The organism is Klebsiella sp. 10-1 (assembly GCF_009758445.1).
GTDB classification, from domain to species: domain Bacteria; phylum Pseudomonadota; class Gammaproteobacteria; order Enterobacterales; family Enterobacteriaceae; genus Klebsiella; species Klebsiella scottii.
On sequence record NZ_WQRE01000001.1, the window covers coordinates 1030109 to 1143597 of the forward strand.

The 113489-nt window shown below is 56.2% G+C and carries 108 protein-coding genes, 3 tRNA genes and 8 pseudogenes (1 of these 119 cut by a window edge); 67 read left to right on the top strand and 52 right to left on the bottom strand.

The features are described from left to right. The 3 genes from GO007_RS04865 to GO007_RS04875 form a co-directional block, all read right to left on the bottom strand. A protein-coding gene (locus GO007_RS04865; RefSeq protein ID WP_095096272.1) for an MFS transporter crosses the window boundary here: on the bottom strand, positions 1 to 712 show its 5' portion. It extends 530 nt beyond the left edge of the window; only the first 712 of its 1242 coding nucleotides appear in the window; the start codon lies at positions 710 to 712; its stop codon lies off the left edge, out of view. 475 nt (positions 713 to 1187) lie between these two features. Then, positions 1188 to 1886 (bottom strand): response regulator, encoded by a 699-nt coding sequence (locus tag GO007_RS04870; RefSeq protein WP_095096274.1) that lies wholly within the window; start codon positions 1884 to 1886, stop codon positions 1188 to 1190. Next, positions 1876 to 3513 carry an ATP-binding protein gene (locus GO007_RS04875; RefSeq protein WP_095096277.1) on the bottom strand — a complete coding sequence of 546 codons (1638 nt, stop codon included), beginning with the start codon at positions 3511 to 3513 and terminating at the stop codon, positions 1876 to 1878. Before GO007_RS04875 ends, GO007_RS04870 begins: the two co-directional genes overlap by 11 nt. A gap of 333 nt (positions 3514 to 3846) precedes the next feature. Between GO007_RS04875 and GO007_RS04880 the strand changes: the two genes are divergently transcribed. From GO007_RS04880 to citG, 8 genes are read left to right on the top strand one after another with little or no spacing between them, the layout of a single operon-like run. Continuing rightward, positions 3847 to 5214 (top strand): 2-hydroxycarboxylate transporter family protein, encoded by a 1368-nt coding sequence (locus GO007_RS04880; protein ID WP_095096280.1) that lies wholly within the window; start codon positions 3847 to 3849, stop codon positions 5212 to 5214. 22 nt (positions 5215 to 5236) lie between these two features. Next, entirely contained in the window at positions 5237 to 6100 is an 864-nt protein-coding gene (locus GO007_RS04885; protein ID WP_095096283.1) for a fumarylacetoacetate hydrolase family protein, read from the top strand. Positions 6101 to 6116: 16 nt separating this feature from the next. Continuing rightward, a complete protein-coding gene (gene citC, locus GO007_RS04890; protein ID WP_095096286.1) occupies positions 6117 to 7136 on the top strand; it encodes a [citrate (pro-3S)-lyase] ligase in 1020 nt (339 codons plus the stop codon). A gap of 19 nt (positions 7137 to 7155) precedes the next feature. Continuing rightward, positions 7156 to 7449 carry a citrate lyase acyl carrier protein gene (citD, locus tag GO007_RS04895; protein WP_095096288.1) on the top strand — a complete coding sequence of 98 codons (294 nt, stop codon included), beginning with the start codon at positions 7156 to 7158 and terminating at the stop codon, positions 7447 to 7449. Continuing rightward, positions 7446 to 8321, top strand: a complete 876-nt coding sequence (gene citE / locus GO007_RS04900) for a citrate (pro-3S)-lyase subunit beta (RefSeq protein ID WP_095096291.1) — start codon at positions 7446 to 7448, stop codon at positions 8319 to 8321. The genes citD and citE overlap by 4 nt, the downstream gene beginning before the upstream one ends. Positions 8322 to 8331: 10 nt before the next feature. Next, positions 8332 to 9855 (top strand): citrate lyase subunit alpha, encoded by a 1524-nt coding sequence (gene citF / locus GO007_RS04905; RefSeq protein WP_095096293.1) that lies wholly within the window; start codon positions 8332 to 8334, stop codon positions 9853 to 9855. After that, complete coding sequence (gene citX / locus GO007_RS04910) at positions 9855 to 10394, top strand: citrate lyase holo-[acyl-carrier protein] synthase (RefSeq protein ID WP_095096294.1); 540 nt, start codon at positions 9855 to 9857, stop codon at positions 10392 to 10394. Before citF ends, citX begins: the two co-directional genes overlap by 1 nt. Continuing rightward, positions 10372 to 11202, top strand: a complete 831-nt coding sequence (gene citG / locus GO007_RS04915; RefSeq protein ID WP_095096298.1) for a triphosphoribosyl-dephospho-CoA synthase CitG — start codon at positions 10372 to 10374, stop codon at positions 11200 to 11202. Before citX ends, citG begins: the two co-directional genes overlap by 23 nt. 153 nt (positions 11203 to 11355) lie before the next feature. Here citG and GO007_RS04920 read toward each other — a convergent pair. The 4 genes and pseudogenes from GO007_RS04920 to GO007_RS04930 all read right to left on the bottom strand — a co-directional run bounded on the left by GO007_RS04920 (position 11356) and on the right by GO007_RS04930 (position 12722). Then, positions 11356 to 11443 (bottom strand) — tRNA-Ser (locus tag GO007_RS04920). 145 nt (positions 11444 to 11588) lie between these two features. Continuing rightward, positions 11589 to 11708, bottom strand: a pseudogene (locus GO007_RS29485) (hydrolase); the annotation flags it as partial. Between the two features lies 1 nt (position 11709). Next, a pseudogene (locus tag GO007_RS29490) lies at positions 11710 to 11842 on the bottom strand (hydrolase); the annotation flags it as partial. 19 nt (positions 11843 to 11861) lie between these two features. Further along, complete coding sequence (locus GO007_RS04930; protein WP_095096302.1) at positions 11862 to 12722, bottom strand: pirin family protein; 861 nt, start codon at positions 12720 to 12722, stop codon at positions 11862 to 11864. Positions 12723 to 12835: 113 nt separating this feature from the next. Here GO007_RS04930 and GO007_RS04935 point away from each other — a divergent pair, with 113 nt between their 5' ends. After that, positions 12836 to 13741 (top strand): LysR family transcriptional regulator, encoded by a 906-nt coding sequence (locus GO007_RS04935; RefSeq protein ID WP_095096305.1) that lies wholly within the window; start codon positions 12836 to 12838, stop codon positions 13739 to 13741. Positions 13742 to 13959: 218 nt separating this feature from the next. On the opposite strand, the gene GO007_RS04940 is transcribed toward GO007_RS04935, so the two are convergent. Continuing rightward, positions 13960 to 14047: transfer RNA gene (locus GO007_RS04940), tRNA-Ser, on the bottom strand. A 268-nt stretch (positions 14048 to 14315) separates the two neighbouring features. Here GO007_RS04940 and ghrA point away from each other — a divergent pair. From ghrA to GO007_RS04970, 6 genes are all read left to right on the top strand, one after another. Next, entirely contained in the window at positions 14316 to 15254 is a 939-nt protein-coding gene (gene ghrA / locus GO007_RS04945; protein ID WP_095096308.1) for a glyoxylate/hydroxypyruvate reductase GhrA, read from the top strand. A gap of 86 nt (positions 15255 to 15340) precedes the next feature. Then, positions 15341 to 16078, top strand: coding sequence for a phosphatase (locus GO007_RS04950; RefSeq protein ID WP_157349075.1), 738 nt, complete (start codon positions 15341 to 15343; stop codon positions 16076 to 16078). Positions 16079 to 16100: 22 nt separating this feature from the next. After that, the gene (locus GO007_RS04955) at positions 16101 to 16655 is read left to right on the top strand and encodes a TorD/DmsD family molecular chaperone (protein ID WP_095096318.1); all 555 of its coding nucleotides are present in this window, start codon (positions 16101 to 16103) and stop codon (positions 16653 to 16655) included. A 102-nt stretch (positions 16656 to 16757) separates the two neighbouring features. After that, positions 16758 to 17249 carry a DUF1097 domain-containing protein gene (locus tag GO007_RS04960; RefSeq protein WP_095098050.1) on the top strand — a complete coding sequence of 164 codons (492 nt, stop codon included), beginning with the start codon at positions 16758 to 16760 and terminating at the stop codon, positions 17247 to 17249. A 377-nt stretch (positions 17250 to 17626) separates the two neighbouring features. Then, complete coding sequence (gene ymdB, locus GO007_RS04965; protein ID WP_095096322.1) at positions 17627 to 18151, top strand: O-acetyl-ADP-ribose deacetylase; 525 nt, start codon at positions 17627 to 17629, stop codon at positions 18149 to 18151. Positions 18152 to 18230: 79 nt separating this feature from the next. After that, positions 18231 to 18821: a TetR/AcrR family transcriptional regulator gene (locus tag GO007_RS04970; RefSeq protein WP_095098053.1), complete on the top strand. Its 591-nt coding sequence runs from the start codon at positions 18231 to 18233 to the stop codon at positions 18819 to 18821. 30 nt (positions 18822 to 18851) lie between these two features. Here GO007_RS04970 and mdoC read toward each other — a convergent pair whose 3' ends face one another. Then, complete coding sequence (gene mdoC, locus GO007_RS04975; RefSeq protein WP_095096324.1) at positions 18852 to 20015, bottom strand: glucans biosynthesis protein MdoC; 1164 nt, start codon at positions 20013 to 20015, stop codon at positions 18852 to 18854. A 252-nt stretch (positions 20016 to 20267) separates the two neighbouring features. Here mdoC and mdoG point away from each other — a divergent pair, with 252 nt between their 5' ends. From mdoG to GO007_RS04990, 3 genes are all read left to right on the top strand, one after another. Further along, on the top strand, positions 20268 to 21821 hold the full coding sequence (gene mdoG / locus GO007_RS04980; RefSeq protein WP_095096327.1) for a glucans biosynthesis protein MdoG: 1554 nt from the start codon (positions 20268 to 20270) through the stop codon (positions 21819 to 21821). Further along, complete coding sequence (gene mdoH, locus GO007_RS04985; protein WP_095096330.1) at positions 21814 to 24342, top strand: glucans biosynthesis glucosyltransferase MdoH; 2529 nt, start codon at positions 21814 to 21816, stop codon at positions 24340 to 24342. The genes mdoG and mdoH overlap by 8 nt, the downstream gene beginning before the upstream one ends. 65 nt (positions 24343 to 24407) lie before the next feature. Beyond that, entirely contained in the window at positions 24408 to 24635 is a 228-nt protein-coding gene (locus GO007_RS04990) for a YceK/YidQ family lipoprotein (protein ID WP_095096332.1), read from the top strand. On the opposite strand, the gene GO007_RS04995 is transcribed toward GO007_RS04990, so the two are convergent. From GO007_RS04995 to GO007_RS05005, 3 genes are all read right to left on the bottom strand, one after another. After that, a complete protein-coding gene (locus GO007_RS04995; protein ID WP_095096335.1) occupies positions 24636 to 25022 on the bottom strand; it encodes a MysB family protein in 387 nt (128 codons plus the stop codon). 91 nt (positions 25023 to 25113) lie between these two features. Continuing rightward, complete coding sequence (gene mdtG / locus GO007_RS05000; RefSeq protein WP_095096339.1) at positions 25114 to 26364, bottom strand: multidrug efflux MFS transporter MdtG; 1251 nt, start codon at positions 26362 to 26364, stop codon at positions 25114 to 25116. Between the two features lie 149 nt (positions 26365 to 26513). Continuing rightward, positions 26514 to 27437, bottom strand: a complete 924-nt coding sequence (locus GO007_RS05005; RefSeq protein WP_095096342.1) for a Kdo(2)-lipid IV(A) acyltransferase — start codon at positions 27435 to 27437, stop codon at positions 26514 to 26516. 209 nt (positions 27438 to 27646) lie between these two features. On the opposite strand from GO007_RS05005, the gene trhO reads away from it, so the two are divergent. Continuing rightward, positions 27647 to 28711 carry an oxygen-dependent tRNA uridine(34) hydroxylase TrhO gene (trhO, locus tag GO007_RS05010; protein WP_095096345.1) on the top strand — a complete coding sequence of 355 codons (1065 nt, stop codon included), beginning with the start codon at positions 27647 to 27649 and terminating at the stop codon, positions 28709 to 28711. On the opposite strand, the gene GO007_RS05015 is transcribed toward trhO, so the two are convergent. The 7 genes from GO007_RS05015 to mdtH all read right to left on the bottom strand — a co-directional run bounded on the left by GO007_RS05015 (position 28697) and on the right by mdtH (position 34149). Further along, positions 28697 to 28810 (bottom strand): DUF2770 family protein, encoded by a 114-nt coding sequence (locus GO007_RS05015; protein ID WP_095096348.1) that lies wholly within the window; start codon positions 28808 to 28810, stop codon positions 28697 to 28699. The two genes, trhO and GO007_RS05015, sit on opposite strands and share 15 nt — an antisense overlap. 76 nt (positions 28811 to 28886) lie before the next feature. Beyond that, complete coding sequence (gene solA / locus GO007_RS05020) at positions 28887 to 30005, bottom strand: N-methyl-L-tryptophan oxidase (protein ID WP_095096351.1); 1119 nt, start codon at positions 30003 to 30005, stop codon at positions 28887 to 28889. 125 nt (positions 30006 to 30130) lie between these two features. After that, on the bottom strand, positions 30131 to 30385 hold the full coding sequence (gene bssS, locus GO007_RS05025) for a biofilm formation regulator BssS (protein WP_041144949.1): 255 nt from the start codon (positions 30383 to 30385) through the stop codon (positions 30131 to 30133). Between the two features lie 388 nt (positions 30386 to 30773). Then, positions 30774 to 31025, bottom strand: a complete 252-nt coding sequence (gene dinI, locus GO007_RS05030) for a DNA damage-inducible protein I (RefSeq protein WP_095096354.1) — start codon at positions 31023 to 31025, stop codon at positions 30774 to 30776. Positions 31026 to 31096: 71 nt separating this feature from the next. Continuing rightward, a complete protein-coding gene (pyrC, locus tag GO007_RS05035) occupies positions 31097 to 32143 on the bottom strand; it encodes a dihydroorotase (protein ID WP_095096357.1) in 1047 nt (348 codons plus the stop codon). 123 nt (positions 32144 to 32266) lie between these two features. Then, complete coding sequence (locus GO007_RS05040; protein WP_095096360.1) at positions 32267 to 32827, bottom strand: lipoprotein; 561 nt, start codon at positions 32825 to 32827, stop codon at positions 32267 to 32269. Between the two features lie 113 nt (positions 32828 to 32940). After that, positions 32941 to 34149: a multidrug efflux MFS transporter MdtH gene (gene mdtH, locus GO007_RS05045; RefSeq protein WP_095096363.1), complete on the bottom strand. Its 1209-nt coding sequence runs from the start codon at positions 34147 to 34149 to the stop codon at positions 32941 to 32943. Positions 34150 to 34378: 229 nt separating this feature from the next. Here mdtH and rimJ point away from each other — a divergent pair, with 229 nt between their 5' ends. The 4 genes from rimJ to murJ all read left to right on the top strand — a co-directional run bounded on the left by rimJ (position 34379) and on the right by murJ (position 38193). Then, entirely contained in the window at positions 34379 to 34963 is a 585-nt protein-coding gene (gene rimJ, locus GO007_RS05050; RefSeq protein ID WP_095096366.1) for a ribosomal protein S5-alanine N-acetyltransferase, read from the top strand. Positions 34964 to 34972: 9 nt separating this feature from the next. After that, positions 34973 to 35620: a YceH family protein gene (locus GO007_RS05055; protein ID WP_095096369.1), complete on the top strand. Its 648-nt coding sequence runs from the start codon at positions 34973 to 34975 to the stop codon at positions 35618 to 35620. A 2-nt stretch (positions 35621 to 35622) separates the two neighbouring features. Beyond that, positions 35623 to 36546 (top strand): Gfo/Idh/MocA family protein, encoded by a 924-nt coding sequence (locus tag GO007_RS05060; protein ID WP_095096372.1) that lies wholly within the window; start codon positions 35623 to 35625, stop codon positions 36544 to 36546. Positions 36547 to 36657: 111 nt separating this feature from the next. Next, positions 36658 to 38193, top strand: a complete 1536-nt coding sequence (murJ, locus tag GO007_RS05065) for a murein biosynthesis integral membrane protein MurJ (protein ID WP_095096376.1) — start codon at positions 36658 to 36660, stop codon at positions 38191 to 38193. Between the two features lie 52 nt (positions 38194 to 38245). Here murJ and GO007_RS05070 read toward each other — a convergent pair whose 3' ends face one another. Next, complete coding sequence (locus GO007_RS05070) at positions 38246 to 39460, bottom strand: MFS transporter (RefSeq protein ID WP_095096379.1); 1215 nt, start codon at positions 39458 to 39460, stop codon at positions 38246 to 38248. Between the two features lie 16 nt (positions 39461 to 39476). Here GO007_RS05070 and GO007_RS05075 point away from each other — a divergent pair, with 16 nt between their 5' ends. Then, a complete protein-coding gene (locus tag GO007_RS05075) occupies positions 39477 to 40505 on the top strand; it encodes a LysR family transcriptional regulator (protein WP_189339822.1) in 1029 nt (342 codons plus the stop codon). 41 nt (positions 40506 to 40546) lie between these two features. Here GO007_RS05075 and rne read toward each other — a convergent pair whose 3' ends face one another. After that, positions 40547 to 43912 (bottom strand): ribonuclease E, encoded by a 3366-nt coding sequence (gene rne / locus GO007_RS05080; protein WP_095096383.1) that lies wholly within the window; start codon positions 43910 to 43912, stop codon positions 40547 to 40549. 822 nt (positions 43913 to 44734) lie between these two features. On the opposite strand from rne, the gene rluC reads away from it, so the two are divergent. Then, a complete protein-coding gene (gene rluC, locus GO007_RS05085) occupies positions 44735 to 45688 on the top strand; it encodes a 23S rRNA pseudouridine(955/2504/2580) synthase RluC (RefSeq protein WP_189339823.1) in 954 nt (317 codons plus the stop codon). 72 nt (positions 45689 to 45760) lie between these two features. On the opposite strand, the gene GO007_RS05090 is transcribed toward rluC, so the two are convergent. Then, a complete protein-coding gene (locus tag GO007_RS05090; protein WP_095096393.1) occupies positions 45761 to 46345 on the bottom strand; it encodes a Maf family protein in 585 nt (194 codons plus the stop codon). 141 nt (positions 46346 to 46486) lie between these two features. On the opposite strand from GO007_RS05090, the gene yceD reads away from it, so the two are divergent. The 14 genes from yceD to ptsG all read left to right on the top strand — a co-directional run bounded on the left by yceD (position 46487) and on the right by ptsG (position 59056). Beyond that, positions 46487 to 47008: a 23S rRNA accumulation protein YceD gene (gene yceD / locus GO007_RS05095; protein WP_095096396.1), complete on the top strand. Its 522-nt coding sequence runs from the start codon at positions 46487 to 46489 to the stop codon at positions 47006 to 47008. A gap of 16 nt (positions 47009 to 47024) precedes the next feature. Then, the gene (rpmF, locus tag GO007_RS05100; RefSeq protein ID WP_003857964.1) at positions 47025 to 47198 is read left to right on the top strand and encodes a 50S ribosomal protein L32; all 174 of its coding nucleotides are present in this window, start codon (positions 47025 to 47027) and stop codon (positions 47196 to 47198) included. 150 nt (positions 47199 to 47348) lie between these two features. Beyond that, the gene (plsX, locus tag GO007_RS05105) at positions 47349 to 48446 is read left to right on the top strand and encodes a phosphate acyltransferase PlsX (protein ID WP_095096399.1); all 1098 of its coding nucleotides are present in this window, start codon (positions 47349 to 47351) and stop codon (positions 48444 to 48446) included. Positions 48447 to 48500: 54 nt separating this feature from the next. Continuing rightward, complete coding sequence (locus tag GO007_RS05110) at positions 48501 to 49454, top strand: beta-ketoacyl-ACP synthase III (RefSeq protein ID WP_095096402.1); 954 nt, start codon at positions 48501 to 48503, stop codon at positions 49452 to 49454. A gap of 15 nt (positions 49455 to 49469) precedes the next feature. After that, positions 49470 to 50399, top strand: coding sequence for an ACP S-malonyltransferase (gene fabD, locus GO007_RS05115; RefSeq protein ID WP_095096405.1), 930 nt, complete (start codon positions 49470 to 49472; stop codon positions 50397 to 50399). A 12-nt stretch (positions 50400 to 50411) separates the two neighbouring features. Then, positions 50412 to 51146, top strand: coding sequence for a 3-oxoacyl-ACP reductase FabG (gene fabG, locus GO007_RS05120; RefSeq protein WP_041144966.1), 735 nt, complete (start codon positions 50412 to 50414; stop codon positions 51144 to 51146). 210 nt (positions 51147 to 51356) lie between these two features. Next, positions 51357 to 51593 (top strand): acyl carrier protein, encoded by a 237-nt coding sequence (acpP, locus tag GO007_RS05125; protein WP_000103754.1) that lies wholly within the window; start codon positions 51357 to 51359, stop codon positions 51591 to 51593. A gap of 89 nt (positions 51594 to 51682) precedes the next feature. Continuing rightward, positions 51683 to 52924 (top strand): beta-ketoacyl-ACP synthase II, encoded by a 1242-nt coding sequence (gene fabF, locus GO007_RS05130; RefSeq protein ID WP_095096408.1) that lies wholly within the window; start codon positions 51683 to 51685, stop codon positions 52922 to 52924. 131 nt (positions 52925 to 53055) lie between these two features. Continuing rightward, positions 53056 to 53865, top strand: coding sequence for an aminodeoxychorismate lyase (gene pabC, locus GO007_RS05135; protein WP_095096411.1), 810 nt, complete (start codon positions 53056 to 53058; stop codon positions 53863 to 53865). Positions 53866 to 53867: 2 nt separating this feature from the next. Further along, positions 53868 to 54890: a cell division protein YceG gene (gene yceG, locus GO007_RS05140; RefSeq protein ID WP_095096414.1), complete on the top strand. Its 1023-nt coding sequence runs from the start codon at positions 53868 to 53870 to the stop codon at positions 54888 to 54890. After that, positions 54880 to 55521 (top strand): dTMP kinase, encoded by a 642-nt coding sequence (tmk, locus tag GO007_RS05145; protein ID WP_095096417.1) that lies wholly within the window; start codon positions 54880 to 54882, stop codon positions 55519 to 55521. The genes yceG and tmk overlap by 11 nt, the downstream gene beginning before the upstream one ends. Beyond that, entirely contained in the window at positions 55518 to 56522 is a 1005-nt protein-coding gene (gene holB / locus GO007_RS05150; protein WP_095096420.1) for a DNA polymerase III subunit delta', read from the top strand. The genes tmk and holB overlap by 4 nt, the downstream gene beginning before the upstream one ends. Before the next feature lie 10 nt (positions 56523 to 56532). Next, entirely contained in the window at positions 56533 to 57318 is a 786-nt protein-coding gene (locus GO007_RS05155; protein ID WP_095096423.1) for a metal-dependent hydrolase, read from the top strand. A 304-nt stretch (positions 57319 to 57622) separates the two neighbouring features. Continuing rightward, on the top strand, positions 57623 to 59056 hold the full coding sequence (gene ptsG, locus GO007_RS05160; protein WP_095096426.1) for a PTS glucose transporter subunit IIBC: 1434 nt from the start codon (positions 57623 to 57625) through the stop codon (positions 59054 to 59056). A gap of 115 nt (positions 59057 to 59171) precedes the next feature. Here the strand turns inward: ptsG and fhuE are convergent, their stop codons facing one another. Beyond that, complete coding sequence (gene fhuE / locus GO007_RS05165) at positions 59172 to 61355, bottom strand: ferric-rhodotorulic acid/ferric-coprogen receptor FhuE (protein WP_095096429.1); 2184 nt, start codon at positions 61353 to 61355, stop codon at positions 59172 to 59174. 363 nt (positions 61356 to 61718) lie between these two features. On the opposite strand from fhuE, the gene hinT reads away from it, so the two are divergent. The 8 genes from hinT to GO007_RS05205 all read left to right on the top strand — a co-directional run bounded on the left by hinT (position 61719) and on the right by GO007_RS05205 (position 67866). Beyond that, positions 61719 to 62075 carry a purine nucleoside phosphoramidase gene (gene hinT, locus GO007_RS05170; RefSeq protein WP_041144975.1) on the top strand — a complete coding sequence of 119 codons (357 nt, stop codon included), beginning with the start codon at positions 61719 to 61721 and terminating at the stop codon, positions 62073 to 62075. A gap of 3 nt (positions 62076 to 62078) precedes the next feature. Beyond that, a complete protein-coding gene (locus tag GO007_RS05175; RefSeq protein WP_045854851.1) occupies positions 62079 to 62453 on the top strand; it encodes a YcfL family putative periplasmic lipoprotein in 375 nt (124 codons plus the stop codon). 21 nt (positions 62454 to 62474) lie between these two features. Next, positions 62475 to 63110: a penicillin-binding protein activator LpoB gene (gene lpoB / locus GO007_RS05180; RefSeq protein WP_189339837.1), complete on the top strand. Its 636-nt coding sequence runs from the start codon at positions 62475 to 62477 to the stop codon at positions 63108 to 63110. Next, positions 63091 to 63906 (top strand): thiamine kinase, encoded by an 816-nt coding sequence (thiK, locus tag GO007_RS05185; RefSeq protein WP_095096438.1) that lies wholly within the window; start codon positions 63091 to 63093, stop codon positions 63904 to 63906. The genes lpoB and thiK overlap by 20 nt, the downstream gene beginning before the upstream one ends. A gap of 28 nt (positions 63907 to 63934) precedes the next feature. Beyond that, positions 63935 to 64945 carry a beta-N-acetylhexosaminidase gene (gene nagZ / locus GO007_RS05190; protein WP_157349077.1) on the top strand — a complete coding sequence of 337 codons (1011 nt, stop codon included), beginning with the start codon at positions 63935 to 63937 and terminating at the stop codon, positions 64943 to 64945. A 36-nt stretch (positions 64946 to 64981) separates the two neighbouring features. Beyond that, the gene (gene ycfP, locus GO007_RS05195; protein ID WP_095096443.1) at positions 64982 to 65524 is read left to right on the top strand and encodes an alpha/beta hydrolase YcfP; all 543 of its coding nucleotides are present in this window, start codon (positions 64982 to 64984) and stop codon (positions 65522 to 65524) included. A gap of 236 nt (positions 65525 to 65760) precedes the next feature. Then, the gene (locus GO007_RS05200) at positions 65761 to 67065 is read left to right on the top strand and encodes an NAD(P)/FAD-dependent oxidoreductase (RefSeq protein WP_095096446.1); all 1305 of its coding nucleotides are present in this window, start codon (positions 65761 to 65763) and stop codon (positions 67063 to 67065) included. 261 nt (positions 67066 to 67326) lie between these two features. Next, on the top strand, positions 67327 to 67866 hold the full coding sequence (locus GO007_RS05205; RefSeq protein ID WP_052698707.1) for a glycine zipper 2TM domain-containing protein: 540 nt from the start codon (positions 67327 to 67329) through the stop codon (positions 67864 to 67866). A gap of 55 nt (positions 67867 to 67921) precedes the next feature. Here the strand turns inward: GO007_RS05205 and GO007_RS05210 are convergent, their stop codons facing one another. Then, positions 67922 to 70108 carry a TonB-dependent siderophore receptor gene (locus tag GO007_RS05210; protein ID WP_095096449.1) on the bottom strand — a complete coding sequence of 729 codons (2187 nt, stop codon included), beginning with the start codon at positions 70106 to 70108 and terminating at the stop codon, positions 67922 to 67924. Positions 70109 to 70362: 254 nt separating this feature from the next. Beyond that, positions 70363 to 70998: a TetR/AcrR family transcriptional regulator gene (locus tag GO007_RS05215; protein ID WP_095098059.1), complete on the bottom strand. Its 636-nt coding sequence runs from the start codon at positions 70996 to 70998 to the stop codon at positions 70363 to 70365. Positions 70999 to 71248: 250 nt separating this feature from the next. Here GO007_RS05215 and bhsA point away from each other — a divergent pair, with 250 nt between their 5' ends. After that, complete coding sequence (bhsA, locus tag GO007_RS05220) at positions 71249 to 71506, top strand: multiple stress resistance protein BhsA (RefSeq protein ID WP_095096452.1); 258 nt, start codon at positions 71249 to 71251, stop codon at positions 71504 to 71506. A gap of 425 nt (positions 71507 to 71931) precedes the next feature. Here bhsA and ldtC read toward each other — a convergent pair whose 3' ends face one another. Both ldtC and mfd read right to left on the bottom strand, forming a co-directional pair. Further along, a complete protein-coding gene (ldtC, locus tag GO007_RS05225) occupies positions 71932 to 72894 on the bottom strand; it encodes a L,D-transpeptidase LdtC (RefSeq protein WP_095096455.1) in 963 nt (320 codons plus the stop codon). Positions 72895 to 73057: 163 nt separating this feature from the next. Continuing rightward, positions 73058 to 76504, bottom strand: a complete 3447-nt coding sequence (gene mfd, locus GO007_RS05230; protein ID WP_095096457.1) for a transcription-repair coupling factor — start codon at positions 76502 to 76504, stop codon at positions 73058 to 73060. 352 nt (positions 76505 to 76856) lie between these two features. Here mfd and lolC point away from each other — a divergent pair, with 352 nt between their 5' ends. The 7 genes from lolC to GO007_RS05265 all read left to right on the top strand — a co-directional run bounded on the left by lolC (position 76857) and on the right by GO007_RS05265 (position 84048). Further along, entirely contained in the window at positions 76857 to 78056 is a 1200-nt protein-coding gene (gene lolC, locus GO007_RS05235; protein ID WP_095098063.1) for a lipoprotein-releasing ABC transporter permease subunit LolC, read from the top strand. Next, positions 78049 to 78750: a lipoprotein-releasing ABC transporter ATP-binding protein LolD gene (gene lolD, locus GO007_RS05240; protein WP_041144989.1), complete on the top strand. Its 702-nt coding sequence runs from the start codon at positions 78049 to 78051 to the stop codon at positions 78748 to 78750. The genes lolC and lolD overlap by 8 nt, the downstream gene beginning before the upstream one ends. Next, the gene (gene lolE / locus GO007_RS05245; RefSeq protein ID WP_095096460.1) at positions 78750 to 79994 is read left to right on the top strand and encodes a lipoprotein-releasing ABC transporter permease subunit LolE; all 1245 of its coding nucleotides are present in this window, start codon (positions 78750 to 78752) and stop codon (positions 79992 to 79994) included. Before lolD ends, lolE begins: the two co-directional genes overlap by 1 nt. 73 nt (positions 79995 to 80067) lie before the next feature. Further along, the gene (gene nagK, locus GO007_RS05250; RefSeq protein WP_095096463.1) at positions 80068 to 80979 is read left to right on the top strand and encodes an N-acetylglucosamine kinase; all 912 of its coding nucleotides are present in this window, start codon (positions 80068 to 80070) and stop codon (positions 80977 to 80979) included. 14 nt (positions 80980 to 80993) lie between these two features. Further along, on the top strand, positions 80994 to 81818 hold the full coding sequence (cobB, locus tag GO007_RS05255) for a Sir2 family NAD+-dependent deacetylase (RefSeq protein WP_041144992.1): 825 nt from the start codon (positions 80994 to 80996) through the stop codon (positions 81816 to 81818). Between the two features lie 174 nt (positions 81819 to 81992). Further along, complete coding sequence (locus GO007_RS05260; protein ID WP_045854863.1) at positions 81993 to 82286, top strand: hypothetical protein; 294 nt, start codon at positions 81993 to 81995, stop codon at positions 82284 to 82286. A 106-nt stretch (positions 82287 to 82392) separates the two neighbouring features. Then, the gene (locus GO007_RS05265; protein ID WP_095096466.1) at positions 82393 to 84048 is read left to right on the top strand and encodes a long-chain fatty acid--CoA ligase; all 1656 of its coding nucleotides are present in this window, start codon (positions 82393 to 82395) and stop codon (positions 84046 to 84048) included. Here GO007_RS05265 and potD read toward each other — a convergent pair. From potD to potA, 4 genes are all read right to left on the bottom strand, one after another. Continuing rightward, entirely contained in the window at positions 84032 to 85078 is a 1047-nt protein-coding gene (gene potD, locus GO007_RS05270) for a spermidine/putrescine ABC transporter substrate-binding protein PotD (protein ID WP_095096469.1), read from the bottom strand. The two genes, GO007_RS05265 and potD, sit on opposite strands and share 17 nt — an antisense overlap. 81 nt (positions 85079 to 85159) lie before the next feature. Beyond that, a complete protein-coding gene (gene potC / locus GO007_RS05275) occupies positions 85160 to 85951 on the bottom strand; it encodes a spermidine/putrescine ABC transporter permease PotC (RefSeq protein ID WP_095096472.1) in 792 nt (263 codons plus the stop codon). Further along, a complete protein-coding gene (potB, locus tag GO007_RS05280) occupies positions 85948 to 86805 on the bottom strand; it encodes a spermidine/putrescine ABC transporter permease PotB (RefSeq protein WP_095096476.1) in 858 nt (285 codons plus the stop codon). The genes potC and potB overlap by 4 nt, the downstream gene beginning before the upstream one ends. Then, positions 86789 to 87925, bottom strand: a complete 1137-nt coding sequence (gene potA / locus GO007_RS05285; RefSeq protein WP_095096479.1) for a spermidine/putrescine ABC transporter ATP-binding protein PotA — start codon at positions 87923 to 87925, stop codon at positions 86789 to 86791. Before potA ends, potB begins: the two co-directional genes overlap by 17 nt. 256 nt (positions 87926 to 88181) lie before the next feature. Between potA and pepT the strand changes: the two genes are divergently transcribed. After that, on the top strand, positions 88182 to 89414 hold the full coding sequence (gene pepT / locus GO007_RS05290; RefSeq protein ID WP_095096482.1) for a peptidase T: 1233 nt from the start codon (positions 88182 to 88184) through the stop codon (positions 89412 to 89414). An 87-nt stretch (positions 89415 to 89501) separates the two neighbouring features. On the opposite strand, the gene GO007_RS05295 is transcribed toward pepT, so the two are convergent. The 4 genes from GO007_RS05295 to GO007_RS05310 all read right to left on the bottom strand — a co-directional run bounded on the left by GO007_RS05295 (position 89502) and on the right by GO007_RS05310 (position 93524). Further along, positions 89502 to 90623, bottom strand: coding sequence for a ribosomal protein uL16 3-hydroxylase (locus tag GO007_RS05295; protein ID WP_095096484.1), 1122 nt, complete (start codon positions 90621 to 90623; stop codon positions 89502 to 89504). Between the two features lie 141 nt (positions 90624 to 90764). After that, a complete protein-coding gene (phoQ, locus tag GO007_RS05300) occupies positions 90765 to 92231 on the bottom strand; it encodes a two-component system sensor histidine kinase PhoQ (protein WP_095096486.1) in 1467 nt (488 codons plus the stop codon). Further along, complete coding sequence (gene phoP, locus GO007_RS05305) at positions 92228 to 92902, bottom strand: two-component system response regulator PhoP (RefSeq protein WP_041145006.1); 675 nt, start codon at positions 92900 to 92902, stop codon at positions 92228 to 92230. The genes phoQ and phoP overlap by 4 nt, the downstream gene beginning before the upstream one ends. 181 nt (positions 92903 to 93083) lie before the next feature. Further along, a complete protein-coding gene (locus GO007_RS05310) occupies positions 93084 to 93524 on the bottom strand; it encodes a winged helix-turn-helix transcriptional regulator (protein ID WP_095096489.1) in 441 nt (146 codons plus the stop codon). A gap of 116 nt (positions 93525 to 93640) precedes the next feature. Between GO007_RS05310 and GO007_RS05315 the strand changes: the two genes are divergently transcribed. Then, positions 93641 to 94855 carry an MFS transporter gene (locus GO007_RS05315; protein WP_095096491.1) on the top strand — a complete coding sequence of 405 codons (1215 nt, stop codon included), beginning with the start codon at positions 93641 to 93643 and terminating at the stop codon, positions 94853 to 94855. Between the two features lie 20 nt (positions 94856 to 94875). Here the strand turns inward: GO007_RS05315 and GO007_RS05320 are convergent, their stop codons facing one another. After that, entirely contained in the window at positions 94876 to 95655 is a 780-nt protein-coding gene (locus GO007_RS05320) for an SDR family oxidoreductase (RefSeq protein ID WP_095096493.1), read from the bottom strand. After that, a complete protein-coding gene (locus GO007_RS05325; RefSeq protein WP_095096497.1) occupies positions 95655 to 95966 on the bottom strand; it encodes a nuclear transport factor 2 family protein in 312 nt (103 codons plus the stop codon). Before GO007_RS05325 ends, GO007_RS05320 begins: the two co-directional genes overlap by 1 nt. Before the next feature lie 100 nt (positions 95967 to 96066). Between GO007_RS05325 and GO007_RS05330 the strand changes: the two genes are divergently transcribed. Then, a complete protein-coding gene (locus GO007_RS05330; RefSeq protein WP_095096501.1) occupies positions 96067 to 96984 on the top strand; it encodes a LysR family transcriptional regulator in 918 nt (305 codons plus the stop codon). 6 nt (positions 96985 to 96990) lie between these two features. Here GO007_RS05330 and purB read toward each other — a convergent pair whose 3' ends face one another. The 5 genes from purB to rluE form a co-directional block, all read right to left on the bottom strand. Continuing rightward, on the bottom strand, positions 96991 to 98361 hold the full coding sequence (gene purB / locus GO007_RS05335) for an adenylosuccinate lyase (protein ID WP_095096504.1): 1371 nt from the start codon (positions 98359 to 98361) through the stop codon (positions 96991 to 96993). A 3-nt stretch (positions 98362 to 98364) separates the two neighbouring features. After that, positions 98365 to 99006, bottom strand: coding sequence for a high frequency lysogenization protein HflD (gene hflD, locus GO007_RS05340; protein WP_041145013.1), 642 nt, complete (start codon positions 99004 to 99006; stop codon positions 98365 to 98367). Between the two features lie 58 nt (positions 99007 to 99064). Beyond that, entirely contained in the window at positions 99065 to 100171 is a 1107-nt protein-coding gene (gene mnmA, locus GO007_RS05345) for a tRNA 2-thiouridine(34) synthase MnmA (RefSeq protein ID WP_143350133.1), read from the bottom strand. Positions 100172 to 100356: 185 nt separating this feature from the next. Further along, the gene (locus GO007_RS05350) at positions 100357 to 100803 is read right to left on the bottom strand and encodes an NUDIX hydrolase (protein ID WP_095096510.1); all 447 of its coding nucleotides are present in this window, start codon (positions 100801 to 100803) and stop codon (positions 100357 to 100359) included. Positions 100804 to 100821: 18 nt separating this feature from the next. After that, the gene (gene rluE, locus GO007_RS05355) at positions 100822 to 101472 is read right to left on the bottom strand and encodes a 23S rRNA pseudouridine(2457) synthase RluE (protein WP_095096512.1); all 651 of its coding nucleotides are present in this window, start codon (positions 101470 to 101472) and stop codon (positions 100822 to 100824) included. A gap of 233 nt (positions 101473 to 101705) precedes the next feature. Here rluE and icd point away from each other — a divergent pair, with 233 nt between their 5' ends. Further along, a complete protein-coding gene (gene icd / locus GO007_RS05360) occupies positions 101706 to 102956 on the top strand; it encodes an NADP-dependent isocitrate dehydrogenase (RefSeq protein WP_095096514.1) in 1251 nt (416 codons plus the stop codon). Between the two features lie 113 nt (positions 102957 to 103069). Here icd and GO007_RS05365 read toward each other — a convergent pair. Then, a pseudogene (locus GO007_RS05365) lies at positions 103070 to 103225 on the bottom strand (integrase); the annotation flags it as partial. 4 nt (positions 103226 to 103229) lie between these two features. Here GO007_RS05365 and GO007_RS05370 point away from each other — a divergent pair. Next, positions 103230 to 103305, top strand: a tRNA-Lys gene (locus tag GO007_RS05370). A gap of 4 nt (positions 103306 to 103309) precedes the next feature. Here GO007_RS05370 and GO007_RS29065 read toward each other — a convergent pair. Further along, a pseudogene (locus GO007_RS29065) lies at positions 103310 to 103543 on the bottom strand (HNH endonuclease); the annotation flags it as partial. Here GO007_RS29065 and GO007_RS05375 point away from each other — a divergent pair. After that, positions 103537 to 103785: pseudogene (locus GO007_RS05375) on the top strand (helix-turn-helix domain-containing protein); the annotation flags it as partial. The pseudogenes GO007_RS29065 and GO007_RS05375 overlap by 7 nt on opposite strands. Positions 103786 to 103993: 208 nt before the next feature. Next, entirely contained in the window at positions 103994 to 105736 is a 1743-nt protein-coding gene (locus GO007_RS05380) for a hypothetical protein (RefSeq protein WP_223261749.1), read from the top strand. A gap of 77 nt (positions 105737 to 105813) precedes the next feature. On the opposite strand, the gene GO007_RS05385 is transcribed toward GO007_RS05380, so the two are convergent. Then, positions 105814 to 106056, bottom strand: coding sequence for a hypothetical protein (locus GO007_RS05385; protein ID WP_080528314.1), 243 nt, complete (start codon positions 106054 to 106056; stop codon positions 105814 to 105816). Next, complete coding sequence (locus GO007_RS05390) at positions 106056 to 106298, bottom strand: DinI family protein (protein WP_095096517.1); 243 nt, start codon at positions 106296 to 106298, stop codon at positions 106056 to 106058. The genes GO007_RS05385 and GO007_RS05390 overlap by 1 nt, the downstream gene beginning before the upstream one ends. 78 nt (positions 106299 to 106376) lie before the next feature. On the opposite strand from GO007_RS05390, the gene GO007_RS05395 reads away from it, so the two are divergent. Beyond that, positions 106377 to 106796 (top strand): translesion error-prone DNA polymerase V autoproteolytic subunit, encoded by a 420-nt coding sequence (locus GO007_RS05395; RefSeq protein ID WP_095096519.1) that lies wholly within the window; start codon positions 106377 to 106379, stop codon positions 106794 to 106796. A 1-nt stretch (position 106797) separates the two neighbouring features. After that, positions 106798 to 108064, top strand: a pseudogene (locus GO007_RS05400) (Y-family DNA polymerase). A 101-nt stretch (positions 108065 to 108165) separates the two neighbouring features. Here GO007_RS05400 and GO007_RS05405 read toward each other — a convergent pair. From GO007_RS05405 to GO007_RS05415, 3 genes and pseudogenes are all read right to left on the bottom strand, one after another. After that, a complete protein-coding gene (locus tag GO007_RS05405; RefSeq protein ID WP_095096521.1) occupies positions 108166 to 108954 on the bottom strand; it encodes a hypothetical protein in 789 nt (262 codons plus the stop codon). Between the two features lie 213 nt (positions 108955 to 109167). Further along, positions 109168 to 109633: pseudogene (locus GO007_RS05410) on the bottom strand (SOS response-associated peptidase family protein); the annotation flags it as partial. Between the two features lie 227 nt (positions 109634 to 109860). Then, positions 109861 to 110274: a hypothetical protein gene (locus GO007_RS05415; protein ID WP_095096524.1), complete on the bottom strand. Its 414-nt coding sequence runs from the start codon at positions 110272 to 110274 to the stop codon at positions 109861 to 109863. A 238-nt stretch (positions 110275 to 110512) separates the two neighbouring features. Between GO007_RS05415 and GO007_RS05420 the strand changes: the two are divergent. Beyond that, positions 110513 to 110680, top strand: a pseudogene (locus GO007_RS05420) (NADP-dependent isocitrate dehydrogenase); the annotation flags it as partial. Positions 110681 to 110780: 100 nt separating this feature from the next. Here GO007_RS05420 and GO007_RS05425 read toward each other — a convergent pair. Then, a complete protein-coding gene (locus GO007_RS05425) occupies positions 110781 to 111155 on the bottom strand; it encodes a tyrosine-type recombinase/integrase (RefSeq protein ID WP_095096528.1) in 375 nt (124 codons plus the stop codon). Between GO007_RS05425 and GO007_RS05430 the strand changes: the two genes are divergently transcribed. After that, a complete protein-coding gene (locus GO007_RS05430) occupies positions 111130 to 111267 on the top strand; it encodes a hypothetical protein (RefSeq protein ID WP_157349078.1) in 138 nt (45 codons plus the stop codon). The genes GO007_RS05425 and GO007_RS05430 overlap by 26 nt on opposite strands. Before the next feature lie 316 nt (positions 111268 to 111583). On the opposite strand, the gene GO007_RS29495 is transcribed toward GO007_RS05430, so the two are convergent. Then, positions 111584 to 111730 (bottom strand): small membrane protein, encoded by a 147-nt coding sequence (locus GO007_RS29495; RefSeq protein ID WP_143350135.1) that lies wholly within the window; start codon positions 111728 to 111730, stop codon positions 111584 to 111586. 316 nt (positions 111731 to 112046) lie between these two features. On the opposite strand from GO007_RS29495, the gene GO007_RS05440 reads away from it, so the two are divergent. Next, entirely contained in the window at positions 112047 to 112319 is a 273-nt protein-coding gene (locus GO007_RS05440; RefSeq protein WP_095096533.1) for a hypothetical protein, read from the top strand. Positions 112320 to 113193: 874 nt separating this feature from the next. Here the strand turns inward: GO007_RS05440 and GO007_RS05445 are convergent. Beyond that, complete coding sequence (locus tag GO007_RS05445) at positions 113194 to 113334, bottom strand: hypothetical protein (protein ID WP_157349080.1); 141 nt, start codon at positions 113332 to 113334, stop codon at positions 113194 to 113196. Positions 113335 to 113489: the final 155 nt, after the last annotated feature.

The following is a 113489-nucleotide window of genomic DNA, read 5'->3' on the forward strand; positions in this document are numbered from 1 at the left end:
CAAAATTCTGCACCGAACAAAGGATAAGGATACCGATGCTGGCCTTCGAGGTGGCGCTGTCGGCAAACAGCATCTTGATCCGCGCCGTGAACGATATTTCCTGAGCGACGTGGCTATCTTTGGTAAAGGCCTCCGGTTCCCCCATCCCGCGGCGTATGGCAAACGAGACCAGCGCCGGCAGGAGTCCGACCAGAAACATCCCGCGCCAGCCGATGATATCCAGCAGGAGCGGGGTGATAAAGGCGGCAAGCAGTACGCCAAGCTGCCAGCCGATGCCGACCCATGCCGAGGCCCGGTTACGCTTATGGGCCGGCCAGACTTCGGCAATCAGCGCCATGCCGATACCGAATTCGCCGCCGAGCCCCATACCCGCAAGGGTGCGATAGGCCAGCAGATCCCAATAGCCCTGCGCGACCGCACAAAGACCGGTAAAAACGGAGAACATCAAAATCGTGAAGGTCAGTACGCGAATGCGTCCCAGGCGATCGCTGAGATGACCAAATAAAATCCCGCCCAGCACCGCACCAATGAGGGTCCAGGTGACGAGAGAACCCGCCTGAGAGGTGCTGAGTGCCAGAGAAGCGCTGATTGCCGGCAGCATGAAGCCAAGGATCAGCAGATCGAAACCATCCATTGCGTAGCCGCTGATCGCCGCGACCATGGCTTTAGCCGGCGTCACGCCGCGTTTGTTTTGTGGGGAAGAGAAGGTCATGTCCAGGCCTTAGGGTTAAATTGTGCGCCAAGTATAGATTTGTCAGCGGCCGCAATCTACACCAAAGAGGATCGGGAAGCGCGAGCGAAGCCGGAGCGGTGCCGATGAATGATGATGAATAACAGAGGAGCGACCGGCGTCGCTCCTCTGTGCGGGAGAAGGGATTAGTTAGCCCGCCAGCCGGCGGTCCAAATTGAGCAGGGTTTTTGCCATCATATTGACTGGCCGAGCTACAGCGCAGCGCAGGACTACGACCAGCTATTGGTATCGCTCAACGGTTCTGATGACAATCCCGGCGTTGCGTTCGGCGTTTCCGCCCCGTCTGACCGCCCGCAGGAGCGTCTGGCTATGTGGATCAACATGGGAGGAAGGATGCCGTCTTGCCGACCGCCAACTTTTAACCTCCGCCGTGGGTTATCTCCTTTGAACTGCTGAGCCAGGCGCTGGCAGGATTACCCAGAGAAGGGGGATTAAATCACATCCTTTCAACCGTCCGGCGGTACATGCGTTTGGGGTGGCCTATTTTACCGTATTGCATCTCTACCGACAAAAAACCGGACTCCACGCCGTGCTCCAGATAGCGGCGGGCGGTGGTTTTACTGAGCCCCGTTTCCGTCGCCACTTCATCGACAGAAAAGCAGCGCTCGCCGGATTCGCTAAACAGCGTCTGCACGCGGGCCCGCGTATTCTCCTCAATCCCTTTACTGCCGCTATCCAGCCGGTAGTTTTTGGCCTGCAGCTGATACAGAGAATCCACGTTCTGCTGATCGACAATCTTCCACACCCTTTGCTGTTCAGCGAACTGCACAAACCGCTCCAGCGATTGACTCAGACGCTTCCACGACACAGGTTTCAGAATGTAGTCAAAGGCACCATTGCGAATGGCCTGGCTACAGGTATCCATATCGCTGGCGGCAGTAATGAAGATAACCGAACAGTTGGCGCGAACGATCATCGGGTCGCTAATCAGCGTGATCCCTTTACCGTCCGGCAGATAATTATCGAGCAACACCAGCTGGGGCTGCTTACTGATGAGCTGTGCCTGCGCGTCCGCCAGTGAGTTGGCAATGCCCACCAGACGCAAATGCAGGTGCTTGCTGATAAGCTCAGCATGTAGCTGAGCCAACTCGTTTTCATCTTCTACTATCAGCACATCTATCTGTTCATGTCGCATAATTCTGATCTTCCAGAGTTGGAGCGGGGCGTTGTACGTGACCCGTTTCAGGAATAAATAAAGAGAAAATCGTTCCGCGCGGCGCGTTATCAGAAACTTCGATGGTGCCGCCTACCTGCGTGACGTAGCTGGAGATCAGATACAGGCCGATGCCATGATCGCCGTTGCGTTTTGTCGTCATCCCACGGTCAAAAATGCGATCCCGAATGGCCGGGTCGATCCCGACGCCGCGATCAGCCACTTCAATAATCAGCTCGCGCTCATTTTGCAGGATCAGGACCTCGACGGGATCGTGCGGCAACCCGGCGCGTTGTGTTGCTTCAATGGCGTTATCTAACAGGTTGCCAATAATCGATATCAGTTCGGCCTCAACCAGCAAATGCGCCGGGCGCGACATCTGGCAGCCAGGGTCAAAGGCCAGCTCCACCCCTTTTTCTCTGGCGCGGGCCGCTTTACCCAGCAGTAAACCGCACAGCGTAGGAGAATAAAAACGTGACGAGATAAAATCGAGCAGACCCTGCGCATGCTCCGACTGGGCCTGAATATAACGTATTGCTTCGTCATAACGTTCCATATGCAGCAGGCCGGACAAGGTCGTCATACGGTTAAGCTGCTCGTGGCGCATGATGCGTAGATTATCAACATAGCGCTTGACCTGACTGAGTTGGGCGCTGAGGCTGTCGATTTCATTGCGGTCACGGAAGGTAATCACCCAGCCCTGCAGCTTATCTTCCAGCATGATGCGCACACGGCTGGCAATGACCGTAACGTGGTTAAAGCGGCCGATCTCATCGTGAGTATCTTTTTCCAACATCGCATTGTGGGAAAAGAACGACACTGGCGGAATGACCTCGGTAATCAGTTGTCCCCGCAGTTCCCGCGTGGGTTGGTTCAGGCTGAGCAAGGTTCGTGCGGCCTGGTTTATCACCTCGATACGCAGGTTGCTGTCGATGGCGATCACCCCTTCGTAAATCGACTCCATCATCGCCTTTTGCTGGCGTACCAGTAGACCGATTTCTCGCGGCTCCAGCGAGAAGATCTGCTTTTTGATACTGCGGGTAAAGAACCACGAAAAGATAAACAGCGCCGCTAACAGCAGCACGGCGGCAATAAAGATATTGATTGCCTTGCTCAGGGTGACGGTATCGAGATAGCTGGTCAGATAGCCCACGGAAACAATACCGATAACCTGGCCCACGTCATTAAATATGGGAGCTTTACTGCGCAGGGAAACACCCAGGCCGCCCTGGCGAATAGTGGTCAGGCTTTTTCCCTGCAAGACTTCCTGATTATCGCCACCAACCAGCGTGGTACCCACCCGGTCATTATAAACCGAATGAAATAGGTGAATGCCTTTATTATCGCCAATGACAATAAAGCTGGCATCACTGCGTTCGACCACTTGTTGCATAAATTTATCAATCACCGGAATATCTTTTTCAGCAACTGATTTGCGTAAGTTAGGAATTATCGCTATTTCTTCAGCTTGTATTTTTGCTCGCGTGCTCATTTCCTGATAAAGCTGGCGAGCGGCATCGATATAATAATAACCACCCAGTAAGACGTACAAACCGGAGAAGAACAGCACCAGCGAAATAAAGAGCTTAATCTGGAAAGAGACTTTCATGGCATGGGCCGCAGAGATCAACAAAAACAGTAATGTAACATCTTTCGTGTTGGCTGTGGCGAGTTTACTGGAAACTTGTGATCCCTTGCACACCAGGCGGTGACTGGAAGTATTAAAGAAACAAAGTTTTTTGGAGAATGTTATTAACTTGTATTTTTATATAAAAAAATCATAAAAACCGCAGAGATAATTAAGGCGTTAATCACACTAAATAATAGAAACCATAAAAATCATAGGTGCCATTAAAATTTCGATTTTAATATGCCGTGCCTCACATAATGTAAAAACCTCGCCCTTTAAGCTAAAAATGCAAAATAACCAAGGGGCTTAATTATGAGCACAACTGACGATTCTTTTTCTACTACCTCTGAATTGCTGTCGATTCAAAAACCATCGTTGAAAGATAGATGGTGGCACATCATGGATACCTGGAAAGTTGGGATTATTCCATTGCCGCTTTTTGTTCTGGCTGGTGCATTAATTACCATTGATTGTCTGGGCGGTAAATTACCCAGCGACATCGTAGTAATGGTAGTAACTCTGGCGTTCTTCGGCTTCGCCTGTGGTGAATTCGGTAAGCGTCTGCCAATCGTAGGTAAACTAGGCGCGGCGGCGATTTGCGCCACCTTTATACCGTCCGCAATGGTCTATTACGGCCTGCTGCCGGATGTGGTGGTTGAGTCCACCACCAGGTTCTACAAATCAACCAACATTCTGTACCTCTACATCTGCTGCATCATTGTTGGCAGTATCATGAGCATGAATCGTACCACGCTGATTCAGGGCTTCCTGCGTATTTTCTTCCCGATGCTGTGCGGTGAAATTGCCGGCATGCTGGTGGGGATGGGCGTGGGTATGCTACTCGGTCTCGAACCGTTCCAGATCTTCTTCTTTATCATTCTGCCGATCATGGCGGGTGGTGTCGGTGAAGGTGCGATTCCGCTCTCTATCGGCTACGCCACTATTCTTCATATGGATCAGGGCGTTGCATTGGGCCGCGTACTGCCAATGGTGATGCTTGGCGGCCTGACTGCCATCATTATCTCCGGCTGTCTGAACCAGCTGGGTAAACGTTTCCCGCACCTGACCGGTGAAGGCCAGTTGATGCCTGACCGTGACAACACCAATGAAAAAGCTGCTCCCGCTGCGCCTGCGTTCAGCGGTAAAGCGGACGTGACCGCCATCGCCTCCGGTGCGCTGCTGGCGGTGCTGCTCTATATGCTGGGTATGCTGGGCCACAAATTGATTGGTCTGCCTGCGCCGGTTGGCATGTTGTTCATGGCAGTGCTGGTCAAACTGGTCCACGGCGTATCGCCGAAAATCCTCGAAGGCTCTCAGGTCGTTTACAAGTTCTTCCAGACCTCTGTGACTTACCCAATCCTCTTCGCGGTGGGCGTGGCTATCACCCCGTGGCAGGAGCTGGTGCACGCATTCACCCTGACTAACCTGCTGGTTATCGTCAGCACCGTGACCACGCTGGTTGCTACTGGCTTCTTCGTAGGTAAAAAAATCGGTATGCATCCGATAGATGTCGCCATCGTCTCCTGCTGTCAGAGCGGGCAGGGCGGCACCGGGGATGTTGCCATCCTCACTGCAGGTAACCGTATGAGCCTGATGCCGTTCGCCCAGATTGCTACCCGCATCGGCGGTGCGATCAACGTCTCGGTATCGCTGCTGATTCTCGGTAACTTCCTCGTCTGATTCATGTGTTACAGGAACTGATATGAAACTCTCAAGCTTTGTCCATCAGGGGATCCGCAGTTACGGGATCGTGAAAGCCGATGGTGTGGTCGATCTGGGACGCCGTCTGGGGGATCGTTACAGCGATTTGAAATCGCTGCTCGCCGCCGACGCGTTAAACGAAGCTCAGCAGCTGTTCGGTGAAAAACCGGATCTGCGCTTCGATGCGCTGGAATTTTTACCGGTGATTGATAACCCAGGAAAAATACTCTGCGTTGGCATGAACTACGCTGAAAAACGCAAAGAGTTTGACCAGCACAACCCGGCACCGACGCTGTTCATCCGTTTTGCCGATTCGCAAACCGGACACCAGATGCCCGTCCTCAAACCGCGCCACTCAAGGGAGTTTGACTATGAGGGCGAGCTGGCGGTGATCATCGGTAAAAGTGGAGACGATATCTCCCGCGAAGAGGCATTGAGCCACGTAGCCGGATACAGCTGCTATATGGACGGTTCTGCACGCGACTGGCAGCACACCTGGTTTACCGCCGGTAAAAACTGGCGTCAGACCGGTGCGTTCGGTCCGTGGATGACCACGGCGGATGAAATCCCTGACCCTCATCAGCTGGCGATCCGCACCTGGCTGAATGGCCGCATGGTACAGGAAGACAACACCGCCAGCATGATCCACAAGGTGGCAGAGCTTATCGAGTACATCAGTACCTTTACCCGCCTGAACGCCGGCGATGTGATTATCACCGGTTCGCCGGGTGGTGTCGGCAAAAAACGTACCCCGCCGCTATTCATGAACGCGGGCGATCGCATTGAAGTGGAGATCGAAAATATTGGTCATCTCAGCAATGTGATCATGGATGCGCCAGCCCAGTCACTGGCAGCCATGCACTAAGGAATCAGGCGAGATCATGCAAGCACAACTCCCCATCGATTTTCGCGTCGCAGACGTTGCCAGCGGATCGCAGCGTTTTATGCAGATTCGCTCTCTGCTCGCGGACAGTGACTTAGGCCTGGACAGCGATATCACCACCTTTGTTGAAGCCTGGTCCGGTACCCGGCTGGTGGGTTGTGCGGGCCTGACCGCCAATGTCATCAAATGTGTTGCGGTGGATAAAGCCCTGCGCGGTGAAAACCTCAGCGCACGCTTGCTGGCAGAGGTAGAACACCTGGCGCTCGCACGGGGCCATTTTCATCTGTTTCTGTGTACGCGTCCTTGTAACAAGGAGCGCTTTGCGCACAGCGGGTTCTGGCCTATCGCGCAGAGTGGCAATAACGCTGTGTTAATGGAAAACACACCGTCTGGTGTCAGCCGCTACTGCCGCTCATTGCAGCGCCAGCGCGTGGCTGGCGAACGTATCGGGGCAATAGTGATGAATGCCAACCCCTTTACGCTCGGGCACCGTCATCTGGTGGAACAGGCCGCATTTTCTTGTGACCACTTACATGTGTTCGTGGTGCAGGAAGATGCCTCATTTTTCCCGTTTATGGCGCGTATGAAGATGGTGAAAGCCGGTGTTGCACACCTGCCGAATGTTACCGTCCACGAAGGCTCGGAGTACATCATCTCCCGGGCCACCTTTCCGGCCTATTTCCTCAAAGAGACCGGGAAAGTGCAGCAGGCGTGGAGCGAGATCGATTTGCTGATTTTCCGCAACCATATCGCCCCTGCGCTGGGGATCACCCACCGCTTTATCGGCTCGGAGCCGTTTTGCGACATTACCCGTCAGTACAACCAAACCATGCACAGTCTGCTGGCGGGTGCGGTTGAGGTGGTCGAGATCCCGCGCATTAAAGCCGCGGGCAGTGCCATCTCTGCCTCAGAAGTTCGGCGTTTACTGAAAACGCAGCAGTTTTCCCGTATTCGGGAAATCGTACCGGATACCACTTTCGCGCACCTTGAAATGCACTACCGCGCGGAAGTCGCTTAAAAAACTCAGGATATAAAATATGAAAATTGTTAGGGAGGCGCTGGCCGGGACCATGGAATCCAGTGACCTGATGGTGAAAATTGCCCCTGCAGAAGGTGAGCTGGACATCGTCATCCACAGTGAAGTGATTAAACAGTTCGGCGAACAGATCCGTCAGGTCGTGGCCACCACGCTACGTAATATGGACGTCTACCAGGGGGTCATCATTATCGAAGACAAAGGTGCGCTGGATTGCGTTATCCGTGCCCGTCTGCAAAGCGCCATCCTGCGCGCCAGCGACAGCGACAATATTAACTGGGAGAAACTGCTATGAAAAAACTCCGTCGCAGCATGCTGTTTCTCCCCGGCGCCAATGCCGCCATGCTCTCCACCGCGTTTATCTACCGCCCGGACTCCATCATGTTCGACCTGGAAGATGCGGTAGCTCTGCGTGAAAAAGATACTGCCCGCGTGCTGGTCTTCCACGCTCTGCAGCACCCGATGTACAAAGACATCGAAACCGTTGTTCGCATCAACCCGCTGAACACCCCCTTTGGCCTGAAAGATCTGGAAGCCGTGGTGCGCGCCGGGGTGGACGTGGTTCGTCTACCGAAGACCGACACGCCTGAAGATATCTACGAACTGGAACGCCATCTGGAACGCATTGAAATGGAATGCGGCCGTGAGCTGGGATCTACCCGTGTGATGGCAGCGATCGAATCTGCGATCGGTGTTATCAATGCCGTGGCCATTGCCCGCAGCTCCCAGCGCCTGATCGGCATTGCGCTGGCAGCGTTCGACTACGTGATGGATATGCAAACCGAGCGCGGTGACGGTACCGAACTGTTCTATGCCCGTTGTGCCGTACTGCACGCCGCACGCGCCGCGGGCATCGATGCCTTTGACGTGGTGTGGTCGGATTTGAACGACGAAGCCGGTTTCCTACGAGAAGTCGACCTGATCCGCAAAATGGGCTTCAACGGTAAGTCGCTGATCAACCCTCGTCAGATCGATTTGCTGCATAACGCGTATGCGCCAACCCAGCAGGAAGTCGAGCACGCCAAACACGTCATTGAAGCGGCAGATGAGGGTGAACGTAACGGGCTCGGCGTGGTCTCGCTGAACGGCAAAATGATCGACGGCCCCATCATTAACCACGCGCAGGTTGTACTCGAACGTGCCGCCGCGTCCGGCGTGCGTCGATAAGGACAGAACGATGAATCAGATAGAGCTTCTCCACGTTAATTTTCCGCACCTGCGTGACTTAAAACCGTTTGATACGGCCCATAGCGCAACGCCCTGGCTTGCAGATGTCGAGAGCAAACATAACCGTAAACTGTGTGCCACCCTTGAAGACGCCATTGCCAACAGTGGCCTGAAAGACGGGATGACCATTTCGTTCCATCACGCGTTTCGTGAGGGCGACAGGGTCATTAACAACGTCGTGGCGACCCTGGCGCGCCTGGGCTTTAAAGACCTGACGCTGGCCTCCAGTTCGCTAATGACATGTAACGACAGCCTGATTGAACATATTCAGAATGGCGTGATCACCCGTATCTACACCTCAGGGATGCGCGGTAAGCTGGCGGATGCGATTTCCCATGGCCTGATGGAGGAACCGGTACAGATTCACTCCCACGGCGGTCGCGTGAAGCTGCTGCAGGACGGCGAACTGAACATTGACGTCGCCTTCCTCGGCGTACCGTGCAGTGATGAGTTTGGTAACGCCAACGGCACCCAAGGGAAATCCGCCTGCGGATCGCTGGGTTACGCGATGGTCGACGCTCAGTTTGCCCATAAAGTGGTGCTACTGACCGAAGAACTGGTGCCGTTCCCGAATATGCCAGCCAGCCTGGTGCAGGATCAGGTGGATTATATCGTGCAGGTGGAAAGCGTGGGTGATCCGGCAAAAATCAGCGTCGGTGCCGCCCGTGTGACCAGCAACCCGCGCGAGCTGATGATTGCCCGCTACGCAGCTGATGTAATCGAGCACTCCGGCTACTTCAAAAACGGTTTCTCCATGCAGACCGGTTCCGGCGCGGCGGCCACGGCCTGTACGCTCTTTATGGAAGAGAAGATGGAACGTAGCGGCGTGAAGGCGAGCTTTGCACTGGGCGGCATCACCGGCGGTCTGGTCTCTCTATACGAAAAAGGGCTAATAGCGAAGCTGCTTGATACCCAGTGCTTTGACAGCAAAGCTGCGGCCTCGCTGGCGCGTAACCCGAATCACGTTGAAATCTCCACCAACGTCTATGCCAACCCGGGCAGCAAAGCCGCCTGTTGTGACCAACTGGACGTGGTCATACTTAGTGCGCTGGAAATCGACGTCGACTTTAACGTCAACGTGATTACCGGCTCTGACGGCGTGATGCGCGGTGCATCTGGTGGTCATTGCGACGTAGCGGCTTCTGCCAACCTGACCATTGTGGTGGCCCCTTTACTGCGTACCCGCATTCCGACCGTGGTGAAGCGTGTGACCACGCTGCTGACGCCGGGCGAAAGCATTGATGTGCTGGTCACCGATCACGGCATCGCGGTGAATCCGGCGCGCCCAGAAATCCACGAGCGTCTGGTGGAAGCGGGCCTGAAGGTGGTGGACATTGAGGCGCTTTACGAGCGTGCTATTTCCCTGACCGGCACACCGAAATCGATTGAATTCACCGACCGCATCGTTGGGGTCATTCGCTATCGCGATGGCAGCGTGATTGACGTTGTCCATCAGGTGAAGGAGAGCATCTAATGACATTACTGACGCCCGTAAGAGCGGGCGTCAGCCTTGAGGCACTGCTGACGGCAAAAGAAAACCGTGCGGCGCGTCAGGCTGACTGGCTCTCTCATTATCACCATCCGGTTATCTCCCTGACGTTGGTGACCCCCGGCGCACAGAAAGACAGTATCCGTTACCGCAATACCATGGGCGTGGCGCTGCAGGCGTGTGATCAGCTGCTGTGGCAGAACCGCTGGCCGGTGGTGGACCGTCAGGTGCTGTGGTTGCCGACCGGTGCGGAAGCGCTGTGGTGCGTTGACCATGCGGCGGCGGAAATCAAAGCCCAGTGTATTGAGCTGGAACAGACGCATCCGCTCGGCAGACTGTGGGATTTTGATGTGATCTGCCCAAAAAATGGCCTGGTGGGACGCCAGTCTCTGGATCTCAGAACCCGGCGCTGCCTGGTGTGCGATGAGCCTGCCCACGGTTGTGCCCGTTCGCGCCGTCATTCCATGGAAGAGGTTGTATCACGTGTGGAGACTCTGATCGATGGCTGGTTCGCTCGCGACTAAACTCGCCCGCTTTGATGTCTGGGCGCTGGCGGCAACGGCGCTGCGTCTTGAATTAAATCTCACTCCCAAACCGGGGTTGGTGGATATGGCGAACAACGGTTCGCACAACGATATGGATCACGCGCTGTTTTTGCGCAGTATCGATGCCATCACCCCCTGGTTTCGCGTGTTCGAAAAGGCCGGTTTTGAGCATGCGTTCAAACCTGCCAGCGAACAACTGCGCTTACTGCGCCCGGCAGGGATGGCCTGCGAACAGGCTATGTTCGAGGCGACCGACGGGGTTAATACCCATAAAGGAGGCATCTTTTCGCTGGGCCTGATCTGCTTTGCGGCAGGGCGTTTACGTGGACAGAATCGGCTGGTCTGCGCGGAGTCTGTTTGTCAGCAGGTGGCTGAGATCTGCAAAGGGATGGTGGCTCGCGAGCTGGCTTCCCGCACCTATGCGACAACGGCGGGTGAAAAACAGTATCAGCAGTTTGGCCTGACCGGCGCGCGCGGTGAGGCGGAGCTAGGGTTTCCCACGGTGCGACAACACGTGTTGCCATACTGGTATCAAGAGTCGGGTGAACGGCGCTTTCACCATGCGCTGCTGCGCTTAATGGCGATAAACCCTGACAGCAATCTGGTCTCCCGTGGTGGTATCGACGGGCTGTGTTATGTACAGGATTACGCGCTGACGCTGCTGAAAAATGGCTGGAATATTGTGCGCCTGCAGGAGATGGATAAAGCCTTGACCAGCCGTAACCTTAGCCCCGGCGGCAGCGCCGATCTGCTGGCGGTATCCTACGTGCTGGCGACGCTGGGGTAGGGGCTATAGGGGTACGGGCAGCCCGCAGGCTCGCGGTCTGCCTGGCTGGCTGCGCCAGCTGTCGACCCCCCGGTCGGGGCTTCTCATCCCCCCCGGCGGGGTGCGACAGGCGAAAAAAAAGCCCGTACCTGCGTACGAGCTCTTCTTTAAATATGGCGGTGAGGGGGGGATTCGAACCCCCGATACGTTGCCGTATACACACTTTCCAGGCGTGCTCCTTCAGCCACTCGGACACCTCACCATATTGTTTCGCTGCTCACCTTGGGTGGGCAACGGGGCGGTACTATAGGGAGTTGCGCTAAAACGGTCAAGCAGTATTTATTCTTTCCTTACCGTTCGCTCAAGCAATGAACACCGCCCCGGTAAAAAACGCTGGGGCGGCGACTTTAACGCTGCGAATCAAGCTGTTCGCTATTCTTCACCACGTCCTGAGCTTTGGCGTTACTCTCAATCAGCCGCTGCCTGGCCGGGAATATTTTCGTATAAACCTCGGCCCATTCGACGGCCCGCGGGCAGTTCCGGCATTGGCATATCGCCAACGATCTGGAACAGGCCGCTCTGGCGATCGATCCGCAGCATGGCGCTGTCGTTCACATCAATCACCCGGGCGAGCCCCGTTAAAATTAGCGGGAGTAGGCATTTCTTGCACCTCTGGCGGATCAGATTTGGCCGAAACGGCCGCTATTAAAATCACGCACCGCTTCCGCGATTTGCGTTTTGCTATTCATGACAAATGGGCCATAGCCGACGATAGGCTCACCCAGCGGTTCTCCGGCCAACAGCAGGACTTTGGCATCAGCGGTTGCGCTGAGGTGCAGCGTTTCACCCTGCTGGCTCAACACCACCAGCTGGCCTTCACGCGCATTTTCAGTACCGTTGACGCTGATTTCACCTTCAAGAACAACCAGCGCGGTGCTCCAGCCGTCAGGCTGACGTAGCGAAACGTCGTGACCCTGCGTCAGCTGCATATCCCAGACGTTCAGCGGCGAAAAGGTCCGCGCCGGGCCGGAAACGTCGGCGTAATGACCGGCGATGACCCGAACCTGGCCTGCGTTATCCGGCAGAACGACGCGCGGAATGACCTCAGCGGTGATGCTCTGATATCCAGGCGCGGTCATTTTGTCTTTGGCCGGCAGATTGACCCACAGCTGAATCATCTTCAGCTCTCCCCCGGTACGGGTAAATTCCGCCGAGTGGAACTCTTCGTGCAGGATCCCGGCGCCCGCCGTCATCCACTGCACATCGCCGGGGCCAATCACGCCGCCTCTGCCGGTCGAGTCGCGATGCTCAACTTCACCAGAATAAACTACGGTTACGGTTTCAAACCCGCGATGCGGATGTTCACCGACGCCGCGTTTGCCGCTCCCCGCCGGGAAGCTATGCGGCCCTGCGTAATCCAGCAGCAGGAAGGGGCTCAGCTGCTCGCCGTGGGTTTGATAAGAAAACAGCGAGCGTACCGGGAAACCGTCACCGACCCAGTGCTGAGATGGCGCGGTATAGACTCCTGTGATCTGTTTCATTGTTCTCTCCTGCGTATTTGTATCGATGTCGATAAGCTTATATGCACGGCTAACCCCTCGGTAGGTAGCAAAAATGACCTATACTGTTCTGAAAATGGAACGATGGGGGAAGGATGCAGGATCTCAACGACTTAGCCTGGTTTGTGCAGGTGGTGGATCATGGCGGATTCGCCGCTGCGGGCAGGGCGCTCGATCAGCCCAAATCGAAACTAAGCCGCCGCATTGCTCAGCTCGAAGAGCGGCTCGGCGTGCGCTTGATACATCGCACCACGCGTCAGTTTGCGGTAACCGAAGTTGGGCAGACGTTTTATCAGCACTGTAAAGCGATGCTGATTGAGGCCGAGGCGGCGCAGCAGGCGGTCGACACGCTTCGTTCTGAGCCGCGCGGCAGCGTTAAGCTGACCTGTCCGGTTACCCTGCTGCATGTGCACATTGGGCCCATGCTGGCGCGGTTTATGCAGCGCTATCCGGGAGTAAACGTGCAGCTGGAGGCAACCAACCGGCGGGTTGATGTGGTCGGTGAAGGGGTTGACGTGGCTATTCGCGTGCGGCCGCGGCCCTTCGACGATAGCGATCTGGTGATGCGGGTGCTGGCCGATCGTGGGCATCGGCTGTTTGCCAGTCCGGCGCTGGTGGAGCGCATGGGGCAGCCGCAGGCGCCGGCTGAACTTAGCGAGTGGCCGGGGCTGAGCCTGGCCGCCGGCAAGCATCAGCATAAATGGCAGCTGGCCGGTCCGCAGGGAGCGCGAGCGGAGGTCTATTTTACGCCGCGAATGGTGACCACCGACATGCTGGCGCTGCGGGAAGCGGCGATCGCCGGCATTGGCATTGTTCAACTGCCGCTATTAATGGTGCGCGATAAGCTGGCGTCAGGTGAGCTGGTGGTGGTACTTGATGAGTGGCAGCCACGTCGGGAAGTGATTCATGCGGTTTTTGCCTCACGCCGCGGGCTATTGCCGTCGGTGCGCGCGCTGGTGGATTTCCTCACCGAAGAGTATCAGCGGATGGAAGAGGATTAGCGCCGGGCGGCATCAGTTCGCCTCTCTTTCTGCGGATGAGGCGGGGAAAATTTACCCGTGGATAGCCTGGATGATAATAAGCAGGCCGGACCGGCGGGAGCTGATGGGGGCAATGGATACGTCCAGATGCAGAGGACGCTCATCTGGCGTTAGCTTCCGGCGGGGTGCGACAGGCGAAAAAAAAAGCCCGTACCTGCGTACGAGCTCTTCTTTAAATATGGCGGTGAGGGGGGGATTCGAACCCCCGATACGTTGCCGTATACACACTTTCCAGGCGTGCTCCTTCAGCCACTCGGACACCTCACCATATTGTCATTCCCGTTGCTGCCGGGAACGGGCGCTAATTTAGGGAAATACCTATCTCCCGTCAATCAACTTTTTTAAAAAAACGCGCGTTTAGCCAAACTTCGCGCAACTTGCTGGCGAAGTGCGCGACAATCGTTTTTTTTGTCACCACTCTCTTTTTGCCCGCCAGCCAGGCGAAATTTGCTATGCTGGCAAATCGATAGAAAACAACAAGTAAAATACGGCGCTAACGCAAACCTGCTTAAGACATTAGCTATCAGGAGTCACAATGGAGATTATCTTTTACCACCCGACGTTTGATATCCCGTACTGGATTGCCGAGCTGGAAAAACAGCTGCCAGGTTCGCGCGTACGGGAGTGGAAGCCTGGCGACGATCGGCCCGCAGACTATGCACTGGTCTGGCATCCGCCGGTGGAAATGCTCCAGGGCCGCGACTTAAAAGCCGTCTTTGCCCTCGGGGCAGGGGTGGACTCGATCCTCAGTAAGCTGCGCGAACATCCGGAGATGCTGCCGCTATCGATTCCGCTGTTCCGCCTCGAAGATACCGGTATGGGGCTGCAGATGCAGGAGTATGCGGTCAGCCAGGTGCTGCACTGGTTCCGCCGGTTTGACGATTATCAGGCTCTGAAACAGCAGGCGCGCTGGCAGCCGCTGGATGAATACCGGCGCGAAGATTTTACTATCGGCATTATGGGAGCAGGCGTGCTCGGCGCGAAGGTTGCGGAAGGGCTGCAGGCATGGGGCTTCCCGCTGCGCAGCTGGAGCCGCAGCCGCAAGGAGTGGCCGCAGGTGCAAAGCTTTGCCGGGGCTGAGGAGCTGAATGAATTCCTGCGCGGAACGCGGGTGCTGATCAACCTGCTGCCCAACACGGCGGAAACCGTCGGCATTATTAATCAGCAGCGACTGGCGCAGCTTCCGGATGGCAGCTATGTTCTCAATCTGGCGCGCGGCGTCCATGTCGTTGAGGACGATCTGCTGGCGGCGCTGGAAAGCGGTAAACTTAAAGGCGCCATGCTGGATGTCTTCAGCCGCGAGCCGCTCCCGGCGGCAAGCCCGCTGTGGGCGCATCCGCGAGTGGCAATGACGCCGCATATCGCCGCGGTGACGCGGCCGCAGGAAGCGATTACCTATATAGCCGGTACGATTAGCCAGCTGGAGCGAGGGGAAACGGTCGCCGGGCAGGTCGATCGCCAGCGCGGTTACTAAAAGAGGACCCCCGCTGCGGCGGGGTTTTTGCTAATCATACGTCCTGATTCCTGCTATTCTTGCCACAAACAGAGAAGGAGATTGTGATGTATCCTGTTGACCTGCACATGCATACCGTCGCCAGTACCCACGCCTACAGCACCCTGCACGATTATATTGCCGAAGCAAAGCGCAAGGGGATCAAACTCTTTGCGATCACTGACCATGGCCCGGATATGGCCGATGCGCCGCACTACTGGCACTTTGTCAATATGCGCATCTGGCCGCGGCTGGTGGATGGCGTTGGCATTCTGCGCGGTATTGAGGCGAACATTAAAAACACCGCAGGGGAGATTGACTGCAGCGGACCGATGCTAACCTCCCTGGACCTGATAATCGCCGGCTTCCATGAGCCTGTATTCCCGCCGCAGAATAAAGCAACCCATACCGAGGCGATGATCGCCGCGATGGCGAGCGGCGCGGTGCACATTATCAGCCACCCGGGCAACCCTAAATTCCCGGTTGATATCCCGGCTATCGCCGAAGCGGCGGCAAAATACCAGGTGGCGTTGGAAATCAACAACTCCTCTTTTATCTCTTCACGCGTAGGCAGTGAAGATAACTGCCGGGCCATTGCCGCCGCGGTGCGCGATGCCGGAGGCTGGGTGGCTCTCGGCTCTGATTCGCACACAGCCTTTACGCTTGGCGAATTCAGAGAGTGTCGCAAGATCCTCGATGAGGTGAATTTCCCCGAGGAGAGGATCCTTAACGTTTCTCCGCGCCGGCTGCTGAACTTCCTTGAATCCCGTGGGATGCCGGCGATTGCTGAATTTGCCGATCTTTAATTTGTATAACTGGAATAACTGAATGAACGAGTTTTCAATCCTCTGCCGCGTGCTGGGCTCCCTGTACTATCGTCAGCCGCAGGACCCGCTGCTGGTGCCGCTGTTTTCCCTTATTCGTGAAGGCAAGCTAGCGGCAAGCTGGCCGCTGGAGCAGGATGAGCAGCTGGAGCGCCTGCAAAAGAGCTGCGATGTGCAGCCGCTGGCCGCTGATTACAACGCGCTGTTTGTCGGCGAAGAGTGCGGCGTCCCGCCATATCGTAGCGCATGGGTTGAAGGCGCTACGGAAGCCGAAGTTCGCGGTTTTCTGAGCGAGCACGGGATCCCAACCGGAGAGGGGCGAGCCGATCATATTGGTTCCCTGCTGCTGGCTGCTTCGTGGCTTGAGGATCATGCGACGGAAGATGAAAGCGAAACGCTGGAAACGCTGTTTGCCGACTATATTCTGCCGTGGTGCGGGATCTTCCTCGGCAAGGTCGAAGCCCATGCGGTGACGCCTTTCTGGCGGACAATGGCGCCGCTGACGCGCGAGGCGCTCTCTGCCATGTGGGATGAGCTGCAGGAAGAGAACGAAGAGTAAGTGTGATTTAAGTCACATTATTGTTGCAACAGAAAGAGCGCCATTTTATATAGTGTGCTCGAAATCACGTTTGAAGGGCGCGTATCTGCTATGATACGCGCCATGAACATACTTCTCGCAATTGCAATAACGACGGGCATTCTCTCCGGGATCTGGGGATGGGTGGCGGTCGCGTTCGGCCTGCTGAGCTGGGCTGGCTTTCTCGGCTGCACGGCCTATTTTGCCTGCCCGCAGGGCGGCCTGAAAGGGCTGCTGATCTCGGGCTGTACGGTGATGAGCGGCGTGATATGGGCGCAGGTGATCGTTTACGGCAGCGCCCTGGCGCCGCATCTGGAAATCCTCGGCTATATGATGACCGGCATTGTGGCGTTTTTGATGTGCATTCAGGCGCGTCAGCTGCTGCTTTCCTTCGTTCCTGGCACCTTTATCGGCGCCTGCGCCACGTTTGCCGGCAGCGGCGACTGGCGGCTAATTGTGCCTTCTCTGGCGCTGGGGCTGGTTTTTGGCTACGCGATGAAAAACAGCGGACTCTGGCTGGCGGCGCGCGCGGAAAAGAGTAAATCGTTGGCCCACGAAAGGCCCGACGAAGCCTGAGCGACATTATCCCGTAGTGATAAACAGGACCTCAGGTCCTGTTTTGCTTTTCTACAAATCATCCTTTTCCTGCTTCTGCGGCGATCCTTTGCTCCACGGCGGGCGTCATAATCGCCCGGGCCACCATTTTAGCCGTTGGATAAGCGGCCTTCCCCAGACGAAAAAACGAACGGATTGCCGATCGGGATCCCGCAAAAGGGAGCCTGGATGTTGAAAACGGCGAATCAGTACAATTAAAGTATATTAATCCGCAACATACCCTTGCTATTCTGGCAACCGAATATCGGTCATTGCCGGGCCTCAGGCTTCCGTCCGCGGGGCCGTCATGCGATATTACCGCTAAGCTTTACTTAAGACGTTTGCCGACAGGAGGCGAAATGGCTGTTAAACCTGAGGTTATTCTCGGAGACATCACGACGCTGGCAGTCGATGTTATCGTCAACGCTGCTAACCCTTCGCTGCTTGGCGGCGGTGGAGTTGATGGCGCTATTCATCGGGCCGCCGGGCCGGAGCTTCTGGCGGCGTGCAAAATAGTGCGGCAGCAGCAGGGCGAGTGCGCTCCGGGCCATGCGGTGATCACCATCGCCGGCCAGCTCCCGGCCAGCGCGGTAATTCACGCCGTTGGGCCGGTCTGGCACGGTGGCGATCGACAGGAAGCGGAACTGCTGGCCGATGCCTATAAAAACAGCCTGCAGCTGGCGGCGGCGAATAGCTACCGCACGATTGCCTTCCCGGCAATCAGCACCGGCGTGTACGGCTACCCTAAACAGGCTGCGGCGGAGATCGCCGTACGGACGGTGAATGCCTTTCTCACGCGCTACAATCCGCTGGAACGCGTCTGCTTTGTCTGTTTTGATGCCGAAACGGCTGAAATTTATAACCGCTTGCTGCAGGCACAATAGGCGCTGCGCAACGCCGCCGCCGCCGGGAAGCGATAGTTGTCCGCAGGCGTCGGCGATTATCAATTAAGGAGATCTGTTGGTGGCTGAGGGAAAGGTAGCGCAAAAGCAGCTCGTTCGTCGGGCGGAGATTGTTTCTGCCGCACAAACATGTTTTGCCGCAAAAGGGCTGCACGGCGCATCCGTTGCCGATATTGCCCGCGAGGCCGGGCTTAGCGTAGGGCAGCTGTATCGCATCTTTGCAAGCAAAGAGGAGATTATTGAAGCGATAGTCAGCGAAATTGTCCACGCCAGGGTGGGGGAGATGATTCGCGGAAATCACGACCTGGAGCGGATGGCATCGCTGCTGGCTGGCGTCATACCGCCGCCGGCCGCAACAATAAGCGATAATTATCTGCTGATGGAGATTAACGCTGAAGCCTCAAGAAATCCGCGCCTGCGTGAAATTTTACAGCAGGCCGACCGGCGTTTAAAAGAGGAGGGCGGGCGGCTCACCCGTCACTCTCATCCCGAGATGTCGGCGGAGCAGATCGACGCCGCCAGCGAGCTGATCGCCGTCTTAACGGAAGGCGCGGCGTATCGTCGCGAGCTGACCAGCGCATCGGAGGTGGATAAGCCGGCGATGGCCGCGCTCTATCGCGACGTGTTCCGGCTTTTGTTTGCCAAAGAATAATCTTCGCCGGCCGACGCAGCCCCGATGAGGCTATCCGTTGGCCGAAACCTGCGGTTTTACCGTCTTAGCCTGGAATTTTCCCGAAAAGAGGAAGCGCAGCAGCGGGATGCGCAGGTGAATTTCGTAGAGGATCAGCGCAATCCCCACCACAAAAATCAGACCGGCAATAAACCCTAAGGTGTTCGATTTGATGGCCGGAGCAACCCAGGCTCCGTACAGCAGGGTCAGCGGGTGGTGCACCAAATAAATAAACAGGGATGCATTGACAAAATAGGTCACCCGCGCCGACTGGAAGTTCAGCAAGCGGTGTCCAAGGGAAAACACCACGTTAACCATCCACAGGCCGAGCACCATGGTAATGACGTACTCGGTTTCAAACATCCACGCGTCCCCGGAACCGTACTGCTGGTTCAGGCGGTAGGCGATAAAGCCCAGCAGCGCCCCGACGAAGCACCACGGAGACGGCTGCGTAAACAGTGCTTTCAGGCGCGGGTTGATAAAGGTCTGCGCCCCGAGAATGAAGAACGGCAGATAGAACAGCGTCTGCATGACGATAAAATTAAACAGGCCGTTGCTGAGAATCGGCGGGTAGAGAATAAACAGCGAGCGGCGAATCAGCGCGTAGAGCACGCCGAGCGCGAGAAAAATCATCGATAGCTGAGCCAATGTGACGGTGTCACCAAAGGTCTGGCCGCTTCCCGCGCGGCGTCCGGTGAGCCATTTGAACAGCACGACGCCGAGGGTGGTCAGCACCACCAGCACCAGTAAAAACCACAGATGCGAGATCAGCTCCCAGACGAGGGTATTGAATTTGTCGTACCCCGAAAGCGCGTGCCAGCTATCGGCTTTACCGTTGACGTACTGCAGCATAATAAACTGCGGCAGGGTCAGCAGAGGAATGGCGGTTAACATGGGGATGCCTACGCGCTCAACCCGCACCTTCCACCATTTTTTGAGCGGATAGCGGAGAAAGAGCATGTAGGAAAAATAGCCGGAAATGACGAAGAAAACCTGCATGCGAAAAGCATGAATAAAATCGTTAAACAGCGTCAGCCACCAGGAGGGTTCGGCGCTATTAACATGCCAGCTGTGGCTGGAATAGATAAGCGATATGTGAAAAGGTATCCCCAGCAGCATTAACCACGCGCGGATGCTATCGAAGAAATATTCACGTTCTACTGGCGCATTATTCATACAGTTTCACTACATTCTCAGACAATTCGTCTTATCACTCAAGGTGATAACGTTTAAATTCTCAGCAACCCTACATCAACTCTGGATATCTGTCTCCAGGATAAGCACGCAAAGTGCAAAAGTGACAGAGAACTGTCCATTACCTGTACTGCTAAGCTGAACAATGCAGGGATTATGTTGTCGGATTGCCTGAATTTCCATTAAAATAGATCGGATCGATTTAAGCACACAAAGGGGGAAGTGCTTACTTATATGAAACATAAACCACAGATGATGAAAATGCGCTGGTTAAGCGCAGCCGTAATGTTGTCCCTGTGTACTTCATCTGCATGGGCGTTTAGCATTGATGACGTTGCAAAAGAGGCAAAATCGTTAGCCGGGAAGGGCTATGAAGCGCCGAAGAGCAACCTGCCCTCCGTTTTCCGCGACATGAAATATGCGGACTACCAGCAAATCCAGTTCAACCACGATAAAGCATACTGGAATAACCAGAAGACCCCGTTCAAACTTGAATTTTATCATCAGGGCATGTACTTCGACACGCCGGTCACCATTAATGAAGTGACGGCAAGCAGCGTGCATAAGATTAAATATAACCCGGACTATTTCAATTTTGGCAGCGTCCAGCATGACAAAGACACGGTAAAAGACCTTGGCTTTGCCGGGTTTAAAGTGCTGTACCCGATCAACAGCAAAGATAAGAATGACGAAATTGTCAGCATGCTCGGAGCCAGCTATTTCCGCGTACTGGGCCAGGGCCAGGTTTACGGGCTCTCCGCTCGCGGGCTTGCAATCGATACTGCGCTGCCTTCAGGCGAAGAGTTCCCGCGTTTTCGCGAGTTCTGGATCGAGCGTCCAAAAGCTACCGACAAGCGTCTGACAATTTATGCTCTGCTCGACTCCCCGCGCGCAACCGGAGCGTATCGTTTTGTCATTATGCCGGGTCGCGATACCGTGGTTGACGTGCAGTCGAAGGTGTACCTGCGTGACAAGGTCGGCAAGCTAGGCGTTGCGCCGTTGACCAGCATGTTCCTGTTCGGGCCAAATCAGCCGTCTCCGGCGACAAACTACCGTCCGGCGCTGCACGACTCTAACGGTCTGTCTATTCTTGCCGGCAACGGCGAGTGGATCTGGCGTCCGCTGAACAATCCGAAGCATCTGGCCGTCAGCAGCTACGCGATGGAAAATCCGCAAGGGTTTGGTTTGCTGCAGCGCGGGCGTCAGTTCTCTCGCTTTGAAGACCTCGACGACCGCTACGATCTGCGTCCGAGCGCATGGATCACGCCGAAAGGCGACTGGGGTAAAGGTAAAATCGAACTGGTTGAAATTCCAACCAACGATGAAACTAACGATAACATCGTGACCTACTGGACGCCGGATCAGCTGCCGGAGCCGGGTAAAGAGATGAACTTCAAATACTCTATTACCTTTAGCCGCGATGAAGACAAGCTGCACGCGCCGGATAACGCCTACGTTATGCAAACCCGTCGTTCCACCGGCGATGTGAAGCAGTCAAACCTGATTCGTCAGCCGGACGGCACCATCGCGTTCATCGTTGATTTCACCGGTCCTGAGATGAAAAAAATGCCGTCAGATACGCCGGTAACGGCGCAGGCGAGCATTGGCGATAACGCGGAAATCGTTGAGAACGCGGTGCGTTATAACCCGATCACCAAGGGCTGGCGTATGATTCTGCGCGTGAAGGTGAAAGATCCGAAGAAAACTACGGAAATGCGCGCTGCGCTGGTCAATGCCGACCAGACGCTGAGTGAAACCTGGAGCTATCAGCTGCCTGCTAATGAATAACATAACCAAGTACATTGACGCCTTGCCGCTGTCGGGGGCAGAGAAATCTGCGCTTCCTGATAGCAGCCTGAAGGCGGTACATGAAGCGCTGGACGCCGATCGTCACGATTTTCCCCGCGAAGACGATTCCCCTCTGGGGTCGGTGAAATCGCGGCTGGAGCACAGCTGGCCAGACGCGCTGGCGGGCGATCAGCTCATCAAAGATGATGAAGGGCGCACCCAGCTGCACGCCATGCCGAAGGCGAAACGCTCCTCTATGTTCCCGGATCCGTGGCGGACCAACCCGGTCGGTCGCTTCTGGGATCGGCTCCGTGGACGCGATGTCACCCCGCGCTATCTTTCTCGTCTGACCAAAGAAGAGCAGGAAAGCGAGCAGAAATGGCGCACCGCCGGTACCATTCGTCGCTACATTCTGCTGCTGCTGACGCTGGCGCAGACGGTCGTCGCGACCTGGTACATGAAAACCATTCTGCCATATCAGGGCTGGGCGTTAATCAACCCCGCCGACATGGTAGGGCAGAATCTGTGGGTTTCATTTATGCAGCTGCTGCCGTATATGCTGCAAACCGGTATTCTGATCCTCTTTGCGGTCCTCTTCTGCTGGGTATCAGCGGGATTCTGGACGGCGCTGATGGGCTTCCTGCAGCTGCTGATGGGGCGCGATAAGTACAGTATTTCCGCCTCCACCGTCGGCGATGAGCCGCTGAATCCAGAGCATCGGACGGCGCTGATCATGCCTATCTGCAACGAAGACGTCGATCGCGTTTTCGCCGGTCTGCGCGCCACCTGGGAATCGGTGAAAGCGACGGGCCAGCAGCAGCACTTCGACGTTTACATCCTGAGCGACAGCTACAATCCGGATATTTGCGTAGCGGAGCAAAAGGCGTGGATGGAGCTGATTGCTGAAGTCCAGGGTGAGGGGCAGATTTTCTATCGCCGTCGTCGTCGTCGCGTGAAGCGTAAAAGCGGTAACATCGATGACTTCTGCCGCCGCTGGGGCAGCCAGTACAGCTACATGGTGGTGCTGGACGCCGACTCGGTGATGTCCGGAGAATGTCTGACCGGGCTGGTGCGTCTGATGGAGGCTAACCCGAACGCCGGGATTATCCAGTCGTCGCCGCGTGCCTCCGGGATGGACACCCTCTACGCCCGCTGTCAGCAGTTCGCGACCCGCGTATACGGCCCGCTGTTTACCGCCGGTCTGCACTTCTGGCAGCTTGGCGAGTCGCACTACTGGGGTCATAACGCAATTATCCGCGTCAAACCGTTCATTGAGCACTGCGCGCTGGCGCCGCTGCCGGGTGAAGGCTCCTTCGCCGGATCGATTCTGTCGCACGACTTCGTGGAAGCCGCGCTGATGCGTCGTGCCGGCTGGGGCGTGTGGATTGCCTATGACCTGCCGGGCTCCTATGAGGAGCTGCCGCCGAACCTGCTGGATGAACTGAAGCGTGACCGTCGCTGGTGCCACGGTAACCTGATGAACTTCCGCCTGTTCCTGGTTAAAGGCATGCACCCGGTACACCGGGCGGTGTTCCTGACCGGCGTCATGTCCTATCTCTCCGCGCCGCTGTGGTTTATGTTCCTCGCCCTGTCGACCGCTCTGCAGGTGGTGCACGCGCTCACCGAGCCGCAGTACTTCCTGCAGCCGCGCCAGCTGTTCCCGGTCTGGCCGCAGTGGCGTCCGGAGCTGGCGATCGCCCTGTTTGCCTCAACGATGGTGCTGCTGTTCCTGCCGAAACTGCTGAGCATTATTCTGGTGTGGTGCAAAGGGTCGAAGGAGTACGGCGGGTTTATCCGCGTGACGCTCTCTCTGCTGCTGGAGGTGCTGTTCTCCGTGCTGCTGGCGCCGGTGCGTATGCTGTTCCACACCGTGTTTGTGGTCAGCGCCTTCCTCGGCTGGGAAGTGGTCTGGAACTCGCCGCAGCGTGATGACGACTCGACCCCGTGGGGCGAAGCGTTTATGCGCCACGGTTCACAGCTGCTGCTGGGCCTGGTTTGGGCCGTCGGAATGGCGTGGCTGGATCTGCGCTTCTTGTTCTGGCTGGCGCCAATCGTATTCTCGCTGATCCTGTCGCCGTTCGTGTCGGTGATTTCCAGCCGGGCGACCGTTGGTCTGCGTACCAAGCGCTGGAAACTGTTCCTGATCCCGGAAGAGTATTCCCCGCCGCAGGTGCTGAAGGATACCGATGCTTATCTGACCCTGAACCGTCAGCGTTCGCTGGATGATGGCTTTATGCACGCCGTGTTTAACCCATCGTTTAACGCGCTGGCGACGGCAATGGCTACCGCTCGTCACCGTCACGGTCGGATCCTCGATATCGCCCGCGAACGTCACGTTGAGCAGGCGTTGAACGAGACGCCGGACAAACTTAACCGCGACCGCCGTCTGGTGCTGTTAAGCGATCCGGTGACGATGTCGCGCCTGCACTATCGGGTATGGGCCGCGCCGGAGAAATACTCTTCGTGGGTGGATGCCTATGGTCAGCTAACGCTGAATCCGCTGGCATTAAAAACGAAGTAAGCCGCGCGTTAATAAAAATACCGGCAATTTGCCGGTATTTTTTTCTCCAGGAGTTGAGGTTACAGATGAGAATTTTGCTGGTCATCGTTATGACCCTGGTACTCAGCGGCTGCGGCAGCATTATTAGCCGCACGGTGCCGGGGCAGGGGCATGGCAATCAGTATTACCCCGGCGTTCAGTGGGACGTTCGCGATTCGTCGTGGCGCTATATCACCATCCTCGACCTGCCATTTTCACTGGTGTTCGACACGCTGCTGCTGCCGCTTGATGCGAGCCACGGACCCTACAATTAGCTAGCGCTCATCCCACTCATCGGCCGCCGTCTGACCCTCTTCCGTATCCAGAGAGGGTTCAAGCTGAAACTCGCCCTCATCCCATTCATGGAGCGTATTCTCTTCCAGCCACTCCTGGCGGAGCTCTATCTCGTCATAATCGCCGTCAAAAACGCTCTGAGCCGCTTCGCCGCTGAGCACTGGCAGACAATCGCCTTCCCCATCTTCGTCGGCAAAAAACTCGGCCTGCCAGGCGATATCGCCATCCTGCAAAATGTATTTCTGGATATTCAGCTGCTCGACGTTAGCGCTCTCCTCGTCGCTATCCGGATTATTGGCCAGGTACTCTTCGCGGGCCGCATCGATAGCTTCTTCGAGCGTGGCATAGAAAACGGAATCCTTTGGCATGGCTAACCCCCTAAGAAGAATGAGAAATGGACTCGATTCAATCTATAGAAGGCGGCGGGCAATGCGTCAAGGGGAAGGGCGCCTTGCTGACTTAATTTACCGAACGATCGCCGGAGCCCCGGCTGTCAGAAGGTGCGCTGCTTCTCGGCTGGCGTAAGGTGATAGTCGAGTAGATAGCGTTGAACAGCACCACGCAGGCGGTGACCAAAAAGACCGCCCGGAAGCCATAGTTGGCGGAGACGGAGGCGCCGATGAGCGGGCCGGTGACGTTACCAATATCGCGAAACGACTGGTTATAGCTGAAGATGCGGCCGGCGACCTGGCTGGTGGAGTTGTACACCAGCAGCGTTTGCACGGCCGGCAGCAGCGCGCCGTCGGCAGCGCCGAGCAGAAAACGCAGGACGCCCAGCTGCAGCGGCGTCTGGACGAATGACATCGGAATAAGCAGCAGAACGGAGAGGATCAGCGCCACGATGAGGATTTTTTCCGGCCCGATACGGTCCCCCAGCCTGCCGAGACGCGGGGCGCTGATCAGGGCGGCAACCCCGGGAACGGAGGCGATCATCCCGCTGATAAACGCAATATTGCTGATGTCCCCGCTCAGATCCCGCACGTACAGCGTCAGGATCGGGGCAATCGACCCGGTAGCAACCTGGATAATCAGGGTGGTGACGAACAGGCTGAGCACCAGTTTTGGGCTTTTCAGCGAGGAGAACACGTCTCTGGCGCTGAGCATCTCTTTTTTCGCCACCGGCACAAACTGCTCGCGGATGAAGAACAGCGTCAGGAGGAAGCAGATAAACAGGACGCTGGCGGTAAGAAAGAAGACGGCGCGCAGGCCCCACAGATCGGCGAGAAAACCACCGGCCAGCGGGCCAAGCAGGGCGCCGCTGACGGCCCCGGTTGAGAGCGTTCCCAGCGCCCAGCCGCTTTTCTGGCGAGGGATTTGGGTCGCGATAAGGGCATTGGCGTTCGGAATAAAGCCGCCTAACAATCCCAGCAGCGCGCGCAGCACCAGAAATTGCCAGATATTTTGCGCCAGTCCCATCAGCATCATGACGATAGCCATTCCGAGAGCGGAACGTAGCAGCATGATTTTTCGACCTTTTCGGTCGGCAAGCCCGCCCCAGAACGGTGAGGCAACGGCGGAGAAAAGAAAGGTAATGCTGAAGACCAGCCCAGACCACATATTGAGGGCGCCGTGGCCCGTGACGCCGAGCTGTTCAACGTAAAGCGGAAGGAACGGCATAACCAGGCTGAACGCCGCGCCGGTCAAAAAACAGCCGAACCAGGTGACGGTAAGATTGCGTTTCCAGTTAACAGGTATATCAGCAGACGACATAGGTTCCCACTGGCCTGCGCCGCAGGTCAAAAGTTGAAAATATGAGCCTGCTAATTATGCGCCTGAGAAACGGTTGCCGCAATGGAGGACCGCTTTTAATGCTAAGGGCGTGGCCCCCGAAACGGGGGCTTTGTGCGGAGTAACGGCGGTTATTCGTAGCGTGAAGGAACGCCGGGCGGGCGCGACTTGAAGCGGCGATGCATCCACATATACTGCTCCGGCGCCATCAGAATGCATTTCTCGACGATGTGGTTCATCCACACGGCGGTCGTTTGCGGGTCATCCAGCGGCGGATCGCACTCCGGCGGCAGAATAATCAGCTCATAGCCTTTGCCATCGGGCTTACGGCGCGGTACGAAGGGAACGATGCAGGCCTTCGACATTTTTGCCAGCATCCAGGTGCCGGAGGTGGTGGCGGCCTGGTCGACGGCGAAAAACGGCACAAAGACGCTGGAGGCCGGGCCGTAGTCGTGATCCGGCGCATACCAGATAACATCGCCTTTTTTCAGCGCCCGCACCATGCCCTTCAGATCCTTACGGTCGATCATATCCTTGTTGGAGCGCAGTCGCCCCCACGTCTGCAGCCAGTCGATGACCGGGTTATCATTCGGGCGATAGACGCCAATCCCCGGCTCATTCATCCCGAACATGCGGGCGCCCATTTCAAGGGTGAGGAAGTGGATACCGATCAGCAGAATGCCGCGTTTTTGCTCCTGCACGGCCCGGATATGTTCGACGCCAGTCGCATCCGTCCAGCGCGCAATGCGCCGCGCAGGCCAGAACCAGGCCATGCCGGTTTCCATCAGGCCCATGCCAACGGATTCAAAATTCTGTTTTACCAGCTGATGGCGCTCCTGCTCGCTCTTCTCGGGGAAGCAGAGCTCCAGGTTGCGGTAAGCAATTTTGGCCCGTCGGGTCATCAGGCGCATCGCGAGTCGACCCAGAGCGGTGCCCAGGCGATAAATCAGCGGATAGGGAAGCTGGACAACCAGCCACAGCAGGCCAATTCCTGGCCAAAGCAGCCAATAACGCGGGTGCAGTAACGCCGCGGAAAATTTAGGTAAATGGGTCATCTCATACCTGTTTAATTAAGCAACGCGTTCTATTATCGCATTTTTTTATGGTTCAGCCAAAACGACTGGCCCAGGTGGCATTTATTGTTAAATCATAGCGAATGTTGCTGTAAAAAATGTAGCTTGAAATGTATGGATGTAAATTAATGCCGTTTACTATATGATGCCGGCCGTTTGTTTTACTCATTTTTATGTCGAGCAGGTACACCATGCCAGTGTTACATAACCGCATTTCAAATGAGACGTTAAAAGCGCAGATGTTGGCCGAGACCGAGCCGCGCACGACGATCTCTTTCTATAAGTACTTCACCATCGTTGATCCACAAGCGACGCGCGACGCCCTGTGGATTGCGCTCACTAAGCTGAACGTGTTTGGCCGTATTTACCTGGCCCACGAAGGGATCAATGCGCAAATCAGCGTACCGCAAAGCCGCGTTGAGGCCCTGCGCGAGTATCTGTACGCGTTCAACCCGGCGCTGGAAGGGCTGCGAATGAACATCGCTCTCGACGACGACGGGAAATCGTTTTGGGTGCTGCGCCTGAAGGTGCGCGACCGAATTGTCGCCGATGGTATCGACGATGAGACGTTTGATGCCTCTAACGTGGGTGACTACCTGAAAGCTGCGGAAGTTAACGCGATGCTGGATGACCCCGAAGCGATCTTTATCGATATGCGCAACCATTACGAATACGAAGTGGGGCATTTCGAGCAGGCGATGGAAATTCCCGCCGATACTTTCCGCGATCAGCTGCCGAAAGCGGTTGAGATGATGCAGGAGCATAAAGATAAAAAAATCGTTATGTACTGTACCGGCGGCATCCGCTGCGAAAAAGCCAGCGCGTGGATGAAGCACAACGGCTTCAGCAAGGTCTGGCACATCGAAGGCGGCATTATTGAGTATGCGCGTCGCGCGCGCGAGCAGGGTCTGCCGGTGCGTTTTATCGGTAAAAACTTTGTTTTCGATGAGCGCATGGGCGAGCGTATTTCTGACGACGTTATCGCGCACTGCCATCAGTGCGGCGCGCCCTGCGATAGCCACACCAACTGCCTGAACGACGGCTGCCATCTGCTGTTTATCCAGTGTCCGAGCTGTGCGGAGAAGTTTGCCGGATGCTGCAGCGAATCCTGCATGGAGGAGCATAAGCTGCCGGAAGAGGAGCAGCGTCAGCTGCGGGCCGGGCGTGAGAACGGGAATAAGATCTTCAATAAATCTCGCGGGCGTCTGAATACTAAGCTGGGGATCCCGGATCCTGAGCCTTCAGAAAAACCATAGCCAGACAAGGTCGATGATGGCCAGCAGCAGCCACAGCGCGAGATAAATCATAAAATGCTCGCGGATGTTGTTGATCAGTAAGTCATACAGGCGACGCATAAGATCTCTCAGTCATAAACGGCCTCCGGTGAGGCCGTTTTTTTATTGGTGCGGTGGCAGCGCCGCGGGGTGGCTATTATTGCTGAAAGCGCGCCAGTGAGAAGGGGGTCAGATCAAAAGCCGGCGATTCTCCCCGGGCAAACTGGACGGCAATTTCGCCCAAAACCGGAGCAAATTTAAAGCCATGACCGCTTAATCCGCTAATCAGCAGCGTTTGCGGATGACCGGGGAGAGTATCGATAATGAAGTCCTCATCCGGCGTATTGTCGTAGGTGCAGGATGCGCCGTGCAGGCAGCCGCCGATGCCGGGCAGGACGTTGCGCAGAAAATTGAACGATTCCGAGCCGTCCGTCGCCACGCTGCCAAACGGCGTGCGTTCTTCCGCGGTGGAGATGAGCTGCCCGCCGTTGTGCTTGCCGATTTTGAGTTCATTATCTTCCGCCGGGAAGCCGTAGAACTGATCGCCGTTGGGCAGTTCGCCGGTAAACGCCGGAAAATTGTTTTTGCTGCTGTAGCGGCCATCGGCCTGGAACCAGGCGAAGATTTTGCGCACCGGCTGAACCGGCAGCTCAGGCAGCAGGCGGGTCACCCAGGTACCGGCGCTGATCAACAGCTTTTTAGCGCTGTACTGGCCATCCGCGGTGTCGATAGTGACGCCATCCTGATGATGATGGATCGCGGTGACCGGACAGTTGAACAGCTGCGCACAGCCCGCTTCACGAGCCAGGCGAATCCAGGTTTCAATGGCCAGTTCGCTGCGCAGGACGCCTGATGCTGGTTCAAATACCCCGCGATAGCCCTCAGGCACGCGAATTTCCGGCCAGCGGGCCATAATGGCCTGGGCGTCCATCTCTTCAACGTTGAGCGCAAATTCACGAGCGCTGTTCATGACGTTAGTGAGAAACGCGGAATCCGCCGGGCCGAGGTTGATCACCCCGGTACGTTCAAAAACGGCTTCACCGCTGAGGGCGGCTAGTTCGTCCCAGAGCTGCTGCGCCCGCAGCACCAGAGGGACGTATCTTTCACCTTCACCATAGGCGTGGCGGATAAGACGCGTGTTGCCGTGATGGCTGCCTTCCTGGTGCGGAGGCTGGTGGGCGTCGGTCATCAGGACGTTGAGTCCTGCGCGACGGGCATAATAGCCTGCGGCGGCGCCGGTTGAGCCGCTGCCGATAATGATGAGGTCGTATTGCATGGTATGTTCCGGGTTTTTGCTTTATTAGCAGGGTAATTAACAACCCGTACTTATACAAGCCCGAAAATAAATCAGGCACCAACCGGTGCCTGTTTAGTTAGAGTATATGGATGACAGCAGAATCACTAATGTCTGCGGTACTCATTTACCTGGTATTCACCTGCTTCAATCTTCGCAATGCCGGCTTCAAGAATAGAAATAAATTGACGTGCGACGTCCGTCGTCAGCCATAAAGTCTGGCCAATTTCAGCTTCATTACTGCTTTCATGAGTGGGGTTCTGGTAGTGCAGGCGCAACATCAGCGCGTCGTAGCTATCTACGGTGCTGATGTCCCATCCGACGAGGGGATGGGTCTGGATGACTTCATTATTCTTTTCCATCATAACCCCTTATTCATATGTTAAAAGACAACAATTCTCGAGGTTTAATGCATATTTTTTGAAGCAAGTTAATTATATCAGCAGTTAAGAATAAACTCGAGAAATTAACGCGAACGGGGCGAGCTTTTCTCTTTTTGACGCTTTTTTGCGCAAATTTTGTACCGCGGTACGTTATTTTTTAAGGAAATTATCAGGGATTAAAGAAAAATCCGAGTATCAGACGGAGGGAATAAAAAAGCCGGGGCGACCCGGCAAAAGAAGCACAATGAGGGAGCAAATTAATTTGCTGTACCGGTCAGACTTCGAACCGCATGAGTATTGGGCAGGCAAAAGCTTCGGCTAACAGCCTGAGGCGTTCTGCGCTGCCGCTTTCATGCGCCCGGGTGACTCAGGGTACGTCGTGGATAAACCAGTCATCAGCGCTTTCCCAGGTTTCTTGCAGGATTTCGCTTATCCGGTCTTTATCTTCTTTAAGGCCACCGATAACGGAAAGATTGTTACCGGTGGCGAAGCGTACGGTTACCTGGCTTGGTTCAGCCGGGAACTGCAGATCGATACGTCGGGAGAGTTCATTATTCAGCGCTTCTAAAGCGCCGCTCGGTAAGGCTGTGGTTTTGGCGATAGACACTTCGATGCGCATGATTGCCCCCTGTGTAATGTACTGTTTATTTATACAGTATCGTTTTTGTATTTACAACAGAGGGCGGCGTTTTATTTTTTCATCGTCCAGCGTATGGTTTCACCGGCCAGGAAGGGGACCAGCGTGTCGCCCGGCAGTGCGATGCTTTCTGCCACAACGCTCTCTTCGCGCACCAGCTCAACAAAGCTCTCATTGACCGGCAGACCGTAGAAGCGCGGGCCGTTAAGCGAACAAAATGCTTCGAAGTGCTGCAGCGCATTCATCTCTTCGAACACCGTTGCGTAGCTACCCAGCGCGGTTGGCGCATTAAAGCAGCCGGCGCATCCGCAGCTGGTTTCTTTACGATGACGCGCGTGCGGCGCGGAGTCGGTACCGAGAAACGCGCGGGTAAAGCCGCTGGCGACCAGCTCGCGCAGGGCCTGCTGGTGAATATTACGTTTCAGAATCGGCAGGCAGTAAAGGTGCGGACGAATACCGCCGACCAGCATGTGATTACGGTTAAACATCAGATGCTGTGGCGTAATGGTGGCGGCCAGCAGTTCGTTGCCATCGCGAACGTACTCTGCGGCATCCTTGGTGGTGATATGTTCGAACACCACTTTCAGACCCGGCAGGCGCTGGCGCAGCGGCTCCATCACCGTTTCGATAAAGCGCGCCTCGCGATCGAAGATATCGATCTCCGCGTGCGTCACTTCGCCGTGTACCAGCAGCGGCATGCCGAGTTTTTGCATACGCTCAAGCACCGGCATAATGGCATCGATGCTGGTCACGCCGTGGCTGGAGTTAGTGGTGGCATTGGCCGGGTACAGTTTAGCCGCGGTAAAAACGCCGGCCTCAAATCCGCGCTCCAGCTCGGCTGGATCGAGCGTATCGGTCAGGTAGCAGGTCATCAGAGGGGTAAAATCATGCCCGGCGGGCACGGCGTTAAGGATCCGCTGGCGATAGGCGACGGCGGCTTCAACGGTGGTGACAGGCGGCGCCAGATTCGGCATCACGATCGCCCGACCATAAAACTCGCTGGTGTAAGGCACGACGGTTTCCAGCATATCGTCATCGCGCAGATGGATGTGCCAGTCGTCAGGGCGACGGATTTTCAGTACCTGGGGTTGTGCTGTCATGGAAGGCTCCGGCTAATAGGTTCAGTCATCAGGGCTGTTTTTCACCGGGCACAAAGGATAAGCGTAAACGTTTTCCTTTGCATCAACTTCCGTAAAAAAACGGGCGCCCTGGCGCCCGCGATGTTAATTGGTGAAGGGGATGATTATCTCACCCGGCTTAACCTCAATGCCTTTAGCGTACTTTTTCGCCAGCGCTTCACCGGTGCTGGCGTCTTCGCGCAGAACGTAGGCGGGCTGCTGGTTAAAATAGCTGCGCAGGGATTGGTTCAGGTAGGGGATCAGCGTCTGCACTACCGACTGCAGCTTCTCCGGCGCGACTTTCGCATCGACGACTTCCATCTCCTGCAGGAAGATCGCCCCTTTTTCCTTATTGAATACCGGCAGCGCTTTAAGCTTAAGGTCAATAGTGGCTTTTTGATTACCGAACAGCGAATTGAGATCCAGATTGGCAACGCCGCTGAGGGTCACTTTATTCGGCTCCTCGCGACCAATCGCGCTGGTTAAATCGTGCAGTTCGATATGCGCATCCGCCACGCCCGGCAGGCCGATATCCTTGGCGAAGTGGTTACGTTTCTGCAGCGCCTGATTAATTTCCTGTTCGCTTATCGAATACTGCGTAAGCTGGTTACAGCCGCTCAGGAGGCCGCTAACGATAAGCGCGGCCACGATAAACATCTTTTTCATTGGGTTCCTTAACGTAATGCCATGGGCTCATCCTGACACAAAGCAGCATGGCCTGCCAGCACCGTAGGCGCTAGCGGAAAATGCTGAAAATCAGCCTGGCTTTACGCAGCGACTCAGGTTCGTGGCTCGAGCATTCCGGAGGCCGAACGCCTGGCGCTGAACTGCCACCACAGGGCGATAAAGGTGATAAAGCCGATAATACCCAGCATCAGCCACGGTAGCTCCGGCTGGTTGAGCGCTTTACCGGCGTCAAACAGCCACCCGCCGCCGGCGTAGCCGAAGGCCCCGCCAAAGGCCAGCCCCAGTCGACTGAAGCCCATGTAGCTGCCGCGCGCGCGGGCGTCGGCCAGCGACGCGCCCAGGGTTTCACGCGCCGGCTCCGCGATAATCGAGCCCATATAGAAAATGCAAATCAGCGTAAACAGCTGCTGCAGGTTGCTGGTTAAACCAATCGGCAGCATGGCGAGCGTCATGACCAGCAGACCGGCCATCAGCCGATGCTCCAGCCGATAGCGCTTTTCACTCCAGCGGGCAATCGGATACAGCAGCGTCAGCGATATCGTCGCTTCAATGGCATACATCCATTTGACCGCAGAAGGGGAGCCCGCGATGTCGTTGACCATAATCGGCAGCATCAGCATGACCTGCACCGCCAGCATGTAATAGCCGGTTAGCGTCAGAACATAGGTTACGAAGCGCCTGTCGCGCAGCACGCGCCCCAGCCCTTCGCGCACCGGCGTTTTCACCGTCGACAGCTTCCAGGCCGGGAGATACCAGGCGTTGAAGCTGGCGCAGGCGACAAACAGCGCCGCGCCTACGCTGCACACGAGGCGGAAATCGTACTGTAACAACCAGCTGCCGAGCAGGGCGCCGATGACCGCGCCGGCGCTGTCCTGCATCATCAGGAGCGAAAAGAAGCGACCGCGCTGATGCGGGCGCACCAGCTTCACCACCAGCGCCGCGCGCGGCGGGTCAAACAGCGTTCCGCCGAGGCCCGAGAGAATGCAGGATAGCCAGAGCACCCACGGCTCATGGGCCACCGCCATCGCGGCAAAGCCGCCCGCGCGCATCAGCATACCGGTGACGATCATCGGCTTGGCGCCGAAACGGTCGGCAACCGCGCCACCAAAAATCCCCAGACCCTGCTGGACCAGCTGGCGCAGGCCGAGGGCGATACCGACCATCAGCGCGGCCCAGCCCATCTGGTCGACAAAGCGAATGGAAATCAGCGGGAAGACGACAAAAAAGCCGAGAACGACCAGCATGTTGTCGACCAACAGGAAGTATTTACCCAGGCTCCTTGCCTGCGATACGCGGGACATTTCCCCTCCTGGGAAAATAAAGATTAGCCCTACTAGTTTGCGGGGAAGCCCGGGCGTTTCCCAGCGTACTTGCGACAATATTTTTTTATCAAAAAGCAAGTTTGATAGAGGCTATTCATCGAAAAAGGGAGATGGTGCAGAAAATGGTATGTTGCTGTTTTCACTCCGTCGTTCAGGACAGGTATAGTGAAGGGAGCAGGGTAATAAGTCAGGGGAACAGGAGAGGGGAATGTTTGGCTACCGCAGTAACGTACCAAAGGTGCGTTTGACGACGGACAGGCTGGTGACGCGGCTGGTCCACGATCGTGACGCCTGGCGTCTGGCCGACTACTACGCGGAGAATAAAGGGTTCTTAAAACCCTGGGAGCCGGTGCGCGACGACAGCCACTGCTACCCCTCCGGCTGGCAGGCGCGCTTGTCGATGATTTCGGAGTTTCATAAGCAGGGCTCGGCGTTCTATTTTGCGCTCCTCGATCCGCAAGAGAAGGAGATAGTCGGCGTGGCGAATTTTTCGAACGTGGTGCGCGGCTCGTTTCATGCCTGCTACCTCGGCTACTCCATCGGTGAGAAGTGGCAGGGGCAGGGGCTGATGTTTGAAGCGCTGACCTCGGCAATTCGCTATATGCAGCGCACGCAGCATATTCATCGCATTATGGCCAACTATATGCCGCACAATCAGCGCAGCGGCGATTTGCTGGCGCGTCTTGGCTTTGAAAAAGAGGGTTACGCCAAAGATTATCTGTTAATCAATGGCCAGTGGCGTGACCACGTATTGACGGCGTTGACGACACCGGACTGGATCCCGGGTCGCTAAGGAGAGATCATGAAATATCAGTTAACCGCGCACGAAGCGCGCGTTATTGGCTGCCTGCTGGAAAAACAGGTCACGACGCCGGAGCAGTATCCTCTATCGGTCAACGCGGTGGTGACCGCCTGTAACCAGAAAACCAACCGGGAGCCGGTGATGTCGCTCAGTGAAAGCGATATTCAGGATCTGCTGGATACGCTGGTCAAGCGCCACTATCTGCGTACGGTGAGCGGGTTTGGCAATCGGGTGACCAAATACGAACAGCGATTTTGCAATTCCGAGTTCGGCGATCTGAAGCTGACGCCGGCGGAGGTCGCGGTGGTCACGACGCTGCTGCTGCGCGGCGCGCAGACGCCGGGCGAACTGCGCAGCCGGGCGCAGAGAATGTATGAATTCAGCGATATGGCGGAAATCGAAAGCGTGCTTGAGAAGCTGGCAAGCCGTGATGACGGCCCGTTCGTCGCGCGTCTGCCTCGCGAACCGGGGAAACGCGAATGCCGCTATATGCATCTGTTCTGCGATGATATGGATTCGCTTATCACGGCGGTAGAAGCGGTATCGCCGTCGGGAGACGATCTCCAGACCCGGGTTGAGGTGCTGGAGGCCGAAGTGGCGGAACTAAAAGAGCGGCTGGCATCGCTGTTGGCCCATCTGGGGGATTAATCGTGACGGCGAAACTACGCGTTGGAGTGGTGGGACTGGGTGGCATTGCGCAGAAGGCCTGGCTGCCGGTATTAGGCGCCGCGGACGGCTGGACGCTGCAGGCGGCCTGGTCACCGGGTAAAGAGAAGGCGCTACGTATCTGCGAAACCTGGCGCATTCCCTATGCAGATTCCCTGGAGCAGCTGGCGGCGCAGTGTGATGCGGTATTTGTTCATACCTCGACGGCCTCGCACTTTGAGGTCGTCAGCCGGCTGCTTAACGCCGGGGTGCACGTCTGCGTGGATAAACCGCTGGCGGATAAGCTCAGCGAAGCCGAATCCTTGGTTGAGCTGGCCGCTCGCCGCGGGCTGACGCTGATGGTAGGATTTAACCGCCGCTTTGCTCCGCTTTATCGTGAGCTGAAAGCGCATCTGGACGATGCCGCCTCGCTGCGTATGGATAAGCATCGTGGCGACAGCGTCGGTCACGACCTGCGCTTTACCCTGCTTGATGACTACCTGCACGTGGTCGATACCGCGCTGTGGCTGGCGGACGGGAAGGCGCGTCTGAGCGGCGGCCTGCTGCAAACCACCGCCCAGGGTGAAATGCTCTATGCCGAACACCGCTTCAGCTCGCCGCAGCTGGAGGTGACCACCAGCATGCACCGGCGCGCCGGCAGCCAGCGGGAGTGGGTTCAGGCGGTCACCGACGGCGGCCTGTATGAAGTTCGTGATATGCGCGAGTGGCAGGAAGAGCGCGGCCAGGGTGTGGTTCAGCGTCCGGTTCCCGGCTGGCAAACGACCCTCGAGCAGCGCGGCTTTGTGGGCTGCGCGCGTCATTTTATTGAATGCGTGCAAAATCAGACGGTTCCCGAAACCGCAGGCGAACAGGCGCTGCTGGCCCAGCGCATCGTTGAAAAGCTGTGGCGCGAGGCGATGAGCGAATAATTCGTTGTAACATCTGGCAGTAGTAATTCATGACGAACCCGGTAGACTATCGCCACTTTCCAGCGCCCGCCATTGCGGGCGTTTTACTTCAGGGTTGTGGAAAACACCTCAATGAACCTTTTAAAATCACTGGCGGCAGTCAGTTCGATGACCATGTTTTCGCGCGTGCTGGGCTTTGCGCGAGACGCCATCGTCGCGCGTATTTTTGGTGCGGGAATGGCAACGGACGCCTTTTTTGTGGCGTTCAAATTACCGAACCTGCTGCGTCGCATTTTTGCCGAAGGCGCGTTTTCTCAGGCGTTTGTGCCGATACTGGCTGAATATAAAAGCAAGCAGGGCGAAGACGCCACCCGCGTATTCGTGGCCTATGTTTCGGGTCTTCTGACGCTGGTTCTGGCGGTAGTAACCCTCCTCGGCATGCTGGCCGCTCCCTGGGTCATCACCGTGACCGCGCCAGGGTTTGCCGACTCCCCGGATAAATTTGCGCTGACGACGCAGCTGCTGCGCATCACCTTCCCCTATATTTTGCTGATCTCGCTGGCCTCATTAGCCGGCGCGATCCTCAATACCTGGAACCGTTTTTCCGTTCCCGCCTTTGCGCCCACTTTTCTTAACGTCAGCATGATTGGCTTTGCGCTATTTGCGGCGCCGTATTTCCACCCGCCGATGCTGGCAATGGCGTGGGCGGTCACCGTCGGCGGCGTACTGCAGCTGGCCTATCAGCTGCCGCATTTGAAAAAAATTGGCATGCTGGTGCTGCCGCGTATCAACCTGAAAGACGCCGGTGCGGTACGGGTGGTGAAGCAGATGGGGCCGGCGATCCTCGGCGTGTCAGTTAGCCAGATTTCGTTGATTATCAACACAATATTCGCGTCTTTCCTCGTTTCCGGCTCGGTATCCTGGATGTACTACGCCGATCGTCTGATGGAGTTTCCATCCGGCGTGCTGGGCGTGGCGCTGGGGACAATTCTGCTGCCGTCGCTGTCAAAAAGCTTTGCCAGCGGTAATCATGATGAGTACTGCCGGTTGATGGACTGGGGGCTGCGCCTGTGCTTCCTGCTGGCCTTGCCGAGCGCGGTGGCGCTGGGGATCCTCGCGAAGCCGCTGACGGTAGCGCTGTTCCAGTACGGTAAATTTAGCGCCTTTGATGCGGCAATGACCCAGCGCGCGCTGGTGGCCTATTCCGTCGGGCTGATGGGGCTGATTGTCGTTAAGGTTCTGGCGCCGGGGTTCTACTCGCGCCAGGATATTAAAACGCCGGTTAAAATCGCCATTGTCACCCTGATTATGACTCAGGTGATGAACCTGATCTTTATCGGCCCGCTGAAGCATGCCGGCCTGTCGCTCTCTATCGGGCTTGCCGCCTGCCTCAACGCCGCGCTGCTCTACTGGCAGCTGCGTAAGCAAAAAATATTCACCCCACAGCCGGGCTGGTTTACCTTCCTGCTGCGTCTGGTGATTGCGGTGCTGGTGATGTCTGCGGCGCTGCTTGGGATGATGTATATCATGCCGGAGTGGTCCCAGGGGACCATGCCGTTCCGTCTGCTGCGCCTGATGGCGGTGGTGGGGGTTGGCGTGGTGGCCTATTTTGCCAGCCTGCTGCTGCTGGGCTTCCGGGTGAAAGAGTTCGCCCGACGCACGGCCTGAAGCTAAACTCCGGGTAGAAACAGACCCGTTCCGCAGCGCGGAGCGGGTTTTTTTATTGCCCCGCGCGCTGTAGCGCCGCGATCCGCGCGTTTTCCAGCAGGCGAATCGCAAGGGCGATAGCGCCCGCGGCCACGGCCAGGATCACCACGCCGCTCCAGCCGGCTATCACGTACAGTTTGCTGCCGAGCACGGAACCGAGCGACATGCCAATAAAGACGCCGGTGAACAGCAGGGCGTTCAGCCTGCCGCGGGCCTGCGGCTCCAGACCGTACACCAGGTTCTGGTGCGCCACGAGGCTTGACTGCAGACCAAGGTCGAAGCCAATAGCCGAGATAGCGATCAGCGCCAGCTGGCCGTGGGGCGGCAGTACCGGCAGCAGGAACATCAGGGCAAAAGAGACGGTAACCAGCGCTGCGCCCAGCTGGGTGACTTTCCCGGCGCCATATTTATCCGCCAGGCCGCCGGCCAGCGGCGCGGCGAGCGCTCCTGCGGCCCCGGCGATGCCGAATCCGCCGGCAACGGCGCTGCCCATCTGATAGCGTTCGAGCAGCATGACCGCCAGCGTTGACCAGAAGGCGCTGAAGGCGATGGAGAGAAAGCCCTGTGCCAGCGCGGCGCGGCGCAGGGCCGGGTAGAGCTGCCAGAGATGCGCCATCGACTTCATCAGCTGCGGATAGCTGAGGGTCGAGTGAATTTCAAACCGCGGCACCACGCGCCACATCAGCAGGCCAATCAGCGCGATGCTAACCGCCGCAGCCTGGTACATCATCCGCCAGCCAAACAGCGCGCCGACCACGCCGCTCACCGTTCTTGAGAGCAGGATACCCAGCAGCAGGCCGGTCATGACGGTGCCCACCATTTTCCCCTGTTTCCCCGCCGGGGCGAGGATTGCGGCCGCCGGAACGATGTCCTGGGCCATCGTCGCCGCCATCCCGATCAGCAGGCTGACAATCAGCAGGGAAGTGAGCTGCCCCGTCAGGCTACACAGCAGCAGGAGCACGGCCAGCGCGGCGCTTTTGAGTAAAATCAGCGTACGGCGGTCATGGCGATCGCCGAGCGGCAGAAGAAACAGAATGCCTAGCGCATAGCCCGCCTGTGTCAGGGTTGGAACCAGCCCCATGCCTTCGACGCTGAGATGCAGATTGGCGCCCATTAATGGCAGCAGCGGCTGGGCGTAGTAAATAGAGGCGACGCTAAAGCCTGCGCCAAGAGCGAGTATGAAGATAATCCAGCCGGCTTCGCGGGAGGATAGTGTTGTCGGTGCCATGATAAAGCCCTCGTAGATGCGATGGCGCTATTTTTCCCTGAATCAGGCTGGTGCGGTAGATAGCGTGGTGGTAAAACGGTTATACGCAAAACGTATAGGCATAGTAAATATGAAGCGGCAGGAACGTATAGACCGGATTGAACTGATGCGCACCTTTATTCGAATCGTCGAAGCCGGTTCGCTTTCTGCCGCCGCGCTTCAGCTGAACACTACCCAGGCGACGGTGAGCCGGCGCCTGCAGTCGCTGGAAGGCCTGCTGGGCAGTAAGCTGATTCTGCGAACCACCCATGCGATGAAGCTGACCGACGACGGCGAGCGCTGCTATCAGCATGCGCGTCGGGTGGTCGATGCGTGGCTGGCGCTGGAAGACGATCTGAGCATTGCCGATGACCGGCCCGTCGGCGTGCTGCGGGTACGTGCGCCGCACGCTTTTGGTCAGCAGCAGTTGCTGGGGCCGCTGGTCAGCTTTCTGCAGCGCTATCCGCAGCTGTCCGTAGAGTGGATGCTGAATGACAAAACCGTCGATTTTCTCAGCGATAATATCGATTGTGCGATTCGCGTGGGGGCCGAAGTGGACCCTGAGACGGTGTCAGTGCTGCTGGCTGAGGTGCCGCGCAGCGTGGTTGCCGCTCCCTCACTGCTGGCGCGCTACCCGACATTAGAAACGCCCCAGGAGATGTCGCAGCTGCCGTGGGTGGCGATCAGCACCTTTTATCAGCATGAGGTGAAATTATTCCATCAGGAGTGTAATCAGCAGCAGGCCTTCGGCATCGTGCCGTGCCTGAGTACCGATAGCGTGTACGTGGCGCGCAATACCGCGCTGGCGGGATTGGGGGTGGCTATCGTTTCAAGCTGGGCGGTGGTGGGGGATATCGCCGCCGGGCGGCTGGTCGAACCGTTTCCGCAGTGGCGAGCGTCTTCCCTGCCGGTCCATCTGGTTTATCCGTGGGCGCGGTACTATCCGACCCGTTTACGTAAGTTTCTCGACCTGATGCGCGAGGTTATGCCGCAGGTTGCGGGCATGCAGCGTCCGGAAGGGGAATAAAAAAAACCGGCCATATAGGCCGGTTTTTTTAGGCTTAACGCTTACTCGACGGACCGTGGGCGGGTAGGTTCCGCAGTAGCCTGATGAGTTGCGCTATGGCCGCCGGCAGAGCCTTTGCCATCGAACGCGAACGACGGACGAACCCAATCGCTGCGACGCGGTGCTTCCGGTTCGTAAGCCGGAGCCGGGGCGCGGGTCATCGGTGCGGTAGCGTGGCGCTCAGAAACGATAACCGCTGCAGCGACGGGAGCTGGCGCCACCGCGGCGACAGGGGCCGGAGCCGCTGCTGCCGGCGTTTCGTCAACAACCTGCGGCGCTGCCGCTTCTTCCGCTGCCACCACCGCTGCTGCTGTCGGCGCTTCGTCAACGCCCTGCGCAGCTACGGTTTCTTCCACTTCAGCCGGTGCGGCTGTCTGGATTGCCGGTGCTTCGTCAACGACGGCGGCTTCAGGCTCGGCGGCAACCTGCTCAACCTCGGCGGCTTCGTCTGCGGCTGCAGATTCAGCGGCGACGGCTGGCTCAGCTACGTCTTCAGCTTCAACTTCAACTTCAACGGCGGCTTCAGCTACGGTCTCAGCAACGACTTCCTCAGGCGCCGCCTGCGGTTCGCTGGCAACAACCTGCTGAGCCGGTTCTGGCGCTTCGGCTTCGCTGGCGGCGACGTCGGTCACTACCGGGGCGATGACTTCAGCTACTGCCGGTTCGCTAACGCTCTGCTCAGCGATAGCGACTGGCGCCGCGGCTTCGGCAACCAAAGCCTGAACCTGCGGCTCTTCCTGCTGCTGGTCCTGCGGACGGGCAACCGGGTAGCGGATCCAGATTTTACCTGAAGCCATTTCCGGCGATGCGCAGGCTACGGTCAGCGGCATCGGCGATTGGGTCGGATAACGCTCGTCGCGGTAACGACGACGACGCTGGCCGCTGACGCGCAGATGACGCGGCGAACGACGAGAGCGACGTGGCATACCGTTAGCATCACGAGATTCGCCGTTCTCTTCGTGCTCGACGTGAGTCTCAACCACCGCCGGCAGGTCAACTTTCGCCAGTTCAGTACGCGGTGCCGCGACTGCTGGCTGCGCTTTCTCAACCACAGCTTCAGCTGCCTCTACGGCGACTTCCGCTACCGCAGATTCGATGCGAACCTTCTGGGCCAGCTGGCGAGGTTTACGACGCGGCATGTTCTGAACGCGCTCTTCCTGCTCAGCTTCCGGCAGAACAACTGGCTCATCCTGTGCTTTAACTGCTTCCAGCGGTGCCTGACGCTTATCGTCATTATTACGACGACGGTTACGTTCACGGCGCGGCGGCTGCTCGTCGCGGGATTTCGCTTTTTCCGCTTCGTCGCCGGTAGCCTGGCGAGGTTCGCGCTGCTCGGCGTTCTGCTGCTGTTTCTCACGACGGTTACGGCGGTTTTCCTCGCGAGATTCGCGGGACTCACGGCCTTCACCATTATCGGCGCGATTATCGCGGTCAGCACGGTTATCGCGGTTGTCACGATTTTCCCGGTTATCACGACTATCGCGGCCTTCGCGATTGTCACGACGATCGTTACGATCGCGGCGATTATTAGAACGTGGTTTACGACGTTCCTGCTGGCGTTCCGGCTTCTCTTCGGCTTTTTTCTCTTCCTGGACTTCAGCCGGTTTGGCTTCTTCCGTACCGGAGAAGAGGTTTTTCAATGCGCCAAAGAAGCGGGAGAGCAGGCCAGGCTGAGCCGGGGCTGAGGCAGCGGCCGCGGTCGGGGCGCTGGCGGCTACAGCGACGGCTGCAGGCTCTTCATGCGCGGGCGCCGGCGGAGCATCCGGCATCACGAAGGTTGCCAGAGCCGGCTGTTCCGGACGTTTACGTTCCGCCGGTTCTTCATCAGCCGGCAGAGCCATCTCTTCTTCATGCAGCTTCGGCAGCAGATAGCTCAGGGTAGAGGTCTCTTCGCCTTTGCGCACGCGCAGCACGGAATAGTGCGGGGTTTCCATCTGGTCGTTTGGCACGATGATCACGCGCACGTCGCCCTGACGGGTTTCGATAGCGCTTACCGCCGCACGTTTTTCGTTCAGCAGATAGGAGGCGATTGGCACAGGAACGATCGCGTGAACTTCCTGGGTGTTCTCTTTCAGCGCTTCTTCTTCAATCAGGCGCAGAATGGAGAGCGACAGGGATTCGTTATCGCGTACGGTGCCGGTGCCGCTACAGCGCGGGCAGACGTGATGGCTGGATTCGCCGAGCGACGGGCTCAGGCGCTGACGCGACATTTCCAGCAGGCCAAAGCGAGAAATATGGCTGATCTGGATGCGCGCGCGATCCTGACGAACGGCTTCGCGCAGGCGGTTTTCCACCGCACGCTGGTGGCGTACCGGGGTCATATCGATAAAGTCGATAACGATCAGACCGCCGAGGTCGCGCAGGCGCAGCTGGCGGGCAATTTCGTCGGATGCTTCAAGGTTGGTGTTGAAGGCGGTTTCTTCGATGTCGCCGCCGCGGGTTGCGCGGGCGGAGTTGATATCGATCGCGGTCAACGCCTCGGTGCTATCGATGACGATAGAGCCGCCGGACGGCAGACGAACTTCACGCTGGAAAGCGGATTCGATCTGCGACTCGATTTGGTAGTGGCTGAACAGCGGGATTTCACCGGTGTAGAGCTTAATTTTGCTGCTGAAATCCGGGCGACCCAGCGCGGCGATGTGCTGGCGAGCCAGCTCAAGCACTTTCGGGTTATCGATAAGAATTTCACCGATATCCTGACGCAGGTAGTCGCGGAACGCGCGCACGATAACGTTGCTTTCCTGGTGGATCAGGAACGGCGCCGGGCGGCTTTCAGCGGCTTTCTGGATAGCTTCCCAGTGCTTCAGGCGGAAGCTCAGGTCCCACTGCAGCGCTTCGGCAGATTTGCCGACGCCCGCGGTGCGCACAATCAGCCCCATTCCGTCCGGCAGCTCAAGGCTGGCCAGCGCTTCTTTCAGCTCTGTGCGATCGTCACCCTCGATGCGGCGGGAAATACCGCCGGCGCGCGGGTTATTCGGCATCAGTACCAGGTAGCTGCCTGCCAGGCTAATAAAGGTAGTGAGCGCGGCGCCTTTGTTGCCACGTTCTTCTTTATCAATCTGAACAATAACTTCCTGACCTTCACGCAGCACATCCTTAATGTTAGGACGGCCATGAGCGTTATAGTTGGCTGGGAAGTATTCGCGGGCAATTTCTTTAAGAGGGAGGAAACCATGACGCTCGGCGCCGTAATCAACAAACGCGGCCTCCAGGCTAGGTTCAATACGGGTGATTTTGCCTTTGTAGATGTTCGCTTTTTTCTGTTCGTGCCCGGGGCTTTCGATATCCAGGTCGTACAGGCGCTGCCCATCAACAAGGGCGACGCGCAACTCTTCCTGCTGAGTTGCGTTGATTAACATTCTTTTCATCGTAACTTACTCATTATTCTTACATTGACGACTAAGCTGCGGGCAGAGTAACGCCTTGCCGGGGGAAACCGATGGCCTCGTGTCTGTTTCACGTCGCCAACCTCACGGTTGTCGCGCGCTTAAGAGGCGCAGAGTGTCGGTCGCCTGCATTTCAAACGGAAACACAGCGCAATTGTCAGGGGAATTGCCTGGGATGTATCACCAGAGAAGATTCCATTTATACACTTCATGCTTCGAGTTGCTTCTGCACTGGCTGCGCTCGTTCATCCCTGTTACCTGGCGATGCAGGCTTCCGGGGATTCACTCTCTTGCTGCCTTGACGCATCTCGAATAATTTTGCGTATATTCTATCGTTTTTCACGTTGCAGGCGTGTTGGCTTAACCTGCTCATCACAATCATGCGATTATAATGAGCTCCCGGGGATACCCGGAGTCGACGCCTTCCTGCGACGTGAAATCCATAGAGCCTGTACCGGTAAGGACTGCAACCCGCAGCCCGCTAACTGTCTGAAAGATCAATACGTCTTACGCCATTGCTGCGTTGATGATCGGTCAGACAAAATTGGTCATTCCGCTAATCTCTTGTTCTAACAAGATTCAACACGGAAAACGGCATCATTATTCCATTGCTAAGCTTGTTATAGCAAGTTGACTTTTACCTTTTATCACCCGGTTACTCACAGTTTTATCACCTGCGTATACAGATTGTTCTAATAACAAACAAAACGACGATGATGCACACGATGAAAACCGGATAATGATAAATATAAGCATATAAAAATGAGTGGCGCTAATGCGTCGGGCTATTTAGAATCGCGCACCATGAAAACTGAGACCCCAACCGTGAAAATGGTTGCCATTACCGCTGATGAAGCGGGGCAACGCATCGATAACTTTTTGCGTACGCAGCTTAAGGGCGTACCGAAGAGCATGATTTATCGCATCCTGCGTAAAGGCGAGGTGCGGGTGAACAAAAAACGCGTCAAGCCTGAGTACAAGCTGGAAGCGGGCGACGAGATCCGTATTCCGCCGGTACGCGTTGCCGAGCGTGAGGAAGACGCGGTCTCCCCGCATCTGCAAAAAGTAGCGGCTCTGGCTGAGGTGATTCTGTATGAAGACGATCATATCCTGGTGCTCAATAAGCCTTCCGGCACCGCGGTTCACGGCGGCAGCGGCCTGAGCTTTGGCGTGATTGAAGGCCTGCGCGCGCTGCGGCCGGAAGCGCGCTTCCTTGAGCTGGTGCACCGTCTTGACCGCGATACCTCCGGCGTGCTGCTGGTGGCGAAGAAGCGTTCCGCGCTGCGTTCGCTGCATGAGCAGCTGCGTGAAAAGGGGATGCAAAAGGATTATCTGGCGCTGGTGCGCGGGCAGTGGCAGTCGCATACCAAAGTGGTACAGGCGCCGCTGCTGAAAAACATCCTGCAAAGCGGCGAGCGTATCGTGCGCGTCAATCAGGAAGGCAAGCCGTCGGAAACCCGCTTTAAGGTAGAAGAGCGCTTTACCGACGCCACTCTGGTGCGCTGCAGCCCGGTGACCGGTAGAACCCACCAGATTCGCGTGCACACGCAGTATGCCGGACACCCGATCGCATTTGACGATCGTTACGGCGATCGGGAATTTGATAAGCAGCTCACAGGCACCGGCCTCAATCGCCTGTTCCTGCACGCCGCGGCGCTGAAATTTACCCACCCGGGGACGGGGGAGGTGATGCGCGTTGAAGCGCCGCTGGATAGCCAGCTCAAACGCTGCCTGCAGGTGCTACGCGACAAGAAGTAACGGGACTCCGCCGCTTTCACCGCGCGGGCCGATGAGCCTGCGGCGGTGACTTTCAGGATACGGAACCGCGCATCAGGCTAGCAGCGGGTTATAGCCTTCTCTGCGCAGCATCTGACAAAGCGCAATCAGCGGCAGGCCAACCAGGGTGTTGGGGTCCCGGCCTTCTAAGCGCTCGAAAAGCGTGATCCCCAGCCCTTCGCTTTTAAAGCTCCCGGCGCAGTGCAGCGGGTTCTCTTTGCGCACGTAGGTCTCTATCTCCCGGTCGCTTAAATGGCGAAAATGAACGTCAAAGGGCTCACATTCGGTTTGCAGATGGCCGTTCGCCGAATTATAGAGCGCCAGCCCGGTGTAAAAGGTCACGATGGTGCCGCTGGCTTTTCTTAGCTGCCGGCGGGCGTTCTCTTCGCTATGCGGTTTACCGGTTATTTCGCCATCAAGGACGCAAACCTGATCGGAGCCTATAATTAAATGCTGCGGGTAGCGGGCGGCGAGAATTTGCGCCTTAGCCTGCGCCAGACGCACGACCAGCTGGCGAGCGGACTCTCCGGGGTGCGGCGTTTCATCGACTTCAGGCGCCGCGCATTCAAACGGTACCGCCAGTTTTTCCAGCAGCATCCGCCGCCAGGGTGAGGTCGACGCCAGGATAAGCTCAGACATATTTTTTCATCCACATATAGCGCTTCGAAGAGCATCATTTTAAACTATGGGCCGCAATGTGTGCGAATAAATGGCAAAAGGCAACCTGAGGCTGCCTTTTTCTTTGACTCTATGACATTACAAAGTTAATATGCGCGCCCTATGCAAAAAGTAAAATTACCCCTGACTCTTGACCCGGTTCGCACGGCTCAAAAACGCCTTGATTACCAGGGCATTTATGCTCGCGATCAGGTAGCACGTGTGGCCGATTCTGTAGTCAGCGTGGACACCGATGTGGAATGCAGCATGTCGTTCGCTATTGATAACCAGCGTCTTGCCGTTATAACCGGCGATGCGAAGGTTTCAGTAACCCTCGAATGTCAGCGTTGCGGGAAACCGTTCCCCCGTCATGTCTACACAACGTATTGTTTCAGCCCGGTCAGAAATGACGAACAGGCCGAAGCACTGCCGGAAGCGTATGAGCCGATTGAGGTTAACGAATTCGGTGAAATCGATCTGCAAGCGCTGGTTGAGGATGAAATTATTCTCTCCTTGCCTGTAGTTCCGGTGCATGATTCTGAACACTGTGAAGTGTCCGACGCGGACATGGTTTTTGGTGAACTGCCTGCAGAGGCACAGAAGCCAAACCCATTTGCCGTATTAGCCAGCTTAAAGCATAAGTAATTGAGGAGTAAGGTCCATGGCCGTACAACAGAATAAACCAACCCGTTCCAAACGTGGCATGCGTCGTTCCCATGACGCTCTGACCGCAGTCACCAGCCTGTCTGTAGACAAAACCTCTGGTGAGAAACACCTGCGTCACCACATCACTGCCGACGGTTTCTACCGCGGTCGCAAGGTTATCACTAAGTAATCACGCGATACTCTATGAATTTCGTGTTGCAGGAAGGCCGCGCAGTTAACGGTTCTGCAGCGTGAAGGACACCGAGTATAAGCGTGGTGAAGCTTAGTGAGGATTTCCCCAGGTAACTGGGGAATAACCGAACCGGGCAGCGACGATACCTTGACACGTCTAACCCTGGCGTTAGATGTCATGGGGGGCGATTTTGGTCCTTCCGTGACGGTGCCTGCAGCACTGCAGGCACTGATCTCTAATTCGCAACTCACACTTCTTTTAGTCGGCGACCCCGACGCCATCACGCCATTACTTGCCAAAGCTGATTTCGAACAACGTTCGCGTCTGCAGGTTATTCCTGCGCAGTCAGTTATTGCCAGTGATGCGCGACCCGCGCAGGCGATTCGCAGCAGCCGCGGAAGCTCAATGCGCGTGGCGCTCGAGCTGGTGAAAGAGGGGCGGGCACAGGCCTGCGTCAGCGCGGGCAATACCGGCGCGCTGATGGGACTGGCGAAATTATTGCTCAAGCCCATTGAGGGGATTGAGCGCCCGGCGCTGGTGACGATACTGCCGCACCAGCAGAAGGGTAAAACGGTGGTGCTGGATCTTGGCGCCAACGTCGACTGCGACAGCACAATGCTGGTGCAGTTTGCGGTGATGGGGGCGGTACTGGCGGAAGAAGTGGTCGGTATTGAAAATCCCCGCGTCGCGCTGCTGAATATTGGCGAAGAAGAAATGAAGGGCCTCAGCAGCATTCGCGACGCCGCAGCGGTTTTGAAAACGCTGCCGTCTCTCAACTATATAGGCTATCTTGAAGCCAATGAACTGTTGACGGGTAAAACCGACGTTCTGGTTTGTGATGGATTCACGGGCAACGTCACACTAAAAACAATGGAAGGTGTTGTCAGAATGTTTCTTTCGCTGCTGAAATCGCAGGGAGAGGGCAAAAAACGGTCGTGGTGGCTGCTGTTATTGAAACGTTGGTTACAAAAAAGCCTCGCAAGGCGATTCAGTCACCTCAACCCCGACCAGTATAATGGCGCCTGTCTGTTAGGATTGCGCGGTTCCGTGATTAAGAGTCATGGTGCTGCCAATCAGCGCGCCTTTAGCGTTGCAATAGAGCAGGCAGTGCAGGCGGTGCAGCGGCAGATACCTCAACGGATCGCCGCTCGCCTGGAATCTTTATACCCAGCAGGCTTCGAACTGCCGGGGGGCGGCAAAAACGGGAACTCCCGACAGCAAAGCGGGACGAACGAGCAGGACTGACGCCCCAGCGGTTTGAACAAGGCGGGTATGTTACCCAAGAGTGACTGAGCGTACATGTATACGAAGATTATTGGTACCGGCAGCTATCTGCCCGAGCAAGTGCGTACTAACGCCGACCTGGAAAAAATGGTAGATACGTCTGACGAGTGGATTGTCACCCGTACGGGTATCCGTGAACGTCGTATTGCCGCACCGAATGAAACCGTTGCTACGCTGGGTTTTGAAGCTGCAAAAAATGCGTTGGATATGGCGGGCGTTAAGCCGGAGCAAATTGGTCTGATTATTGTTGCGACCACCTCTGGCACCCACGCATTCCCAAGCTCGGCCTGTCAAATTCAGTCTATGCTGGGAATTAACGGCTGCCCGGCGTTTGACGTTGCTGCGGCCTGTGCCGGCTTCACCTACGCCCTGAGCATCGCCGACCAGTATGTCAAAAACGGCGCGGTAGACTACGCGCTGGTTATTGGCGCTGACGTTCTGGCGCGCACCTGCGATCCTGCCGATCGCGGGACGATCATTATTTTTGGCGATGGCGCTGGCGCCGTTGTGCTGGGGGCATCCGCCGAGCCGGGCATCATCTCGACCCATCTGCATGCCGACGGCCGCTACGGCGAGCTGTTAACGCTGCCGAACGCCGATCGCGTGGAACCGGAAAATCCGATCTATCTGACGATGGCGGGTAATGAAGTCTTTAAAGTGGCCGTGACCGAGCTGGCGCACATTGTTGATGAGACGTTAGCGGCGAACAATCTGGAGCGTACCGCCCTGGATTGGCTGGTACCGCATCAGGCTAACCTGCGTATTATCAGCGCGACGGCGAGAAAGCTCGGAATGTCGATGGATAACGTGGTGGTGACGCTCGATCGTCATGGCAATACCTCCGCCGCCTCCGTCCCTTGTGCGCTGGATGAAGCGGTGCGCGATGGCCGCATTCAGCGTGGTCAGCTGATTCTGCTGGAAGCCTTTGGTGGCGGTTTCACCTGGGGTTCCGCGCTGGTTCGTTTTTAGTATAAGGATTTAGAGATGACGCAATTTGCTTTTGTGTTCCCGGGACAGGGCTCGCAGGCGGTAGGAATGTTGTCAGATATGGCGGCAGCTTATTCCGTTATTGAAGAGACTTTCCGTGAAGCCTCCGCGGCGTTGGGCTACGATCTGTGGGCGCTTGCTCAACAGGGCCCGGCAGAAGAACTGAATAAAACCTGGCAGACCCAGCCCGCGCTGCTGACCGCCTCCGTGGCGCTGTACCGCGCGTGGCAACAGCAGGGCGGCAAAGCGCCGGCTCTGCTGGCAGGCCATAGCCTGGGCGAATACTCCGCGCTGGTTTGCAGCGGCGTGATTGATTTCACCGACGCCGTGCGTCTGGTTGAGATGCGTGGCAAATTTATGCAGGAAGCCGTACCGGAAGGTACCGGCGCCATGTCGGCCATCATTGGCCTTGACGATGCGTCAATTGCCAAAGCCTGCGAAGAGTCTGCCGAAGGCCAGGTGGTTTCACCGGTCAACTTCAACTCCCCGGGTCAGGTGGTGATCGCTGGCAACAAGGAAGCCGTAGAGCGCGCAGGCGCCGCCTGTAAAGCCGCCGGCGCCAAACGCGCGCTGCCGCTGCCGGTTAGCGTGCCGTCCCACTGTGCGCTGATGAAGCCTGCGGCGGAAAAACTGGCGGTTGAACTGCAAAAAATCACCTTTAACACGCCGGCTATTCCGGTTGTGAACAACGTTGATGTGAAGTGCGAAACCGCGCCTGACGCCATTCGCGACGCGCTGATCCGCCAGCTGTACAGCCCGGTTCAGTGGACCAAAAGCGTCGAGTTTATGGCAGCTCAGGGCGTAGAACATCTGTATGAAGTGGGCCCGGGTAAAGTCCTCACCGGTCTGACTAAACGTATTGTTGACACCCTGACCGCTTCCGCGCTTAACGAGCCCGCAGCGCTGTCTGCGGCGCTTGAGCAATAAAAGAGGAATATCATGAGTTTTGAAGGAAAAATCGCGCTGGTTACCGGTGCAAGTCGCGGGATCGGCCGTGCAATCGCTGAAACGCTCGTTGCCCGTGGCGCAAAGGTTATCGGTACTGCCACCAGCGAGAGCGGTGCGCAGGCGATCAGCGACTATTTAGGTGCTAACGGTAAAGGTCTGCTGCTGAATGTGACCGACCCGGCATCTATCGAATCTGTCCTGGGAAATATTCGCGCAGAGTTTGGTGAAGTTGATATCCTGGTTAATAATGCCGGTATTACTCGTGATAACCTGTTAATGCGAATGAAAGATGACGAGTGGAACGATATTATCGAAACCAACCTGTCATCAGTTTTCCGTCTGTCAAAAGCAGTAATGCGCGCTATGATGAAAAAGCGTCACGGCCGCATTATTACTATCGGTTCTGTGGTCGGTACCATGGGAAATGCTGGTCAGGCTAACTACGCTGCGGCGAAAGCGGGTCTGATTGGTTTTAGTAAGTCGCTGGCACGTGAAGTCGCGTCCCGCGGTATTACCGTAAACGTTGTTGCTCCGGGCTTTATTGAAACGGACATGACGCGTGCGCTGTCTGACGATCAGCGTGCGGGTATTCTGGCGCAAGTTCCGGCGGGTCGCCTCGGCGATGCAAAAGAAATCGCCAGTGCGGTTGCGTTCTTAGCTTCTGACGAAGCAGGTTACATCTCTGGTGAAACCCTGCACGTCAACGGCGGAATGTACATGGTCTGACCGAGTTTTGCGCAAAACGTTCAGGAACCGCGCAGTCTGTGCGATTCCGCGTACGGTTTTGTGCAAAATGATTTGCGTTATGAGGGCAAACAGCCGCAAAATAGCGTAAAATCGTGGTAAGACCTGCCGGGATTTAGTTGCAAATTTTTCAACATTTTATACACTACGAAAACCATCGCGAAAGCGAGTTTTGATAGGAAATTTAAGAGTATGAGCACTATCGAAGAACGCGTTAAGAAAATCATCGGCGAACAGCTGGGCGTTAAGCAGGAAGAAGTTACCAACAATGCTTCCTTCGTTGAAGATCTGGGCGCTGATTCTCTTGACACCGTTGAGCTGGTAATGGCTCTGGAAGAAGAGTTTGATACTGAGATTCCGGACGAAGAAGCTGAGAAAATCACCACTGTTCAGGCTGCCATTGATTACATCAACGGTCACCAGGCGTAAGTGAACATCTCCAGGCGGTCATTCGACCGCCTGAGTTTTATCTTTAGTTTGTCCCACAAGAATTTATTTTCCCTCCCTGGAGGACAACCGTGTCTAAGCGTCGTGTAGTTGTGACCGGACTGGGCATGTTGTCTCCTGTCGGCAATACCGTAGAGTCTACCTGGAAAGCTCTCCTTGCCGGTCAGAGTGGCATCAGCCTGATCGACCATTTCGATACTAGCGCCTATGCAACAAAATTTGCTGGCTTAGTAAAGGATTTTAACTGTGATGACATCATCTCGCGTAAAGAACAGCGCAAGATGGATGCCTTCATTCAATATGGAATTGTCGCTGGCGTTCAGGCCATGCAGGATTCTGGTCTTGAAGTAACGGAAGAGAACGCAGACCGCATCGGCGCAGCTATCGGCTCCGGCATCGGCGGTCTCGGCCTGATTGAGGAAAACCACAGCTCGCTGACCAACGGCGGACCTCGTAAGATCAGCCCGTTCTTTGTACCGTCTACAATTGTTAACATGGTGGCCGGACATCTGACCATCATGTTTGGCCTGCGTGGGCCGAGCATCTCCATCGCGACCGCCTGTACTTCCGGTGTGCATAATATCGGTCAGGCCGCGCGTATCATTGCTTACGGCGATGCCGACGCAATGGTTGCCGGCGGTGCGGAAAAAGCCAGTACCCCGCTCGGCGTGGGTGGCTTTGGCGCAGCCCGCGCGCTCTCTACCCGCAACGACAATCCGCAGGCGGCAAGCCGTCCGTGGGATAAAGATCGCGACGGTTTTGTGCTTGGCGACGGTGCCGGTATGGTGGTGCTGGAAGAGTACGAGCACGCTAAAAAACGCGGCGCGAAAATCTACGCGGAAATCGTTGGTTTTGGTATGAGCAGCGATGCTTACCATATGACCTCTCCTCCGGAGAACGGTGCGGGTGCGGCGCTGGCAATGGTTAACGCCATTCGCGATGCGGGCATTGAGCCGGGCCAGATTGCCTACGTCAACGCGCACGGTACTTCGACGCCAGCGGGCGATAAAGCGGAAACTCAGGCCGTTAAGTCAGTCTTTGGCGATGCGGCTCGCCGCGTGATGGTCAGCTCGACCAAATCGATGACCGGGCACCTGCTGGGCGCCGCGGGGGCGGTAGAGTCTATCTACTCAATCCTCGCGCTGCGCGATGGCGTGGTTCCGCCGACCATCAACCTGGATAACCCGGACGATGGCTGCGATCTGGACTTCGTCCCGCACGAAGCTCGTCAGGTTTCCGGCATGGAGTACACCTTGTGTAACTCCTTCGGCTTTGGCGGCACCAACGGTTCGCTGATCTTTAAAAAGGTCTAAGCCGTTAATCTCGTCACCCAGCCATGACTCAGGCCTGCATTTATTGCGGGCCTTCTTTTTTCTTCAGCTTTCTCTGCTTGTCCTGCGTAATTCATCCTGCGACACTGGCGGGCCACCGATAAGGAGCCACTATGTTCTTGATTAATGGCCGCGAACAGGACGTCCTGGCCGCTAACGACCGAGCGATACAGTTTGGCGACGGATGCTTTACCACCGCGCGTATTGTGGAAAATAGCGTGCAGATGCTGCCTGCCCACCTTCGGCGTTTGCAGCAGGCCTGCGAAAAGCTGATGATCCCCTATAGCCACTGGCAAACGCTGGAACAGGAAATGCTGCGCCTGGCGCAGACCGAGAAAAGCGGCGTCCTCAAGGTTATTCTGACGCGCGGTTCCGGCGGCCGCGGCTATAGCGGCACGCTGTGCCAGGCGCCGACCCGCATTCTCAGCGTATCCCCGCTACCGGCGCACTATTCCCGCTGGCGCGAAGAGGGCATCGCTCTGACCCTGAGCCCGATACGGCTGGGGCGCAACCCGTCGCTTGCCGGCCTGAAGCACCTTAACCGCCTGGAGCAGGTGCTGATCCGCTCTCATCTTGAGCAGACGGAGGCTGACGAGGCGCTGGTTCTTGACAGCGACGGGTGGCTTACGGAATGCTGTGCCGCGAATCTGTTCTGGCGCAAGGGAATGGAGGTATTTACGCCGCGTCTTGACCAGGCGGGCGTGAACGGGATTATGCGCCAGTATTGTATCGCGAGGCTGGCACAATCGCCGTTTCGCGTTGTCGAAGTCACCACGGGCCCTGATGCGTTGCGCGATGCCGATGAAGTGCTGATTTGCAATGCCCTGATGCCGCTGGTGCCGGTTCGCCGCTGGGACGAGAGCCGTTGGTCCTCGCGCGAGCTTTATCATTTTTTAGCCCCACTGTGTGAGCTGTCTGGTTAGTCATGAAGAAAATGTTACGTTTTATCCTGCTATTGTTAGTGGTGTTCGGCATTGCCGCAGGCGTGGGCATGTGGAAAGTCCGCCAGCTCGCTGACAGCAAGCTGCTTATCAAAGAAGAGACCATCTTTACCCTTGAAGCCGGCACCGGGCGCATTGCGCTGGGTCAGCAGCTGTACGGTGATAAGGTTATCAACCGGCCTCGCGTCTTCCAGTGGCTGCTGCGGATTGAGCCGGAGCTGTCGCACTTCAAAGCCGGCACCTACCGCTTCACGCCGAAAATGACGGTGCGCGAAATGCTCCAGCTGCTTGGCAGCGGCAAAGAGGCCCAGTTCCCGCTGCGTTTCGTTGAGGGAATGCGGGTGAGCGACTATCTGCGCCAGCTGCGCGACGCGCCGTATGTCAAGCATACGCTGGCCGACGACAGCTATGAAACGGTAGCGAAAACGCTCGATCTTGAACACCCGGACTGGGTGGAAGGCTGGTTCTGGCCGGATACCTGGATGTATACCGCCAATACCAGCGATGTGGCGATCCTCAAGCGGGCGCATCAGAAGATGGTCGCCGAGGTGGACAAAGCGTGGGAAGGGCGGATGGATAACCTGCCGTACCAGGATCAAAACCAGCTGCTGACCATGGCGTCAATTATCGAAAAAGAGACGGCGGTGCCGGAAGAGCGCGACCGCGTGGCGTCGGTATTTATCAACCGCCTGCGTATCGGCATGCGTTTGCAAACCGACCCGACGGTGATTTACGGCATGGGTGAGGGTTATAATGGCAAGCTGACGCGCAGGGATCTCGAAACTCCGACGGCCTATAATACCTATGTGATTAGCGGCATGCCGCCGGGGCCGATCGCCGCGCCTGGAGAGGCCTCGCTGACCGCCGCCGCGCATCCGGCGAAAACGCCGTACCTCTATTTTGTCGCTGACGGTAAGGGCGGGCATACGTTTAATACCAATCTGTCCAGCCACAACCGCTCGGTTCAGGATTATTTAAAAGTTCTTAAGGAAAAAAATGCGCAGTAATTACATCGTTATCGAAGGCCTGGAGGGCGCAGGAAAAACCACCGCACGTAACCTGGTGGTAGAGGCGCTGGAGCAATCCGGCGTCAGCGATCTGCTGTTTACCCGCGAGCCGGGCGGCACCATCCTTGCCGAGAAACTGCGCAGCCTGGTTCTCGATATCCAGTCCACCGGCGATGAAGTGATTAATGATAAAGCCGAAGTGCTGATGTTTTATGCCGCCCGCGTTCAGCTGGTGGAAACGGTAATTAAGCCGGCCCTGGCCCGCGGACAGTGGGTGATTGGCGACCGCCACGATCTCTCGACCCAGGCGTACCAGGGCGGCGGCCGCGGCATTGACCAGACGATGCTGGCGACGCTGCGCGACGCGGTGCTCGGCGATTTTCGTCCGAACCTGACGCTCTATCTCGACGTGACGCCTGCGGTGGGCCTCAAGCGCGCGCGCGCGCGCGGCGAGCTCGATCGTATTGAGCAGGAGTCGCTGGACTTCTTCAACCGGACCCGCGCGCGCTACCTTGAGCTGGCGGCGCAGGACCCGACGATCCGCACCATTGATGCCACCCAGCCGCTGGAAGCGGTCGCGCGCGATATCCGCGCGGTTATCAGCCAGTGGGTGGCGGAGCAGCGCGCATGAAATGGTATCCGTGGTTACGCCCGCCTTTCGAGCAATTAGTCACCAGCTATCAGGCCGGGCGGGGTCACCATGCGCTACTGCTGCAGGCCCTGCCGGGAATGGGTGGCGATGCGTTGCTCTACGCGCTGTGCCGCTACCTGATGTGCCGACAGCCGGAAGGACACAAAAGCTGCGGCCACTGCCATAGCTGCCAGCTGATGCAGGCCGGTACGCATCCTGATTACTACACGCTGGTGCCGGAGAAGGGAAAAAGCGCCCTCGGCATTGACGCCGTTCGCGAAGTGAATGAAAAGCTCTACGAACGCTCGCGCCTCGGCGGCGCCAAGGTAGTGTGGATTAGCGACGCGGCGCTGCTGACCGATGCGGCGGCGAATGCCCTGCTGAAGACGCTGGAAGAGCCGCCGGAAAATACCTGGTTCTTCCTCGCCTGCCAGGAGCCCGCGCGGCTGCTGGCCACGCTGCGCAGCCGCTGCCGCCTGTATCATCTTGCTCCGCCTGCTGAATCCTATGGTCTGGCGTGGCTGGAGCGCGAGGTGAGGCTGGAGCAAAACGCGCTGCTGGCCGCGCTGCGCCTGAGCGCCAATGCGCCAGCGGCGGCGCTGGAACTGCTTGAGGAGAGCCGCTGGGCCTCCCGGCAGCAGCTAATCCAGACTCTGGCAAACGTACTAACCGACGGCGACTGGCTAACGCTGCTGCCGATTCTGAATCATGAACAGGCCGCCGTTCGCCTGCACTGGCTGGCATCGCTGCTGCTGGATGCGCAAAAAAGGCAGCAGGGGATCGCCCTGGTGAGCAACCCCGATGCCTGGACCCTGATAAACCAGCTGGCGCATGCGCTGCCGGCCAGCCGCCTGCAGGCTATTGCGCGGGACGTCAGCGCCTGCCGCGAGCAGCTGCTGAGCGTGGTCGGCGTCAACCGCGAACTGCTGCTAACCGAGCGCCTTCTGCGCTGGGAACATTACCTGCAACCTGGGGCGGTTCTCCCCGTTTCCCACCTCTGAGCGAGACATTATGTTTTTAGTCGACTCCCACTGCCATCTTGATGGCCTGGATTATGAAACCCTGCATAAAGACGTGGACGATGTGCTGGCGAAAGCCGCCGCGCGTGACGTGAAGTTCTTCCTTGCCGTTGCCACGACGCTGCCGGGATATCGCGGGATGCGCGAGCTGGTCGGGCAGCGTGACAACGTGGTTTTCTCCTGCGGCGTGCATCCGCTCAACCAGGATGAAGCGTACGACGTCGACGAGCTGCGCCAGCTGGCCGCGGAAGAGGGCGTGGTGGCGATGGGGGAGACCGGGCTGGACTATTTTTACACCCCGGAAACCATGCCCCGTCAGCAGGAGTCCTTCCGCAATCACATCCGCATCGGTCGTGAGCTAAACAAGCCGGTGATTGTGCACACCCGGGACGCGCGGGCCGATACGCTGACAATTTTGCGGGAAGAAAAAGTGACGGATTGCGGCGGCGTACTACACTGTTTCACAGAGGATAGAGAGACCGCGGGTAAATTGCTGGACATGGGGTTCTATATCTCGTTTTCCGGTATTGTCACGTTCCGTAACGCCGAACAGCTGCGCGACGCCGCGCGCTACGTTCCCCTCGATCGCCTGCTGGTGGAGACCGATTCGCCTTACCTGGCGCCGGTTCCCCATCGTGGTAAAGAGAATCAGCCGGCGATGGTTCGTGACGTTGCCGAATACATGGCGGTTCTGAAGGGCGTTTCGCTGGAGCAGCTGGCGCAGCAGACCACCGATAATTTCGCCAGATTGTTCCATATCGACCCCTCCCGCCTGTAACCTGCCGATCTTCCTATTATTTTAAGGCTCGTAATTAATACTTAAAGCGAGTAAAGTTCACCGCCACAAAAGGGGCGGTGACGTGCTTTTGGTTACATTTAGATACAGCTTATGTAAGTTGATGTAAACTTTCCCACGCCGACTGATTGAAACGTGATAGCCGTCAAACAATCATTCCGCCAATTATTTTACTCTGTGTAATAAATAAAGGGCGCTTAGATGTCCTGTCCACGGCACGGTTCTCCCCCCGTGCCAATGCGTGAAAACGTAAAAAAGTACCAAATACTCAGGAGCACTCTCAATTATGTTTAAGAATGCATTTGCTAACCTGCAGAAGGTCGGTAAATCGCTGATGCTGCCGGTCTCCGTACTGCCTATCGCAGGTATCCTGCTGGGCGTCGGTTCCGCAAACTTCAGCTGGCTGCCAGAAGTCGTTTCCCACGTCATGGCAGAAGCAGGCGGTTCGGTATTCGCTAATATGCCGCTGATCTTCGCTATCGGTGTGGCGCTTGGCTTCACCAATAACGACGGCGTATCCGCGCTGGCTTCGGTCGTTGCTTACGGCATCATGGTGAAAACCATGGCGGTTGTTGCCCCTCTGGTTCTGCATCTACCTGCTGAAGAGATTGCGGCTAAGCACCTGGCTGATACCGGCGTACTCGGCGGTATTATTTCCGGCGCAATCGCGGCATACATGTTCAACCGCTTCTATCGCATCAAGCTGCCAGAGTATCTGGGCTTCTTTGCGGGCAAGCGTTTTGTGCCGATTATCTCCGGTCTGGCCGCTATTTTCACCGGCGTGATCCTCTCCTTCATCTGGCCTCCGATCGGTACTGCTATCCAGACCTTCTCTCAGTGGGCTGCGTACCAGAACCCGGTTGTGGCGTTCGGTATCTACGGCTTCATTGAGCGTTGCCTGGTACCGTTTGGCCTGCACCACATCTGGAACGTTCCTTTCCAGATGCAGATTGGCGAATACACCAACGCGGCGGGTCAGGTCTTCCACGGCGATATCCCGCGCTACATGGCAGGCGACCCGACTGCGGGCAAACTGTCCGGCGGCTTCCTGTTCAAAATGTACGGTCTGCCGGCTGCTGCTATCGCTATCTGGCACTCCGCTAAACCGGAAAACCGCGCGAAAGTGGGCGGTATCATGATCTCCGCGGCGCTGACCTCGTTCCTGACCGGTATTACCGAGCCGATCGAGTTCTCCTTCATGTTCGTTGCGCCGATCCTTTACGTTATCCACGCAATTCTTGCAGGTCTGGCATTCCCGATCTGTATCCTGCTGGGTATGCGTGACGGTACTTCGTTCTCCCACGGCCTGATCGACTTTATCGTTCTGTCCGGCAACAGCAGCAAGCTGTGGCTGTTCCCGATTGTCGGTATCTGCTATGCGATCGTGTACTACGTTGTCTTCCGCGTGCTGATTAAAGCGCTGGACCTGAAAACTCCGGGTCGCGAAGATTCAACTGAAGACAGCAAAGTGGGCGCAACCAGCGAAATGGCTCCGGCCCTGATCGCGGCGTTCGGCGGTAAAGAAAACATCACTAACCTTGATGCGTGCATCACCCGTCTGCGCGTTAGCGTGGCTGACGTAGCGAAAGTTGATCAGGCTGGCCTGAAAAAACTGGGCGCTGCCGGTGTGGTCGTTGCAGGTTCAGGCGTTCAGGCAATCTTCGGGACTAAATCCGATAACCTGAAAACTGAAATGGATGAGTACATCCGCGCCAACTAAGTTGTGATGTGGGGAGACTAAGGCAGCCGAATGGCTGCCTTTTTTAATGGATTCAGCGAGTAAAAAGGGAGCCGGCTGGCTCCCTGGTTTTTTTATGGTCAGCGCTGAGGATAAATCAGAACTGATAGCTGGCGGTGATGCTGAAGTTGCGCGGTTCGCCGTAAACAATCGAGCCGTCAATGTTGGTATCGTAGGTTTTATCGAACAGGTTGTTGATATTACCCTGTAAGGCGAAGTTTTTGGTGACCTGGTAGCGGCTGAATAAATCAACCAGCGCGTAGCTGCCTTGTTCCGCGCGGAAGGTACCGTACGGCGTGACGGTATCTTTATAGACCCGGTTCTGCCAGTTCACGCCGCCGCCAACGGTCAGCTCGGGCATCGCCGGCAGACGATAGCTGGTGAACACTTTGACGCTGGTACGCGGCAGGTTCGGGTTCACCGCGTTGCCTTCATTATCTTCCGCGACATAGCGCGTGGCCCCGAAGGTCATCTGCCAGTTATCGGTAATCGCCCCGTTAACTTCGAACTCGACGCCTTTACTCACCGTACCGTTGACGGTTTTGTAGGCCGTATCGCCGTTGCTGCCGGCAATCGGGGTTCCGGTAGACTGCCCCAGGTTATCCTGTTCGATACGGAACACGGCCAGCGTCGTGGTCAAACGGCTGTCCATCCAGTCTGATTTCAGGCCAAGCTCATAGTTGTTGCCGGTGATCGGCGTCAGATATTTACCCGAGCTGTCGCGGACGTTCTGCGGCTGGAAGATTGAGGTGTAGCTGGCGTAGGTCGACCAGTTATCATCAATGTCGTACACCAGGCCGGCGTACGGCGTCGTATGGTTTTTCTCCATGCTGTAGGAGAGGGTATCGATACGCCAGTTGGTATAGCGCGCGCCGAGAATTAAGTGCAGCGGGTCGGCCAGGGAGAAGCGCGTCGCGGCATATAGGGACTTCATCCGGGTGGTGTCGTCCTGGGCGAGGCTTTGCGGGCCCCAGTTCGTTTCAGGGAAATTCCCCGCATTGAAGTTATTAAAGCTGCCGATTTCATCCGGGAACACGTTGGCCCAGGAGCTGAAATAGCGATTATTTTGTTTGCTGTAGCTGCCGCCGACGATCAGGTTATGCTGGCGCCCGAACAGATCGAAGCCGCCATCGGTAAACAGATCTACGGCATCGATTTTACGTTTGCCGCTGTTCCAGCCGGTCCCGCCAACGTAGTCATAGCCCGGGCCATAGCTGCCGTATGGGCCGACCAGCATGCCGGTCTCTTTGTTGACGTACGCATCGACGTACATCATTTTGCTGTCGAATTTGACCTCGGAGTGGGTTGCCGTCATGGTCGCCTGCCAGGTATCGGCAAAGCGCTGCTTCAGCGTGACGAAGACTTTGTTGAACTCTTTATCGTTATAGGCCCAGTCCGGAGAGGTGCTGTGGGCGCGATCGTAGTGGTTCTTGCTGCCGTCGGTATTCCAGCGCGGCAGGCCGCCCCAGGTTGGGCTGTCGACGTCGATGCGCTGGTATTCGTAGCCGGCGGAGAGGCTGGTTGAGGTGCCAAGGTCGGCATCGAGAATGCCGGAGAAGAACGTTTTTTCGCTGTTGTAACGATCGAGCCAGGAGTCATTATTCTGATAGCCAGCGACGATGCGCGCCCGGACGTTACCGTCCTCGGTCAGCGGGCTCTGCACGTCCGCGACGTAGCGCTGCTTGTTCCAGCTGCCGTACTCCGCCGAAAGATTACCTTTAAATTCCCGGCTGGTGGCATGTTTACGAATCATATTGATTGAAGCGGAGGGGTTGCCCGTGCCGGTCATCAGACCGTTGGCGCCGCGCACGACTTCAACCCGCTCAAAGAGCGCGGTATCGGAGAGCGCGTCCCCCAGGTTCCAGCGGGATTCAAAATAGGTTGGAATACCATCAACCATATAGTTGTCTATCTGAAAACCGCGGGAGTAATAGCTGCTGCGATCGGAGTCCGCCTGGCTGCGGCTGATCCCGAGCGTGTTGTCCATGACGTCGCCAAGGGTTTGCAGCTGCTGATCCTGCATCCGCTGCTCGCTGATGATGCTGACCGATTGCGGAATATCGCGCTGGGTCATCAGCATTTTTGTTCCGGCTGACGTGGTTTTAACGCTGTAATCCTGCTGCTGTTCGCCGACGCCGGCTGGCGTTGTCCCTTCTACAATGATGGTGTCGTCGGTCGTACCGGCGGCAATGCCGAGGGCGGGGTGGAGCGCCAACGCAATGCCGACGGCGAGTAGAGACGGCGCGCGGCGACCATCCCGTAAGCTGGTAGTGAAAGACATTATTAACCCTTAATTAGGAGACAATCGTTATACGCCGAGGCTCTTTGGCCGCGGTCGAACCATTCCTGAAGTGCGCTGTAACCACATAGTGAATACAAATGAGAAATATACGCATTTATATTTAATGTGTAAACAGAGGTAAGAATGGCGGTCAAAAATGGCGTTTATCGGCGCCGGCGGCGGGTCCCGATCCGGGATATGCTTAATCCGTCATCAGCCAGGCCCGCCGCCGCGTAAGAAAAAGTGCATTCGGGTTGAAAGAGGGGGAGTAACTCGCTCATACTCTTAGATGAATCCTGTGCATCCGCGTTTATCTGCAGAGGCAGGCCAGAGCACGGTATAAAAATTAATAAGGAATCAGTCATGGCAGAAGAAACGATTTTTAGCAAAATCATTCGCCGGGAGATCCCGTCGGATATTGTTTATCAGGATGAGCTTGTTACCGCCTTTCGCGATATTTCTCCACAGGCGCCGACCCATATTCTGATTATCCCCAATATCCTGATTCCTACCGTCAACGACGTCACCACGGAGCACGAGCTGGCGCTGGGACGGATGATGACCGTCGCGGCGAAAATTGCGCGTGATGAAGGCCTTGCCGACGATGGCTATCGTCTGATCGTCAACTGTAACCGCCACGGCGGCCAGGAAGTTTACCATATCCATATGCACCTGCTGGGCGGTCGCCCGCTGGGTCCAATGCTGGCTCACAAAGGCTAATCAATGCGCGCAGCTCATTTCGGCACTCTTCTGGCGGCGGCGCTGCTGGCCGGCTGCGGTTCTCACGCGGAAATTCCGGTGGGAGAACAGCAGACGCTGGTGATGGAGTCTAACGTCTTAGCCGCAGGTATCAGCGCCGATGCGCCTGAGGTCACCGCCTCACAGATTCAGGCCACCGCGACTTCAAGGCTGTTCAACGAACGCCAGGAGCCGATCGTCGTGCATTACCGATTTTTCTGGTATGACGCCAGAGGACTGGAGATGCACCCGCTGGAGCCGGCCCGCAGCATAACGGTGCCCGCGCGCTCATCCGTGACGCTTTACGGTAGCGCGAATATTTTGGGGGCGCACAAGGCCCGACTTTATCTTTATCTGTAAGAGGTAATTGTGATGATTAAAATGTGTCGCTATGCGTTGATCACAGCACTGGCGATATTCCTTGCCGGGTGCGTCGGGCAGCGTCAGGAACCCGCGCCGGTAGGGGAGGCGCAGCCGAAGCCGGAACAGCCTGCGCAGCCGCAGCCTACGGTGCCGACCGTGCCGGGCATTCCGGCAGTGCCGGCGCAGCCTGGGCCGATTGAGCATGAACAGCAGCCGACGCAGCCGACGCCGCGCGTTCGCCACTATGACTGGAACGGCGCGGTGCAGCCGATGGTCGGGCAGATGCTGCAGGCGGGGGGCGTGAATGCGGGCAGCATTCTGCTGGTCGATAGCGTCAACAACCGCACTAACGGGACGCTGAACGCCGGCGACGCGACCGCGGCCCTGCGCAATGCGCTGACGGGAAACGGCAAGTTTACGCTGGTCTCGCCGCAGCAGCTCGGAGTAGCGAAACAGCAGCTTGGCCTGTCGCCGCAGGATAGCCTCGGTAGCCGCAGCAAAGCGATGGGCATCGCGCGCACCGTTGGCGCGCAGTACGTGCTCTACTCTAATGCCACCGGCAACGTCAATTCACCTGAGCTGAAGATGCAGCTGATGCTGGTGCAAACCGGCGAGATTATTTGGTCAGGTAAAGGTGCAGTTCAGCAACAGTAAGCTTACGCGCGATGAGGTATTGTCGCGCTTTTTCCCCCGCTATTCGCCGCTCGACGATCCGGCCTTTGCCGGTCTGAGCGGCGGTAGCTGCATTATCAGCAACGGCACCCGGCGGCTGGTACTACGCCAGCCGCACGATCCTGCCGCGCCCGCCAGCGATTTCCTTCGTCAATATCGCGCGTTATCCCGGATGCCGGATACGCTTGCACCGTCGCCAGTTTTTTACTCGCCGCGCTGGATGGTGGTGGAATATTGCGTCGGTGAAATGAAAAGCGCGCTTCCGCCGGGCCCGCAGCTGGCCGGGGTGTTGTATCATCTGCACCAGCAGCCGCGCCTGGGCTGGCGTATCGCGCTGGCGCCGCTGCTGGAACACTACTGGCAGCAGAGCGACCGCTCGCGACGAACCCCGCTCTGGCTGCGCTGGTATAAGCACCTGCTACGGCGCGGAGAGCCTCGCCCGCTGCGCCTGGCGCCGCTACATATGGATGTGCATGCGGGCAATCTTGTCCATACCGAGGGCGGGCTGCGGCTGATCGACTGGGAATATGCCGGCGACGGCGATATTGCGCTGGAGCTTGCTGCCGTGTGGATTGATTCCGCGCAGCATCGGCAGCTGGCAGCGGAGTACGCCCGACAGGCGAACATTAATGAGCGCCAGCTGTGGCGACAAATTCAGCGCTGGCGCCCGTGGGTATTGATGCTAATGGCAGGCTGGTATGAGCGTCGCTGGCAGCAAACCGGCGACCGGCAGTTTATCGCCCTGGCAGATGCGGCCTGGCGTCAGTTAGACAAATAATATAAGAGAGGTCAGTGTGGGTCCGGTAATGTTGGATGTCGAAGGTTTTGAACTGGATGCGGAAGAGCGGGAGATCCTCGCGCATCCCTTGGTTGGCGGGCTGATTCTCTTCACCCGCAACTATCACGATCCGGCGCAGCTGCGCGAGCTGGTGCGGCAGATCCGCGAAGCTTCGCGCAATCATCTGGCGATCGCGGTCGATCAGGAAGGCGGGCGCGTGCAGCGCTTTCGCGAGGGCTTTACCCACCTGCCGGCCGCGCAGTCCTTTGCCGCACTGCTGGGGATGGAAGAGGGCGGCAGGCTGGCAGCGCAGGCCGGCTGGCTGATGGCCAGCGAAATGATCGCTATGGATATTGATATCAGCTTTGCGCCGGTGCTCGACGTCGGCCACATTAGCGCCGCCATCGGCGAGCGCTCCTATCATGACGATCCCGAGAAGGCGCTGGCCATCGCGCGCTGCTTTATTGACGGTATGCATGAAGCGGGAATGAAAGCGACCGGGAAGCATTTCCCGGGCCACGGGGCGGTAACCGCGGATTCTCATAAAGAGACGCCGCGCGACCCGCGCGCTGAGGCGGAAATTCGCGCCCGGGATATGGCCGTTTTCCGCACGCTGGTTGCGGAGCAGAGGCTTGATGCGATTATGCCTGCCCACGTTATTTACACCGACGTCGACCCGCGTCCGGCCAGCGGCTCGGCGCACTGGCTGAAGACGGTGCTGCGCGGGGAGTTAGGCTTTGACGGCGTGATTTTCTCCGACGATCTGTCGATGGAAGGCGCGGCGATTATGGGCAGCTACGCCGAGCGCGGGCAGGCTTCCCTGGACGCGGGTTGCGATATGATCCTGGTCTGTAATAATCGTAAGGGTGCGGTCAGCGTGCTGGATAACCTGTCGCCGATCAAAGCAGAGCGTGTTACGAAATTGTATCATAAAGGTTCCTTTACCCGTCAGGAACTAAGGGATTCCGCCCGTTGGAAGGCGGTCAACGCGCAGCTGGAGCAGCTCCACGCGCGTTGGCAAGAGGCGAAGTCCGCGTAGCAAACCTGAAGGGCGTTGTTGTCTGGTGAGGATACGATGATTATCTATTTACACGGTTTTGACTCTAACAGCCCCGGTAACCATGAGAAGGTGCTGCAGCTGCAGTTTATCGACCCCGACGTGCGGTTGATTAGCTACAGTACGCGGCATCCGAAGCATGACATGCAGCACTTGTTAAAAGAGGTCGATAAGATGCTGCAGCTCAACGCCGACGATCGGCCGCTGATTTGCGGCGTTGGTCTGGGCGGCTACTGGGCGGAACGAATTGGCTTCCTCTGCGATATCCGCCAGGCGATTTTTAACCCGAACCTGTTTCCCGATGAGAACATGGAAGGGAAGATCGATCGGCCGGAAGAGTACGCGGATATCGCCACCAAGTGCGTGAATAACTTCCGTGAAAAAAATCGCGATCGTTGCCTGGTGATGCTTTCCCGCAAGGATGAAGCGCTGGACAGCCAGCGTTCCGCTGAGCTGCTGCATCACTACTATGAAATTATCTGGGATAACGAGCAGAGTCATAAATTCAAGAGTATCTCCCCGCATCTGCAGCGGATAAAGGCCTTTAAGACCCTCGGCTGATCGCCTCCCTCCAGCCCGCTGTGTGAATGCACCGTGGGCTTTTTTTATCCATTCTGTGATTGCTTGCACAAAAAATGTGCGGTAAAACTTGATGCATATCAATTTTGGTATGACCAATGAACCGTTCATGTTATTCTCGATTTCGCTGAATGGTTTCAATGCTGTAACTTGTTGTTAATTAAAGGCTATTTATATAACTTTTAATTAACAATTGGTTAATAATTTTAGGGGGTCACGTGACTACACCATTGAAAAAAATAGTAATCGTTGGTGGCGGTGCCGGCGGACTGGAACTGGCTACTCAGTTGGGTAAAAAGCTGGGCCGTAGCAAAAAAGCGAAAATCATCCTGGTGGATCGCAACCATAGCCATCTGTGGAAACCGCTGCTGCATGAAGTGGCAACGGGTTCGCTCGACGAAGGTGTAGATGCGCTGAGCTACCTGGCTCATGCCCGCAATCACGGTTTCCAGTTCCAGCTCGGTTCCGTCGCGGATATCAACCGCGAAGCAAAAACCATCACGCTTTCCGAACTGCGTGACGAAAAGGGCGAGCTGCTGGTGGCCGAGCGTAAGCTGCCTTACGACACGCTGGTCATGGCGCTGGGCAGTACCTCTAACGACTTTAATACGCCGGGCGTTAAAGAGAACTGTATTTTCCTCGACAACCCGCACCAGGCGCGTCGTTTCCATCAGGAAATGCTGAACCTGTTCCTGAAATACTCCGCGGATCTCGGCGCCAACGGCAAAGTGAATATTGCTATCGTCGGCGGCGGGGCCACCGGCGTTGAGCTTTCTGCCGAGCTGCATAATGCGGTTAAGCAGCTGCATAGCTACGGCTACAAAGGGCTGACCAACGAAGCGCTGAACGTCACTCTGGTTGAGGCCGGGGAGCGTATTCTGCCGGCGCTGCCGCCGCGTATTTCCGGCGCCGCACACAGCGAGCTGACCAAGCTCGGCGTGCGGGTGCTGACAAAAACCATGGTCACCAGCGCCGATGCTAACGGCCTGCACACCAAAGACGGCGAATTTATTAATGCCGATCTGATGGTATGGGCTGCCGGGATTAAGGCGCCGGACTTTATGAAAGAGATCGGCGGTCTGGAAACCAACCGCATCAACCAGCTGGTGGTCGAGCCGACGCTGCAAACGACCCGCGATGCGGATATCTATGCCATCGGCGACTGCGCTTCCTGCGCCCGTCCGGAAGGCGGATTCGTGCCGCCGCGCGCGCAGGCCGCACACCAGATGGCAACCTGCGCGTTGAATAACATCCTTGCGCAGATGAAAAACAAACCGTTGAAAACTTATACTTATAAGGATCACGGTTCGCTGGTTTCGCTCTCCAACTACTCGACCGTCGGCAGCCTGATGGGCAACCTGATGCGCGGTTCAATGATGATCGAAGGCCGTATTGCGCGCTTCGTTTACATCTCCCTGTACCGCATGCACCAGATTGCGCTGCACGGCTACTTTAAAACCGGCCTGATGATGCTGGTGGGGCGCATCAACCGCATCATTCGTCCGCGCCTGAAGCTGCACTAATTCTCGGGCGCTCTGCTCCCGGATGACGGCGTTAACGCCTTCTCCGGGTTGCGGAGCGCGGCGAGCCGCCGCCCGGTCGGATAACGCGCTGCCGGGCGGTTACCTGGAATATCCTTCTGTAATATTCGCTATATCCTCTCGGATTCCTCTGAATCCCCGCTGTTTGCTGCAGATCCTCGCATTTTTCATCCGCTTTCTGATTTGCAAGCTCCCCGGGTAGATAGCAAAATTATCGCTATCAGCAACAAAGGAGGATGCCCCGTGAATAAATCAATGTTGGCGGGTATAGGGATTGGCGTGGCTGCCGCGCTGGGCGTGGCAGCTGTCGCCGGTCTGAACGTACTGGATCGTGGACCGCAGTATGCGCAGGTGGTCTCCAGTACACCGATAAAAGAAAGTGTTAAAACGCCGCGTCAGGAGTGTCGCAACGTCACCGTCACCCATCGTCGTCCCGTGCAGGATGAAAACCGGATTGCCGGCTCGGTGCTCGGCGCGGTTGCCGGTGGGGTTATCGGCCACCAGTTTGGCGGCGGCCGTGGCCGCAGCGTTGCCACCGTAGTGGGCGCGCTGGGCGGCGGCTATGCCGGTAACCAGATTCAGGGATCGATGCAGGAAGGCGATACCTACACCACGACGCAGCAGCGCTGCAAAACGGTGTACGACAAATCGGATAAAATGCTGGGCTATGACGTCACTTACAAAATCGGCGGACAGCAGGGCAAGATTCGCATGGAACATGACCCCGGCACGCAAATTCCGCTGGATAGCAACGGTCAGCTGATTCTGAATAACAAAGCGTAAAAAAGACGTTTATTGATATTTGCCCCTCATCGCTCAGGATGAGGGGCTTTTTTTATCAGAAGCTCAGGGCGTAGTTCAGACCAAAGGTGCGGCCACGGCCTTTGTACTCATACAGCGAACTGCTGCCGTAGGTTGGGCTGTAAAGCAGCGGTGCGCGCTGGCCCCAGATGGTAACGTAGTCTTCGTTCAGCAGGTTTTCGATGCTGAAGGTGAGCTTACCCAGCGGGAGCGCGTAGCTGCCGATAAAGTCGACGGTGTTGTAGCCATCAAGCTTGTTGCCGCTGGCGTCGCTAAGATCGAACACCTGCTGAGTTTGCACGCGCAGCGACCACGGGTCCGGCGCCCAGCCGACCCAGGCGGTGGCTTTCGACGGAGAGGCCAGGGTCACATCCCATTTCTGCCAGCTGCCGTCGCTCTTCACCTGTGATTTCAGAACGTTGAAGTTAGCTCCTGTGCTCCAGTCGCTCTCCGGGAAGGCGTAATCCACCGCCCCTTCAACGCCGTAAATACGACGCTTATCGGACTCAACGTCAATCGTCATATCGGTGCGGTTGACGACGATGGTTTTATCCGACGTAGAGTAGTAGGCCGCCAGCTGCGTACGCAGGTTGTCGCCGGTGTAGCGCCAGCCCAGCTCGTAAGAGTTGACTTTGATCCCCTGCAGCGGCGAGTCCCCGACGTTGACGCTCGACAGCAACGGAAGGTTGCCGTTAACGGCGGTGCCGTATTTACCAATGCCGTAGTATTTACCCGGATCAGGCAGCTCGACGCCCTGGGAGAAGTTAAACCAGGTCTGCTGACGGTCGGTAATGTGGACGACAATCCCGGCGTTAAACAGGAAGTTATCGTAATCCGTTTTCCCGCCAGGAATGGCATCCGCCGAGCTGGCTTTACCGTTGGCGACGTCCTGCTGCTGCGCGTAGCCGACAAAATCATTAACCCGGTTTTCCGTCCACTGGTAGCGCACGCCGCCGCTGAGGGTGAAGATATCGTTCAGGTCATAGCTGCTCTGCAGGAACGGGGCGAGATTGGTGATGCTGTAGCCCGGGTAGCGGCCGGTGGTGTAGATGGCCTGATTGTTCAGCCCGCCGGAGGCCATCGATTCGTTGAGGTCGAAGAACATCTGGTTGGCGTTGAAGGTTTCATGATCGGCATCGAGCCCCCAGGTCAGATCCCAGCCGTCCAGCGGCTGGCTGTTGAGGGTAATTTTGGCCCCGTACTGATCGGTATCCTGCTTCGAGGAGGAGAAGCTGCTGACCTGGCCCTTAGCGAGGGTCGGGAAGGGGTAAAAGGTCAGGGATTCGTCGCGATAGTAGATCTGGCTGACCAGATTCTGGCCGTAGAAGTCGGCATCGGAATACTGCAGGCTGATCAGATGACGCTCGGTGCCGGGGACGCGGTCGGAATCCAGCCCGTTGGTGGTGTAGGCCTTGCCGTCACCGGTCACCGCCGACATATTTTTCCCGAGGTACAGGCCGTAGTCGTCGCCCTGGCTTTTGTAGTATTGCGTCACCAGCTGGAGCTGACGATTGTCGTCAATGTCGATGGTGCCAGTACCCATCACGTCGAGGCGGTCGGAGTGCTGCAAACCGGTCTGGGTGTTATCGAGGATCAGCGCATCGTTATTGCCGTCATACCAGCCGCCGAAGCGCTGATAAGCCACCGATAATCTGCCGGAGGCGTGCTCGGTACCGCCGCTCACCGCTGCCGCCACGCGTTCATCATGGTCGTTGCTGTTAGCAAAACCCGTTTTGCCGCCCAGTTCGAGATCGACCTGACGATCCTGCTGGCCTTTTTTGGTCACAATATTAATCAGGCCGCCGGTACTGCCGCCGCCGTACAGCGAAGTTGCGCCGGAGATGACCTCGATATGCTCAATATTGAACGGGTCGATCGAGTCCAGCTGACGGCTGTCGGTGCGGGAGGAGTTAAGCCGTACGCCGTCGATCAGCACCACGATGGCGCGACCGCGCATATTCATGCCGTAGTTCGTCCGCCCCTGGCTGCTGACGTCGATGCCTGGAATGAGCTGCGCCAGCACATCTTTGAATTCCTTGCCGCCCTGAACCTGCTGTTCAATTTCGTGACCCTCAATAACCCAGGTGGTCTGCGCCATTTCGGCAACGGTACGGTGCGTACGGTTGGCGCTAACGATAAGGTTTTCTTCGGCCGCCTGGGTGGTAAAGACGGGGAGGGTGGTGGCCAGCAGCAGTGGGTTAAGAACCCAGAGACGCGTGTTCATTCGCATTCCTTTTATGAGTTAACGGCTTGGTTGTAAGCGTTGTTGTTTTATTTTTTCGGCGCGGGTGCACCGATTGTTACAGGGTGAAATAAATTGTAAAAACTCAAATGCGAATTCTGCACGTAGTGATTATTGTTATCAATATCATTTACAACAAATTAACACTTAAGGATGTGAAAACATTAGTAAAATTGGGGTTAAGGCGGAGGGGTAACGCAGGCCCGGTGACTTACATCACCGGGCAGGGGAGCGGATTAGTGCTGGAGGATTTGCGGCCACAGGCGCAGGGTGGTGTCGGCAATTTGCATCAATTTAGTGAAATCGGCGCCTTCGCGAGCGCTGATCGACATACCCTGCAGCACGCAGCTTAAGAACTGCGCGAGCTGGCGAACGTCGCCATTTTCCGGGAGCTCACCGCGCAGCTGGCGCTGCTGCAGGAACTGGGTCAGGGTCTGCTCCTGCATAGCGTGCCGCGACTTAATGGTGTTGGCGATATCGGTAGAGGAGGCCGCCAGCGCCGCGGAGGTGTTGATCATAAAGCAGCCCGCCGGGGTGTCTTTACTGGTGAAGCAGGTGGCTATCGCGGTGAAATAGTCCCGCAGCGCCTGGTCGACGGACTTCTCTTCGTCAAACAGCTGCGCTTCGTGTCTGGCGGCAAAACGCGAAATATAGCGATCCAGCACCGCGCGAAACAGCCCCTCTTTATTGACGAATTCGGCGTAGAGCGTAGGGGCCTTTGCCCCGGTGGCTTCCACCAGATCGGCAAGGGAGGTTGCCTCATACCCATGCTGCCAGAACAGTGCCATGGCCTTATCCAGCGCCGCTTCCTTGTCGAACACTTTAGGTCGGCCACGGCTTTTTTTTGTGCAACTTTGAACGTCAGTTGTCATGATGCCGCCTGTACCTATGTTGGTTTGTTGAGAGGCCATTATAAAAATAAACGACATAACCTGCCAGCAGAGTCAGTCCAAAAATAAATAATTCATATATATATGAATTTTAAGTTGTTTATAAATAATTAAACGATCGTTATAAAAATGCATTGACCTGTGATGTGGGTCACATTATTATTTACCTATCGATCGTTAAGTTAATTCTTACGACCCTACTAAAAAAATCATCTGCATAGGTATAATAATCATGAAAAACATCAAAACGCTGACCCTCGCTGCCGTTCTGAGTTCGCTCTCTTTCGCTAGTTTTGCCGCCGTTGAAGTGCAATCCACTCCTGCTGGCCAGCAAAAAATCGGCACCGTTTCCGCTTCCGCCGGCACCAACCTGGGTTCTCTGGAAGATCAGCTGGCGCAGAAAGCTGAAGAAATGGGCGCGACTTCATTCCGCATTACGTCGGTAACCGGTCCTAACACCCTGCACGGGACTGCGGTTATCTACAAATAAGTTGTTCCCTCTGTCATGCCACTGACAAACGCGGTTCTGACCCCTTTATCAGGCCGCGGTAGTACGCAGTAAGCTGTTCCCCCTGTTGTGCCAATATTGCGAAGCGGTCCACCCCCTTATGGGACCGCGACTCGCTGTCTGAATGCTCAGCTATCCCCCAAACAAAGCGCCATAAAGAACCTGTCGGTTAAGCCGATGACGGGAATTTTCTGCTGCGCGGAATAACTTTGAGGCTGATGATTCGGTCGTTTCAGCCGCCATTTTCGCGCTGATGGACCCGTGCTGAGGGAAAGGCGTACCGCGAGGATTGTTAAGGGGAAGACGGCTGTTTTCCCCTTAACCCGGTCACCTGGCGCCCGGCAGACATGTTCTGCCTGGCGTAGGGCGAACGGAATAGCACTGCACTGTCAGGCAGAAGATAGCGATTACAGCGCCTGCCCGGCGTTCGGGTGGTGACGGGTGACGTCAATCGGCATACCCGAGCGCAGTTCGATCGCTCGATCCATGACCTGCTGGTCGGTCAGCTGCGCCTGCTTAAAGGCCTGCATTGCCGCATCAAGCACGATTGGCAGCGTCTGCGGATCGTCATCAAGATGCTTTGACAGCGGCTGATGAATCTCTACCAGCCGGCTGCCGTTTGGCTCAACGGAGGCCTTAATCGGCGCGTTGATGATATTGACCCTGGTCCCGGGGGTAACTTTATTGAACAGCGCCTTAATATCATTATCGCGCAGGCGAATGCAGCCCGAGCTCACGCGCATACCGATGCCAAAATCGGCGTTGGTGCCGTGCAGCAGATAGACGCCGCCGTAGGCCGCCAGGCGGATCGCGTGGTGCCCCATCGGGTTATCCGGCCCGGCGGGAACCACGGCTGGCAGTTCGATACCCATCGCCTTATAGCGTGCGCGAATATTGGCCGTCGGCGTCCAGGTCGGGTTGGCGCGCTTATCTGACACGGTAGTCACCATCGTTGGCGTGAGGGTATCGCCCCCGAGCTGGCCGATACCGATAGGGTAGACGGTCACCTCATTCTTGCCCGGCGGGTAGTAGTAAAGACGAAGTTCGGCGAGATTAATCACCAGCCCTTCGCGCGGCGCGTCCGGCAGCAGCGTCTGCAGTGGAATGGTCAGCACGCTGCCCGCCCGGGGAACGTAGGGGTCGACGGCGGGGTTGGCCTGCAGGAGCGCCAGAAAACCAACGTTATACTTTTTGGCAATGGCCTCCAGCGAGCCGCCGTTATTCTGCACCACGTGGAACTGGTTTTGCCCCACCAGGCGGCTGCCCGGCGGCGGTAAAGGCCAGGTGTTAGCGCGGGCCGGAAGCGCCAGCGCGGCGACAACGGCAAACAGCGTCAGCCACAGAGAGATACGCGAAGAGTTTATGACCATAATAAGTAAGTGGTTATTTTTCTACGAAAACAGAGCCAAATTATGGCGTGGGGGAGTGTGGGGAAACCTTGGTGGATTGCAAAACATTTGTAAAGTTTGCTGAATGTGTCAGGTGAAAAAATGGATACGATGAATATCACCGCATCCATTTTCCCGGTCACGGTCAGGCGACGGCGTTCTCTTCCAGCTGGCGCATAAACTGACGAACCCAGTCCATACGCGTTTTACGCTCAGCGAGATCCTGCATAAACTTCAGGCGCGTCGGCCCGTCAAGGCGGAAGTGCTGCGGCTGTTTCTGCAGCAGGCCAATCAGCCACACCGGGTTGACGTGGTTCTTTTCATTAAACTCAATGATGCCGCCTTTTTCATTCCCCTCCAGCTTGCGGATGCCAAGCTTTTGCGCCTTCTGGCGCAGGCGGGCGATATCCAGCAGATTTCTGGCCGCATCCGGCAGCAGGCCGAAGCGGTCGATGAGCTCAACCTTGATCTCTTCCAGCTCGTGCTCGCTTTTGGCGCTGGCGATGCGCTTGTAGAACGAGAGTCGGGTATTTACATCCGGGATAAAGTCGTCCGGCAGCAATGACGGCATGCGCAGTTCGACCTCCGTTTGCTGGCTGGTGAGATCTTCCAGCGACGGCTCGCGCCCGGCCTTCAGCGCATCAACGGCGTTCTCCAGCAGCTCCATATACAGCGAGAAGCCGATGGTGGTCATCTGCCCGCTCTGGTCCTCGCCAAGCAGCTCGCCGGCGCCGCGAATTTCCAGATCGTGGGTTGCCAGGGCAAACCCGGCGCCGAGGTCCTCCAGCGAGGCGATCGCTTCCAGACGCTTTTGCGCATCGGTGGACATCGCCTTCGGATGCGGAGTCAGCAGCCAGGCATAGGCCTGATGGTGTGAACGCCCGACGCGCCCGCGCAGCTGGTGCAGCTGAGCAAGGCCGAAATGATCGGCGCGCTCGATGATGATCGTATTGGCGGTAGGAATATCGATCCCGGTTTCAATAATGGTGGTGCAGACCAGCACGTTAAAGCGCTGGTGGTGGAAATCGTTCATCACCCGCTCGAGCTCGCGTTCGCGCATCTGCCCGTGACCGATGGCGATACGGGCTTCGGGCACCAGCTCGGCCAGACGGTCGGCGGCTTTCTGGATGTTTTCTACGTCATTGTAGAGATAGTAAACCTGGCCGCCGCGCAGTATTTCACGCAGCATGGCCTCGCGTACCACCAGCGCATCGTACTCGCGCACGAAGGTTTTCACCGCCAGACGGCGCGCCGGAGGGGTGGCGATAATCGACAGATCGCGCATGCCGCTCATGGCCATATTCAGGGTGCGCGGGATGGGCGTCGCGGTGAGCGTCAGAATATCGACATCGGCGCGCATGGCCTTGATGCGCTCTTTATGCCGCACGCCAAAGCGGTGCTCCTCATCGACGATCAGCAGCCCAAGATCGCGCAGCTTCACTTCGCTTTGCAGCAGCTTATGGGTGCCGATCAGTATATCGATTTTGCCCTCGGCCGCCTGTTCCAGAATCTGCGCCTGTTCTTTGGCGCTGCGGAAGCGAGACAACATTTCGATGCGCACCGGCCAGTTGGCGAAGCGATCGCGGAAGTTGTCGAAGTGCTGCTGAGCGAGCAGGGTCGTCGGCACCAGCACCGCCACCTGCTTATGGTTTTCTACCGCCAGGAAGGCGGCACGCATCGCAACTTCGGTTTTACCAAAGCCCACGTCGCCGCAGACCAGACGGTCCATTGCCAGCGGCTGGCACATATCGCTCAGCACCGCATTGATGGCCTGCGCCTGATCGGGGGTGGTCTCAAACGGGAAGCCGTCGCAAAAGAGCTGATACTGTTCACGATCGTGCTTAAACGCAAACCCGGATTTGACCGCGCGCTGGGCATAAATATCCAGCAGCTCCGCCGCCACGTCGCGCACCTTCTCCGCCGCTTTTTGCCGCGCTCGCGCCCAGGCGTCGCCGCCGAGCTTATGCAGCGGAGCGCTCTCTTCCGCGCCGCCGGCATAGCGGCTAATCAGATGGAGCGAGGAGACCGGCACGTACAGTTTGGCGTCATTGGCGTAGGTGAGCATCAGGTATTCACCCTTGATGCCGCCGGCCTCGAGGGTGGTCATTCCCGCATAGCGGCCAACGCCGTGCTCAAGGTGCACCACCGGCTGACCGATGTGCAGCTCCGCGAGGTTGCGAATGAGGGTATCGGGATTGATGGTGCGCCGCGAATCCTGACGTCGGCGCGCCACGCGCTCGCCCAGCAGATCGCTTTCACAAATCAGCGCCAGGCCGCGCGGGCTATCGATAAAGCCGTGCTCGGCGGCGCCGATCATCAGATAGCGGCCGCTGCCGGTTGCCTCTTCAAGACGCCGGATATGCTTCGGCGCAACCTTAATGCGCGCCAGCATTTCGCCCAGCGCTTCGCGGCGGCCCTCGCTCTCTACCGAGAAGATAACCGGGCCGGTGAAGGATTCGAGGAAGCGGCGCAGGTTATCCAGCGGCGCTTTGTTCTGCGCCTGAATCGCCAGATCCGGCAGCTTCTGATAGCCGAGGTTGGTATGGGCCGCTTTCTCCGCCAGGCGGTCGGTTTTTAGCTGCACGCGCGGCCATTTTTTCAGCTCGCTGAACAGCTCTGCGCTGCGCAGCCAGAGCAGCTCCGGCAGTAGCAGCGGGCGCATTGGATCAACGCCGCGGCTTTCAAAGCGGGCGTGCGTTTCGCTCTGGAAACGTTCGGCGCTGGCTTCCAGCTCGCCGGTATTGACGATCAGCGTGTTCGCCGGGAAGTAGCTGAACAGCGGCGGCAGCGGCTCGTTGAAAAACAGCGGCTGCCAGTATTCGATGCCGGTAGGCAGGGTGCCTTTGCTGACCTGCTGATAAATATGTTCGGCATCGCGCTTGACCTCGAAGCGATCGCGCCACTGGCTGCGGAACAGCTCGATGGCGGTCTGATCGGTCGGGAATTCGTGGGCCGGCAGCAGATTGATCGCCGCCACCTCTTCGAGCGTGCGCTGGCTGTCAACGTCAAACAGACGCAGGCTGTCGATTTCATCATCGAAGAAATCGAGGCGATAGGGCTGTTCGCTGCCCATCGGGTAGAGGTCGAGCAGGGCGCCGCGGGTCGCGTATTCGCCGTGCTCCATAACCTGATCGACATGGCGATAGCCCGCGCTATCCAGCTGCTCGCGGAGGGTATCCCGCGACAGACGCTGGCCTTTTTTCATCACCAGCGCGTGGCCGTGCAGGTAGTTATGCGGACAAACGCGCTGCATCAAGGTGCTGACCGGCACAATCAGCACGCCGCGCTGCATGGTCGGCAGCTGATAAAGGGTCGCCAGCCGGGAAGAGATAATATCCTGATGCGGCGAGAAGCTATCGTAGGGCAGGGTTTCCCAGTCCGCCAGCGCGATGACCATGCTGTCGGTAAACTGCCGAATTTCATCATTCAGGCGCAGGGCGTTTTGCATATCGGGGGCGACGAGGATCACCGGGCCGTCGTGACGTTCGGCCATTTCCGCGACCAGGGTCGCGCAGGCCGCGCCGGTTAATTCGCCGAGCTGCCGCTGATCGCCGGGTTTCACCGGCAGTGAGTATCGATATTGTTGAGACATAGCGGTTGTCAGGATCCCTTAGAGCCTATCCCATTAGGCTTTTTTATTTGCCAGCAAAGTACGCCTACCGCAATAGGCTCTGAGTGTTTCGCTCTACGATGTAAGGGCAAATCGCTGATATTCAATGCCTCTGATTATCCGCGATTGGCCTTAATTCGCCAACCCGAATGACAAAAGGAAGTTCGGCTGCGGGGAAAGATTCTGATAGATAAGAACTGACATATCAAATATCCGGTTGATTTATCTTTGTTTTTCCCCCATCTGGCGACAAAAACTTACCGTTTCAGTGATTTACGCGTTGTGCTATGACATATATACTCGTGCATCGGCTATCAGCAACCAGATGGAATACATGTACCAACCTGCCGCACTCTTTATCGGCCTTCGCTACATGCGCGGGCGCGCAGCTGACCGCTTCGGTCGTTTCGTCTCCTGGCTCTCAACCATCGGCATTACGCTCGGCGTGATGGCGCTGGTGACCGTCCTGTCGGTGATGAATGGCTTTGAACGCGAGCTGCAGAACAACATCCTGGGGCTGATGCCGCAGGCCATTCTTAGCGCCCAGCAGGGCTCAATCAATCCGCAAACGCTGCCGGAAAGCGCCGTGAAGTTACAGGGCGTCAGCCGGATCGCGCCGTTGACCACCGGCGACGTGGTGCTGCAAAGCGCGCGCAGCGTCGCGGTTGGGGTGATGCTTGGCATCGATCCGGCGCAAAAAGATCCGCTGACGCCGTACCTCGTTAACGTCAAGCAGAGCGATCTGCAGGCCGGGAAATATAACGTTATTCTCGGCGAGCAGCTGGCCGGCCAGCTCGGAGTTAATCGCGGCGACCAGATCCGCGTGATGGTGCCTTCCGCCAGCCAGTTTACGCCGATGGGCCGGGTGCCGAGCCAGCGCCTGTTTAACGTCATCGGTACCTTCGCCGCCAGTAGCGAAGTCGACGGCTACCAGATGCTGACCAATATCGACGACGCGTCGCGCCTGATGCGCTACCCGCTGGGGAATATTACCGGCTGGCGCCTGTGGCTCAATCAGCCGCTGCAGGTGGATACGCTCAGCCAGCAAACCTTGCCCGCAGGGACGAAGTGGCAGGACTGGCGCGAGCGCAAAGGCGAGCTGTTCCAGGCCGTGCGGATGGAAAAAAATATGATGGGCCTGCTGCTGAGCCTGATTGTGGCGGTGGCCGCCTTTAATATCATCACCTCGCTCGGGATGATGGTGATGGAAAAACAGGGCGAGGTGGCGATTCTGCAAACCCTCGGCCTGACGCCGCGGCAGATTATGCTGGTCTTTATGGTGCAGGGCGCCAGCGCCGGCATTGTCGGCGCGCTGCTCGGCGCGCTGCTCGGCGTGCTGCTCGCCAGTCAGCTGAACAATTTGATGCCGATTATCGGCGCGTTTCTTGACGGCGCCGCGCTGCCGGTCGCCATTGAACCGCTGCAGGTGGCGATAATTGCGCTGGTGGCGATGGTGCTGGCATTGTTATCTACGTTGTATCCTTCCTGGCGCGCTGCCGCCACCCAACCCGCTGAGGCTTTACGTTATGAATAAGATCCTGCTGCAATGCGACAACCTGTGCAAACGCTATCAGGAAGGCAACGTGCAAACTGACGTGCTGCACGATGTCAGCTTCAGCATCGAGGAGGGCGAGATGATGGCGATTGTCGGCACCTCGGGTTCCGGTAAAAGTACGCTTCTGCATCTGCTCGGCGGCCTCGATACGCCGACCTCAGGCGACGTTATTTTCTCCGGCCAGCCGATGAGCCAGCTCTCCGCTGCGGCCCGCGCCGACCTGCGCAACCGCGAGCTGGGCTTTATCTATCAGTTCCACCACCTGCTGCCGGATTTTACCGCCCTGGAAAACGTAGCGATGCCGCTGCTGATCGGCAAGCAGAAGGCTGCCGATATCGAACGTCAGGCCAAAGAGATGCTGCGCGCGGTCGGCCTTGAACACCGCAGCAGCCATCGTCCGTCCGAGCTTTCCGGCGGCGAACGCCAGCGCGTGGCGATTGCCCGCGCGCTGGTCAACAAGCCGCGGCTGGTGCTGGCGGATGAGCCGACCGGCAACCTTGACGCCCGCAATGCCGACAGCATTTTCCAGCTGCTGGGCGAGCTCAATATCGCGCAACGTACCGCTTTCCTGGTGGTGACTCACGATCTGCAGCTGGCGAAACGGATGAACCGTCAGCTGGAGATGCGTGATGGCCACCTGAACGCGGAACTGACCCTGATGGGGGCCGAGTAATGGCCTCTCCGTTATCCCTGTTGATTGCCCTGCGCTTTAGCCGCGGCCGCCGACGCGGCGGCATGGTATCGCTTATTTCGGTGATTTCGACCGTCGGCATTGCGCTGGGAGTGGCGGTGCTGATCGTCGGCCTGAGCGCCATGAACGGCTTTGAGCGCGAGCTCAATAACCGCATTCTGGCGGTGGTTCCCCACGGGGAAATCGAGCCGGTTAAGCAGCCCTGGAGCAACTGGAACGACGCGCTGGCGAAGGTTGAGAAGGTCAAGGGCGTCGTTGCGGCGGCCCCCTATATCAACTTTACCGGGCTGGTGGAGAGCGGCAGCAACATGCGCGCCATTCAGGTGAAGGGCGTCGATCCTCAGCAGGAGAGCCGCCTGAGCTCGCTGCCGACCTTCGTGCAGAATAACGCCTGGGCCGGCTTTAAGCCCGGCGAGCAGCAGGTTATTTTAGGCAAGGGCGTCGCCGATGCGCTGCACGTCAAGCAGGGCGACTGGGTGTCGATAATGATCCCCAACTCCGACGCCGATCACCAGCTGCTGCAGCCGAAACGCGTCAGGCTGCACGTGACCGGGATCCTGCAGCTGAGCGGCCAGCTCGATCACAGCTTCGCCATGATCCCGATGCCGGATGCTCAGCAGTATCTGGATATGGGCAGCAGCGTCACCGGGATCGCGATTAAAGTCACCGATGTCTTCCACGCCAACACCCTGGTGCGCGACGCCGGTGAAGTCACCAACAGCTACGTCTATATCAAGAGCTGGATCGGCACCTACGGCTATATGTATCGTGATATTCAGATGATCCGCGCCATTATGTATCTGGCAATGGTGCTGGTTATCGGGGTCGCCTGCTTTAACATCGTATCCACCCTGGTGATGGCGGTGAAAGATAAAAGCAGCGATATTGCGGTGCTGCGCACGCTCGGAGCGAAAGACGGCCTGATCCGCGCTATTTTCGTATGGTATGGTTTACTTGCCGGCTCGGTCGGAAGCCTGATTGGGGTCGCCATTGGCGTGGTTTGCGCGCTGAAGCTGACGTCGATTATTAACGGCCTCGAATATCTGATTGGGCATAAATTCCTCTCCGGCGACATTTATTTTATTGACTTCCTGCCGTCTGAACTGCACTGGCTGGACGTCATTTATGTGCTGGTGACGGCACTGTTGCTGAGTTTGCTGGCCAGCTGGTATCCCGCCCGCCGCGCCAGCCGCATTGACCCGGCGAGGGTGCTGAGTGGCCAGTAATTTATCGTCATGACCCGTTAATGCGCTTCATTTTGCAAGCTGAAGCGCAGGGTTAGAAAGAGGAATTGCTGAAATGTATTACGGATTTGACATTGGCGGCAGCAAGATTGCGTTAGGCGTATTTAACAAGGAGCGACGGCTGCAGTGGGAAAAGCGCGTCGCCACTCCGCAAGCGAGTTATGAGGATTTTCTCCAGGCGGTAGAAGCGCTGGTGCTTGAGGCGGACGCCCGCTTTGATTGCCAGGGTTCGGTAGGGATAGGAATCCCGGGAATGCCGGAAACCGCGGACGGCACGCTGTACGCCGCTAACGTGCCTGCCGCCAGCGGTAAACCGCTGCGCGCCGACCTCAGCGCCCGGCTGGGGCGTGAAGTGCGTCTGGATAACGACGCCAACTGTTTTGCGCTCTCGGAGGCCTGGGACGATGAGTTTACCCGCTATCCGCTGGTGATGGGGCTGATCCTCGGCACCGGCGTAGGCGGTGGCCTGATCCTTAACGGCAAATCGATTACCGGACATAGCTATATCACCGGCGAATTTGGCCATATCCGCCTGCCGGTGGATGCGCTGGAGGTGGTGGGGCGTGACTTTCCGCTGACCCGCTGCGGCTGCGGCCAGCTGGGCTGCATCGAAAACTATCTTTCCGGTCGCGGCTTTGCCTGGCTGTACGAACACTTTTACCAACAATCCCTCACCTCACCAGAAATCGTCGCGCAGTGGCAGCAGGGCGATGAAAAAGCGCGCGCCCACGTCGAGCGCTATCTTGACCTGCTGGCGGTGTGTCTGGGTAATATTTTAACCATCGTTGACCCGGATCTGCTGGTAGTTGGCGGAGGATTGTCTAACTTTACTGCAATAAGCGAAGGGCTGGCGCAGCGCCTGCCGCGTCACTTACTTCCCGTTGCCCGGGTGCCTCGGATTGAGCGGGCGCGCCACGGCGATGCGGGAGGAATGCGCGGTGCGGCCTTCCTTCATTTGACTGATTAATCACAGAGGTAGCTATGTTGTCGCGCCGCTTACATCGATTGAGCCGTTTTCGCCGCAATAAACGACGCCTGCGCGAGCGACTGCGTCAGCGAATTTTCTTTAAAGAGGATAAGGTGGCTCCGGAAACGATGGAAAAACCCAGGGTAGTGGTGCTCACCGGCGCAGGCATTTCCGCCGAGTCGGGGATTAAAACCTTCCGCGCGGCCGACGGCCTGTGGGAAGAACATCGGGTGGAAGACGTGGCGACGCCGGAAGGCTTTGCCCGCGATCCCGCGCTGGTGCAGGCGTTTTACAACGCCCGCCGTCGTCAGCTGCAGGGGCAGGATATCGCCCCTAACGCCGCGCATCTGGCGCTGGCGCGGCTGGAAGAGGCGCTGGGGGATCGTTTTGTGCTGGTGACGCAGAATATCGACAACCTGCACGAGCGCGCCGGCAACCGCCGGGTTATCCACATGCACGGCGAGCTGCTGAAGGTGCGCTGTTCGTGGAGCGGACAGGTACTGGAGTGGACCGGGGACGTCACCGTGGACGACAAGTGCCACTGCTGTCAGTTCCCGGCGCCGCTGCGCCCGCACGTGGTCTGGTTTGGCGAGATGCCGCTGGGAATGGACGACATTTACAGCGCGCTGGCCGATGCCGATATTTTCATCGCCATCGGCACTTCCGGGCACGTCTATCCTGCGGCGGGCTTCGTTCACGAGGCTCGCCTGCAGGGGGCGCATACGGTTGAGCTCAACCTGGAGCCGAGCCAGGTGGGCAGCGAGTTTGCCGAAAAACGCTATGGCCTCGCAAGCCAGGTGGTGCCGGAGTTTATCGACCAGCTGCTCAAAGATCTCTGATCTCGGGGCCGGAGGGCGTTAGCGGGTAGCGCCCTCCGGCGTATTGCCGGTCGGCGCTCCCGGCACTATCGTCTGAGGTTGTGGAATTGATGCGATGATGTGACAGGGAAAACAGTATTGCGTGCTCTTTTATGACATCTTCTTACATTCTTGCAACAGAAAGGGAGTGTAAGCATGCGCACAGAGTATTTTGACTACCTGATCCTCGGGGATGAACATCACGGCGAGATCTACAGCGGCGTTAAAACCCACCGTCTTGAAGTTCGTTCGAAATACCCGCTGGCGAATCATGCCCATTCCCCTGCCGAAGAAGCCCCCGGCACCCAGCCGCGAACGGTGAATTACAACGTCCACGAATATCCAGCCCAGGATGGCCGCTTCTATATGGTGGCGACGAACTATCCGCTGAGCGATTTTGACGTGGAAGATGCGCTGATTAAATCGCGAGCGCATCCCGTGCGCGCCTGATCTCTGGCCGCGAAACCGAATCCAGAAAATTTGCATAACCCCTAAGGCGCCCGTATCGGCGCTTTTTTTTGCCCAAAAAGCGCGCCGACGCCGCGGAGAACCTGCCATGCACCCATCGATGATGTATCAGGATTTAACCACCGGAACGTTAATCAATCACGCGGCGCGCTACCATGCCGATAGCGAAATCGTCTCCGTGTCCACGCGCGGGGAGACGGAGTACAGCAGCTGGGGAGCGGTGGCGGATAACGCGCGCCGGCTGGCGTCCGCCGTCGATCGGCTGGGCATCCCCGCCGGCGCGCGCTGCGCTACCCTCGCGTGGAATAATCGCCGTCATCTGGAAGTCTATTTCGCCATCGGCTCGGGAGGCCGGGTTACCCATACCCTCAACCCGCGGCTGTCGATTGAGCACCTGACGTTTATCATCAACGACGCCGAGGACCAGGTGCTGTTTTTTGACGCCACCTTCCTGCCGCTGCTGCGCCAGCTGCGCCCCCATCTGCCCACCGTGCGCTACTTTGTCCTGATGGAAGCCCGCAGCGAAGGCGCCCTCAGCGAGCTCGATTCGCTGCTGTTTTACGATGAGCTGCTGGCCTGCGGGGATCCCGGCTACGACTGGCCGGGGCTGAGCGAAACCACCCCCGCGTCGCTGTGCTACACCTCGGGCACCACCGGGAAACCCAAAGGAGTGCTCAATACCCATCGTTCGCTGGTGCTGCACGCGCTGAGCGGCAATCAGCCCGATGCCGCCGGTATCTCGGCCCGCGACTCCCTGCTGCCGGTGGTGCCGATGTTTCACGTCAACGCCTGGGGCACGCCCTTTATCGCCGCGATGGCCGGGGCGCGGCTGGTGCTGCCAGGGCCGCATCTGGACGGCGAGAGCCTGCTGCGGCTGCTGAGCGCCGAGCGGGTCAGCGTGGCCTTTGGCGTGCCGGTGATTTGGGCCGGACTGCTGGCGGCGCTGCGTAAATCGGATATCCGCTTGCCCTGTTTTAAACGCTCGTTCGTCGGCGGTTCCGCGCTGCCTCCTTCGATGGCGGAGGCGTTTCGTCGCGACTACGGTATCGAGCTGATCCACGCCTGGGGGATGACCGAAACGTCGCCCATCGGCACCATCAATACGCCGCTGGCTAAACATCAGGCGCTGGCGGAGGAGCAGCGACAGCGGGTGGCCGAGGGGCAGGGAAGGGCCATCTTCGGGATCGATCTGCGGGTGGTGGACGTCGACGGAGCGCCGCTGCCCAGCGATGGTGAAAGCCAGGGGTATCTGCAGGTACGCGGTCACTGGGTGGTGGCGAACTACTTTGGCCGCAGCGAAACGGCGCTCACCGACGACGGCTGGTTTGATACCGGCGATATCGGTACCGTCGATGAGAATGGCTATCTGATCATTCAGGATCGGGCTAAGGATATCATCAAGTCCGGCGGGGAGTGGATCTCAACGGTCGAGCTGGAAAATATTGCGCTTGCCCACCCGGCCATTCGCAGCGCGGCGGCGATTGCCGCCCGGCATCCGCGCTGGGATGAGCGTCCGGTGCTGCTGTGCGTCAGGGCGGAAGGGGCTGAAATCGAGGAGCAGGCGCTGCTGGCGTGGTACCAGCAGCGGGTGCCGAAATGGCAGGTACCGGACCGCGTCGTTTTCATTGACACCCTGCCGGTGAGCGCCACCGGCAAGGTTTTGAAGAATCAGCTGCGGGCCGAATTCGGCCAGATACTGATGGGCGAGGGGCGCGATCCCGGCGGGATTAACGACCGGCCTTGAGCTTTTGATAATACTCTTCGTACAGGGTGCTGGCGCTGCCGACATCGTTCTGCCATTCGCCCTGCTGGATGGTTTCCGCGTCCGGGTAGAGCGATTTATCGTTGGCAACGCTCGGGCTGAGCATCCGGCGCGCGGCGAGGTTCGGCGTCGGATAGCCGATGGTTTCGGCAACCTGTTTGGCTACTTCCGGACGCAGCAGGAAGTTAATCAGCTTCAGCGCGCCGTCGACGTTTTTGGCGTTGGACGGAATCGACAGGCTATCCATCCAGAAGATCCCGCCTTCTTTCGGCCACACCACCTCCAGCGGCGTCCCGGCCTGGCGAGCGACGAACGCCGAACCGTTCCATACCATACCGAGATTCACTTCACCTTCCATATAGGGGTTTGCCGGGTTATCCGAGTTGAACGCCGCGACGTTTGGCATCAGCTTTTTCAACTCGCTATACGCGGCGGCAATCTCTTTGGGATCGGTGGTGTTGCCGGAATAGCCCAGCTTACGCAGCGCAATCTGGAACACTTCCCGGGCATCGTCGGTCAACAGCAGGCTGCTTTTGTACTCAGGCTTCCACAGGTCGGCCCAACTGGTCACGGTTTTAGGGTCGATGGCCTCGCTGTTGACGCCGATAGCCGTTGCGCCCCAGATGTACGGAATGGAATAGTCGTTGTTCGGGTCGAACGGCTTATTCAGCATCTGCGGATCGAGGTTGCTGAAATTAGTCAGCTTGCTCTTATCGATCTTCTGCAGCATGCCTTCTTTGCGCATCTTATCGACGAAGTAGGTCGACGGCACCACCAGGTCGTAGGCGCCGTCTTTGTAAGTTTTGAGCTTGGCGTACATGGTTTCATTCGATTCGTAGGTCGAATAGATAACCTTGATCCCGGTCTCTTTGGTGAACTGTTCCAGCAGGCCCGGCGGTACGTATTCGGTCCAGTTATAGAAATAGAGCGTTTTGCTATCGTCCGCGTGCGCGGCGCTCATCCCGACTGCCAGAGCACCCGCCGCGAGCAGGTGGCGTGACCATTTTTTCATTTAACGTCCCCTGGTTTAAGCCTGTTCCACAGGCTGTGGTAGTTGCCGGCCCGGGACGAGGGCCCGAACCGGCTGCAGTTATCAGGCCCGTTTGGGCGAGCTTTTGGTGCCGTCGCGGGCAATGAGCTGGCTGGCGATAACCATCACCAGCGACAGAATCAACAGGATGGTCGCCAGCGCGTTCACTTCCGGCGACACGCCCACCTTGACCATCGAGTAGATCTTCAGCGGCAATATTTCGTAGCCCGGTCCGGTGACGAACGATGACACCACGACGTCATCCATCGACAGCGTAAAGCTCAGCAGCCATCCCGCCGCCACCGCGGGCAGCGCCAGCGGCAGGATAATCTTACGCAAAATGGTTAACTCGCTGGCGCCGAGATCCTTCGCGGCTTCCAGCATCCGCACGTCGAAACCCTTGAGCCGCGAAAATACCGTGACCACCACGAAGGGCAGGCAGAAGGTAATATGCGAGAACAGCAGCGACCAGAAGCCCAGCTGGATGCCAATCAGCATAAACAGCACCAGCAGAGAAATCGCCATCACAATGTCCGGCGACATCATCACCACAAACAGCATTCCGCTGACGAACGGCTTACCGCGAAAGCGGTAGCGGTACAGCGCGACGGCGGTCAGCGAACCGATCAGGGTGGCAAAGGTCGCCGACAGCACCGCCATAGTGAGCGAATGCTGCGCGGCCTGCAGCAGGCTGTCGTTGTTCATCAGCAGGCTATACCAGCTGGTGGTAAACCCCTGCCAGCTAATGCCAAAAGGCGAACTGTTAAACGAGTTAACGATCAGAATAATAATGGGAATGTAGAGATACGCGTAAATGGCGGCCATAAAGCCGCCGCGCAGCAGTCGACCGGTCATTCCAGATCCACCTTATTGTTGAGCAGTCTTGCCGCGCGCCAGTAAATCAGCAGCATCAGGCCCATCACGAGGGTTAACGTAATGCTGGTGGCCGCGCCAAACGGCCAGTCGCGAATATTGAGGAACTGGCTCTTAATGACGTTGCCGATCAGCAGGTTCTTCGCGCCGCCCATCAGGTCGGAGACGTAGAACAGCCCCATCGCCGGCAGCATCACCAGCAGGCAGCCGGCGATAATCCCCGGCATGGTCAGCGGAATAATAATGCGGATAAAGGTTTGCAGCCGGCTGGCGCCGAGGTCTTTCGCCGCTTCCAGCAGCGGGCGATCCAGCTTCTCAATGCTGGAGTAGAGCGGCATCACCATAAACGGCAGCAGAATGTAGACCAGGCCGATAATCACCGCCGACGGGGTGTACATGATGCGCAGAGGCGTTTCAATGACCCCCAGCCACAGCAGAAACTCGTTGAGGTAGCCTTTGGTGCTGAGGAAGATTTTCAGCCCGTAGATACGGATCAGCGAGTTGGTCCAGAACGGGACGATCAGCAAAAACAGCAGCAGCGGACGGACCTTCTCCGGCAGCCTGGCGAGAAACCAGGCAAAGGGATAGCCGAGCAGCAGGCAGGCGAGCGTCGCCAGCAGCGCCATATTCAGCGAGTGCAGCAGCACGGCGTAGTAGAGCGGGTCCAGCAGGCGCGCATAGTTATCCAGCGTAAAGACCATTTTGACGAAGTTAGCGTCGTCGCGGGTCAAAAAGCTGGTGCCGATAATCATCAGGTTGGGCAGGAAAACAAACAGCACCAGCCAGCCGACGATGGTGGCAATCACCACATTTTGGAATTTACTGGTGTTCTTCATCAGCCAGTACAACCTCCCAGCTCTCTACCCAGTTAATGGCCATTTTCTGGTCAAGCGGGTGGTCAAAATCAGGATCGTCCTCGTTGAAGAATTCGCTGACCAGCACCATTTTGCCGTTTTCCAGTTCGACCACCGATTCCAGGGTCATGCCTTTGTAATTGCGTTCACGGATGTAACCGATCAGGCCATCGGCTTCGCTGGCGTCGTGGACCTCATCGACGCGCAGGTCCTCAGGGCGCAGCATGACGTTCAGCGACTGCCCCTTCTCAACGGCAAAATTAACGTAGATATTGCATTCGCGCCCTTCAACGCGGGCGCGGACGCGCTGCTCGTCGAGGCGCTCAATCACCGTCGCGTTAAAGATATTGATCTCGCCGATAAAGCTGGCAACGAACAGGTTCTTCGGCTCTTCGTAAATTTCGCGCGGGGTGCCGTCCTGCTCAATTTTGCCGTCGCGCATCACCACGATGCGATCGGACATCGTCAGCGCCTCTTCCTGATCGTGGGTGACGAAGACGAAGGTAATGCCGAGCTTGCGCTGGAGCGCTTTCAGCTCGTTCTGCATCTGCTTACGTAGCTTATAATCCAGCGCGGAGAGGGATTCATCGAGCAGCAGCAGGCGCGGCTTGTTGACCACCGCTCTGGCAATGGCCACGCGCTGCTGCTGGCCGCCGGAGAGCTGGTGCGGTTTGCGCTGGGCAAACTCTTCCAGCTGCACCATGCGCAGGGCATCGACGACGCGAGGCGCTATCTGCGCCGCCGGCGTTTTTTGCATCCGCAGGCCGAAGGCGACGTTTTCGAACACCGTCATATGCGGGAACAGGGCGTAGCTTTGAAAGACGGTATTGACGTGGCGGTTTTCCGCCGGAACGTGGGTGATGTCGTGGTCTTCGAGATGAATGTGTCCGCTATCGACATTTTCCAGCCCGGCAATAAGACGGAGAACGGTTGTTTTACCGCAGCCAGAAGGGCCAAGCAGAGTGAGAAACTCACCGTTATTGATGGTCAGATTCAGGTCGGAGATCACCGTTTTGCCATCAAAGCTTTTGCCAATTCCCGCCAGTTGAACCAGCGGCGAACGCGAACGCGGTTGTATATTCAATTTTTGACTCTGTCCCATGTAGACGCAGCGGAAGGCTTACCGATGCGGGGTTTGTGGTTAACCACCTTTGGGGCTGCACATAATTAATAAGGGCAAGCATTCTACGGCAAACGCTACCGATCGCCAATCCTTGTCGCCTGCAGATACCTTACCTTTACAACATTACGCGAGTTAATGTATTAAATTCCTGTTTGCCGGGCTAAAAATGACCTGACGCAATATTTGTCTTTTCTGGCTTATGAATAATGTTGTCACAAAAGATGAGGGTGGCCACATGGATAAATTGCTTGAGCGTTTTTTACAGTACGTTTCTTTAGATACGCAGTCGAAGGCTGGCGTGCGCCAGGTTCCGAGCACGGAAGGGCAGTGGAAGTTGTTGCGCCTGCTGCAGGCACAGCTGGAAGAAATGGGGCTGGTTAACGTGACGCTAAGTGAGAAAGGGACGGTGATGGGGACCCTGGCAGCGAACGTGGCGGGTGATATTCCCCCCATTGGCTTTATCTCCCACGTCGATACGGCTCCTGACTTCAGCGGTAAGCACGTCAACCCGCAAATAGTAGAAAACTACCGCGGCGGCGATATTGCGCTCGGCATCGGCGACGAGGTGCTCTCGCCGGTGATGTTCCCGGTGCTGCATCAGCTGCTGGGGCAAACGCTGATTACCACCGATGGTAAAACGCTGCTCGGCGCGGACGATAAGGCCGGTATTGCCGAGATCATGACCGCGCTGGCTACGCTGAAGGCGAAAAATATTGCCCACGGCGATATCCGCGTGGCGTTTACTCCGGACGAAGAGGTGGGGAAAGGGGCGAAGCACTTCGACGTTGCCGCCTTCGACGCGCGCTGGGCCTACACCGTTGACGGCGGCGGCGTGGGCGAGCTGGAGTTTGAAAACTTCAATGCCGCCTCGGTGACCATTAAGATCGTCGGCAATAACGTTCACCCCGGCACCGCCAAAGGCGTGATGGTCAACGCCCTGTCGCTGGCGGCAAGAATTCATGCCGAAGTCCCGGCCGATGAGGCGCCGGAAACCACCGAAGGCTATGAAGGCTTTTACCATCTGTCGAATATCAAAGGCACCGTCGATCGCGCCGAGATGCACTACATTATTCGCGATTTTGACCGCAAGCAGTTTGAAGCCCGCAAGCGCAGGATGATGGAGATCGCCAAAAAGGTCGGCAAAGGGCTGCATCCGGACTGCTATATCGAGCTGGTGATTGAAGACAGCTACTACAATATGCATGAAAAAGTGATGGCGCATCCGCATGTCGTGGAGATCGCCCGCCAGGCGATGGTCGATTGCCACATCGAACCGGAAATGAAGCCCATCCGCGGCGGCACCGACGGGGCGCAGCTCTCTTTTATGGGATTACCCTGCCCGAACCTGTTTACCGGCGGCTACAACTACCACGGCAAGCATGAGTTTGTGACGCTGGAAGGGATGGAGAAGGCGGTACAGGTTATCGTGCGGATAGCCGAGCTGACGGCGAAGCGGGGCGCGCGATAGCGCCTTGCTGAACCGGGCTACCGGCAACGCGCAGGGAGCCCGTAGTCCGGCCAGGGCGCTGGGCGCCGCAGGCCGGGGAATGGTGCCTTAGTCTTCGAAGAACCAGTAGCCGCTGTTGACCAGCGCCGCCAGCATCGCGAGGAAGGACGGATCTTCCAGCGCATCGCCGAAGTGCGCCGCGTTGAGCGCCAGGTGCGTAGCCAGCGCGTCCAGCGCCGGACGATGCGGAGAGTTAATCTGCTCGCCGTTGACGAACACTTCGCCGTCAATGCGCACCACGCGCAGCCCACCAAGCCTCACCAGCTTATCGCCCTGCTGCAGCGCGTCGTAAATTTCATCCGGCTGATAGGGCGGCTCCGCAGGGGCCACGTCCAGCTCGTGGCGGGACTGGGTAATAAACTCGCCAAACCACTGTTTGAAATGCTCTGGCTGATTAATCAGGCCCAGCATCATATCGCGCAGGCGATCCAGCTCGACCGGTAAAATATCCGCCGGATGGTCGCGCGACGGCACGTCGGGATCGGCATAGCGCTGGCTGCCGAGCTCGCGCTGCAGAATATAGTCGGCGAAACCGCTGAACAGCTCGCGGGCGTTCGGCGCGCGGTAGCCCACGGAATAGTTAAGCGAGTTTTCCAGCGAATAGCCTTCGTGCGGGAATCCTGGCGGAATATAGAGGATATCGCCGGGCTCCATCTCTTCATCGATAATCGCTTCGAACGGGTCAACCTGCAGCAGATCCGGATGCGGGCAGTGCTGTTTCATCGGCACCTTGTCGCCCACGCGCCAGCGGCGGCGGCCGGTCCCCTGAATAATAAACACGTCGTACTGATCGAGATGCGGGCCGACGCCGCCGCCGGGAACCGAGAAGGAGATCATCAGATCGTCGATGCGCCAGTCCGGCAGGGCGCGGAAGGGGTGCATCAGCGCCGCCGTCGGCTCGTGCCAGTTGTTGACCGCCTGCACCAGCAGCGACCAGTTGTTCTCGCTCAGGTGATCGTAGCTTTCGAACGGGCCGTGGCTGACCTGCCATTTTCCGTCCTGATGGCTGACCAGGCGGCTATCGACTTCGTTTTCCATCGCCAGCCCGGCCAGCTCATCCGGGCTAATGGGATCGACGAAATTGGCAAAGCCCCGCTTTAATACCACCGGGCGTTTTTGCCAGTAGCGTTCGATAAAGTCAGGCCAGTTAAGCGTTAATTGATAATCCATTTTTATATTCCACAGCAGGTGTCTGTTTGGGATTATACACGCCATCCCTCAAACTGCCTCTTTGTTGGCAGCGTTTGTTCGTCGGGTCACAGAGATCCGCGACGCCCGCGGGACGCAGGCGTCACTGGGAGAGAAAGGCGGTTAGCCTTCGGTCTCGTCGGGCAGCTGGCGGCCGAAAACCACCTCCATACAGGCGCCGCCGAGCAGGCTGTCGCCGGTAAGAATATCGCCGTCATACTGCTCGACAATATCGCGGGCGACGGCGAGGCCCACGCCCTGGCCGGGACGCAGCGTATCGGCACGCTGTCCGCGATCGAACACCACGCTTCGCTGGCTGTGCGGGATCCCCGGGCCATCGTCCTCCACCAGAATGTGCAGGTAATTATCGTTGGTCTGGCGTACGGAGACTTCAACAAACTCCAGACAATATTTACAGGCATTATCCAGCACGTTGCCCATCACCTCCATAAAGTCGTTCTGTTCGCCGACAAAGCTAATTTCGGGAGAGATATCGAGGGTGATGTTGACCCCTTTGCGCTGATATACCTTATTCAGCGCTGAGGTGAGGCTATCGAGCAGCGGGGCAATGGGATGCAGCTCGCGGCTGAGCAGGGTTCCGCCGCTGCGCATGCTGGCGCGATGCAGGTAGTAGCCAATCTGCTGCGAGATGCGGCTGATCTGTTCCAGCATCACCGGCTCCGCCGCGTTGACGTCAATCTTTTCGCTACGCAGCGAGCGCAGGGTGCTTTGCATGACCGCCAGCGGCGTTTTCAGGCTGTGGGTCAGATCGGTCAGCGTCGTGCGGTATTTATCGTAGCGCTCGCGCTCGCTTTTCAGCAGGCGGTTCAGGTTGCTGACCAGCCGCGTCAGCTCCCGGGTGGTATTCGGGTTGAGCATTTCGCGATGGTGCTCTTCCAGCTCGCGGACCTCTTTCGCCAGCGATTCGATGGGCCGCAGGCTCCACCATGCGGCGACCCACAGCAGCGGAATCACCAGCAGCAGGTTGGCGACCAGCACGTAGATAAACCAGCTCCACACCATATAGGAGCGTTTGAGCTCCACCGGGATGGTGTCGACCACCACGATGCTCAGCTGCGGCATCTTGTCGGTTGCCGGATAGATATTGATGGCCACCGAGTGGGTCATCTCGGAACCATCGTCCTGCTGGCGCAATGCGTCCAGCTCCTCCTGCACTTCGTGGTTATTGCGCAGCAGCATGCTGGTGCTGTCGACGTCGGATTCAATTTCGTGAAAGCCGTTGCTTTTCAGCCATTCCGGCTGAATGCGTTTTGTCAGCCACGGTACGTCGTGCTGGGTCCACAGCAGCTTGCCGCTGGCGTCGTAGATCAGCGTGACCGTCGGGCTCTGCATATTGAGGTTTTCGGGGATATCAACGTCAATACGGTTGTTCTCCCACTTCGCCAGCATATAGAACAAATTACTTTCGCCGCGCAGCAGGCGGAAGGTGGTTTTGTCGAAGCTGACGCTATAGCCGACCAGCGCGACCATGCCGTAGGCCAGCGAGAGCACCAGCACCACGGCAGCCGTCGCCAGCAGAAAGCGGACGCGCAGGGAAAGCGGCAAAATATGCCGTAGCGGACCTTTCATCCGCGCAGTTCAAATAAATAGCCCTGGCCGCGCACCGTGGTAATCACGTCGTGCGGATGCTGGGCCTGGATTTTTTTGCGCAGACGGCCCATCAGCACGTCGATGGTGTGGCTTTCGCGCAGCTCGGCGTCAGGATAGAGCTGCAGCATCAGCGAATCTTTGCTGACCACTTTGCCGCGGTTGCGGATCAGCGTTTCCATAATGGTGTACTCAAACGCCGTCAGCTTAATCGGCTGCTCGTTGACCGACAGCTCGCGCCGCGACAGGTCGACCTGGAAAGGCGGCAGGGAAATAACCTGCGACGCCAGGCCGCTGTTGCGGCGCAGCAGGGCCTGCATGCGGGCGGCGACCTCTTCGATATGGAAGGGCTTGGTGACGTAGTCGTCCGCCCCGGCGCTCAGCACCTCGACCTTATCCTGCCAGCCTTCGCGGGCGGTGAGCACCAGCACCGGCACCGACACCTCGTGGCTGCGCCAGCGGCGGATCAGCGACAGGCCGTCTTCATCCGGCAGGCCGAGGTCGACAATCGCGATATCCGGCACGTGTTCGCCGAGATAGTAATCGGCTTCTTTTGCATCTTCCGCCGCATCGACCTGGTGGCCTAACTCCTGGAGCTGAACTTTCAGGTGATGGCGCAGTAAAGCGTTATCTTCAACCACGAGTACGCGCATGCCGGTTCTCCATATTCATTATTTGATTTGAATAGTTTAGCGCTAATTATACACGTTGAATATAAACGGCTGTTAAATAACGAATTTCAATTGATTTTTCGCGAGTTTTCCCGCTGAGCCGCCATTTTTGTACCAGGTCATTGATAAGCTGGCGGAATATTGAAACGCGCGGCGCCGGCCGTTATCCGTCCGCCTGCACTTTGCGGACTTCGGTCGCCGAAGGCGCCAGCGGGGTGCCGTCTTCGGCAGCCGGCGCCATTGGCGGAACCGCCTGCCGCGTGCGCTTATCGATCAGGACGGAATGAGGCTCGCCGCTGGCGAAAAGATAGTGCTCTCCCCACTGACGCAGCGCGACCACCAGGGGAAACAGGCTTTCTCCTTTTGCGGTCAGGACGTACTCCTGATACGCGGTGCCATCCGAGGCGGCCTGGGTCCTGAGAATACCGGCATTAACCAGCTTATGCAGGCGGTCAGAGAGAATATTGCGCGCCATTCCCAGGCTGCGCTGAAAGTCGCTAAACCGACTCATGCCATCAAAGGCGTCGCGCACGATCAGCAGCGACCAGCGATCGCCGATAATATCCACGCTGCGGGCGACGGGACAGGTTTCGTTTTTCATCATTTTACGTGGCACGATGCGCGCTCCTCGGCGTCATGTAATCTGGTTGCATTTTAAAACTACATGTTCTAGCCTTCAAGTGGTTTTATTTTGAAACCAGATTGCCGAGGCCGAGAATCATGAAGACATCCGTCGTATCGCTATCACCCACCGACCCGGCGGCGGCTATGCCCGCCGGCCTGGTATGGCTGTTCGCTATCGCCAGCGGCCTGAGCGTAGCAAACGTCTATTACGCCCAGCCGTTGCTCGATGCGCTGGCGCGGGAGTTTGCGATCAGCGACGCCGCCGTCGGAGGCGTGATAACGGCGACCCAGATCGGCTGCGCGCTGGCTCTGCTTCTGCTGGTGCCGCTTGGCGATCGGCTAAATCGCCGGCGGCTGATGGGCGCGCAGCTGATCCTGCTGATCGCCGCGCTGATTGCGGTCAGCGCGGCATCTTCTGCGCTTATGCTGCTGGGCAGCATGCTGGCGGTGGGCCTGCTGGGCACCGCGATGACGCAGGGCCTGATCGCCTATGCCGCCAGCGCGGCCAGGCCGCACGAGCAGGGGCGGGTGGTCGGAGCCGCGCAGAGCGGCGTATTTATCGGGCTGCTGTTGGCTCGGGTATTCTCCGGCGGCATTAGCGATCTCTTCGGCTGGCGCGGGGTTTATCTGTTCGCCGCGCTGCTGATGCTGGGTATTGCCCTTCCGCTTTGGCGACGGCTGCCGGCGCTGGCGGCGGCAAAGAGTACGCTGAGCTATCCCCAGCTGCTGGCATCGATGCTGACTCTGCTGCGTCAGGAGAAAATACTGCAGGTTCGCGGCGTGCTGGCGCTGCTGATGTTCGCCGCCTTCAATATTTTCTGGTCCGCGCTGGTGCTGCCGCTGAGCGCGCCGCCCTACGGCTTTTCCCATACCGCGATCGGCGCTTTGGGGCTGGCGGGGGTTATCGGGGCGCTGGCCGCCGGGCATGCCGGAAAGTGGGCCGACAGGGGCTACGGGCAGCGTACCAGCGCCGCGGCGCTGGTGATACTGCTGCTCGCCTGGTGGCCGCTATCGCTGATGGCGTGGTCGCCGGTAGCGCTGCTTATCGGGATCGTGCTGCTGGATCTGGGGGGCCAGGCGCTGCATGTGACTAACCAGAGTATGATTTTTCGTACCCGACCCAAAGCCCACGGCCGGCTGGTGGGTCTCTATATGCTGTTTTATGCGGTTGGCAGCGGCCTGGGGGCCGCCGGTACGACGGCGGTTTACGCCGTCGCCGGATGGCAAGGAGTGTGCATGCTGGGGGCCGCCGTCAGCCTGCTGGCGCTCATTTTCTGGTTTGCGACCCGCCGCGTGGCGTCCGGCAAATAAAATCCATTCCCCGCGCGCGCTTATACGGTTGGGATGGTGCCGCCGTCAATAACGTACTCGGCGCCGGTTATGGCGCTGGCGCGGTCGGAGGCCAGAAAGGCGATCAGACTGGCTATCTCATCTGGCCGACACGGCCGGCCGAGCGGAATGCCGCCGAGGGCGTCCATAATGATCTTTTGTCCGCCGGCATAGTCGGTACCCGCCTGCGCCGCCAGCCGGTTGGCCAGGCCGACGGCGGCTTCAGTTTCAATCCAGCCGGGGGATATGCTAAGCACGCGCACGCCTGCCGGCGAGACCTCTTTGGACAGGCTTTTGCTGTACACCGATAGCGCGGCTTTGGCAGCGGCGTAGGCGGTGGTTGCTTCCGGCAGCGGCAGCGTCCGCTGAATGGACGAGACGTGGATGATCACCCCGGACTTCCTTTCGACCATCGCCGGCAGCAGCAGCCGATCCAGGCGCACCGCCGGAAACAGATTAAGCGCCAGCTCCCGCTGCCACTGCGCGTCGTCCAGCACGGCAAACCCGCCCGCCGGCGCGGAAGAGCCCCCAAGCATATGCACGATAATATCAACGCCCCCCAGCTGCTCCTGTACGCGCTTTGCCAGCAGGGCGCAGCCCGCTTCCTCGCTCAGATCGGCGGTGACAAAAAGCGCCTCGGCGGGGCCGGCGGGCGGATGGCGGGCGCAGGTTAGCACCCGCGCGCCGAGCTGGCTGAACAGCGCGACGGTGGCCGCGCCCGCGCCTTTGGTGCCGGAGGTGATCAGGACGCGTTTGCCGCTGAAGGTCAGAAAATCAGCCATTATTTAATCTCCAGACGGGCGATGCGCGCATCCGTCAGCTGAAAGCGGTAATCGAGCACCACCGGGCTGCCGGGGAAATTACCGCTCACCTTAGCGCGCACCGTAACGGTATCGTCACGGCTCAGCGCTTCAAAGGGTTCGGCAACGAACTGGTATTGCTCTCTGGCCGCGACCCGCCATGCCCGAATGGCCTGACGTCCGCGGTAGGTATGACCTTCATCGCGGACGACGGCGTCAGCGGTGAAGGCTTCGGCAATAGAATCCGCATCGTCGGCGGTGAAAAAAACCTGTACAGCTGCTGGCATATCCATCGATAAACTCCGGTAATTAAATGACCTGCTTACTGTAAGAACTCTTTATAATTTAAACAATTGGGCCCAACCGGGATGCCACAATGAAGGAATCGGGATAATGTCGCGTATTGCGCTTACGGATTTAGATGCTGTTATGGCGATTGCCCGCCGCGGAACGTTTCGGGCGGCGGCCATTGAGCTCGGGGTGTCGACCACCGCGCTGAGTCACGCCGTCGCCAAATTTGAGGCCAGCCTCGGCGTGCGGTTATTTAATCGGACCTCGCGCAGCGTGGCGTTGACCGACGCCGGGCAGCTGTTTATTGCGCGAATGGGCCCCTCGCTGCAGGGCGTTCACGACGCGCTTGAAGAGGTTCGTTCGCGGCGGGAGACCCCTTCGGGCGTGCTGCGGATAAACGCGCCGCCGTTTGCCGGGCGCGCGATTCTGACGCCGCTGGTGCTGGAGTTCCTGCGGCGCTATCCGGAGATGCACGTTGATCTGGTGACGGAAGGTCGGCTGATTGATATCGTCGCCGAGGGGTTTGATATCGGCGTTCGCGTCGCGCATTTGATACCCAATGACATGATCGCGCTCTCCCTCGGGCAGCCGCAGCGCTATGCGGTGGTCGCATCTCCGGGCTATCTGATGAACCGCGAGGCGCCGCGCGAGCCTGCGGATCTGCAAAATCATCCGTGCATTCGGGTGCGGCTGCCCGACGGCTCTCTCTATCGCTGGCATCTGGAAAAGCAGGGGGAGGTGGTCCATCCGCAGATCGATGGCCCGCTGACGCTGGATGAAGCTTCGCTGGCCCGCGCTGCGGTCCTTGAAAACGTCGGGATCGGTTTTTTTCTTGAGCAAAACGTGATTGACGATATTGCCGCCGGGCGGCTGGTTCGGCTGCTATCGGACTGGACGCCGCCGTTTCCGGGGCTGTGTCTTTACTATCCCGGAAGGCGCAATCCGTCTGCCGGGCTGGCCGCTTTTCTGGCGCTGGCGCGCGAGGTCGGAAAACCCTCTTCCCTTGCGGAAAGAGGGTAGCGGGGCTTACTTCAGCTCATCAACCATAGTGGCCGCGCGGCCGATGTAGTTGGCCGGCGTCATGGCCTTGAGGCGCACTTTTTCATCTTCCGGCAGCGGCAGGCTGTCGATGAACTGCTGCATGCCTTCGGCGTCCACGCGCTTGCCGCGGGTCAGCTCTTTCAGCTTTTCGTACGGCTTTTCGATTCCGTAGCGGCGCATCACGGTTTGAATCGGCTCGGCCAGCACTTCCCAGTTGTGATCCAGCTCATCGAGCAGGCGATCGCCGTTGAGCTCCAGCTTGCTGATGCCTTTCAGGGTGGACTGGTAGGCGATCAGAGAATAGCCGATACCCACCCCGAGGTTACGCAGGACGGTGGAGTCGGTCAGGTCGCGCTGCCAGCGGGAGACCGGCAGCTTGCTCGCCAGATGCTGCATCATGGCGTTAGCCAGCCCCAGGTTGCCTTCGGAGTTTTCGAAGTCGATAGGGTTCACTTTATGCGGCATGGTGGAAGAGCCGATTTCGCCGGCGATGGTTTTCTGCTTGAAGTGGTTGAGCGCGATATAGCCCCACACGTCGCGATCGAAATCGATCAGGATGGTGTTGAAGCGCGCCATGCAGTCGAACAGCTCGGCAATATAGTCGTGCGGCTCGATCTGCGTGGTGTACGGGTTCCACTGAATACCCAGCGAGGTGACAAACTCTTCGCTGAACTGGTGCCAGTCAACTTCCGGATAGGCGACGATATGGGCATTGTAGTTGCCGACCGCGCCGTTAATTTTGCCGAGGATCTCGACCTGGTTCAGCTGACGATACTGACGCTCCATGCGGTAAGCGACGTTAGCCATCTCTTTACCCATGGTGGACGGCGTCGCCGGCTGGCCGTGAGTACGGGAGAGCAGCGGCACGTCGCGATACTGCGTTGCGAGGTTTTTTACCGCGTCAATCATCTGGCGCCAGTAGGGCAAGACCACTTCGTCACGGGCGGTTTTCAGCATCAGCGCGTGGGACAGGTTGTTGATGTCCTCGGAGGTGCAGGCGAAGTGAATGAATTCGGAAACCGCGTGCAGCTCGGCAACGTCGGCCACTTTTTCCTTGAGGAAATACTCTACCGCTTTCACGTCGTGGTTAGTGGTGCGCTCGATGATTTTGATACGCTGCGCGTCTTCTACGCTGAAATCGGCGACGATTTTATCAAGGAAACCGATTGCGTCGGCAGCAAAAGCAGGAACTTCCTTGATCGCTGCGTGCGCGGCTAGTTTTTGCAGCCAGCGTACTTCTACCTGAACACGGAACTTCAGCAAACCGAATTCGCTGAAGATACCGCGCAGCGCGCTGACTTTATCGCCGTAGCGTCCATCGACAGGGGAAACGGCGGTCAGTGAGGATAATTCCATAGATCACAACTCCGGGGTTAAATGAGCAAGAATTTGTTTTGCCTGGTTAACCAGACGATTACGAGAAAACATGAGCTGCAGACGTCCGCCGCCGACCTGGTTCCACAGCACCGCCGCGCGGATGCCGGCCAGCAGCGAGGCGCGAACTTTCGCCTGCACCTGCGGGCTTTGCAGCACGGCGGGAGAACCGGTGACCTGGATGCGCGGCCCCAGCGGGCTGATAACGTCTACGTAGATGCCCGCCATCGCGCTAAGCAGGGTTTCGGACTGCAGATCGAAATGTTCCAGCTGGCGGTGCAGGCCGGCGATACGGTTGCCGAGGGTATCCATCGCGCCTTTGCCTGCCGCAAGCTTACGTTCAAGCACCATCATGCTTAAGGTGTAGCGGGTCAGTTCGGCGTTCAGCCCCTGACGGCTGCCGGTGTTGAGTACGCCGAGCAGGGTTTCAAGCCCGAGGCGAAGATTGGCTTCACTGCCACCGAACACCGCCAGCGTTGAATCCGGGTTGAGGTCGATGATGCTGTTCAGCGAGACGTGCAGGGCATCGCTATCGCAATGCCCCTGGTGCGCCAGCTGCTGAACCAGACGGGCTGCCTGGCAAACGCCAGCCAGCGCCAGCGTGATGTCATAGTAATTCTTCGCCACACGTACTCCTTGTAAGCCGCCGGTAGCCGGTTCAGCTATCGGCGGTAAAAACTGTCTGTCAGGCCTGCAGCGGCAGGCGCTGTTCGATAATGCCGCCGCCGAGGCACACTTCGCCGCTGTAGAAGACCGCCGACTGGCCCGGCGTTACCGCCGCGACCGGCTCATCAAAGATGACTTCGATGCGGTCGTCGTCCAGCGCCTTGACGGTGCAGGGGATATCGGTCTGGCGATAGCGGGTTTTCACCGTACAGCGCAGCGTGCCTTTCACCGGCTCGCGATCGACCCAGTGCAGCTGCTGGGCAATCAGCCCCACCGACATCAGGCGCGGGTGATCGTGACCCTGAGCGACCACCAGAATATTTTTTTCTACGTCTTTATCGACGACGTACCACGGATCTTCGCTGCCCTCTTTGGTCCCGCCGATGCCGAGGCCCTTGCGCTGACCGAGGGTATGGTACATCAGCCCCTGATGCTCGCCGATCTCTTCGCCGTCCACGGTGAGGATTTTACCCGGCTGGGCGGGCAGGTAGCGGCCAAGGAATTCGCGGAACTTGCGTTCGCCGATAAAGCAGATGCCGGTCGAGTCTTTTTTCTTCGCGGTGATGAGGTCCAGCTCTTCGGCGATTTTGCGTACCTGCGGCTTTTCCAGTTCGCCCACCGGGAACAGGCTCTGGGCAATCTGTTCGTGGCCGAGGGTGTAGAGGAAGTAGCTCTGGTCTTTGTTACCGTCGAGCCCGCGCAGCAGCTGGCTTTTACCGTTAACGTCTGCGCGGCGCACGTAGTGGCCGGTGGCGATATAGTCGGCCCCAAGATCTTCCGCCGCGAACTCGAGGAAGGCTTTAAATTTGATCTCTTTATTGCACAGAATATCCGGGTTCGGCGTGCGTCCGGCTTTATATTCAGCCAGGAACAGTTCAAACACGTTGTCCCAGTATTCGGCGGCAAAGTTTACGGTGTGAAGCTCAATTCCGAGCTTATCGCAGACGGCCTGAGCGTCGGCGAGGTCGGCGGCGGCTGTGCAGTATTCCTCACCATCGTCTTCTTCCCAGTTCTTCATGAACAGGCCTTCGACCTTGTAGCCTTGCTGGATCAGCAGCCAGGCGGAAACCGAGGAGTCGACGCCGCCGGACATGCCGACGATCACTTTTTTTGGATTTTCTGACATTGGAATACTCACCACATTGAACTTCAAGGCGGCATATTCTAGCACGCAGTCGCGCCTCAGGCACCCCCTCAAGGGGGCATAGTTTGCGTGCCGCTGCGCTGACCGGCCTTATCTCCGCAGGGGTAGCGCGCGTGCGCGACAAATGCGCCGCTGCGTCCCGGGAGCGCCGGCTCCGGTTTTGCGTGTTAAAACGGCCAGTTAAAGGCCCCGATCAGCGACAGCGGGTGGCGCTGATCGTGCTGATAGCTGCGGATACTTTCCGCTACCAGCTGCGAGCGCAGGTTGGGCGCATTGAGAATTTCCTCGGCGCTGAGCCACAGGCAGCGGTCGATATCGCTATCGTGCGGCTCGGTAGCGCACGTATCGTCAAGTTCGATGGCGAACAGAAAGCGCAAAAACGGCGTGCTGTCCGGCGCGATCCACTGATGCATACGGATAAAGTGCTGCGGAGTGGCGCGGATCCCGGTCTCTTCCCACAGCTCGCGCTCGGCCGCCTGCACCAGGGTTTCATCTGCTTCAAGATGACCGGCCGGCTGGTTCCACAGCGCCTTGCCGTTGATGGTCTCTTCGACCAGCAGAAATTTGTCTTTAGCGTGCACGATGCAGGCTACGGTGACGTGCGGTTTAAACATATTCCACTCCTGGGATGATTATTCGACCTGGCGCCACTGGCCGTTGCTCAGGCCGTCGAGAGTATAGCCGCCCATAGCGTAGCGAATCAGGCGCAGCGTAGGATAGCCCACGTGCGCGGTCATGCGGCGCACCTGACGGTTGCGGCCTTCATAGAGGGTGATTTTCAGCCAGCTGGTGGGGATCGCCTTGCGTTCACGGATCGGGGGAGTGCGCGGCCACAGCCACTCAGGTTCCGCGACCCGTTCAATTTCTGCGGGCAGGGTGGGGCCGTCGTTGAGCGTAATGCCGTTGCGCAGCGCCTCCAGCGCCTCCAAAGTCGGCTCGCCTTCAACCTGAACGTAGTAAATTTTACCGGTGCGTTTGCCCGGCTGCGTGAGCCGCGCCTGGAGCGCGCCGTCGTTAGTTAACACCAGCAGCCCTTCGCTATCGCGGTCAAGCCGGCCCGCGGCGTAGACATCGGACTGCGGAATAAAATCTTTTAGCGTGCTGCGCCCGGCTTCGTCGGTAAACTGTGGCAACACATCGTAGGGTTTATTGAACAAGATCACGCGGGTTGGTTGGCGTTCTTTGCGTTGTCTGGTGACTTGTTGTGAGCTGAATCGCTCAACGCGATGTTTTCTAAATGAAGTTTTCTGCATGGTATTTTCAGGCCCCGTCAATTGCCGCATTATAGCCTAATTACGAATGCCTTTCATGGACGCAAACATTCAGGTAGTATCGACAGGCTCATCACAATTTTTTAACAAAAATATTGCTCAAACTGATTCGCGCTACCAGAAGGCGGCACGGACGCGGATCTCCGGTTAGCGGGATCACCCGGTAGCGGAGTGGGCGGATAAAGCCAACGCTCGGTTAGTGTGAAAAGGAAGAGCAGAACCAGAAGCGCTCGAAGGAGAGGTTAATGGAAAGCAAAGTAGTAGTTCCGGCGGAAGGTCAAAAAATCACCCTGCAAGATGGCAAGCTGAACGTCCCTAATAACCCGATTATCCCGTTTATCGAGGGTGATGGTATCGGTGTTGACGTGACCCCAGCGATGCTGAAAGTGGTGGATGCCGCCGTTGAGAAAGCCTATAAAGGCGAGCGTAAAATTTCCTGGATGGAAGTTTACACCGGCGAAAAATCGACCCAGGTTTATGGCCAGGACGTCTGGCTGCCTGCCGAAACTCTTGATCTGATTCGTGATTATCGTGTTGCTATCAAAGGCCCTCTGACGACGCCAGTTGGCGGCGGTATTCGTTCTCTGAACGTTGCCCTGCGCCAGGAGCTGGATCTTTACGTCTGCCTGCGTCCGGTGCGCTACTACCAGGGTACACCGAGCCCGGTTAAACATCCTGAGCTGACCGATATGGTTATCTTCCGTGAAAACTCAGAAGATATCTATGCGGGCATCGAATGGAAAGCTGACTCCGCTGAAGCCGAGAAAGTTATCAAATTCCTGCGTGATGAGATGGGCGTGAAGAAAATTCGCTTCCCGGAACATTGCGGCATCGGCATTAAGCCGTGCTCCGAAGAAGGCACCAAACGCCTGGTTCGTGCTGCTATCGAATATGTCATTACCAATGACCGTGATTCGCTGACGCTGGTACACAAAGGCAACATCATGAAGTTCACCGAAGGCGCCTTTAAAGACTGGGGCTACGAGCTGATTCGCGAAGAATTCGGCGGCGAACTGATTGACGGCGGCCCGTGGCAGAAGGTCAAAAACCCGAACACCGGTAAAGAGATCATCATCAAAGACGTTATCGCTGACGCCTTCCTGCAGCAGATCCTGCTGCGTCCGGCCGAGTATGACGTTATTGCCTGTATGAACCTGAACGGCGACTACATCTCCGACGCCCTGGCGGCGCAGGTCGGCGGCATCGGTATTGCTCCGGGCGCTAACATCGGTGACGAGTGCGCGCTGTTCGAAGCGACTCACGGTACTGCACCGAAATATGCCGGCCAGGACAAAGTGAACCCAGGTTCCATTATCCTGTCCGCTGAGATGATGCTGCGCCACCTGCAGTGGTTCGAAGCCGCAGACCTGATCGTTAAAGGCACCGAAGGCGCTATCGCCGCTAAGACCGTGACCTATGACTTTGAACGTCTGATGGAAGGCGCTAAGCTGCTGAAATGTAGCGAGTTTGGCGACGCGATTATCGCGAACATGTAATCAGCGATCGCTGATTAAAGACAGAAGGGAGCCTGGTGGCTCCCTTTTTTACGATCGTTCAAAATCTTTCCCCAAAACTTTCCCCAAAATTATTCCCCAAAACTGGCTTAAAATCATACTGCTTTTTGACCTACAACGAGCCAGTCTTTACCCCGGTCATCGTTGTATTTATCCGTCATTTTTTTCGATTTGTGGCCCAATAACTTCTGAGTATCTAAGCCTTGCTCCCGGTATAGCCGTTCTGAAAGAGATCTCTGTTCGTGGAAGGTTTGTGGGCTGTTAGCTCAGTTGGTAGAGCACTGGACTCTTAATCCATTGGTCGCGGGTTCGACCCCCTCACAGCCCACCACTCCTTGATACCTTTCGAACCAGAAAACCACCGGCGCATTAGTCGGGTGGACCAGTCCGAACGATTCCGCAGTGCGGTAACTTCTCGACGCCCGGCGCGTCACATCAACCTGGGTAGCAATACGATTGCGAAAATCCTCAACCGTGCTGCACATTTTGAACAGGTTGCAGGGGATGCAGGCTGGTACCATATTGTCGATGGTGTCGTTTTCTGGCTTATCCATCGCGTACTGGCCGCTTCTTCTTCCACGTCATGAGCGCGTTGGCGGAAATGGAGCGCGAATTGATAGTGGAGAGGACTCGCGCAGGGCTGGCGGCGGCGAGAGAACAGGGGCGTATTGGCGGCCGCCGGCGGGTTATGACACCGGGGGTTGTCGATCGTGCGCGCCGAATGCTGGAGAATGGCGCTACCCGGCAGCAGGTGGCCGATGTAATCGGGGTGGCGGTGAAGACAATTTATAAGTATTTCCCCGCGGGGTAAGGCTGATCATCTACGGGCCATATGCAAGAGCCAGTAGGTGATCAATGGCTACATTGGCAGATGCAGCCGAGGGATTTTTTACTGGTGCCATCTCTTCTGAAGAAGCCTAGATTCTCTTACAGTACACAATAAAATCTGACAGTCTGCTTTGAGCGGCCTGCAAACATTGCTAACAGCGTTCTGTGTGAATAAACAGGGAGCAGGTCAGATGTTATCTCCTAAGAAAAATGATACATTTAATGAAAATCTAATATGGATGTTCATGATGACCCCTGAAAATAAGCCACTGATTTATCTGTTAAATACCTCTAAAACCGTTGAGAAGGCTCTTAGCCCGGGCTTCAATGTAAGCCATTGTTGGATGAATGGATATAAAATATATGAAGCAGCCAGCCATCGTCCTTTAGAAATACCCTATTCTTCTGAAATCCCCTCAAACTTACATGAAGCAGAAATAGTAGTTATTGATACAGGTTTAAGAGAGGGTTTTATTAAAGGTCATTCATCTATAAAAATAATTTATAGACATACGCCTAGCGTTGTTGACCTGTTTCCTCTGGATATGAACACTGCTCTTTCTAATATTTTCTCTACTGATAAACTTCAACTGCTATTTGTTTTTTGTGAAAGCAATAATGATGAGGTTTATACACTTCAGAATGAAGCAGGCAAAAGCAGTCAGTATCAAAGTAATACTTATTGTTTTCCAAACTATTATGGCGCCTCTCCTTCTATAAGAGTTGGAAACAGAATGAAGGTGGTTGAAGGAGAGGAAGGAATAGAGATAAAGCAATGTCTCGAAAAATACCTTCCACAATCAAGCTATAAATTAGTTTTCCAGATGTATCAAGGTAAAGAGTCTCCAGAGATCCCTTTGCTCGTTAATGAAGCTGGAGAATGTGTTGCTTTTTTAAGAAGAATGGGTTCTAAGGTTATTTTCTTCTTTCCAGAAATATATGACAAGGCCGGTTTGTTATTAGATCTTTTTAATAATGTTTTGCCGGATATTGGTTTTTGTGGTGAAATATTCCCAAATCATGGAAGCTTCAAATGGATTAACGATTTTTCATATATCTCTTTAGATGAAAGAAATAAACTAATAGATATTGATAATGAAATAAAAAGACACGAAGAAACCTTGTCATCTCTGAAAGAAGAATATGGACGAGTTCATTCCAAAGATGAAAATGTAAAGCTCAGGGCTATGCTAAAAGAAACCGGGGATGACCTTGTATCTGCAGTTAAGTGGTTTCTTGAGTATATCGGTTTCACTAATGTGGTAGATCCAGATAAAGATGTTGATGTAGACGCTGGAGAAGTGTTTGAGGAAGATTTGAACTTTGAGCATAACGGCGTTCACTTCTTGCTGGAAGTGAAAGGGATTGGAGGCACTTCAACAGATGCTCAGTGTGCTCAAATCTCCAAGATTGCCTTACGTAGGAAGAAAGCTAATCAGGGAAATACATACAAAGCCGTCTACATAGTCAATCACCGTAGATACAAAGCGCCAAAAGAAAGAGAGGTTATCCCTTTCAATGATAACCAGATTGAAGATGCTGAGATGGCTCAACGCGGCATGACATTTACTTATGAGCTGTTTAACATCTATTACATGATAGAAGCAGGTGTTATCAGTAAAGAAGCAGCTCGTGATGCCTTTAAGCAAGAGGGACTCATTAACTTCAGACAAAGCCTTCATAAGCTTGAGTTCAATCACTGCTACAAAGGGGTATTAGTCTACTCTTTAGTCATACCCGAAGGCGGTTCATTTACTATCACTAAAGCTGACAAAATCGCTATTCAAGATAATGAAAACCACTGGCATCGGTTGTCTATTGAAAGCTTACAGATAGACCGGCTTGATCATGACGAAGTCAGAAATGGTAAAGTTGGCATCAAGGTTGATAGGCTAGTGTCTGGAGCAAGAGAATACTATGTAGTGAAAGCTTAAAGCTGTTCTACCATTAGCTAAGCCCCGAAAGGGGCTTTTGCTGAGCTGATACACCAAATGTAGATATTGTTCATAAACTACTGCCAAACTTTTTCGCCGATTTTCACAGCTGCCAGGATGGCCTGTTCGGTTTCTTTGTAAAAATTTGGCGTTGCCAGCTCCCAGCGTCCATTCCTGTGCACCATAAGCAGGTAGTCAGAGATAAGTCCTGGATCCTTAACTACGGCGAAAGTTAGCATATCCGTTGAGGGCTTGGGCAAAACGTTATCTGGAGGAAGGTAGATCCGTACCCCGGAGACAATCACATTCGCAATTTCCATCACTCCTCCATCATCCACATATCAGCCTCTTCAAACATCTCCTGGACAACCCTGCTGATCTGCTCTTTTTCGTGCTTGCTGCCATCGGTATTGATTGCTAGTAAGGTCATCATCGGCTTAACACGGACATCGGCATCGGGAAAAATCCTGTGAACTCGCTTAGTTAATTCAGCCGTAATTGTCTCCCTTGCACCAGCCAGCCCCTCAAAGTTTCTCTTGTCGTAAATCAGTTCCACAAACATTTTTCGTCCCTCTTTACTGGATATAATTACAGTATATATACTGTATGTATGAACAGTGTCAACATGAGGAAGTGCGTTATGAAGTTTTACACACCAACTGAGATCCGAGAGGTCCTATTAGTGCCGCTATTCAGTGACCCGGTGCAGTGCGGATTTCCCAGCCCGGCGCAGGATTATGTTGAACAGCGAAACGACCTCAACGAGCTGTTGATTAACCACCCCAGCGCAACCTATTTCGTTAAGGCCGCCGGAGATAGCATGATCGAAGGTGGTATCAGTGAGGGCGATCTCCTGGTCGTCGATAGCTCGCGTAAGGCTGAGCATGGCGATATTGTGATCGCTGCTGTAGATGGTGAATTTACTGCCAAAAAGCTGCAGCTACGGCCGACGGTCCAGCTTAACCCGATGAACAGCGCGTATTCACCGATTGTCGTTGGTAGCGAAGACACGCTCGATGTGTTCGGCGTCGTTACCTATATCATTAAAGCGGCGGGCTGAGATGTTCGCGCTCTGTGATGTGAACTCGTTTTATGCGAGCTGCGAGACAGTATTCCGGCCAGATTTGAAAGGGCGACCGGTGGTCGTCCTGTCGAATAACGACGGTTGTGTGATTGCACGTTCTGCGGAAGCAAAGCCGTTCGTGAAGATGGGGGAGCCGTACTTTAAACAAAAGGAGCAGTTCCGCCGGCATGGTGTTATTTGCTTCAGCAGTAATTATGAGCTCTACGCGGATATGTCGAATCGCGTGATGACGACGCTGGAAGAGCTCTCACCGCGGTGCGAAATTTACAGTATCGATGAAGCTTTTTGCGACCTGACAGGGGTCCGTAATTGCCGGGATCTTACCGATTTTGGCTGGGAGATACGTGAAACGGTGTTACGCAGGACACACCTAACCGTAGGTGTGGGAATCGCCCAAACAAAAACACTCGCGAAGCTGGCCAACCATGCTGCAAAACAATGGCAGCGGCAGACCGGCGGGGTCGTGGATCTTTCCAATATTGAGAAGCAGCGCAAATTGATGGGCGCACTGCCGGTTGATGAAGTCTGGGGCGTCGGGCGCCGCATCAGTAAAAAACTAGAGGCTATGGGGATTAAAACTGTGCTGCAGCTGGCTGATACTGATATCCGTTTTATCCGGAAGCATTTTAATGTGGTGCTGGAGCGAACCGTGCGGGAGCTACGCGGGGAGCCTTGCCTCGGTCTGGAGGAGTTCGCGCCGGTAAAACAGGAAATAGTCTGCAGCCGTTCGTTCGGTGGGCGTATCACGGAATATCATGAGATGAGGCAGGCGATATGCAGTTACGCATCGCGCGCAGCCGAGAAACTCCGTAGTGAGCATCAGTATTGTCGATTTATCTCGGCGTTTGTTAAAACAAGCCCCTTTGCGTTGAACGAGCCGTATTACGGCAACAGCGCATCGGTAAAGCTGCTGACCCCGACACAGGACAGCAGGGACATTATCGCAGCGGCTACTAGGTGCCTTGACGCAATCTGGAAAGATGGACACAGGTACCAGAAAGCAGGGGTGATGCTTGGCGACTTCCACAGCCAGGGCGTAGCGCAACTCAACCTCTTCGACGACAACGCACCACGGCCAAACAGCGAAAAGTTAATGGAAGTTCTCGACCATCTCAATGCGAAGGATGGCAGGGGGACGCTCTATTTTGCAGGGCAGGGGGATCCAGACAGCCTGGCAGATGAGGCGAGAAATGCTCTCACCTCGCTATACTACAAGATTCAGCGACCTGCTGAAGGTGTGGTGAAATTCAAATCATGATATATTTCTGGTTATATTGATTGTGATGCGAATGCGGATTCTATATCGTGGCGAATCATGCCCAATTGACTGATGTTGCAATTTTTGCTAATTAAATTTCTTCTTTATTGGATGAAAGAAATTTAGAACATAAAGATCATCATCAAGGAGCTTACTGCATTTCTTGCCGAAATCCTCTGTGTTTGATTTGAATGTTTCTGAATGTGATTTGATAATTTCTAGTAAATCCTCTTGCGAGGTTTGATTGTAAGGGGTAGGAATGATATTTTGTTGGTTGTCATAAAAATCTTTAGTTAGTCCTAATAACTGTTGTGATGCATAAAAAACAGGGTAAATAATTGGGAAGGCATTGTTGATTATGGATATTACCTCTTGTATTTTATCTTTTTTATCATCAGATACTTCCCACCCGACACTATTCAAGTTTCTAAATGATATTTCTAACTCACGAGTGCAGATCTTCATTCTTTCAATTAAAAGACCTATGTTTTCAGTGTTATTTATTGCGAAATCTTTACTTGTGATATTCATTACTGGAATGACAGCCGATTTATTGTGTAAAGCATTGAGTACACATGGATATGCTATTTCAACATTAGAAAAAGAATGGGATAGCATTCTTAGGTTATGCAATTTTTCGTCTTTTATTTCAAGGGCTATTTTGTAACCATCGCCTCTAGTTAAATCATCTTTCCAGCTATTTGCTAAAATAAAACCTTTGTACGCGAATAGAGCAAGAGATAGATTTATAATAACTGATAACCAGTCTGTGATTTTTACATCTTTGTGCATGCTAGGGAATTGGGTGGACATAAAAAAAAGGAAAATGAATAACGTTATAATAAAGAGGAGGTGATCTCCCTTGGTAAATTTCATACAGCTATCCTAGTTTGTTGTTGCATCATATAAATTAAAGTTTTCATGATATATACTCTATACAAACGCATGGTGAAAGTCTATATTTTTAGCTGAGAATGGATATCCCATAAAATGGGAGGCCCTATGCTTCACTTTTTCATATTGCCGATAGACCGAGATAGTAAATTACAGGTTCACCGATACAAGACTGACAGGGTTAGTGAATGCCGATAAGTTCTGGCAAACAATTGCAGTGACTATCAAACATTCCTCGGTTTCATTGCCCCGTTCGAAAGGTACGCTACCGATCGCTGCCATGAATATGGGCTTGCCGTCTTTTCTATGGATGAAGTAAGGGTGCTTCTTATCGCCTTCCTTTTCCATTCAAACCAACCGTCAGCGAAATAGATAGCCCGGCCATGTTGCCATAGTGGCTTAACATTCTGCTTGTCGCAGCGGTTTCTACACGAGCATTGATGAGCGCAGGGTTATCCCACTACACGGGTGCATATCCCCAGTGAACCGGATCGAGGTGTAGTTCTTCATTGCGTTCGCTCAGCAGCAGGACTTTGGTGCTTAGCGCGATGTTGTAACGGCCGATCTGTTAGGGGTCAAAGGCGATATGCCGCTCGGCTCCTTCTGCCAGATAAACTAGGAATTCTTCTCGGGTTTGTGATTGGGAAAATCGTCCGCACATGATTATCTCCAATAGTCAAACTGAAAGTATTGAAGACAGAAAGTTGAATATTTCTTTGGGAGAAAAATAGCCTCGGAAAAGTTGTCATTGACGGGGGGGCTCCCCCATTGACTCCCCGCACAAAAAGCAGGCATAAAAAAACCAGCCATAATAGGCTGGTTTAATTGGGATTTTTGGTCTACGTGAGGATTTGAACCTCCGCCCCCCGACACCCCATGACGGGGAGACTATTTAACGTATGCAGCACAGGTATTACATTTGTATTTGCCGGCGAAACTAAAATGGCCGCTAACACTACTCATGGAAGAAAGTTTTTTCCCTGGCCCTTCATAGCATTTGGGGCAAAAAGGTCCATTTGGCTTACCTTCAATAGGATTTGCTCGCCAATATACAGAATCGCGAAACTCAAGTTCATCAGAAGCGTTGAGTTTCTCTTGCAACTCTTCAATTTTCTGTTTCATCTCGAACATTTCAATCTGAGCATCAGCTAGGTCGATCTTAGCATTAGACAACGCTGAATAAAGCTCGCTAAACTTAAGCCTCATCTCAGCATCATTATATGCGCTAGTCGCATTTTTAAGATCTTTGGCTAAATCAAAGGCTGTTTTTAGTGCTGCTAAACCAGAAACGATATCTGCCATGCTTCATACCTCTCGTCTATGCGATGCCCAAAGAATTTCACTCAGGAAGCGCATTGTACATTGGAGTAAGTATGAGCATATGTGATTACCGTCAACTTAGTTTCCTAAAATTCATTCCCCAAAACGAAGATTTAAATTTGCTAAATCAACAAGTTAAAAAATGAAGTTTAAGGTAAAAAACATTCAATAAACTGGTAAAAAAACAATAAAATCAATTGGTTAAATATTTATGGTGTAGATATTGCTGCGCCACCTGCAGTGGTTCGAAGCCGCAGACCTGATCGTTAAAGGCACTGAAGGCGCTATCGCCGCTAAGACCGTGACCTATGACTTTGAACGTCTGATGGAAGGCGCTAAACTGCTGAAATGTAGCGAGTTTGGCGACGCGATTATCGCGAACATGTAATCAGCGATCGCTGATTAATGACAGAAGGGAGCCTGGTGGCTCCCTTTTTTACGATCGTTCAAAATCTTTCCCCAAAACTTTCCCCAAAACTGGCTTAAAATCATACTGCTTTTTGACCTACAACGAGCCAGTCTTTACCCCGGTCATCGTTGTATTTATCCGTCATTTTTTTCGATTTGTGGCCCAATAACTTCTGAGTATCTAAGCCTTGCTCCCGGTATAGCCGTTCTGAAAGAGATCTCTGTTCGTGGAAGGTTGGGGCGCTTCCTTCATCCCATGCAAGACAACTTTTGTCCCGAGCTTTTTTAAATGTAGAAGTCAGAGTTTTCGTGGATACCTGATCACCTCGGTTAGCCTGAGAGGTGGTATGTCTGAAATGGAGCAGATATTTACTAACCACTACAATTCCGTCGTTTACCAGCCAGGAAGAAACCAGTGCATTTTCTGAGATGCTGACAGCGGTAAATCGTGAGATCCGCCGTACGCGTGAAAAGTCTGAACGCCTCGCCGAACTCAGGGAAGGGATCCGCCATGTTCGTAAGCACGAGAATTTGCTTCAGGAGGTGATGGCGTGGCAGGACTGGTAAAACCATCCAGATGCCCGGTGTGTCACTGGGCATCGGAATCTCGCTGGAAAAACAATACATTTGGTGCCTGTTTCGGTTCGCTGAGATGTCCGAACGGGCACTATGAAGTCCGTATAACGTACATGGCTGGTGCAGAAAGCAAGGCCCGAAAAAAGTTAACAGAACAGTGGAATGCCGAGATTAGAGGACGATCAATGGTTTTCTCGGAACAGTAAGATTCCATCTGGAACAGGGCAGGTTTTCGAGTTACCACATGTTAAAACTGGCCTGGGGTGGGCCAGATTCTTACCAGAAAGCATGATTCATGCTAACCGAATTATTTTTTCCTCGCTGGTAAATTTTTTTTACGATTATCCTGTACATAGGAATACATACAGTATGCTGAAATACCAACAAGTATTAGTGCGGCAATAATCAAAAAAAATACAAAACTTATCCTCCGGTAAATAAAGTATCTCAGCAATCATAGCGCTGCGGAGGTAAGATATTATAGGTACAGCTAGGTAAATACTGGATAAACGTTATGGTTGATTCCTGTGCCCTGGTTATTGGTTTTAACAGTAAAGTTGGATACCTGTAACTTCATATGGCTGGGAGGGCAATCTATAGAAAAGCCGTTCCAGGCGAAATGCTACGTTGTCGCTTAACGCCCATCACTACGAAATTCCGGTACTATAGACGAAAACTTACTATCACTTAGTAGACGTTTTGTTGAAGAAAGATGATATAGAATCGCAGGTCGCTGCCGTCATCAATCTTTATATTGGGAGACTATGCGTATGGCTATCGAGACGTTGCACAGACTGATTATCACATTTGACATTAAAAAAGAAGACATTCATGGTGAGATTGACGCAATAGATAAGATTGGCAGCTTTGTTTTTGATATATCTGAACGACTCAGACTTGATGACTGCTTCGTTAATTATGGTGGCGCTGCGCATCTCCCATATTGCATGTTAGAACATAGTGAAAGAGCTTGTCTGGAAAAGGCAGAGTGTGAAATTCAAGCTTATATAGGGCATTTTATAAGACACAAAACTGAAATCTGAACCAGTGGGTTTAAATACATTCGCCAGAGAACGATCAGAACAACAAAATTCATGCTCTGTACCGATTGTTGGATGCCATTAACACGCCCGATCTCAAAACATCTGGGTTGAAGTTCAGCAAGCTTTCGTTATTTCCGGATGGTTATATGATGGTTCTCAAGGATCCTAAGGTAGAAATGTAGATAGCAGGCCTTAGCGCCGCCAGTGTATCAGTGCAACTCCCTGCGAATGTCTGGCATCCATTGTTATAATGCCATGTGAGCATCTGTTCCCTCAGACCTGACTCAGTTATATCTTTTTTACAAGTGGATACCAACATTCAACGAATTAGACAAAGCAGGTATTGATGTAACGACAGCCCGTCTTTACAAAGATAAACAAAGGTTGAAATAAATTCTCTTCTGGCGATGCTAATATCAATTCAGCATTGAAGGATAAGCTACGGAATAGTTAGGCAATATCTACCTGGAGAGTTTTATGGAAAAATCTACTCGAAAATCCCTTTGTACCAAACGATGGTCACGGAGACCTGAATCACAGGACCTTCAAAAAGACCAACTTGATAAGCTCTGGACAAGGCGAAAAGACGGTAATTGTAGTAAAAATGCATGGAAAAGGAGAGGGAGTGATGCGACAGGAGATACGGGGAAAAGTGTAACCTCAGAGCCTTGCCTTTTGGATTGAATGCATAAGATGATGACTTAGTCTGTGGAGGCTGAGGTAGTACGCTCAACTATAGAGAGCCACCAAGGCACTAAGAGTAGGTAGTCGTGTTATTGTTTTTATATTAGTAGAATGTGGCTGTTGGTGTATCAATAGCCACATATTTTCAGAAAAGCAAAAGAATAGTGGCTTTACTGAGCCCATACTGTGATTATTTGCGCTTTCTCGCCTTTTGACGCAACTTTTCTTTGACTTGTTGCAGAAAGGGTTCAAGCATGAATTTTAATGGTTTGGTGTCAGACTCATCAACTGAGTTCTTTTGTAAGTGAATGATTTTCTGTTTTTTTGTCATATGCCATTCCCTTTTGTTGAGCAATTCTACCCGGTAGTTGTATATGAAACATGTATTGCTTGGAAATCCCAAAGCTCGTTCGTCGTGGTATTAGTTAGCCTCAGGCAGCAATGAAAATAATGAACCTGTATTGAAACTAAGCGTTCATTACCAAT

Coding starts and splice junctions, on each gene's coding strand:
- GO007_RS04870 (WP_095096274.1), bottom strand. CDS start 1,886: ATGCGACATGAACAGATAGATGTGCTGATAGTAGAAGATGAAAACGAG.
- GO007_RS04875 (WP_095096277.1), bottom strand. CDS start 3,513: ATGAAAGTCTCTTTCCAGATTAAGCTCTTTATTTCGCTGGTGCTGTTC.
- GO007_RS04880 (WP_095096280.1), top strand. CDS start 3,847: ATGAGCACAACTGACGATTCTTTTTCTACTACCTCTGAATTGCTGTCG.
- GO007_RS04885 (WP_095096283.1), top strand. CDS start 5,237: ATGAAACTCTCAAGCTTTGTCCATCAGGGGATCCGCAGTTACGGGATC.
- citC (WP_095096286.1), top strand. CDS start 6,117: ATGCAAGCACAACTCCCCATCGATTTTCGCGTCGCAGACGTTGCCAGC.
- citD (WP_095096288.1), top strand. CDS start 7,156: ATGAAAATTGTTAGGGAGGCGCTGGCCGGGACCATGGAATCCAGTGAC.
- citE (WP_095096291.1), top strand. CDS start 7,446: ATGAAAAAACTCCGTCGCAGCATGCTGTTTCTCCCCGGCGCCAATGCC.
- citF (WP_095096293.1), top strand. CDS start 8,332: ATGAATCAGATAGAGCTTCTCCACGTTAATTTTCCGCACCTGCGTGAC.
- citX (WP_095096294.1), top strand. CDS start 9,855: ATGACATTACTGACGCCCGTAAGAGCGGGCGTCAGCCTTGAGGCACTG.
- citG (WP_095096298.1), top strand. CDS start 10,372: ATGGCTGGTTCGCTCGCGACTAAACTCGCCCGCTTTGATGTCTGGGCG.
- GO007_RS04930 (WP_095096302.1), bottom strand. CDS start 12,722: ATGAAACAGATCACAGGAGTCTATACCGCGCCATCTCAGCACTGGGTC.
- GO007_RS04935 (WP_095096305.1), top strand. CDS start 12,836: ATGCAGGATCTCAACGACTTAGCCTGGTTTGTGCAGGTGGTGGATCAT.
- ghrA (WP_095096308.1), top strand. CDS start 14,316: ATGGAGATTATCTTTTACCACCCGACGTTTGATATCCCGTACTGGATT.
- GO007_RS04950 (WP_157349075.1), top strand. CDS start 15,341: ATGTATCCTGTTGACCTGCACATGCATACCGTCGCCAGTACCCACGCC.
- GO007_RS04955 (WP_095096318.1), top strand. CDS start 16,101: ATGAACGAGTTTTCAATCCTCTGCCGCGTGCTGGGCTCCCTGTACTAT.
- GO007_RS04960 (WP_095098050.1), top strand. CDS start 16,758: ATGAACATACTTCTCGCAATTGCAATAACGACGGGCATTCTCTCCGGG.
- ymdB (WP_095096322.1), top strand. CDS start 17,627: ATGGCTGTTAAACCTGAGGTTATTCTCGGAGACATCACGACGCTGGCA.
- mdoC (WP_095096324.1), bottom strand. CDS start 20,015: ATGAATAATGCGCCAGTAGAACGTGAATATTTCTTCGATAGCATCCGC.
- mdoG (WP_095096327.1), top strand. CDS start 20,268: ATGAAACATAAACCACAGATGATGAAAATGCGCTGGTTAAGCGCAGCC.
- mdoH (WP_095096330.1), top strand. CDS start 21,814: ATGAATAACATAACCAAGTACATTGACGCCTTGCCGCTGTCGGGGGCA.
- GO007_RS04990 (WP_095096332.1), top strand. CDS start 24,408: ATGAGAATTTTGCTGGTCATCGTTATGACCCTGGTACTCAGCGGCTGC.
- GO007_RS04995 (WP_095096335.1), bottom strand. CDS start 25,022: ATGCCAAAGGATTCCGTTTTCTATGCCACGCTCGAAGAAGCTATCGAT.
- mdtG (WP_095096339.1), bottom strand. CDS start 26,364: ATGTCGTCTGCTGATATACCTGTTAACTGGAAACGCAATCTTACCGTC.
- GO007_RS05005 (WP_095096342.1), bottom strand. CDS start 27,437: ATGACCCATTTACCTAAATTTTCCGCGGCGTTACTGCACCCGCGTTAT.
- trhO (WP_095096345.1), top strand. CDS start 27,647: ATGCCAGTGTTACATAACCGCATTTCAAATGAGACGTTAAAAGCGCAG.
- GO007_RS05015 (WP_095096348.1), bottom strand. CDS start 28,810: ATGCGTCGCCTGTATGACTTACTGATCAACAACATCCGCGAGCATTTT.
- solA (WP_095096351.1), bottom strand. CDS start 30,005: ATGCAATACGACCTCATCATTATCGGCAGCGGCTCAACCGGCGCCGCC.
- bssS (WP_041144949.1), bottom strand. CDS start 30,385: ATGGAAAAGAATAATGAAGTCATCCAGACCCATCCCCTCGTCGGATGG.
- dinI (WP_095096354.1), bottom strand. CDS start 31,025: ATGCGCATCGAAGTGTCTATCGCCAAAACCACAGCCTTACCGAGCGGC.
- pyrC (WP_095096357.1), bottom strand. CDS start 32,143: ATGACAGCACAACCCCAGGTACTGAAAATCCGTCGCCCTGACGACTGG.
- GO007_RS05040 (WP_095096360.1), bottom strand. CDS start 32,827: ATGAAAAAGATGTTTATCGTGGCCGCGCTTATCGTTAGCGGCCTCCTG.
- mdtH (WP_095096363.1), bottom strand. CDS start 34,149: ATGTCCCGCGTATCGCAGGCAAGGAGCCTGGGTAAATACTTCCTGTTG.
- rimJ (WP_095096366.1), top strand. CDS start 34,379: ATGTTTGGCTACCGCAGTAACGTACCAAAGGTGCGTTTGACGACGGAC.
- GO007_RS05055 (WP_095096369.1), top strand. CDS start 34,973: ATGAAATATCAGTTAACCGCGCACGAAGCGCGCGTTATTGGCTGCCTG.
- murJ (WP_095096376.1), top strand. CDS start 36,658: ATGAACCTTTTAAAATCACTGGCGGCAGTCAGTTCGATGACCATGTTT.
- GO007_RS05070 (WP_095096379.1), bottom strand. CDS start 39,460: ATGGCACCGACAACACTATCCTCCCGCGAAGCCGGCTGGATTATCTTC.
- GO007_RS05075 (WP_189339822.1), top strand. CDS start 39,477: ATGCGATGGCGCTATTTTTCCCTGAATCAGGCTGGTGCGGTAGATAGC.
- rne (WP_095096383.1), bottom strand. CDS start 43,912: ATGAAAAGAATGTTAATCAACGCAACTCAGCAGGAAGAGTTGCGCGTC.
- rluC (WP_189339823.1), top strand. CDS start 44,735: ATGAAAACTGAGACCCCAACCGTGAAAATGGTTGCCATTACCGCTGAT.
- GO007_RS05090 (WP_095096393.1), bottom strand. CDS start 46,345: ATGTCTGAGCTTATCCTGGCGTCGACCTCACCCTGGCGGCGGATGCTG.
- yceD (WP_095096396.1), top strand. CDS start 46,487: ATGCAAAAAGTAAAATTACCCCTGACTCTTGACCCGGTTCGCACGGCT.
- rpmF (WP_003857964.1), top strand. CDS start 47,025: ATGGCCGTACAACAGAATAAACCAACCCGTTCCAAACGTGGCATGCGT.
- GO007_RS05110 (WP_095096402.1), top strand. CDS start 48,501: ATGTATACGAAGATTATTGGTACCGGCAGCTATCTGCCCGAGCAAGTG.
- fabD (WP_095096405.1), top strand. CDS start 49,470: ATGACGCAATTTGCTTTTGTGTTCCCGGGACAGGGCTCGCAGGCGGTA.
- fabG (WP_041144966.1), top strand. CDS start 50,412: ATGAGTTTTGAAGGAAAAATCGCGCTGGTTACCGGTGCAAGTCGCGGG.
- acpP (WP_000103754.1), top strand. CDS start 51,357: ATGAGCACTATCGAAGAACGCGTTAAGAAAATCATCGGCGAACAGCTG.
- pabC (WP_095096411.1), top strand. CDS start 53,056: ATGTTCTTGATTAATGGCCGCGAACAGGACGTCCTGGCCGCTAACGAC.
- yceG (WP_095096414.1), top strand. CDS start 53,868: ATGAAGAAAATGTTACGTTTTATCCTGCTATTGTTAGTGGTGTTCGGC.
- tmk (WP_095096417.1), top strand. CDS start 54,880: ATGCGCAGTAATTACATCGTTATCGAAGGCCTGGAGGGCGCAGGAAAA.
- holB (WP_095096420.1), top strand. CDS start 55,518: ATGAAATGGTATCCGTGGTTACGCCCGCCTTTCGAGCAATTAGTCACC.
- GO007_RS05155 (WP_095096423.1), top strand. CDS start 56,533: ATGTTTTTAGTCGACTCCCACTGCCATCTTGATGGCCTGGATTATGAA.
- ptsG (WP_095096426.1), top strand. CDS start 57,623: ATGTTTAAGAATGCATTTGCTAACCTGCAGAAGGTCGGTAAATCGCTG.
- fhuE (WP_095096429.1), bottom strand. CDS start 61,355: ATGTCTTTCACTACCAGCTTACGGGATGGTCGCCGCGCGCCGTCTCTA.
- hinT (WP_041144975.1), top strand. CDS start 61,719: ATGGCAGAAGAAACGATTTTTAGCAAAATCATTCGCCGGGAGATCCCG.
- GO007_RS05175 (WP_045854851.1), top strand. CDS start 62,079: ATGCGCGCAGCTCATTTCGGCACTCTTCTGGCGGCGGCGCTGCTGGCC.
- lpoB (WP_189339837.1), top strand. CDS start 62,475: ATGTGTCGCTATGCGTTGATCACAGCACTGGCGATATTCCTTGCCGGG.
- nagZ (WP_157349077.1), top strand. CDS start 63,935: ATGTTGGATGTCGAAGGTTTTGAACTGGATGCGGAAGAGCGGGAGATC.
- ycfP (WP_095096443.1), top strand. CDS start 64,982: ATGATTATCTATTTACACGGTTTTGACTCTAACAGCCCCGGTAACCAT.
- GO007_RS05210 (WP_095096449.1), bottom strand. CDS start 70,108: ATGAACACGCGTCTCTGGGTTCTTAACCCACTGCTGCTGGCCACCACC.
- GO007_RS05215 (WP_095098059.1), bottom strand. CDS start 70,998: ATGACAACTGACGTTCAAAGTTGCACAAAAAAAAGCCGTGGCCGACCT.
- bhsA (WP_095096452.1), top strand. CDS start 71,249: ATGAAAAACATCAAAACGCTGACCCTCGCTGCCGTTCTGAGTTCGCTC.
- ldtC (WP_095096455.1), bottom strand. CDS start 72,894: ATGGTCATAAACTCTTCGCGTATCTCTCTGTGGCTGACGCTGTTTGCC.
- mfd (WP_095096457.1), bottom strand. CDS start 76,504: ATGTCTCAACAATATCGATACTCACTGCCGGTGAAACCCGGCGATCAG.
- lolC (WP_095098063.1), top strand. CDS start 76,857: ATGTACCAACCTGCCGCACTCTTTATCGGCCTTCGCTACATGCGCGGG.
- lolD (WP_041144989.1), top strand. CDS start 78,049: ATGAATAAGATCCTGCTGCAATGCGACAACCTGTGCAAACGCTATCAG.
- lolE (WP_095096460.1), top strand. CDS start 78,750: ATGGCCTCTCCGTTATCCCTGTTGATTGCCCTGCGCTTTAGCCGCGGC.
- nagK (WP_095096463.1), top strand. CDS start 80,068: ATGTATTACGGATTTGACATTGGCGGCAGCAAGATTGCGTTAGGCGTA.
- cobB (WP_041144992.1), top strand. CDS start 80,994: ATGTTGTCGCGCCGCTTACATCGATTGAGCCGTTTTCGCCGCAATAAA.
- GO007_RS05260 (WP_045854863.1), top strand. CDS start 81,993: ATGCGCACAGAGTATTTTGACTACCTGATCCTCGGGGATGAACATCAC.
- GO007_RS05265 (WP_095096466.1), top strand. CDS start 82,393: ATGCACCCATCGATGATGTATCAGGATTTAACCACCGGAACGTTAATC.
- potD (WP_095096469.1), bottom strand. CDS start 85,078: ATGAAAAAATGGTCACGCCACCTGCTCGCGGCGGGTGCTCTGGCAGTC.
- potC (WP_095096472.1), bottom strand. CDS start 85,951: ATGACCGGTCGACTGCTGCGCGGCGGCTTTATGGCCGCCATTTACGCG.
- potB (WP_095096476.1), bottom strand. CDS start 86,805: ATGAAGAACACCAGTAAATTCCAAAATGTGGTGATTGCCACCATCGTC.
- potA (WP_095096479.1), bottom strand. CDS start 87,925: ATGGGACAGAGTCAAAAATTGAATATACAACCGCGTTCGCGTTCGCCG.
- pepT (WP_095096482.1), top strand. CDS start 88,182: ATGGATAAATTGCTTGAGCGTTTTTTACAGTACGTTTCTTTAGATACG.
- GO007_RS05295 (WP_095096484.1), bottom strand. CDS start 90,623: ATGGATTATCAATTAACGCTTAACTGGCCTGACTTTATCGAACGCTAC.
- phoQ (WP_095096486.1), bottom strand. CDS start 92,231: ATGAAAGGTCCGCTACGGCATATTTTGCCGCTTTCCCTGCGCGTCCGC.
- phoP (WP_041145006.1), bottom strand. CDS start 92,902: ATGCGCGTACTCGTGGTTGAAGATAACGCTTTACTGCGCCATCACCTG.
- GO007_RS05310 (WP_095096489.1), bottom strand. CDS start 93,524: ATGATGAAAAACGAAACCTGTCCCGTCGCCCGCAGCGTGGATATTATC.
- GO007_RS05315 (WP_095096491.1), top strand. CDS start 93,641: ATGAAGACATCCGTCGTATCGCTATCACCCACCGACCCGGCGGCGGCT.
- GO007_RS05320 (WP_095096493.1), bottom strand. CDS start 95,655: ATGGCTGATTTTCTGACCTTCAGCGGCAAACGCGTCCTGATCACCTCC.
- GO007_RS05325 (WP_095096497.1), bottom strand. CDS start 95,966: ATGGATATGCCAGCAGCTGTACAGGTTTTTTTCACCGCCGACGATGCG.
- GO007_RS05330 (WP_095096501.1), top strand. CDS start 96,067: ATGTCGCGTATTGCGCTTACGGATTTAGATGCTGTTATGGCGATTGCC.
- purB (WP_095096504.1), bottom strand. CDS start 98,361: ATGGAATTATCCTCACTGACCGCCGTTTCCCCTGTCGATGGACGCTAC.
- mnmA (WP_143350133.1), bottom strand. CDS start 100,171: ATGTCAGAAAATCCAAAAAAAGTGATCGTCGGCATGTCCGGCGGCGTC.
- GO007_RS05350 (WP_095096510.1), bottom strand. CDS start 100,803: ATGTTTAAACCGCACGTCACCGTAGCCTGCATCGTGCACGCTAAAGAC.
- rluE (WP_095096512.1), bottom strand. CDS start 101,472: ATGCGGCAATTGACGGGGCCTGAAAATACCATGCAGAAAACTTCATTT.
- icd (WP_095096514.1), top strand. CDS start 101,706: ATGGAAAGCAAAGTAGTAGTTCCGGCGGAAGGTCAAAAAATCACCCTG.
- GO007_RS05380 (WP_223261749.1), top strand. CDS start 103,994: ATGTTATCTCCTAAGAAAAATGATACATTTAATGAAAATCTAATATGG.
- GO007_RS05385 (WP_080528314.1), bottom strand. CDS start 106,056: ATGGAAATTGCGAATGTGATTGTCTCCGGGGTACGGATCTACCTTCCT.
- GO007_RS05390 (WP_095096517.1), bottom strand. CDS start 106,298: ATGTTTGTGGAACTGATTTACGACAAGAGAAACTTTGAGGGGCTGGCT.
- GO007_RS05395 (WP_095096519.1), top strand. CDS start 106,377: ATGAAGTTTTACACACCAACTGAGATCCGAGAGGTCCTATTAGTGCCG.
- GO007_RS05405 (WP_095096521.1), bottom strand. CDS start 108,954: ATGAAATTTACCAAGGGAGATCACCTCCTCTTTATTATAACGTTATTC.
- GO007_RS05415 (WP_095096524.1), bottom strand. CDS start 110,274: ATGGCAGATATCGTTTCTGGTTTAGCAGCACTAAAAACAGCCTTTGAT.
- GO007_RS05430 (WP_157349078.1), top strand. CDS start 111,130: ATGCTGACAGCGGTAAATCGTGAGATCCGCCGTACGCGTGAAAAGTCT.
- GO007_RS05440 (WP_095096533.1), top strand. CDS start 112,047: ATGGCTATCGAGACGTTGCACAGACTGATTATCACATTTGACATTAAA.
- GO007_RS05445 (WP_157349080.1), bottom strand. CDS start 113,334: ATGACAAAAAAACAGAAAATCATTCACTTACAAAAGAACTCAGTTGAT.